Source organism: Methylobacterium indicum (genome assembly GCF_017347565.1).
GTDB classification, from domain to species: Bacteria; Pseudomonadota; Alphaproteobacteria; order Rhizobiales; family Beijerinckiaceae; genus Methylobacterium; species Methylobacterium indicum.
Genome location: NZ_AP024145.1, coordinates 961,635 through 1,057,500, shown reverse-complemented (window position 1 = coordinate 1,057,500; position 95,866 = coordinate 961,635). Strand labels below are relative to the sequence as shown.

The 95,866-nt window shown below is 71.0% G+C and carries 87 protein-coding genes and 1 tRNA gene (1 of these 88 running past the window's edge); 22 read left to right on the top strand and 66 right to left on the bottom strand.

The features are described from left to right. Nucleotides 1–33 precede the first annotated feature (33 nt). The 5 genes from lon to miv_RS04795 form a co-directional block, all read right to left on the bottom strand. Nucleotides 34–2,457, bottom strand: coding sequence for an endopeptidase La (lon, locus tag miv_RS04815; protein ID WP_207181679.1), 2,424 nt, complete (start codon nt 2,455–2,457; stop codon nt 34–36). 272 nt (nt 2,458–2,729) lie between these two features. After that, nucleotides 2,730–4,001 (bottom strand): ATP-dependent Clp protease ATP-binding subunit ClpX, encoded by a 1,272-nt coding sequence (clpX, locus tag miv_RS04810; RefSeq protein ID WP_048427129.1) that lies wholly within the window; start codon nt 3,999–4,001, stop codon nt 2,730–2,732. Nucleotides 4,002–4,295: 294 nt separating this feature from the next. Beyond that, nucleotides 4,296–4,925, bottom strand: coding sequence for an ATP-dependent Clp protease proteolytic subunit (locus tag miv_RS04805; RefSeq protein ID WP_048427128.1), 630 nt, complete (start codon nt 4,923–4,925; stop codon nt 4,296–4,298). A gap of 112 nt (nt 4,926–5,037) precedes the next feature. Next, nucleotides 5,038–6,459, bottom strand: coding sequence for a trigger factor (gene tig / locus miv_RS04800; RefSeq protein WP_207183402.1), 1,422 nt, complete (start codon nt 6,457–6,459; stop codon nt 5,038–5,040). A gap of 141 nt (nt 6,460–6,600) precedes the next feature. Beyond that, nucleotides 6,601–6,685 (bottom strand) — tRNA-Leu (locus miv_RS04795). 182 nt (nt 6,686–6,867) lie between these two features. Between miv_RS04795 and miv_RS04790 the strand changes: the two genes are divergently transcribed. Together miv_RS04790 and miv_RS04785 are read left to right on the top strand one after the other, a co-directional pair. Further along, nucleotides 6,868–8,298, top strand: coding sequence for a multicopper oxidase family protein (locus miv_RS04790; RefSeq protein ID WP_207181677.1), 1,431 nt, complete (start codon nt 6,868–6,870; stop codon nt 8,296–8,298). Between the two features lie 165 nt (nt 8,299–8,463). Next, nucleotides 8,464–9,009: a hypothetical protein gene (locus miv_RS04785; RefSeq protein WP_244748872.1), complete on the top strand. Its 546-nt coding sequence runs from the start codon at nt 8,464–8,466 to the stop codon at nt 9,007–9,009. An 86-nt stretch (nt 9,010–9,095) separates the two neighbouring features. Here miv_RS04785 and rpmG read toward each other — a convergent pair whose 3' ends face one another. The 5 genes from rpmG to rnr all read right to left on the bottom strand — a co-directional run bounded on the left by rpmG (nt 9,096) and on the right by rnr (nt 14,109). Then, nucleotides 9,096–9,263, bottom strand: a complete 168-nt coding sequence (gene rpmG / locus miv_RS04780) for a 50S ribosomal protein L33 (protein ID WP_048427126.1) — start codon at nt 9,261–9,263, stop codon at nt 9,096–9,098. A 147-nt stretch (nt 9,264–9,410) separates the two neighbouring features. Continuing rightward, entirely contained in the window at nt 9,411–10,580 is a 1,170-nt protein-coding gene (locus tag miv_RS04775) for an MFS transporter (RefSeq protein WP_207181676.1), read from the bottom strand. 73 nt (nt 10,581–10,653) lie between these two features. Then, nucleotides 10,654–11,394, bottom strand: coding sequence for an NUDIX hydrolase (locus miv_RS04770; RefSeq protein WP_058618830.1), 741 nt, complete (start codon nt 11,392–11,394; stop codon nt 10,654–10,656). Next, complete coding sequence (locus miv_RS04765) at nt 11,348–11,788, bottom strand: DUF983 domain-containing protein (protein WP_207183400.1); 441 nt, start codon at nt 11,786–11,788, stop codon at nt 11,348–11,350. The genes miv_RS04770 and miv_RS04765 overlap by 47 nt, the downstream gene beginning before the upstream one ends. A 95-nt stretch (nt 11,789–11,883) precedes the next feature. After that, complete coding sequence (gene rnr, locus miv_RS04760; protein WP_244749028.1) at nt 11,884–14,109, bottom strand: ribonuclease R; 2,226 nt, start codon at nt 14,107–14,109, stop codon at nt 11,884–11,886. A 486-nt stretch (nt 14,110–14,595) separates the two neighbouring features. Here rnr and miv_RS04755 point away from each other — a divergent pair, with 486 nt between their 5' ends. Next, nucleotides 14,596–16,119, top strand: coding sequence for an FAD-binding oxidoreductase (locus tag miv_RS04755; RefSeq protein WP_207181674.1), 1,524 nt, complete (start codon nt 14,596–14,598; stop codon nt 16,117–16,119). Between the two features lie 126 nt (nt 16,120–16,245). Here miv_RS04755 and miv_RS04750 read toward each other — a convergent pair whose 3' ends face one another. The 3 genes from miv_RS04750 to miv_RS04740 form a co-directional block, all read right to left on the bottom strand. Beyond that, a complete protein-coding gene (locus tag miv_RS04750; RefSeq protein ID WP_207181673.1) occupies nt 16,246–16,866 on the bottom strand; it encodes a trypsin-like peptidase domain-containing protein in 621 nt (206 codons plus the stop codon). 135 nt (nt 16,867–17,001) lie between these two features. Then, nucleotides 17,002–18,414 carry a type I glutamate--ammonia ligase gene (gene glnA / locus miv_RS04745; protein ID WP_058618828.1) on the bottom strand — a complete coding sequence of 471 codons (1,413 nt, stop codon included), beginning with the start codon at nt 18,412–18,414 and terminating at the stop codon, nt 17,002–17,004. Between the two features lie 104 nt (nt 18,415–18,518). Further along, complete coding sequence (locus miv_RS04740) at nt 18,519–18,857, bottom strand: P-II family nitrogen regulator (protein WP_048427121.1); 339 nt, start codon at nt 18,855–18,857, stop codon at nt 18,519–18,521. A 202-nt stretch (nt 18,858–19,059) separates the two neighbouring features. Here miv_RS04740 and miv_RS04735 point away from each other — a divergent pair, with 202 nt between their 5' ends. Then, complete coding sequence (locus miv_RS04735; RefSeq protein WP_207183399.1) at nt 19,060–20,562, top strand: NAD(P)H-hydrate dehydratase; 1,503 nt, start codon at nt 19,060–19,062, stop codon at nt 20,560–20,562. Nucleotides 20,563–20,670: 108 nt separating this feature from the next. Here miv_RS04735 and miv_RS04730 read toward each other — a convergent pair whose 3' ends face one another. Both miv_RS04730 and miv_RS04725 read right to left on the bottom strand, forming a co-directional pair. Then, nucleotides 20,671–22,035 carry a PleD family two-component system response regulator gene (locus tag miv_RS04730; RefSeq protein ID WP_207181672.1) on the bottom strand — a complete coding sequence of 455 codons (1,365 nt, stop codon included), beginning with the start codon at nt 22,033–22,035 and terminating at the stop codon, nt 20,671–20,673. 28 nt (nt 22,036–22,063) lie between these two features. After that, entirely contained in the window at nt 22,064–22,444 is a 381-nt protein-coding gene (locus miv_RS04725; RefSeq protein WP_048427118.1) for a response regulator, read from the bottom strand. Between the two features lie 135 nt (nt 22,445–22,579). Between miv_RS04725 and miv_RS04720 the strand changes: the two genes are divergently transcribed. Next, nucleotides 22,580–22,864, top strand: a complete 285-nt coding sequence (locus miv_RS04720; RefSeq protein WP_244748870.1) for a DUF3572 domain-containing protein — start codon at nt 22,580–22,582, stop codon at nt 22,862–22,864. Next, nucleotides 22,861–24,216, top strand: a complete 1,356-nt coding sequence (locus miv_RS04715; protein ID WP_207181670.1) for a DNA polymerase IV — start codon at nt 22,861–22,863, stop codon at nt 24,214–24,216. Before miv_RS04720 ends, miv_RS04715 begins: the two co-directional genes overlap by 4 nt. A 13-nt stretch (nt 24,217–24,229) precedes the next feature. Here miv_RS04715 and miv_RS04710 read toward each other — a convergent pair whose 3' ends face one another. Further along, nucleotides 24,230–25,132: a cell envelope integrity EipB family protein gene (locus tag miv_RS04710; RefSeq protein ID WP_207181668.1), complete on the bottom strand. Its 903-nt coding sequence runs from the start codon at nt 25,130–25,132 to the stop codon at nt 24,230–24,232. 539 nt (nt 25,133–25,671) lie between these two features. Here miv_RS04710 and miv_RS04705 point away from each other — a divergent pair. Beyond that, nucleotides 25,672–26,187 (top strand): GcrA family cell cycle regulator, encoded by a 516-nt coding sequence (locus tag miv_RS04705; RefSeq protein WP_207181666.1) that lies wholly within the window; start codon nt 25,672–25,674, stop codon nt 26,185–26,187. A gap of 331 nt (nt 26,188–26,518) precedes the next feature. Continuing rightward, nucleotides 26,519–26,836: a hypothetical protein gene (locus miv_RS04700; RefSeq protein WP_207181664.1), complete on the top strand. Its 318-nt coding sequence runs from the start codon at nt 26,519–26,521 to the stop codon at nt 26,834–26,836. Nucleotides 26,837–26,867: 31 nt separating this feature from the next. On the opposite strand, the gene miv_RS04695 is transcribed toward miv_RS04700, so the two are convergent. The 23 genes from miv_RS04695 to bchF all read right to left on the bottom strand — a co-directional run bounded on the left by miv_RS04695 (nt 26,868) and on the right by bchF (nt 51,278). After that, entirely contained in the window at nt 26,868–27,902 is a 1,035-nt protein-coding gene (locus miv_RS04695; protein ID WP_244748868.1) for an SdiA-regulated/phytase-like domain-containing protein, read from the bottom strand. Between the two features lie 72 nt (nt 27,903–27,974). Further along, nucleotides 27,975–28,124, bottom strand: a complete 150-nt coding sequence (locus miv_RS04690) for a hypothetical protein (RefSeq protein WP_207183694.1) — start codon at nt 28,122–28,124, stop codon at nt 27,975–27,977. Continuing rightward, a complete protein-coding gene (locus miv_RS04685; protein ID WP_207181662.1) occupies nt 28,121–29,191 on the bottom strand; it encodes a phytoene/squalene synthase family protein in 1,071 nt (356 codons plus the stop codon). The genes miv_RS04690 and miv_RS04685 overlap by 4 nt, the downstream gene beginning before the upstream one ends. Beyond that, nucleotides 29,172–30,698: a phytoene desaturase family protein gene (gene crtI, locus miv_RS04680; RefSeq protein ID WP_207181660.1), complete on the bottom strand. Its 1,527-nt coding sequence runs from the start codon at nt 30,696–30,698 to the stop codon at nt 29,172–29,174. The genes miv_RS04685 and crtI overlap by 20 nt, the downstream gene beginning before the upstream one ends. Nucleotides 30,699–30,794: 96 nt before the next feature. Further along, the gene (locus miv_RS04675) at nt 30,795–31,136 is read right to left on the bottom strand and encodes a helix-turn-helix domain-containing protein (RefSeq protein ID WP_207181658.1); all 342 of its coding nucleotides are present in this window, start codon (nt 31,134–31,136) and stop codon (nt 30,795–30,797) included. Next, complete coding sequence (locus tag miv_RS04670) at nt 31,133–31,387, bottom strand: type II toxin-antitoxin system RelE/ParE family toxin (RefSeq protein ID WP_207181656.1); 255 nt, start codon at nt 31,385–31,387, stop codon at nt 31,133–31,135. The genes miv_RS04675 and miv_RS04670 overlap by 4 nt, the downstream gene beginning before the upstream one ends. Nucleotides 31,388–31,896: 509 nt before the next feature. Continuing rightward, complete coding sequence (gene bchO, locus miv_RS04665; protein ID WP_207181654.1) at nt 31,897–32,802, bottom strand: alpha/beta fold hydrolase BchO; 906 nt, start codon at nt 32,800–32,802, stop codon at nt 31,897–31,899. Between the two features lie 7 nt (nt 32,803–32,809). Further along, nucleotides 32,810–34,564, bottom strand: a complete 1,755-nt coding sequence (locus tag miv_RS04660) for a magnesium chelatase subunit D (RefSeq protein ID WP_207181652.1) — start codon at nt 34,562–34,564, stop codon at nt 32,810–32,812. Continuing rightward, nucleotides 34,561–35,535 carry a magnesium chelatase ATPase subunit I gene (bchI, locus tag miv_RS04655; RefSeq protein WP_244749027.1) on the bottom strand — a complete coding sequence of 325 codons (975 nt, stop codon included), beginning with the start codon at nt 35,533–35,535 and terminating at the stop codon, nt 34,561–34,563. The genes miv_RS04660 and bchI overlap by 4 nt, the downstream gene beginning before the upstream one ends. Before the next feature lie 467 nt (nt 35,536–36,002). After that, nucleotides 36,003–37,214, bottom strand: coding sequence for a 5-aminolevulinate synthase (hemA, locus tag miv_RS04650; RefSeq protein ID WP_207181649.1), 1,212 nt, complete (start codon nt 37,212–37,214; stop codon nt 36,003–36,005). Nucleotides 37,215–37,258: 44 nt separating this feature from the next. Continuing rightward, nucleotides 37,259–38,041, bottom strand: a complete 783-nt coding sequence (gene puhE / locus miv_RS04645; protein WP_207181648.1) for a putative photosynthetic complex assembly protein PuhE — start codon at nt 38,039–38,041, stop codon at nt 37,259–37,261. Between the two features lie 7 nt (nt 38,042–38,048). Next, nucleotides 38,049–39,110: a magnesium-protoporphyrin IX monomethyl ester (oxidative) cyclase gene (gene acsF / locus miv_RS04640; RefSeq protein WP_207181647.1), complete on the bottom strand. Its 1,062-nt coding sequence runs from the start codon at nt 39,108–39,110 to the stop codon at nt 38,049–38,051. Further along, complete coding sequence (locus miv_RS04635) at nt 39,107–39,406, bottom strand: hypothetical protein (protein ID WP_203159271.1); 300 nt, start codon at nt 39,404–39,406, stop codon at nt 39,107–39,109. The genes acsF and miv_RS04635 overlap by 4 nt, the downstream gene beginning before the upstream one ends. After that, complete coding sequence (puhC, locus tag miv_RS04630; protein WP_207181645.1) at nt 39,406–39,855, bottom strand: photosynthetic complex assembly protein PuhC; 450 nt, start codon at nt 39,853–39,855, stop codon at nt 39,406–39,408. The genes miv_RS04635 and puhC overlap by 1 nt, the downstream gene beginning before the upstream one ends. 10 nt (nt 39,856–39,865) lie before the next feature. Beyond that, nucleotides 39,866–40,489 carry a photosynthetic complex putative assembly protein PuhB gene (gene puhB, locus miv_RS04625; protein ID WP_244748867.1) on the bottom strand — a complete coding sequence of 208 codons (624 nt, stop codon included), beginning with the start codon at nt 40,487–40,489 and terminating at the stop codon, nt 39,866–39,868. A 14-nt stretch (nt 40,490–40,503) separates the two neighbouring features. Continuing rightward, nucleotides 40,504–41,295 carry a photosynthetic reaction center subunit H gene (puhA, locus tag miv_RS04620; protein ID WP_207181643.1) on the bottom strand — a complete coding sequence of 264 codons (792 nt, stop codon included), beginning with the start codon at nt 41,293–41,295 and terminating at the stop codon, nt 40,504–40,506. Nucleotides 41,296–41,304: 9 nt separating this feature from the next. Next, on the bottom strand, nt 41,305–42,711 hold the full coding sequence (locus miv_RS04615; RefSeq protein ID WP_207181642.1) for an MFS transporter: 1,407 nt from the start codon (nt 42,709–42,711) through the stop codon (nt 41,305–41,307). Continuing rightward, a complete protein-coding gene (gene bchM, locus miv_RS04610; RefSeq protein ID WP_207181640.1) occupies nt 42,708–43,409 on the bottom strand; it encodes a magnesium protoporphyrin IX methyltransferase in 702 nt (233 codons plus the stop codon). Before bchM ends, miv_RS04615 begins: the two co-directional genes overlap by 4 nt. Next, on the bottom strand, nt 43,409–44,302 hold the full coding sequence (gene bchL / locus miv_RS04605; RefSeq protein ID WP_207181639.1) for a ferredoxin:protochlorophyllide reductase (ATP-dependent) iron-sulfur ATP-binding protein: 894 nt from the start codon (nt 44,300–44,302) through the stop codon (nt 43,409–43,411). The genes bchM and bchL overlap by 1 nt, the downstream gene beginning before the upstream one ends. After that, entirely contained in the window at nt 44,299–48,000 is a 3,702-nt protein-coding gene (locus miv_RS04600; protein WP_207181638.1) for a magnesium chelatase subunit H, read from the bottom strand. The genes bchL and miv_RS04600 overlap by 4 nt, the downstream gene beginning before the upstream one ends. After that, nucleotides 47,975–49,510, bottom strand: a complete 1,536-nt coding sequence (gene bchB / locus miv_RS04595) for a ferredoxin:protochlorophyllide reductase (ATP-dependent) subunit B (protein WP_207181637.1) — start codon at nt 49,508–49,510, stop codon at nt 47,975–47,977. The genes miv_RS04600 and bchB overlap by 26 nt, the downstream gene beginning before the upstream one ends. A gap of 5 nt (nt 49,511–49,515) precedes the next feature. Then, nucleotides 49,516–50,790, bottom strand: coding sequence for a ferredoxin:protochlorophyllide reductase (ATP-dependent) subunit N (locus miv_RS04590; RefSeq protein ID WP_207181636.1), 1,275 nt, complete (start codon nt 50,788–50,790; stop codon nt 49,516–49,518). Further along, nucleotides 50,787–51,278 carry a 2-vinyl bacteriochlorophyllide hydratase gene (gene bchF, locus miv_RS04585; RefSeq protein WP_207181634.1) on the bottom strand — a complete coding sequence of 164 codons (492 nt, stop codon included), beginning with the start codon at nt 51,276–51,278 and terminating at the stop codon, nt 50,787–50,789. Before bchF ends, miv_RS04590 begins: the two co-directional genes overlap by 4 nt. A 268-nt stretch (nt 51,279–51,546) precedes the next feature. On the opposite strand from bchF, the gene miv_RS04580 reads away from it, so the two are divergent. The 8 genes from miv_RS04580 to miv_RS04545 all read left to right on the top strand — a co-directional run bounded on the left by miv_RS04580 (nt 51,547) and on the right by miv_RS04545 (nt 60,073). Beyond that, a complete protein-coding gene (locus miv_RS04580) occupies nt 51,547–52,434 on the top strand; it encodes a cobalamin B12-binding domain-containing protein (protein WP_244748866.1) in 888 nt (295 codons plus the stop codon). Between the two features lie 80 nt (nt 52,435–52,514). Further along, complete coding sequence (gene ppsR, locus miv_RS04575) at nt 52,515–53,939, top strand: transcriptional regulator PpsR (protein ID WP_244748865.1); 1,425 nt, start codon at nt 52,515–52,517, stop codon at nt 53,937–53,939. Nucleotides 53,940–54,051: 112 nt separating this feature from the next. After that, complete coding sequence (gene chlG / locus miv_RS04570) at nt 54,052–54,954, top strand: chlorophyll synthase ChlG (protein ID WP_207183395.1); 903 nt, start codon at nt 54,052–54,054, stop codon at nt 54,952–54,954. Beyond that, nucleotides 54,951–56,285, top strand: coding sequence for a BCD family MFS transporter (locus miv_RS04565; RefSeq protein WP_207181633.1), 1,335 nt, complete (start codon nt 54,951–54,953; stop codon nt 56,283–56,285). Before chlG ends, miv_RS04565 begins: the two co-directional genes overlap by 4 nt. Before the next feature lie 48 nt (nt 56,286–56,333). After that, nucleotides 56,334–57,512 carry a geranylgeranyl diphosphate reductase gene (locus miv_RS04560; protein ID WP_207181632.1) on the top strand — a complete coding sequence of 393 codons (1,179 nt, stop codon included), beginning with the start codon at nt 56,334–56,336 and terminating at the stop codon, nt 57,510–57,512. Then, entirely contained in the window at nt 57,497–57,985 is a 489-nt protein-coding gene (locus miv_RS04555; RefSeq protein WP_207183394.1) for a TspO/MBR family protein, read from the top strand. Before miv_RS04560 ends, miv_RS04555 begins: the two co-directional genes overlap by 16 nt. A gap of 247 nt (nt 57,986–58,232) precedes the next feature. Further along, nucleotides 58,233–58,496 (top strand): hypothetical protein, encoded by a 264-nt coding sequence (locus miv_RS04550; RefSeq protein ID WP_207181631.1) that lies wholly within the window; start codon nt 58,233–58,235, stop codon nt 58,494–58,496. Nucleotides 58,497–58,513: 17 nt separating this feature from the next. Beyond that, nucleotides 58,514–60,073 (top strand): cytochrome c, encoded by a 1,560-nt coding sequence (locus miv_RS04545; protein WP_207181630.1) that lies wholly within the window; start codon nt 58,514–58,516, stop codon nt 60,071–60,073. Between the two features lie 567 nt (nt 60,074–60,640). Here miv_RS04545 and miv_RS04540 read toward each other — a convergent pair. From miv_RS04540 to miv_RS04480, 13 genes are all read right to left on the bottom strand, one after another. Continuing rightward, nucleotides 60,641–60,817: a hypothetical protein gene (locus tag miv_RS04540; RefSeq protein WP_207181629.1), complete on the bottom strand. Its 177-nt coding sequence runs from the start codon at nt 60,815–60,817 to the stop codon at nt 60,641–60,643. A 280-nt stretch (nt 60,818–61,097) separates the two neighbouring features. Then, nucleotides 61,098–62,144, bottom strand: coding sequence for a photosynthetic reaction center cytochrome PufC (pufC, locus tag miv_RS04535; RefSeq protein WP_207181628.1), 1,047 nt, complete (start codon nt 62,142–62,144; stop codon nt 61,098–61,100). Continuing rightward, on the bottom strand, nt 62,141–63,121 hold the full coding sequence (gene pufM, locus miv_RS04530) for a photosynthetic reaction center subunit M (protein ID WP_058619051.1): 981 nt from the start codon (nt 63,119–63,121) through the stop codon (nt 62,141–62,143). The genes pufC and pufM overlap by 4 nt, the downstream gene beginning before the upstream one ends. A gap of 52 nt (nt 63,122–63,173) precedes the next feature. Then, the gene (gene pufL / locus miv_RS04525; protein WP_048427089.1) at nt 63,174–63,998 is read right to left on the bottom strand and encodes a photosynthetic reaction center subunit L; all 825 of its coding nucleotides are present in this window, start codon (nt 63,996–63,998) and stop codon (nt 63,174–63,176) included. Nucleotides 63,999–64,104: 106 nt separating this feature from the next. Next, nucleotides 64,105–64,284, bottom strand: a complete 180-nt coding sequence (gene pufA / locus miv_RS04520; RefSeq protein WP_048427088.1) for a light-harvesting antenna LH1, alpha subunit — start codon at nt 64,282–64,284, stop codon at nt 64,105–64,107. A 16-nt stretch (nt 64,285–64,300) separates the two neighbouring features. Next, a complete protein-coding gene (pufB, locus tag miv_RS04515; RefSeq protein ID WP_048427087.1) occupies nt 64,301–64,531 on the bottom strand; it encodes a light-harvesting antenna LH1, beta subunit in 231 nt (76 codons plus the stop codon). A gap of 132 nt (nt 64,532–64,663) precedes the next feature. Then, nucleotides 64,664–64,867: a hypothetical protein gene (locus miv_RS04510; protein WP_048427086.1), complete on the bottom strand. Its 204-nt coding sequence runs from the start codon at nt 64,865–64,867 to the stop codon at nt 64,664–64,666. A gap of 103 nt (nt 64,868–64,970) precedes the next feature. Further along, nucleotides 64,971–66,431, bottom strand: coding sequence for a chlorophyllide a reductase subunit Z (gene bchZ / locus miv_RS04505; protein ID WP_207181627.1), 1,461 nt, complete (start codon nt 66,429–66,431; stop codon nt 64,971–64,973). Continuing rightward, nucleotides 66,431–67,963, bottom strand: a complete 1,533-nt coding sequence (gene bchY, locus miv_RS04500) for a chlorophyllide a reductase subunit Y (RefSeq protein WP_207181625.1) — start codon at nt 67,961–67,963, stop codon at nt 66,431–66,433. The genes bchZ and bchY overlap by 1 nt, the downstream gene beginning before the upstream one ends. Nucleotides 67,964–67,965: 2 nt before the next feature. Next, a complete protein-coding gene (locus miv_RS04495; RefSeq protein WP_207181624.1) occupies nt 67,966–68,964 on the bottom strand; it encodes a chlorophyllide a reductase iron protein subunit X in 999 nt (332 codons plus the stop codon). Continuing rightward, nucleotides 68,961–69,896, bottom strand: a complete 936-nt coding sequence (gene bchC / locus miv_RS04490; RefSeq protein WP_048427082.1) for a chlorophyll synthesis pathway protein BchC — start codon at nt 69,894–69,896, stop codon at nt 68,961–68,963. Before bchC ends, miv_RS04495 begins: the two co-directional genes overlap by 4 nt. A 115-nt stretch (nt 69,897–70,011) precedes the next feature. Next, nucleotides 70,012–71,175: a methyltransferase gene (locus miv_RS04485; protein ID WP_207181623.1), complete on the bottom strand. Its 1,164-nt coding sequence runs from the start codon at nt 71,173–71,175 to the stop codon at nt 70,012–70,014. A 330-nt stretch (nt 71,176–71,505) separates the two neighbouring features. Then, nucleotides 71,506–72,378 carry a polyprenyl synthetase family protein gene (locus miv_RS04480; RefSeq protein WP_048427080.1) on the bottom strand — a complete coding sequence of 291 codons (873 nt, stop codon included), beginning with the start codon at nt 72,376–72,378 and terminating at the stop codon, nt 71,506–71,508. A gap of 144 nt (nt 72,379–72,522) precedes the next feature. Here miv_RS04480 and crtD point away from each other — a divergent pair, with 144 nt between their 5' ends. From crtD to miv_RS04465, 3 genes are read left to right on the top strand one after another with little or no spacing between them, the layout of a single operon-like run. Further along, nucleotides 72,523–74,049 carry a 1-hydroxycarotenoid 3,4-desaturase CrtD gene (crtD, locus tag miv_RS04475; RefSeq protein WP_207181622.1) on the top strand — a complete coding sequence of 509 codons (1,527 nt, stop codon included), beginning with the start codon at nt 72,523–72,525 and terminating at the stop codon, nt 74,047–74,049. Beyond that, nucleotides 74,046–74,900 (top strand): carotenoid 1,2-hydratase, encoded by an 855-nt coding sequence (locus miv_RS04470; protein WP_207181621.1) that lies wholly within the window; start codon nt 74,046–74,048, stop codon nt 74,898–74,900. The genes crtD and miv_RS04470 overlap by 4 nt, the downstream gene beginning before the upstream one ends. 32 nt (nt 74,901–74,932) lie before the next feature. Next, nucleotides 74,933–75,460 carry a phosphate-starvation-inducible PsiE family protein gene (locus tag miv_RS04465; RefSeq protein WP_244748864.1) on the top strand — a complete coding sequence of 176 codons (528 nt, stop codon included), beginning with the start codon at nt 74,933–74,935 and terminating at the stop codon, nt 75,458–75,460. Nucleotides 75,461–75,691: 231 nt separating this feature from the next. Here the strand turns inward: miv_RS04465 and miv_RS04460 are convergent, their stop codons facing one another. From miv_RS04460 to miv_RS04450, 3 genes are all read right to left on the bottom strand, one after another. Continuing rightward, nucleotides 75,692–76,375 (bottom strand): hypothetical protein, encoded by a 684-nt coding sequence (locus miv_RS04460; RefSeq protein WP_207181620.1) that lies wholly within the window; start codon nt 76,373–76,375, stop codon nt 75,692–75,694. Nucleotides 76,376–76,451: 76 nt separating this feature from the next. Continuing rightward, nucleotides 76,452–79,406 (bottom strand): FkbM family methyltransferase, encoded by a 2,955-nt coding sequence (locus tag miv_RS04455; RefSeq protein WP_207181619.1) that lies wholly within the window; start codon nt 79,404–79,406, stop codon nt 76,452–76,454. 217 nt (nt 79,407–79,623) lie between these two features. Continuing rightward, complete coding sequence (locus tag miv_RS04450; protein ID WP_280529463.1) at nt 79,624–82,317, bottom strand: Hint domain-containing protein; 2,694 nt, start codon at nt 82,315–82,317, stop codon at nt 79,624–79,626. 1,019 nt (nt 82,318–83,336) lie between these two features. Between miv_RS04450 and miv_RS04445 the strand changes: the two genes are divergently transcribed. The 3 genes from miv_RS04445 to miv_RS04435 all read left to right on the top strand — a co-directional run bounded on the left by miv_RS04445 (nt 83,337) and on the right by miv_RS04435 (nt 84,952). Continuing rightward, nucleotides 83,337–84,008: a phage tail protein gene (locus tag miv_RS04445; RefSeq protein ID WP_207181615.1), complete on the top strand. Its 672-nt coding sequence runs from the start codon at nt 83,337–83,339 to the stop codon at nt 84,006–84,008. Nucleotides 84,009–84,013: 5 nt separating this feature from the next. Continuing rightward, entirely contained in the window at nt 84,014–84,331 is a 318-nt protein-coding gene (locus tag miv_RS04440) for a DUF6916 family protein (RefSeq protein ID WP_207181614.1), read from the top strand. Nucleotides 84,332–84,409: 78 nt separating this feature from the next. Continuing rightward, nucleotides 84,410–84,952 carry a GNAT family N-acetyltransferase gene (locus tag miv_RS04435; protein WP_207181612.1) on the top strand — a complete coding sequence of 181 codons (543 nt, stop codon included), beginning with the start codon at nt 84,410–84,412 and terminating at the stop codon, nt 84,950–84,952. 61 nt (nt 84,953–85,013) lie between these two features. Here the strand turns inward: miv_RS04435 and miv_RS04430 are convergent, their stop codons facing one another. The 11 genes from miv_RS04430 to miv_RS04380 all read right to left on the bottom strand — a co-directional run. Continuing rightward, nucleotides 85,014–85,544 (bottom strand): protein phosphatase CheZ, encoded by a 531-nt coding sequence (locus tag miv_RS04430; RefSeq protein ID WP_244748863.1) that lies wholly within the window; start codon nt 85,542–85,544, stop codon nt 85,014–85,016. Between the two features lie 220 nt (nt 85,545–85,764). Then, entirely contained in the window at nt 85,765–87,918 is a 2,154-nt protein-coding gene (locus miv_RS04425) for a methyl-accepting chemotaxis protein (RefSeq protein WP_207181609.1), read from the bottom strand. Nucleotides 87,919–88,233: 315 nt separating this feature from the next. Beyond that, complete coding sequence (locus miv_RS04420) at nt 88,234–88,815, bottom strand: hypothetical protein (RefSeq protein WP_207181608.1); 582 nt, start codon at nt 88,813–88,815, stop codon at nt 88,234–88,236. Nucleotides 88,816–88,874: 59 nt separating this feature from the next. After that, complete coding sequence (locus miv_RS04415; protein ID WP_207183391.1) at nt 88,875–89,579, bottom strand: ABC transporter ATP-binding protein; 705 nt, start codon at nt 89,577–89,579, stop codon at nt 88,875–88,877. Then, nucleotides 89,572–90,303 (bottom strand): ABC transporter ATP-binding protein, encoded by a 732-nt coding sequence (locus miv_RS04410; RefSeq protein ID WP_207181607.1) that lies wholly within the window; start codon nt 90,301–90,303, stop codon nt 89,572–89,574. The genes miv_RS04415 and miv_RS04410 overlap by 8 nt, the downstream gene beginning before the upstream one ends. Further along, nucleotides 90,300–91,340, bottom strand: coding sequence for a branched-chain amino acid ABC transporter permease (locus miv_RS04405; protein ID WP_207181606.1), 1,041 nt, complete (start codon nt 91,338–91,340; stop codon nt 90,300–90,302). The genes miv_RS04410 and miv_RS04405 overlap by 4 nt, the downstream gene beginning before the upstream one ends. Then, complete coding sequence (locus tag miv_RS04400; protein ID WP_048430487.1) at nt 91,340–92,218, bottom strand: branched-chain amino acid ABC transporter permease; 879 nt, start codon at nt 92,216–92,218, stop codon at nt 91,340–91,342. The genes miv_RS04405 and miv_RS04400 overlap by 1 nt, the downstream gene beginning before the upstream one ends. 109 nt (nt 92,219–92,327) lie before the next feature. Next, nucleotides 92,328–93,578, bottom strand: a complete 1,251-nt coding sequence (locus miv_RS04395; RefSeq protein ID WP_207181605.1) for an ABC transporter substrate-binding protein — start codon at nt 93,576–93,578, stop codon at nt 92,328–92,330. Between the two features lie 140 nt (nt 93,579–93,718). Further along, complete coding sequence (locus tag miv_RS04390) at nt 93,719–94,519, bottom strand: putative hydro-lyase (protein WP_058616936.1); 801 nt, start codon at nt 94,517–94,519, stop codon at nt 93,719–93,721. 108 nt (nt 94,520–94,627) lie between these two features. Then, nucleotides 94,628–95,524: a LysR family transcriptional regulator gene (locus miv_RS04385; RefSeq protein WP_048430484.1), complete on the bottom strand. Its 897-nt coding sequence runs from the start codon at nt 95,522–95,524 to the stop codon at nt 94,628–94,630. A 97-nt stretch (nt 95,525–95,621) separates the two neighbouring features. After that, nucleotides 95,622–95,866: the 3' end of an FMN-binding negative transcriptional regulator gene (locus miv_RS04380; RefSeq protein WP_207181604.1), read on the bottom strand. 379 nt of this gene lie beyond the right edge of the window; the window shows 245 of its 624 coding nt (coding positions 380–624); its start codon lies beyond the right edge, outside the window — the gene reads right to left on this strand; it ends in the stop codon at nt 95,622–95,624.

Sequence of the window (95,866 nt, the reverse complement as noted above, 5' to 3'; positions counted from 1 at the left end):
GCTCCTTTTTTCACTCAGGTCGACGATCGGTCGTCAGTGCGCCAGTACGCTCGAGGCATCGTCTTCGGTCCGGGCAGGCGCAGCCTTCGGCAGCGGCTCGTCCCACTCGATCGCCTCCGGCATCCGGATCAGCGCGCGTTGCAGAACCTGGTCCATCCGCGCCACGGGCACGATCTCGAGCCCGTTCTTCACGCTGTCGGGAATCTCGGCGAGATCCTTGGCGTTTTCCTCGGGGATCAGCACGATCTTGATCCCGCCGCGCAGCGCGGCCAGCAGCTTCTCCTTGAGGCCGCCGATCGGCAGCACCCTCCCCCGCAACGTCACCTCGCCGGTCATGGCGATGTCGCGACGCACCGGGATGCCGGTGATGACGGAAACGATCGCCGTCGCCATGGCAATGCCTGCCGAGGGCCCGTCCTTCGGGGTCGCCCCCTCCGGCACGTGGACGTGGATGTCCCGGCGCTCGAACAGCGGCGGCTCGACGCCGAAATCGAGGGCCCGCGAGCGGACATAGGACGCCGCCGCCGAGATCGACTCCTTCATCACGTCGCGCAGGTTGCCGGTGACCGTCATCTTGCCCTTGCCGGGCATCATGACGCCTTCGATCGTGAGCAGTTCGCCCCCGACCTCGGTCCAGGCCAAGCCAGTCACCACGCCGACCTGATCGTCCGCCTCGACCTCGCCGTAACGGAACTTCGCCGGCCCGAGGAAGGTGTCGAGGTTGTCGGCCGAGACCGTCACGCTCTTCACCCCGGACATCAGGATCTCCTTCACCGCCTTGCGGATCAGGTTGGAGATCTCGCGCTCCAGGTTCCGCACGCCCGCCTCGCGGGTGTAGCGGCGGATCAGGAGCATCAGGCCGTCATCGGTGATCGACCATTCCTTCGCATCGAGGCCGTGCTTCTTCAGGGCGCCCGGCATCAGGTGCTTGCGCGCGATCTCGACCTTCTCCTCCTCGGTGTAGCCGGCGATGCGGATCACCTCCATCCGGTCCAGGAGGGCCGGCGGGATGTTGAGGGTGTTGGCCGTCGTCACGAACATCACGCTCGACAGGTCGTAATCGACCTCAAGGTAGTGGTCGTTGAAGGTCGCGTTCTGTTCCGGATCCAGCACCTCAAGGAGCGCCGCGGACGGGTCGCCGCGGAAATCCATGCCCATCTTGTCGATCTCGTCGAGAAGGATGAGCGGGTTCGAGGTCTTGGCCTTGCGCATCGATTGCACGATCTTGCCGGGCATCGAGCCGATATAGGTCCGGCGGTGACCGCGGATCTCGGCCTCGTCGCGCACGCCACCGAGCGACATGCGGACGAACTCGCGCCCCGTGGCCTTGGCGATCGACTTGCCGAGCGAGGTCTTGCCGACGCCGGGGGGGCCGACGAGGCACAGGATCGGGCCGGCGAGCCGGTTGGCGCGCTGCTGCACCGCCAGGTACTCGACGATCCGCTCCTTGACCTTGTCGAGGCCGAAATGGTCGGAATCGAGCATCGCTTGGGCGCCGGGCAGGTCCTTCTTGATCTTCGAGCGCTTGCCCCACGGGATGCCGAGCATCCAATCGAGGTAGTTGCGCACGACCGTCGCCTCGGCGGACATCGGCGACATCTGGCGCAGCTTCTTCAGCTCGGCCAGAGCCTTGTCCCGCGCCTCCTTGGAGAGCTTGGTCTTCTCGATCTTGTCTTCGAGCTCGGCCAGTTCGTCGCGGCCGTCCTCGTCACCGAGCTCCTTCTGAATGGCCTTCATCTGCTCATTCAGGTAGTACTCGCGCTGGGTCTTCTCCATCTGCCGCTTGACGCGGGTGCGGATGCGCTTCTCGACCTGCAGCACCGAGATCTCGCTCTCCATGAGCGAGAGCACGCGCTCCAGCCTTTGGGCGACGGTCGGGATCTCGAGGATCGCCTGCTTGTCGGAGATCTTGACGGCGAGGTGCGAGGCGACGGTGTCGGCGAGCTTCGAGGGCTCGTCGATCTGGATCACCGCCGAGACCACCTCGGGCGAGATCTTCTTGTTCAGCTTGACGTAGTTCTCGAACTCCGAGATCACCGACCGGGCGAGCGCCTCGGCTTCGATCTTGTCGCCGAGATCGTTCGGCAGCACCTCGGCCTCGGCGGCGTAGTACTCGTCGGAGCGGACGAAGTCCTGGATCTTGGCGCGGCCGCCCCCCTCTACCAGCACCTTCACGGTGCCGTCGGGGAGCTTGAGCAGCTGCAGCACGCTGGCGAGCGTGCCGATGGTGTAGATCGCGTCGGTCGCCGGGTCGTCGTCGGTGGCGTTGACCTGGGTGGCGAGGAGGATGTGCCGGTCGGTGCGGACCGCCTCCTCGAGGGCCCGGATCGACTTCTCCCGCCCGACGAAGAGCGGCACGATCATGTGCGGGAAGACCACGATGTCGCGCAGCGGCAGGACCGCGTAGGTCCCGCTCGTGCCGGGGATGACGGGCTGGCGCGATTTCGGCTGGGTCATTGACTGACTTCCTTGTGTGGTGACGCCCAGATCCCTCCCCTCACAGGGGACAAGCAGGAGGAACGATGGGGGCCGACCGGGCCGCGGGGGTCGGAACGAGGAGAGCGGCCGGGTCGCGGCACCGCACCTCGTTTCGGTGAGCATGCGGCCGCCGCGTTGAGTCTCAGGTGGCTCCTCGGGGTGCCGCTTTCAAGCACCATGCCACCCGGCCGCAGGCGGGTACCTCTCACGCAAGAGGCCGCCGTTTTCGCGGCGGCCTCTCGTCGTCGGCGTCAGGCGCTGGCGCTCGCCGGCGTCTCCTTGCCGCGGTCGCCGTGGATGTAGAGCGGCCGCGACTTGCCGTCGACGACCTCCGGCCCGATCACCACCTGCTCGACCGAATCGAGGCCGGGCAGGTCGTACATCGTCTCGAGCAGGATGCTCTCCAGGATCGAGCGCAGGCCGCGGGCGCCGGTCTTGCGCTCGATCGCCTTGCGGGCGACGAGGCTCAGCGCCTCCTCCTGGAACGTCAGGTCGACGTTCTCCATCTCGAACAGGCGCTGGTACTGCTTGACCAGCGCGTTCTTCGGCTCCTGCAGGATCCGCTTCAGGGCGGTCTCGTCGAGGTCCTCGAGGGTCGCCAGCACGGGCAGGCGGCCGACGAATTCCGGGATCAGGCCGAACTTCAGCAGGTCCTCGGGCTCGACGTTGCGGAAGATCTCGCCGGTGCGGCGGTCGTCCGGAGCCTGGACGGTGGCGCCGAAGCCGATCGAGGTGCCCTTGCCACGGGCCGAGATGATCCGCTCCAGCCCCGCGAAGGCGCCGCCGCAGATGAACAGGATGTTGGTCGTGTCGACCTGGAGGAATTCCTGCTGCGGGTGCTTGCGGCCACCCTGCGGCGGAACGCTGGCGACCGTGCCCTCCATGATCTTCAGGAGGGCCTGCTGGACGCCCTCGCCCGACACGTCGCGGGTGATCGACGGGTTGTCCGACTTGCGGGAGATCTTGTCGATCTCGTCGATGTAGACGATGCCGCGCTGCGCCCGCTCGACGTTGTAGTCGGAGGCCTGGAGCAGCTTGAGGATGATGTTCTCGACGTCCTCGCCGACGTAGCCGGCCTCGGTCAGCGTCGTCGCGTCGGCCATCGTGAACGGCACGTCGAGGATGCGGGCCAGGGTCTGGGCCAACAGGGTCTTGCCCGACCCGGTCGGGCCGATCAGCAGGATGTTGGACTTCGCCAGCTCGACGTCGTTGTGCTTGGTCGCGTGCGCCAGGCGCTTGTAGTGGTTGTGCACAGCCACCGACAGGACCTTCTTGGCAAAGTCCTGACCGATGACGTAGTCATCCAGGACCCGCCGAATCTCCTTCGGGGTCGGTACGCCGTCCCGCGACTTCACCAGCGAGGACTTCGATTCCTCGCGAATGATGTCCATGCACAGCTCGACGCACTCATCGCAGATGAAGACGGTCGGGCCCGCGATCAGCTTGCGAACCTCGTGCTGGCTCTTGCCGCAGAACGAGCAGTACAGCGTGCTCTTCGAGTCGTTGCCGCCAGCCTTGCTCATATGGGTCTCCAAGTCCCCGACCGGCCCCGCCCCGGGGACGCGACCGCATCGCTTTTAGATAGTGGCGCCCGGCTAAAGAAACAGTCACCGCCTCCCGCGCCGCCGGGCGCCCGGTGCAGAATCGCGATGCAAACACGCAGCCACCGCCGGATCAATCCCACCGATGCGACAGGCTCCCGCCAAATGGCCGCATCGGTGGGCCCGACGTCGAGGGCGGCCCCGTCCTTTTGGGGCAGGCCCCGCCGTGCCGAGGATTCCCTCGGTCACGGTGGAGCCTGCCGCCGCGAGGGATCGTTACGCCTGGGCCGGCGCCTCGGCGCGCTTCTGGAGCACCTCGTCGATGAGGCCCCACTCCTTGGCGGCGTCGGCGGTCATGAAGTTGTCGCGCTCCAGGCCCTGCTCGATGGCCTCGTACTCCCGGCCGGTATGCTTCACGTAGATCTCGTTGAGGCGCCGCTTCAGGGCCTCGATCTCGCGGGCATGGATCAGGATGTCGGTGGCCTGGCCCTGGAAGCCGCCGGAGGGCTGGTGGACCATGATCCGGGCGTTCGGCAGGGCGAAGCGGTGGCCGGCCTCGCCGGCGGCCAGCAGCAGCGAGCCCATCGAGGCGGCCTGGCCGACGCAGAGCGTGGCGACCGGGCAACGGATGAACTGCATCGTGTCGTAGATCGACAGGCCGGAGGTGACCACGCCGCCCGGCGAATTGATGTAGAAGGAGATTTCCTTCTTCGGGTTCTCCGCCTCGAGGAACAGCAGCTGCGCCACGATCAGCGACGCGGAATAGTCCTCGACCGGACCGGTCAGGAAGATGATGCGCTCGCGCAGCAGGCGCGAATAGATGTCGAAGGCGCGCTCGCCGCGGCTCGACTGCTCGACCACCATCGGGACGAGCGCGCTATTGTAATAATCGACCGGATCTCTCATCTCACTGGCCCTCTGAACGGAACCCGGCCGCCTGCGGGCGGCCGGGGTAGCGGCGGAAACGTACGACCTCGCAGGCCCCCGTCCGCCGCCCGTTCGAGGGGGCCGACCGGGATCAGGCCGGGTTGGACTCACCCGCGGGAGCGGCCTCGGCCGAATCACCCTTGGCCTTGGCGGCCTCGGCCTCCTCGGCGTCGTCCTCGTCGGCGAACAGCGCCTCCTTGGAGACGGGCTCCTCGACCAGTTTCACCTGGCCGAGGACGTGGTCAACCACCTTCTCCTCGAACAGCGGGGCGCGCAGCTCGGCGAGCGCCTGCGGGGTCTTGCGGTAGAAATCCCAGACCTGCTGCTCCTGGCCGGGGAACTGACGGACGCGAGCGATCAGGGCCTGATTCACCTCGTCGTCCGAGACCTTGATATCGGCGCTCTCGCCGGCCTGCGCAAGCACCAGGCCGAGGCGCACGCGACGCTCGGCGATCCGGCGGTACTCCTCGCGGGCCTTCTCCTCCGTGGTGTCCTCGTCCTCGAAGGTCTTGCCGCGGTTCTTGAGGTCCTGCTCGACCTGGGCCCACACCGCCGCGAATTCCTGGTGGACCAGGCTCGGGGGCAGCTCGAACGAGTAGCGGGTGTCGAGGGCGTCGAGGAGGCCCTTCTTCAGCTTCTGGCGCGAGGCCGCCTCGTACTCGCGGCCCATGGTGGTCCGCACGGCGTCCTTGAGGGCGTCGAGGGAGTCCATGCCGAAGTTCTTGGCGAGCTCGTCGTCGATCTTGAGCTCACCCGGGGCCTGGACCGCCTTCACGACGACGTCGAACTCGGCTTCCTTGCCGGCGAGGTGCTCGGCGCCGTAGCTCTCCGGGAAGGTGACCTTGACCAGGCGCTCGTCGCCGACCTTGGCGCCGACCAGCTGGTCCTCGAAGCCCGGGATGAAGGTGTTCGAGCCGAGGTCGAGGTTGATGTCCTCGCCGGTGCCGCCCTCGAACGGGGTGCCGTCGATGCGGCCGGTAAAGTTGATGGTGAGGCGGTCGCCCGACTGGGCGGCCTCGCCCTCGGCACGGTTCTCGAACGGGCGGTTGGCGGAGGCCATCCGCTCGATGGTCTCGCCGACCTCCTCGTCCGAGGGGGTGACGACCTGCTTGGTCAGGCTCACGTCCGAGAGGTCGACGAGGTCGAAACTCGGCATCACCTCGAGGGCGATCGTGAAGGCGAGATCGGCCTTGGCGTCGAGCGCCTTCTCGATCTGGTCCTTGTCCTCGGGCATCTGGATCTGAGGCTCGAGGGCGAGCTTCAGCTTGTTGTCCTCGACGATCTTCTGGTTGGCCTCGTTGACGGCGTTCTGCACGACGTCGGCCATCACGGAGCGGCCGTAGACCTTGCGCAGGTGGGCGACCGGCACCTTGCCCGGGCGGAAGCCCTTGATCTGCACCTTGCCCTTGATCCCGTCGAGCTCGGTCGCGAGCCGGGTCTCCAGCTCGGCGGCCGGCACGACCACCTGGAATTCGCGCTTGAGCCCCTCGGACTTGGTCTCGGTCACCTGCATCGTCGTCATTCCGCCTTGCGCTCTCGAATCCGGCCTGACTGCGGACCCGGACGGCGCTGGCTTGCACCGTGCGACGGGACCCTCAGGACAAGGAGCCGGCCCTGCTGCTTGAACCCAATCCGTCGTGTCGCCTGGCGGAGGTGGTGCGGGCGGAGGGGCTCGAACCCCCACGACTCTCGTCACTGGAACCTAAATCCAGCGCGTCTACCAATTCCGCCACGCCCGCGACGCTCGCGCCCGGCGCTGTACGCACCCGGGCGCGGCTCTATAGCATGGTGGATCGGTCACGCAGCAAGAATTTTAGGCCCGGCCTCGCCCCGCGCCGCCGCCCCGGCTACAAGGCGGCTCGCCGCGACCGGGGCCGTCTCGCCCGCGGGCGGCTCCCCTCATCGCCGCAAGCGAGGTGCCATGCCGTCGTCCCTGCCGCCCTCGCGCCGCGCGCTGCTTGCCGGCGCAGCCTTGTCCTTCGCGCCCGCTCTCGTCCGGGCGCAGGGCGGCACCCCCCAGGCCGGTCCTGCCGCCGCGTCGGGCACGGGCGCCGAGCCGCGGATCCTCGCGGCGCAGGCGGCTCGCGCCCGGCTCAAGCCGGAGCCCGCGCCCGAGACGCCGGTCTGGGCCTTCGACGGCCGCGCCGCGCCCCCGGTGATCCGGGTCAAGCTCGGCGAGGCGGTGCGCCTGCGCCTCGAGAACAAGACCGAGAAGCCGCTGTCGCTGCACTGGCATGGGGTGCGCAACCGCAACGCCATGGACGGGGTCGGCGGGGTGACGCAGGCTCCGGTCGCCCCGGGCGCGAACTTCCTCTACGAGTTCACCCCGCCGGATGCCGGGACCTTCCTGATCCGGCCGCTCGTGGTCGGCGGAGCCAGCGAGCCCTCGGGCCGGGGGCTCGCCGGCATGCTGGTGGTCGAGGAGAAGACGCCGCCGGTCGTCGACCGCGACGTACCGCTCCTCTTGCAGGACTGGCGGCTGGAGGCCGACGGCACCCTCGCGCCGTTCGGCCAGACCGCCTTCGCGGCGAGCTCCGGCCGCCTCGGCAACGCCCTGACGATCAACGGCCGGCCGACGCCGGAGACGATCGAGGCGGCCCCGGGGACGCGCCTGCGCCTGCGGCTCGCCAATGCCTGCAACGCCCGGGCGACCCGGATCCGCTTCGACGGGCTCAAGGCCTGGGTGGCGGCGGTGGACGGCCAGCCGACCGACACGTTCGAGCCCCTGCGCGCCACCCTGCCCTTCCCGCCCGGCACCCGCTACGACATCCTGCTCGACGTGCCGGGCATTGCGGAGCCCGCCGGTGCCGTGGTGGCGCTGATCGGCGCCGGGATGCCGCTCGCCCGCATCGTCGCGAAGGGCGAGCCGGTGGCGGCGCGCCCGGCCGTCGCGCCGATCGGCGAGAACAAGCTGCTGCCGCCGGAGATCAAGCTCCAGAACGCTGTCCGGCGCGACATCGCGATCGCCGGCGGGGCGGCCCTCGACAAGGGCAAGCCCGAGGCCGCTCCGGTCTTCACCGGCGACCCGACGCGGATCTGGACGCTCAACGGCGCCGCCGGCCGGGCGGAGAACCCGCCACTGTTCACGGTCAAGCGCAACACCGCGGTGGTGCTGGCGCTCACCAACACCACGGCTTTCCCGCAATCGCTGCACCTGCACGGCCACGTCTTCCGGCTGCTCCACCCGCTCGACGACGGGTGGGAGCCCTACTGGCTCGACACGTTCCAGCTGCTGGAGGGCCGCACCGCCCGAATCGCCTTCCTGGCCGACAATCCGGGGAAGTGGCTCGTCAGCGCGACGGCGCTCGAGCGGTTCGATACCGGCCTGTGGGGCTGGTTCGAGGTGACCTGACCCCTGCGTCCGGCCGTCGCACGACCGTTCGCGCCAAGCGTCCGGCCCGCATCCAAGTCCTTGATGCGGGCCGATATGCCGGTTTTTGCTTGAGACTTGGCAGTATTCCGATCGAGAAAACGTGTTAACGCCGGTGAATGCATCGGCGGAATGCTGGGAGCATGCTTGGTCGCAGCAGTGCGCACCGGCCTGCAGCGCATCGACGAGGTGCCCAGCATGGAACATCAGCCGCTTCGCCACATCCGTGACATCGCCGATATCGAGACGGTCCCGCCCCTTCTCGAAGACCCCCTTTTTGGAGAACCCCTCCTCGAAGGGCGCCGGGCCCGTCTCGAGCGCTTCGCCGAGATCCTCGACCGCGAACCGGAGCGCAGCTTCCTCACCCTGGAGGAGATCGAGTTCGTCCCCCGGGGAATGCGGGCGGGCATCCGGGCCGACAATTCGCCGCTCGCCCTCGCCGCGGCCGATCCGGTCCTGCGGGCGAACGGGCTGGCCGACGACACGTTCGGGGAGGCGCGCCGCTTCTTCGGCCTGAGCACCGGCGAGGCCCACCACCTGCTCTGCTCCTGCGTGAACGGGCGCACCGTCAAGGCTGGCCCGACCGCCAAGCGCCTGCGCCGCCTCGCCGCCCGCCGTCCGGGCCTGTGGCTCGCCTATGCCTGCGCCGCCGGCCTCGTCGCCCTGCCGGGAACGTTGCTCCTGCTCGGTTGACCGGAGCCCCGAACAGAAAAAGGCCGCCCTCGCGGGCGGCCTTTTTCAAGCCGCGCGGAGGCGGCCCAAACCGGCAAGATCAAGAATTACTTGATCTTGGTCTCCTTGAACTCGACGTGCTTGCGCGCGATCGGGTCGTACTTCTTGAACGACAGCTTGTCGGTCTTGGTACGGGAGTTCTTCTTGGTGACGTAGAAATAGCCGGTATCGGCGGTCGAGAGCAGCTTGATCTTGATGGTGACGGCCTTGGCCATGGCGCGACCTCTTGTGTGTGATGGGTGTTGCGCCCGGAGGACCGAAACGCAAAACGGCCGGGCAGGCCCGGCCAGAACGCGGCGTCTTCCTGCCCCATCGCCCCCCGGGCGTCAAGCCCGGGCGACGGTCGGCCGCGCCCGGTGGCGTCAGGGCGCGGCGCGGATCATCCGCCCGCCCACCACCGCCAGGTAGGCCACGAAGAGCAGTGCCAGCGCCCAGGCGAAGCCGTGCGGTGAGGCGAGGTCCATGCCGCCGCCGACGAGCGGCGGGCCGAGCACCAGCCCGATGTTGTAGAGGACCAGGAAGGCCGCGTTGGCGCCCGCGAGCGCCGCGCCGTCGAAGCGGGCGCCGAGATGGGCGAGGCCGACGGTGTAGAGCGTGCCGGCGATACCGCCCCAGGCGAACAGGATGACGGCGAGCAGCCGCCCGTCGCCGGCGCCGAGCGGGAGCGCGGCGGCGCCGAGCGCCCCGAAGAACGCCGCGGCGAGCAGGAGCCGGCGCTTGTCCACCTTGTCGGCCAGCAGCCCGACCGGGATCTGGAACAGCACGTTGCCGAGCGCCGCGACGCTGACGAGCCCGGCCGCCTGCTCCGCCGTGAGGCCGAGGCGCAGGCCGTAGATCGGCAGGATGGCGAAGCCCCCCGTCTCGACCGCGCCGTAGATCAGGGCGGCGAGCGTCGCCGAGGGCGCAACCCGCAGGTAGCCCAGGAATCCGCGCCCGCCCTTGTGCGGGATCTCCGGCGACAGGTCACGGGCAAGGAAGAGGGGCAGCGTTCCGGCGCAGAACAGGGCCGCCCCCGCCAGGTACGGCGCCCAGCCGGCGGTGCCGAGGAAGCGCAGCAGGGCCGGGCCGATGGCGAAGCCGAGCGCCAGCACGGTCGCGTAGACCCCCATCACCAGCCCGCGCCGGGTCGGGGGCGCCGCCTGGTTGATCCAGAACTCGGAGAGCACGAACAGCACGCCGAGCGCGGCCGAGAACACGAAGCGGAGCGGGAACCACCAGGCGAAGTCGCGCACCGCCCGGAAGCCGAGGAGCGCCACGGCCGCGACCGCGATGGCGCCGAGCAGGAGCGGCATCACCCCGACCCGCGCCGCCACCCGCGGCACGAAGGGCAGGACGACGATGCTCGCCACCCCGGCGATCGCCGTGTTGACGCCGATCCAGGTGTTGGAGAGGCCCATCCGCTCCATCTCCAGGGACAGGAGCGGGATCGACAGGCTGAGCCCGATGCCGACCACCGCCACGCAGGCGATGGCCGCCGCGATGGCCGCGAGGCGCGCGGGGCCGAATTCGGAATCGGGACTGAGGCTGGTCATGACGCGGATTGCCGGCAGGGCGGGTCCGTATGGACCAGCCGCCTCCCGAAGGCCACCCGGCGGAAGGTTCCGCTTACAGTTCCTCGCGGGTGTGCTCGCCGTCCACGTCGCGGAAGAACGGCACCGGCAGCATCGGCGAGAAGCCCGCCTCGAGCCTCGCCTCCAGCTCGTCGAGGACGATGCCGGTGATGCGCGGCAGGTCGAGCCGGCGCGCCTCGGTCAGGTCGACCCAGGCGAGTTCGGTGAGCTCGGAATCGGGGCCGACGATGCCGGGGGTCTCGGCCACCACCGCCTCGCGGTCGACGGCGAAGAACCGGGTGTCGAAGCGCTTCGGGCGCGCGGGCGGGGTGATCGCCCGGGCGACGAACTGCAGCAATTCGAGGTCGGGCATCACGCCGGCCTCCCGGAAGGCGGACCAGGCGCCGGGCGGCGCCGTCTCGGGCGGGCCGTAATCGAGGGATCCAATCATTAGCCCGGTCTCCTCGTAGGTCTCGCGGATCGCCGCCAGCGCCAGGACCCGGCCGAGATGGAACAGCGGCGGGTGGACCTGCTCGGCGAGCGCGGCTTCCGCGCGGTCGTTGAGGGTGCCGGCGACCGGCATCGACCGGTCGCCGAGCTCGATCCGGCCGCCGGGGAACACGAACAGGCCGGGCATGAACTTGTGGCCGGCATGGCGCCGGCCCATCAGCACCTTCGGCCGGTCGCCCGACCGGTCGAGGATGATCAGCGTCGCGGCGTTGCGGATCCGCAGCGGGCGTTTCTTGCGCTCAGGCGCGGCCGGAGCCGATGTGTCGTCCGTCGGTCCCGCCGCCATCGCGCGTCTCCGTCTCGTTCCTGGCCGGCCCGTCCACCGGACGGGCCCCGGCGCGGCGTATCGCGGAAAAGCCGTGCATGCCAAGGGCGTATTGCAGCCCGACCACCGCCCCCTTGGTCGGCTGCAGCAGGAGCAGCGAGGCGACGAGGGCGACCGTCGGCCAGAGCGTCATCTGGAACCAGAGCGGCACGTCGTAGCGCATCTCGGTCTCGAGGACCGCCCAGCCCACGAGATGCCCGACGACGAAGATCACCAGGTAGGGCGGCAGGTCGTCGGCCCGGTGGTGGTGCAGCTCCATCCCGCAGACCTCGCAGCTCTGCCGCACCTTGAGGAAGCGGTGGAACAGCCGCCCCTCGCCGCAATGCGGGCAGCGGTTGCGAAAGCCGCGCCACATCGCGAGCGCCCAGGATGGCGGTTCCGAGGATTGCGCCACCGCGGGCGGGCGTCCGGTGCCGACGGGCTCGGCGGCGGGGCCGGCCTGGATCTCGATCATGCGCGTCTCCCGCGGCGCTTGGTCAGGCTCTCGCGGCGGTCCGGCGCCGGCCGGCCCTTGCGCGGGCCGCCGCGGGCCGGGGCCGGGCTTCCGGCGCGGCCACCGCTGCCGGCGATCTCGAAGCGCAGGGCACCGGCGACCGGGGCGGCCTCCATCAGCTGCACCTCGACCTTGTCGCCGAGGCGGAAGGTCTGGCGGGTGCGCTCGCCGACGAGGGCGTGGCGGCCCTCCTCGTGGCGAAAATACTCCGCGCCCAGCGTCGAGATCGGCACGAAGCCGTCGGCGCCGGTCTCGTCGAGCTTGATGAAGAGCCCCGAGCGGGTCACGCCCGAGACCTGCCCCGCGAAGGTCGCCCCGACCCGATCGGCGAGGTGGTGAGCGATCAGGCGGTCGATGGTCTCGCGCTCCGCCGCCATGGCGCGGCGCTCGGCGGCCGAGATCTGCTGGCCGATCTCGGCGAGGTCCCCGGTCTCCAGGCCCGACGGCAGGCCGTCGTCGCCGAGCCGCAGGGCCCGGATCAGGGCGCGGTGGACGACGAGATCGGCGTAACGCCGGATCGGCGAGGTGAAGTGGGCGTAGCGGCGGAGCGCCAGGCCGAAATGCCCGGCATTCTCGGCGGCGTAGACGGCCTGGGCCTGGGAGCGCAGAACCACCTCGTTGAGGAAGAGCTGGTGCTCGCTGCCCTCGACCATGCCGAGGATGCGGTTGAACAGGGCCGGGCGAAGATTCGCCTCCTTCGGCAGCTTGAGGCCGATCGAGGCCATCACCTCGCCGAGCGCCCGCATCTTCTCGAGCGAGGGCTCCTCGTGGACGCGGTAGATCAGGGCCTGGCGCGCCGATTCCAGAACCTCGGCCGCCGCGACGTTGGCCTGGATCATGAACTCCTCGATCAGGCGGTGCGCCGCGAGGCGCTCCGGCACGATCACCCGGTCGACCCCGCCCTCGGCATTGAGGATCACCTTGCGCTCGGGCAGGTCGAGCGCCAGGGGCCCGCGGGCGTCGCGGGCAACCGCCAGCGCGTCGTAGGCGGCCCAGAGCGGGCGCAGCACCCCGTCGAGGATCGGAGCCGTCACCTCGTCCGTCCGGCCGTCGATCGCGGCCTGCGCCTGGGCGTAGGCGAGCTTGGCGCGCGAGCGCATCATGACCCGGTGGACGCTGTGGCGAAGTTTTCGCCCCTCCGCCGTGATGATCATCCGCACGGCCAGCGCCGGACGGTCCTGGCCGGGCCGCAGGGAGCAGAGGTCGTTCGAGATCCGCTCGGGCAGCATCGGCACCACCCGGTCGGGGAAGTAGACCGAGTTGCCGCGGATCAGCGCCTCGCGGTCGAGGGCGGAGCCGGGCCGGACATAGGCCGCGACGTCCGCGATGGCGACCGTGACCACGAACCCGCCCGGATTGGCCGGATCGGGATCGGGGACCGCCATCACGGCATCGTCGTGGTCCTTGGCGTCCGGCGGGTCGATGGTGACGAGGGGCAGCTCCCGCCAATCCTCGCGGCCCTCCAGCCCGACCTCGCGGGCGGCCTCCGCCTCCGCCAAGACCTCGCGCGGGAAGACGTGCGGGATGCCGTGGGCGTGGATGGCGATCAGGCTCACGGCCTTCTCGGAGCCGAGGCTGCCGAGGCGCTCCTTCACGCGGCCTTGCGTCAGCCCGAAGCGGTCCTCGCGGCCGAGCGCGACGGTGACGAGGTCGCCGTCGAGCGCCTCGCCCTCGGCGCCCGGCGGCACCGCGATCTCGCGCCCCTGCGCCTTCTTGTCGACGGGCACGATGCGCCCGCCGCCGGCCGGGAGGGCGCGGAACACGCCGAGCGTCTCGGCCTTGTTGCGGCCGATCACCTTGATGACCCGGCCGAGGTAGCGCCCGGGCGTGTCACCGTCCGGCTCGACCTTGAGGAGCGCCCGGTCGCCGGTGCCCGGGGCCGGCCCGTCGGCGCGGCGCCCGCGGGGCATCAAGACGGTGATGAGCGGCGCGGGCCCGGCCTCCGGGTCCCATTGCGCGGGGCGCGCCACCAGTTCGCCGTCGCGGTCGCGCCGGCTGTCGATATCGGCGACGACGACCGGGGGCAGGCGCCCGGCCTTGCGCAGGCCGGCGCGGTCCTTCTCGATCGCGCCCTCCTCCTGCATCTCCTTGAGCAGGCGCTTCAGCTCGATCTTGTCGGAGCCCTTGATGCCGAAGGCATGGGCGATCTCGCGCTTGCCGACCTTCTGGGGCGAGCCCTCGATGAAGGCGAGGACCGCCTCCCGGGTCGGTACGGGGCCCTGCGCCGGCTTCGGCGCGCGCGCAGCCTTGCCGGGCTTGCTCGTCGGGGACGCGTCCGCCTGGGGATGCCCCTCGGGGTGAAGTCTCTTGGCCAACAACTCGATCCAGGCGGCGTGACGCGCTCAGGTGCCCGGCGGGCGAGCCGCGGCCGCTCCCGCGAAATATGGGCTGAGTGCGGCTGCGGGGCAACGGCACGGGGAGACGCCGTCGGGACTGTCCCCCCGTCGGATCACCGCGACCGCGGGGACGGGAATGGCGGGATGCACGAGGCGGACGATTGGCCGAATCAGCGGAAAGCTCAGATCGTCGTTAACAATTCGTTGATATGCTTTTCCCTGCGCAAAAGAGATTTCCACGATCTCCCAATTGACCAAGATATCGGAAGTTTTTCAGATTGATCTCCGCGAATCGATTGACATTCGCGACAAGAAATCACGACCGAGAATACGATGAAGACCAGACTCTCCGGGCGGGCCTCCTCCACCGCCATGAGCCGACGCCGGCTGTTCCAGTCCGGCGCATTGGCGGCGGGCGCTGCCCTCGGCAGCCGGATCCCCGGGGCCGCCGCCCTCGAGGGCCCCGCGCCTCGGGGCCTCGACGCCCTCGCGCGGGACCTGAAGGGCCGCCTGATCCGCCCGGGCGAGCCAGGCTACCTCGTCGCCGCCTGGCCGAATAACGGCCGCTGGGCCGACGTGCTGCCGCTGGCGATCGCCCTCTGCGTCGACGACCGGGACGTGCGCACCTGCCTCGCCTGGGCGCGCCAGGAGCGCCAGATCTTCGCGGTGCGCTGCGGCGGGCACAATTACGCGGGCTTCTCGACGACGACCGGCCTCCTCATCGACGTGAAGCCGATGAGCGCCATCACGTTCGACCAAAAGAGCGGCCTCGTGACGGTCGGGGCCGGGGCCAGCAACCAGGACATGGCCGACGCCTTCCGGGCCACCGGCCTGGCGATTCCCTCCGGCCGCTGCCCGACGGTCGGCATCAGCGGGCTCACCCTCGGCGGCGGCTGGGGCTTCTCGGCGACCCGCAACGGCCTGACCTGCGACGCCTTGCGGGCGACCGACGCGGTGACGGCGGACGGGACGCTGCGCCGCGCCACCGCCCGCGACGAGGAGGCGCTGTTCTGGGCCGCCCGCGGCGGCGGCGGCGGCAACTTCGCGGTCCACACCGCCTTCACCTTCGAGCCGCACCCGGTCTACGACGTCACGGTGTTCAACATCGTCTGGCCGGCCCGCCACCAGGTCGAGCTGATGCTGGACCTTCAGGACATCCAGCTCAGGAATCCGGGCCTGATCTCGACCCGCAGCAAGCTCGCGCCCGGCGCCGCCGGCCCGGTCACGCGCGGCGACCTGCGGGTGCAGACCCTCGGCCAGTTCTTCGGCTCGCCCGACCAGTTGCGGGCCCTGCTCGACCGCCCGCTCTCCCGCGCCCGGCCGATCGTCGCGGAGATCAACGCGATGAACTACTGGAGCGCCCGCGACTACCTCGTCACCGACGACCCGATCGGCGTCTACGACATCCGCTCGAGCTACGTCGCCGGCGCCCTCGGCGGCGAGGCCATCGAGACCATGATCGGCTGGATGGAGAAATGGCCCGGCGGCTCGCTGCGCCAAGACAACATGGGCATCCTGTTCGCGGCCGGCGGCCAGGTGAAGGCCGTGCGGCCCACCGACACGGCCTATGTCCACCGCGATTCCGACTTCATCGTCGAGATGGAGGCGTCCTGGAGCCCGCTCGACACGCCCGACACCGTGAAACGCCAGCAGGCTTGGCTCACCGAGTACTTCGCGGCGATGCAGCGCTACGTGAAGCCGCAATCCTACGTCAACTTCCCGAGCCGCGACCTGCCGAACTGGCTCAAGGCCTATTACGGCGAGAATGTCGGCAAGCTCTGCGAAGTGAAGCGCCGCTACGACCCGGACAACGTGTTCAGGTTCCCGCAGAGCATCCCGCTCGCGTCGCCGGCGTGACCGGGTAGTGGCCTCCTATCGTACGCTGGCTGGAGGCCACAACTCGGTGGGAGCGGTCTAAAGCCGTCCAGATGCACGTGTTAATTTTTAAATCATTGCGAATTATTGCGTTATTTATGATATATATTATATAAAAAGGCGACTCTCGATGCCTGACATTTGGACGATTGCGGCTCTAACTGCTCCGCCTCCTAAATTTCCACTTACAATACCTACAAGGCTTTCTTCAAAAACCGCTGGGCCGCCTGAAAATCCATCTTCCGACAAAACATTCAACTGCAAGAACTGACATCCACGACCGATCACAGCACCTTTTTTCGTCGATTCTTGTGGATTAGTTTGAATTCTGTAATCAAAACTTGGATATCCGAAAATATTAACCATGCTCGATAGATTGGGATTAGATATTTTTTCCAATTCAAAGAACGTATAATCATGAAATAGTTTGACTTGATTGGAGCTTAATCTCACTGAAACGACATCCTCCACGTTTTTCCCGTTGACACTATCATGAAGCCATGAAAACAGTGGAGAACCGTCGCCTTGAAACAATTCGATTACAAGTTTTCTACCGCCGGCAGCATGTAAAGTAATACTCTGATTCCAATTCTGCCAATTATTTGATGCGTGTCGCAGACCGGTCAGAATATGCGCGCAAGTCAGGAACCAAAAAGAGTCGCCATCAGTAACAAAGAAACCACTAGCCACGCTTTTTTTGCTACTCACTGGGATGGATTGCCGCTTCATTCTACTGCCTTGGCCTGCTCAGCAAACATAAAATTACCCCTGGGATGACTTTCACTACAAGTGATTTTTTTCGAAAACCAAAGGGGCCGGATCGCTCCGGCCCCCTCGTCTCTCGTTCCGGCAGCCGGTGACGGCTTACAGCGAGTAGTAGTTCACGAACTCGATCGGGTGCGGGGTCATCTCGTAACGCATCACCTCGGTCATCTTCAGTTCGATGAACGAGTCGATGAAGTCGTCGCTGAACACGCCGCCGGCCTTGAGGAACTCGCGGTCGGCGTCGAGGCTGGCGAGCGCCTCACGGAGCGAGCCGCACACGGTCGGGATCTCCTTGAGCTCCGCCGGGGGCAGATCGTAGAGGTCCTTGTCCATGGCCGGACCGGGATCGATCTTGTTGTTGATGCCGTCGATGCCGGCCATCAGCATGGCCGCGAAGGCGAGGTAGGGGTTCGCCATCGGGTCGGGGAAGCGGACCTCGACGCGCTTGGCCTTCGGCGAGGTCGTCCACGGAATCCGGCACGACGCCGAGCGGTTGCGGGCCGAGTAGGCCAGCAGCACCGGGGCTTCGTAGCCCGGGACCAGGCGCTTGTAGGAGTTGGTCGACGGGTTGGTGAAGGCGTTGAGCGCCTTGGCGTGCTTGATGATGCCGCCGATGTACCACAGGCACTCCTGGGACAGGTCGGCATACTTGTTGCCCGCGAAGACCGGCTTGCCGTCCTTCCAGATCGACTGGTGGACGTGCATGCCCGAGCCGTTGTCGCCGTAGACCGGCTTCGGCATGAAGGTCGCGGTCTTGCCGTAGCTCTGGGCGACGTTGTGGATGCAGTACTTGTAGATCTGCATCTGGTCGCCCATCAGGGTGAGCGTGTCGAACTTCATGCCCAGCTCGTGCTGGGCCGAGGCGACCTCGTGATGGTGCTTCTCGACCTTCACGCCCATCGACTGCATGGCGGCCAGCATCTCGCCGCGCATGTCCTGGGCCGAATCCTGCGGCGGAACCGGGAAGTAGCCGCCCTTGATCTGCACGCGGTGGCCGAGGTTGCCGCCCTCGTACTCGGTCTGGCCGTTGATCGGCAGCTCGACCGAATCCAGCTTGAAGCCGGTGTTGTAGGGGTCGGCGGAGAACCGCACGTCGTCGAAGACGAAGAACTCGGCCTCGGGGCCGACGAAGATGGTGTCGCCGATGCCGCTGGCCTTGACGAAGGCCTCGGCCTTCTTGGCGATGCCGCGCGGATCGCGGCCGTAGGGCTCGCCGGTCATCGGCTCGAGCACGTCGCAGACGATCGACATGGTCGAGGCCGAGAAGAACGGATCCATGCAGGCCGTCGCCGGGTCCGGCATCAGCAGCATGTCGGATTCGTTGATCGCCTTCCAACCGGCAATCGACGAGCCGTCGAACATCGTGCCCTCGGCGAAGATGTCCTCGTCGACCAGCGACACGTCGAAGGTGACGTGCTGCCACTTGCCCCGCGGATCGGTGAAGCGGAAATCGACGTACTTGACGTCGTTTTCCTTGATTTCCTTGAGGACGTCCGTCGCGGTCTTAGACATTCTCGTTTGACCCCTTCCTAGAGCGGCGGCAGAGCCGCCACAAAGCCGCGGTCCTGGACGTCAGGCCGCGGTTTTCGTCGTCGCAGACGAGGGCGGGAGGCCCGTCAGATCGCGTCCGAGCCGGTCTCGCCCGTGCGGATGCGGATGGCTTCCTCGATCGAGGAGACGAAGATCTTGCCGTCGCCGATCCGGCCGGTCTGGGCGGACTTGCGGATCGCCTCGACGGCGCCGTCCACCAGCGTGTCGGGCAGCACGATCTCGAGCTTCACCTTGGGCAGGAAGTCGACCACGTACTCGGCACCCCGATAGAGCTCCGTATGGCCCTTCTGGCGGCCGAAGCCCTTGGCCTCGATCACCGTGATGCCCTGAAGGCCGACCTCCTGCAGGGCCTCCTTCACCTCGTCGAGCTTGAAGGGCTTGATGATCGCTTCGATCTTCTTCATGCCGGGCGGGCCTGGTCTGCAACGGTTCCGGCGGCCTTCCTAGCATCGTGCTGCGCCGACCGCCACGGGGGATTTCCCGGGAGCAGATCGGGAATGCCTAATCCGTAAGCAATTGCTGCGCGTTTGTTGCGCAATTCGACGTTCTCAAGCCGGGTGCCGCGGCATGGCCGGGACCTCTGGGCGTTCTTCGGAGTACGACGCGATGGCCGGAACCGAATTGCTGACCACGGACGAGATGCGCCGGGCCGACGCCGCGGCGATCGCCGCAGGCATGCCGGGCCTCGACCTCATGCGCCGCGCCGGCGCGGCGGTCGCGGCGCGGGCCCGGGCAATGACCGGCCGCGGACCGATCCTGGTCCTGTGCGGGCCGGGCAACAACGGCGGCGACGGGTTCGTGGCCGCCCGCCTCCTCGCGGAGGCGGGGATCGCGGTCGAGGTCGCGCTCCTCGGGGATCGGGCGGCGCTGCGGGGCGACGCCGCGGCGGCGGCCGCGGAATGGACCGGCCCGGTCTCCGAGGCCGCCGGCGCCGAGCCCGCCGGGTTCTCGCTCGTGATCGACGCCCTGTTCGGCGCCGGCCTCTCCCGCCCGCTCGACGGCGCGGCCGCCGCCCTGGTCGCGCGGGTCGACGGCTCCGGCGTGCCGGTGCTGGCGGTCGATGTGCCGTCCGGCCTCGACGGCGATACCGGGGCACCGCGCGGGCCGGTCGTGAACGCGACGGCGACGGTCACGTTCGTCCGCAAGAAGCCCGGCCACCTGCTGCTGCCGGGCCGTCGCCTGTGCGGCTCCGTGACCGTGGCGGAGATCGGCATCCCGGCTGCGGTCCTGGCGGAGATCGGTGCCGAGGCCCACGCCAACGGGCCGGACCTCTGGGGCGCCGCCTTCCCGCGTCTGACGGAGGAGAGCCACAAATACACCCGCGGCCACGCGGTGGTGCTGTCGGGGCCGGCGCATCGCACCGGCGCGGCGCGGCTCGCCGCCCGCGGGGCCCTGCGGATCGGGGCCGGCCTCGTCACCCTTCTCTCCCCGACCCCGGCCCTCCCGGAGAACGCCGCGCAGCTCACCGCGATCATGCTGCGCCCCTGCGACAGCGCCGACGACCTCGACGACACCCTCACCGACGAGCGCCTCAACGCGATCGTGGCCGGGCCCGGCCTCGGCAGCGGCGCACCGACCCGGGACCTCGTGCGGGTGGCGACCGAGGCCGGCCGGGGCCTCGTCCTCGATGCCGACGCCCTGACGAGCTTTGCGGGCAAGGCCGACGACTTGGTGGAGATGATCGCGTCCGGCGACACCCGGGCCGTCGCGACCCCGCATGACGGCGAGTTCGCGCGCCTGTTCAAGGGCGTGACGGCGGTGCCGGCGGAGGGCTCGCGGCTCGACCGGGCCCGCGCGGCGGCGGCCTTCCTCGACGCGGTCGTGGTGCTCAAGGGCGCCGACACGGTGATCGCCGCGCCGGACGGGCGCGCGGCCATCAATACCAACGGTACGCCGTGGCTCGGGACCGCCGGCAGCGGCGACGTGCTGTGCGGGTTCATCGGCGGGCTGCTGGCGCAGGGCATGCCGCCCTTCGAGGCGGCCGCCGCCGCGGTCTGGCTCCACGCCGAGGCCGGCCGTCGGCACGGGCCGGGCCTGATCTCGGAAGATCTGCCCGAGCAGATGCCGGCGGTGCTCGGCGCGTTGCTGGAGCGGCTCGGGGCCGTGTGACGATCGCCCGGGGGGCGGATCGGCCGCCCCCTCCCCCCGGGAGCCGGGGTCACAATCCGGGAGGCGTGGCCGCCCGAGGCGCCATGCGGCGCGAGGGCGAATGCCCGCTCACGCCGCCGCGGCGACGACCCGGTTCCGGCCGGCCTGCTTGGCCTCGTAGAGCGCGAGATCGGCGCGCTTGAGCAGGCTGCCCGCCTCGACGTCGTTGGCCTGGCGGGCGGCGACGCCGATCGAGACCGTCACCTCGATCGAGCAGGTGCCGCGCTGGACGGCGAACGGGGCCGCCTCGATCCGCTCGCGGATGCGCTCGGCGACCTGGCGGGCGGCGTCGAGCCCGGTATCGGGCACCACCACGACGATCTCCTCGCCGCCGAACCGCGCCACCACGTCGATGCCGCGGGTCTGGGCGCGGATGCGGGTGGCGAATTCCTTCAGCACCTCGTCGCCGGCATCGTGGCCGAAGCGGTCGTTGATCGACTTGAATCGGTCGATGTCGAGGATCAGCAGCGAGACCGGCCGCTCGCGCAGCGACGGCTCGGCGAAGAGGCCGGCGAGGTAGCTGTCGAGGTAGCGCCGGTTGTGCAGGCTGGTCAGACCGTCGGTGACGGCGAGGTCCATCGAGGCCTGAACCGACTCGCGCAGCGAGTGCGAGAAGCGCTTGCGCTTCACCTGGGTACGGACCCGGGCGACGAGCTCGTTGCGGTCGATCGGGCGGACGAGATAATCGTGCACGCCGAGATCGAGGCCGCGCATGATCCGGGCACGGTCATGCGGCTCGGCCAGCATGACCACCGGCACGGTGCGGGTACGGTCGAGGGAACGCAGCTGGCTGCACAGGCGCAGGCCGTCATGGTCCTGCAGGTCGAGGCTCACCAGGACCACGTCGTACTCGCCGGCCTTGACCCGCTCCAGCGCCTCCTGGGGCGTCGCCACCGTCTCGACGCAGTGGTACTGACCGAGTGCCGCCGACAGGCGGTCGGCGGCGGAGCGGCGATCCTCGACGATGAGCACGTTGGCATTGTGCCCGGTCTCGGCGGCGGCCGCCGCCAGCGGATCGCCGACGCGCGAGGCCATGGCACGGCTGCGCAGCTCGTCGGTCACCGCCTTGAGGCGCACCAGGCTGCGCACCCGGGCCATCAGGGCGGTGTCGTCGATCGGCTTCGTCAAGAAATCGTCGGCGCCGGCGTCGAGCCCGCGCAGGCGGTCGCTCGGCTGGTCGAGGGCGGTCACCATGACGACCGGGAGGTGCGCCGTGGTCGGCGTCGCCTTGATCCGGCGGCAGACCTCGAACCCGTCCATCCCGGGCATCATCACGTCGAGCAGCACGATGTCGCACAGCCCCTTCTCGCAGATCGCGAGGGCGTCGGGCCCGTTCATCGCCGAGACGACGTCGAAATACTCGAGCGACAGCTTCGTCTCGAGCAGCTTGATGTTCGGAAAGAGGTCGTCGACGATCAGGACGCGTGCCGACATGGAAGGACAGGCCTCTCTCAGCTTCTGCTCAGCTCTGGCGCTCGTCGCCAACGTAGGTCCGGACCGTCGCGAGGAACTTCGCGACCGAGATCGGCTTCGACAGATAGGCCTCGCAGCCGCCCTCGCGGATCCGCTCCTCGTCGCCCTTCATGGCGAAGGCCGTGATCGCGATCACCGGGATGCTCTTGAGGTCGTCGTCCTCCTTGAGCCATTTAGTGACTTCGAGGCCCGAGACCTCGGGGAGTTGGATGTCCATCAGGATCAGGTCAGGCCGATGCCGGCGCGCCAGCTCGATCGCCTCGATCCCGTTGGCCGTCTTGAGGGTCGCGTAGCCGTGAGCCTCCAACAGGTCGTTGAAGAGCTTCATGTTCAGCTCGTTGTCCTCGACGATGAGCACCGTCTTCGTCATGGCTCACTGTCTCCGGCGCTCCAGCGGGCCGCGTCACACCCCGGCTGCGACCGGAACAGCAACACTGTTAAGCGACACATGTTGATGAAACGCAAATTCGATGGATTGGCCAGGGGGACGGGTCCCCGTGGCGGAGTGCTGAGCGAATCCGCCGCGGAGGCGCTGGGGACCCGGGTCTTCGAGTACGTCACCGGGGATCCGGGCCGGCTCCTGCGCTTCATGGAGAGCACCGGCCTGTCGCCCGATGCCCTGCGGCGGGCGGCCGGCACGCCCGAGCTCGTGGCGGGGCTGCTCGATCATGTCGTGGCGGACGAAGAGCTTCTGCTCGCCTGCGCGGGCTCCCTCGACGTCTCGCCCGAGCAGATCGCCCAGGCCTGGCGCCGCCTTGCCCCCCCGGAGCCGGACGAGTTCGGGGCGTGAGCGGCGCGCCGCTCTGCCGCGATTGCGGGGCGAGCGTCCCGCCCGGCACGCTCCGCTGCCGGGCCTGCGGCTCGCCGCGCCTGCTCGCCCATCCGGAGCGCGACGCGCTGTCGATCGCGCATATCGATTGCGACGCCTTCTACGCCGCGGTCGAGAAGCGGGACGATCCCTCGCTGCGGGACCGGCCGCTGATCATCGGCGGGGGCAAGCGCGGCGTGGTGGCGACCGCCTGCTACATCGCCCGCATCCGCGGCGTGCATTCGGCGATGCCGATGTACCGGGCCCTCGAGGCCTGCCCGGACGCGGTGGTGCTGCGGCCCGACATGGAAAAATACGCCCGGGTCGGCCGGCAGGTGCGGGCGATGATGCTGGACCTCACGCCCCTGGTCGAGCCGGTCTCGATCGACGAGGCCTTCCTCGATCTGTCGGGCACCGAGCGGCTGCACGGGGCGCCGCCCGCGGTCACGCTGGCGCGCTTCGTCCGCCGGGTCGAGGCCGAAATCGGCATCACGGTCTCGGTCGGGCTCGCCCCGAACAAGTTCCTGGCCAAGATCGCCTCCGACCTCGAGAAGCCCCGCGGCTTCTCGATCATCGGCCGCGAGGAGGCCGCCGCCTTCCTGGCGGCAAAGCCGGTGCGGATCATCCCGGGCATCGGCCAGGCGGCGGCCGAGCGCCTCGCGGCTCTGGGCATCCGCCATGTCGGCGACATCGCCCGGGTGGCGCCGGAGCGGCTGCATGCGGGGCTGGGGCGCGACGCGTCCCGCCTGCTGGCGCTCGCCCGCGGCGAGGACCCCCGCCGGGTTCAGCCCTCGCGGGAAACGAAAAGCGTCTCGGGCGAGACCACTTTCGCGGAGGACCTGCGCGGCTTCGCCGAGCTGCGGCCGATCCTGTGGCAGCTCTGCGAGAAGGTGGCGCGGCGGCTGAAGCGGGCCGAGTTCGCCGCCGGCAGCGTCACCCTGAAGCTGAAGGACCGGGATTTTCGCCTGCGCACCCGCACCCGCTCGGGGCTCGCCCCGACGCAAGTCGCCGAGCGGCTCTTCCGCCCGGCCGAGGCGCTGCTGCGCGAGGCCTGCGACGGCACCGCCTACAGGCTGATCGGGATCGGGGCCGGCGACCTGTGCGGGGCCGCCCATGCCGACCGCGGCGACCTCGCCGACGTCTCGGCGATCCGCGACGCCAGCCGGGCCGCGGCGATCGACGCCCTGCGCGAGCGTTTCGGCGCCGCCGCGGTGCAGCGCGGCCTCGGCTTCGCGCCGCTGGAGGCGGACCGGATGCCGACGGGCAAGCCGGCCCGCGAGCGGGCTCCTCTCGACGGGCCGGTCCGCGGCCGGCCGGGACGGGAGCGCGGTTAGGGCGCTGCTCCGGTCAGGGCTTGCAATCCTTGCTCTCGGGCAGGAGCTCGATGCGCGACAGCTCGCCCTTGAGGGAGAACTCGCCGTAATCGAGGCGGAGCGCCGCACTGACGCCGTTCTCGTAGAGGTCGAAGGCGAGGACGTAGATCGGGGTGCGCTCCCCTTCCCCCGGCGAGAAGTAGCTCAGGGTCACCGGCCAATGCGGCATCAGCGCCATCGCGCCGTCGCGCAACGCCGCCTCGACCGGAACCGGCCTGGATTCCGGTTTGAGATCCGGCCCGGCGGGCGCCGCGGGATCGGCCGGGGGCGTTCCGGCCGCGTCGGGCTTGGCCTCCGCCTTGGCGGCGACGCGCCGTGCCCCGATGACTGCCAGGGTATCGTAGACCTTGCGGCCGTCGTCGGAGCCGTCGAACACCTTGACGGCGACCGTGGATTGCCCGGCGCGGGCGGCCTCGATCAGCCGCTTCATGTGGGCGGCGGGAAACAGCACCTCCCCGGGCACGCCGAACTCGCCGCGCTTGGGCTGCTTGAGGGTGACCGCGAGGCCCTTGTCGCTGCGCTCGGCGTTGCCGTCCACCGGGGCAGCCGTCTTGCCGTTGAGGTCGGACTGGGTGCGGAAGCGGAAGCTGCGCCCGTCGCCCGCCTCGAAGGTGGTGTTGCGCAGGTCGGAGGTGCGGCTGCCGCTCTCCGAGCTCTCCAGCACCGTGACCTGCCGGTACTGCAGGGCGTACCCCTTGCAGGCATCGCCGGTGAAGTCGAACACGATCCGGCCGCGGGCATTCTCGACCGCGCGGGTGCCGGAGCTGCCGGACAGCGACAGATCGTAGACGGCGCGATGGGGCGCGAGATGCACGCTCTCGGCCGCCCAGGCGGGCGACGAGAGCGCGAGCACGACGCACGCGAGGGCTGTTCGCATGAGGTCTCCCGGGGGCCGTCGGTGATCGCGTCGGCCCGCTTTCTCCCGCGCAAGATAGGTCCCGCCCCGCCCCCCGGCAACGTATCCGGACGGGGGTGGGGCCGAGGGCCGTGGCGCTGCGGCCACGCTTGCCGGCGACCGCACCGGCGACCCCCGCAGGTCGAGGCGTGCGACGGCGGTTCAACCCATGCTCGCCGGGCGGACCCACACGGGAGGCTCGACGAGCTTGGCCGGCAACTCATTGATCAAAAAAGAGATTTATCGACGGACTAGGAATTCGGGCGCCGCGGGAGGGCGGCGCGACGGGGCGATGGAGCCCGGTTCGGGCAGGCCGCCGGGTGCGGGGAAAAACCGGCGCGGCCGGGGGCCGGACTCTTGCGCGGATGTTAGGGCGTCCTGTAGGTTCACCCCGTCGCCAGCGCCCGGAGCGTGGCGGCGATCACCAGCAGGATCGGACGGACTGAACGCGCGGTCGAACGGCGGCCCGCTCGCGGCCGCTTGCCGATTCCATGGGTGATGTCGGGTGAGTGGAGGCGGCGATGATGGATGCGGGTCCGAGCTGGACGAAGGAGCGCGTCGAGCTTCTCAAGCGGCTCTGGAGCGATGGCCACAGCGCCAGCCAGATCGCCGCCGAGATCGGCGGCGTCTCCCGCAACGCCGTCATCGGCAAGGTCCACCGCCTCGGGCTCGCCGGGCGCGTGACCAAGCCCAACGGAGCCCAGGCCGGTCGCCGTCCGCGTCCCGAGCCCGAAGCCCCGGTCTCCGTCGGCGAAACGCCCAGCGTGGTCGCGCCCGCGCCGCCGGCCCTCGCGCTGATCCAGCCCGCTTCCGCGCCGCCCTCCGCCGTCGCGCTGCCGGAGAGCTCCCGCGTGACCATCATGGAGCTGCGGGACTTCATGTGCCGCTGGCCGATGGGCGACCCCTCGACCCCGGATTTTCGTTTCTGCGGCGACCGGGCGATCACCGGCCTGCCCTACTGCACCCACCACAGCCGCATCGCCTACCAGCCCGCCGCCGAGCGCAAGCGCGACCGCAAGGTCGTCGGCTTCCGGTAGCCGTGTCCGGGGCCGGCAAGACCCGGCCCTTTCGGACCTCCTGACACTATCGCTCAAATCCTAACGATTCCTGTCCCGCCGGTCCGCCCTCGTCGTGCGCCGTCGCGGACCGGGCGGCGACGCGTTATACAGACGGACGCGGCCGCCGGAATCGAGGCCGAGATCGGACGGGCCGGGCGATGCACGAGACCGTCGTCCCCGAGGGGCGAGGAGTGAGACCGCTGCGCCGTCGAACGGATCCGATCGGAGGCGCAGGGCAAACCCGAACGGGCGTCGGCGCCGATGCGCCGGACGCCTTGGCATCGACACGTCGAGGCCGAGGCGGGAGGATATGAGCGACAAGAAGCGCCGGGCCACCGCCGCGGAGATCCGCGAGCGGGCCTTTCTCGACGTGATCGCCTGGCTCGATTACCGCGTCGCGGTCTGCCGCGACGGTCTGGAGCGCTACAGCGCCTCGCACGGTGCCGACAGCCGGGCCGCCGCGGCCGAGCGTGCCGCGGCGTTCGAGGCCGAGCTGATCCTGCGCGAGATCCGCAAGCTGGCGGAGGTGCCGCCCCGCTCCAGGACCTTCCGGGACGCCGCCGAGGCGCGCCGCCGCTACGTCGCCGGGCAAGCCGGCCGCACCGGCGAGCCGGACCGGGAGGCCTGACCCCAGGCCCGGCCCCGCGGCGCATCCATCGTCATTGCAGATCCAGCACCACGCTGCGGAACCCCTGCGGCCTGCGCGCCGGACAGATGTCGGTATCGTCGCCGAGAAGCTGCACCTTCGCGCCGTCCTGGGCGACGAGGAGCCCCTCGGGCTGGAAATCGGGGATCGCCGCCATCGCCTCGGCGGCCCCGGGTACCCGGGACGGGGCCTCGCCGGCCTTGCCCGACCAGCGGTAGAGATCGAAGGCGCCCCCGCGGCCGCCCGCCACGATGAAGTAGGCCTTGATCCCGCCCGCATAGGCGATGTCGCGGATGCCCCGGCCCTTGAGGTCGAGGGCGATCGGCTTGCCGAGCTTGGGGGCCGCCCCCTCCCCCAGCATCGCGGCCGGGTTCTCGATCGGCACCACCAGGGCGTCGTTGTCGGCATTGAGCGGGTTGCCGAGGCCGACGAGCAGGCCGCGCCCGTCGGGTGTGGCGCTCAATCCCTCGACGGCAAGGCCCCGCCGCTGCGGGCTGAGGTTCGGCTTTGCCGCGAGATCGACGGCGATGCGGTCGGCGAGCGTCGGATCGAGATCGGACAGCGCCTTGGCGAGCCCCCGGACCGCCTTGCCCTTCGGCGTCACCGCGGGCGCCGCCGCGTCGCCGCCGACCGACAGGGCGAGGATCTGGCGCGTGGCCTCGCGGGTCCGGCCCTCGGCATCGCGGCCATGGGAGCCGATCGCGACGAGCTCGCCGCCGAGCCAGGCCAGGGCCTCGAGATCGGACCGGCCCGGCTCCTCGCGGGCATCGGTGGCGAGGGCCGCGTCGAGGTCGCCGCCCGTCAGGGGCAGCGGCGGGCCGGACTCGTTCGCCCGGTAGAGGCGCAAGCTGTCGTCCCCGTCGCTCACCACCAGGAAGCGGTCGCCGAAGCTGCCGGCCGGATAGGGCACGGCCCCGGAGGCCTGGCACGTCCCCCAATGCATCAGCACCGGCCCCGCTTTCACCTCGGCGCGCGCGGCCGAGGCCGCGAGACAGAGGGCGAGCCCGGCAACGAGGGTGGTTCGGCGCATCGTGCGCAGACCCGTCATGGCGTTCCTCCCTGGTGGCGGTCCGGCAGTGGCGGGACCGTCTTCGTTGCCATCCGCGTGTCGTGAAGCCCTTCACGTCTCCGGACCCGGATCGTCGCCGCGCCGGGCCGCCTCGCTCCGCCGCCTGTCGCGCCGCAGGACCCAGAGCTGCCAGAAGCCGAGGCCCAGAACGGCCCCGAAGACGAGCCCGAAATCGAGGAGCGCGAACAGCGTCTCGTTCACGACGGCGCCGCGCCGCCCAGGCGCTCGCGCTCGCGCAGCACCTCGATGAGATCGAGGACGCGCACGACCTGCGCGCCGACATTCCACCAGGCCGGGCGAGGCGGGGCCAGGGGTGGCCCGGCGATGGGCCGGGGCATCGCCGCTACCGCCGCGAGGAGGAAGGCCGCCTCCGGCAGGGCCGGCCGCTCGGCGCGGCGGGGCGAGGCGACGAGCGCCGCGCGGGCGAGGAGCCGGGCCTTGCGGGCGCCCGGCACCCGGGCGCGCCGGCCGACCGGATCGAGCCCGGAGCGGGTCAGGTCGCGGCCGATCTCGGCGTAGATCAGACCGGCCGCCCGCACCGCCGGGCGGCAGGCGGGGGGCAGGAGCGCGATGCCGGCCTCCGCCCGCTCGTACAGGAGATCGGCGGCGGCGAGCAGGCGGGCCACCACGGAGGCCAGGGCCGGGCTCGCCTCCGGCCGCGCGAGAAAGGCGTCGGGGTCGATCCCGGCCTCGCGCAGCCACGATTCCGGCAGGTAGAGGCGCCCGGCGCGGGCATCCTCGCCGACGTCGCGGGCGACGTTGGTGAGCTGCATGGCGATGCCGAGATCGCAGGCCCGGGCCAGCGCCTCCGGCGAGCGCTCGCCCATCACCAGGGTCATCATCGCCCCGACCGAGCCGGCGACCCGGGCCGCGTAGGCGGCGAGGGCGGAGAGGTCCGGGTAGCGCCGCCCGGCGGCGTCCCAGGCCAGCCCCTCGAGAAGGGCGGCGGGCAGGGCCTGGGGGATCGCGTGGCGGGCGACGATCTCGGCGAGCGCCCGGTCGGCGGGCGCGTCGGCGGGCCGGCCGGCATAGACCGAGGCGAGCCGCGCCCGCAGCCGCGGTATCGCGTCGGCCCGGGCGCCCGCCCCGTCCACCGCGTCGTCCGAGAGGCGGCAGAAGGCGTAGAGCCCGTAGGCGTCCCGGCGCACGGCCCGGGGCAGCAGCCACGAGGCGGCGTAGAAGCTGCGGGACCCCGCCCGGATCGCGGCCCGGCAGGCGGCGTGGTCGGCGGGACGGGCGAGGGGCGCATCAGGCGAAGACGGCAGCATCGGGCACCACGCGATCGAGGATCTTCGACGAGGACAGCACGCCCGGCAGCCCGGCCCCCGGATGGGTGCCGGCGCCGACGAGATAGAGGTGGCGCACCGCGCCGCAGCGGTTGTGCGGGCGGAAATACGCGCTCTGGGTCAGGATCGGTTCGAGGCCGAAGCCCGAGCCGCGCCAGGCCAGGAAGTCGTCGGAGAAGTCCTGCGGGGTCGTCACCCGGGAGGTGACGAGGGCGTCCGACAGGCCCGGCAGAACCGTGGATTCGAGGCGCGCGGCGACGCGCTGGCGGAACGGCTCGGCGAGCCGCGCCCAATCCTGCCCGCCGGCGAGGTTCGGCACCGGAGCCAGCACGTAGAACGCGTCGTGGCCCGGCGGCGCCACGCTCGGGTCTGTCGCGGTCGGGCGGTGCAGGTAGAGGCTCATATCCTCGGCCAGCACCTTCCGGGAGAAGATGTCGTCGAGGAGGCCGCGGTAGCGCGGGCCGAGCAGGATCGTGTGGTGGGGAAGGTCCGGGTAGGTCCGCCGCGTGCCGAAATACCAGACGAACAGCCCCATCGAGGAATGCGCCCGGGCGAGCCGCCCGGCGCCCCGGCCGCGGACCTCCGGCGCCAGCAGGTGCAGCGCCGTGGCGACGGAATCGGCGTTCGACACCACGATGTCGGCGCGAATCTCGCGGCCGTCGGCCAGCGCCACGCCGCGCGCCGCGCCGTCCTCGACCAGGATGCGCGCGACCTCGGCGCCGCAGCGGACCTCGCCCCCCTGTCCCTCGATCAGGCGGACGAGACCGCGGACCAGGGCGCCGGTGCCGCCGAGGGCCGAATGCACGCCCCAGCGCCGCTCCAGCGACGCGATCAGGCAGTAGAGCGCGCTCGCCCGGAACGGCGAGCCGCCGATGAGGAGCGGGTGGAAGCTGAAGGCGGTGCGCAGGCGCTCGTCGCGGAACACCGACGATACGAGGCCGTAGACGCTGCGGTGCCCGCCCAGGCGCAGGAGATCGGGGGCGATGCGCAACATGTCGGTGAGGCGGCCGAACGGCACGGCGCCGAGCTGCTCGAAGCCGACCCGGCACAACTCGTCGGAGAGCGCCATGAAGCGGTCGTAGGCCGGCGCCTCGCCGGGGCTCAGCCGCTCCACCTCGCCGCGCATCGTCTCCGGGTCGCCGGACATCGCGAAGGTGGCGCCGTCGTCGAAGCGGATGCGGTAGAACGGCCGCATCGGCACCAGGGTCACGTCGTCGGCCAGCCGCCGCCCGCACAGGGCCCACAGCTCCTCGAACAGGAACGGCGCGGTGACGATGGTCGGCCCGGCATCGAAGGTGAAGCCGTCCTGCCGGTGCACCCGTGCCCGCCCGCCCGGCTGGTCGAGCCGCTCCAGCACGCTGACCCGGTAGCCCCGCGCGCCGAGCCTCACCGCGGCCGCGAGCCCGCCGAAGCCGCTGCCGATCACCACCGCACGAGGCCGGCGCCGGGCGGACGTGACCCGCGGCGGCGCATCGTCGAGTGTCAACATAGGTTGACACTATTGTCCCGGTCGGGGCGGGTGGCAAGGGGAGAAACGCGGTCTTTTCGCCCGACCGGCAATGCCTCGGGTCGACCTTGCGCCGGTTCAGTTCGGCGCCAGCGTGACGGTGATCCGCCCCCGATCACCAGGCCCGGAGCGAGGGCGTACCGTCACCTCGACATCCCGGTCGAAGGCGGTGAGGAAGCCCATCAGCCGCTCGACCGAGCATCCGCGCAGGCTTCCCCGCAGCAGCCTGGATAGATCGGGCTGTGCGATACCGAGGATCGCGGCCGCCCGGGTCTGGGTCAGGTTCCGCTCGCCGATCAGCCGCCGGAGCTCGGCCGCCAGATCGGCCTTGAGAAGCCATTCTCCCGCATCGGGAAGTTCGAGATCCGCAAAGACGTTTCCGCTACCCTCCACGACCTCGATCTCGTCGGAGTCGTTCATGGCTTGGCTCCTCCAATGCGCTTGGCATGATCCGCCGCGGCCGCGTGCAGCCGAGCTTTGATCAACTCGACGTCGTGCTGTTGCGTCGCGATACCCTTGGTCGACTTCTTCTGGAAGCAATGCAGAACGTACACGCAGTCGGCGAAGCGAACCGTGTAGACGGCCCGATAGGTCCCGCTCACGTCGCTTTCGACGACTTCGAGAACGCCGCGACCACGGTACACGACCCTGGCCGGGAACCGTGCAGCCAAGCTCTATGACCCATTGCAAACCAACCCCTTTTCCGGACGACTGAAGCGAAGCGGAAAGAGATCCGGAATCCAGCACGAAAAGCCGCGAAGCGTCTCATTGTCTGCGACGGTGCAACAGGGTGAGCCGCTTCGCGGCATGTCCTCTGCTGGATCCCGGATCTCCTTCCGCTGACGCTCCAGTCGTCCGGGAAAGGGGGTGGAACGCCCGCGTGGTGGCCTCCACTTTCTTCAATGTCGTGTACCGTGCGCCGCGACCACCGAATCCCCTCAGTGCCTTCGCGGAGAGCGATTCCTCGCCGCGCTGGGCGAGATCGAGCGCATAGCCGATATCGGCGCGCACCTCGGACGGAAACGCGGCGAGGTCCCTCCGGGACGAGCCAAGGAAATAGCATGGCTTGCGAACCGGCGACGTCATGCGGCAATTTATGGGTAAATCACTATAATTCGTCAAGGGCAACGTGCGACCGGACAAGTGCGCTGTCCGGTGAATCCAGGTCCCGACCCGTGCGTTAGACCGGAGGGTTGCTCAACCCGGCGTCGCGCGCCACGCCCGCCCGGATCAGCTCCGCCACGACCTCGGGCTTTTCCTCGTGCGCCAGGTGCCCGAGACCGCGCAGCCACTCGACCCGGGCGCGGGGGCCGAGGCGATCGGCGAGGGCGAGCGAGGCGTCGGGGGCGATGGTGCGGTCCTGGCTGCCGACGATCAGCAGCAGCGGGGCCGCGAGCCGGGGCAGGTCGCGGTCGAGGGGGACGAGGTCCCAGTTCGCCATCATGCCGAGTGCCCCGGCGACATGACCGGGGGTCTGGAACAGGCGGCGATAGAGATCGAGGCCGGTGCGGTCGAGGGTCGAGCCGGTGCCGTGGATCAGCCGCTCCACCGCCGCGCGGTCGGCCGACCAGGCGAAGACCCGCGGCGTGACAGGGTTGAGGAAGAGCGCCCTCGCCATCGCGGGAAAGAGGAAGCCGGCCATGCCCGGGAAGGGCTTGAGCGCCGCGTTGAGCCCGACGAGGAGGCGGGGCACCAGCGCGCCGTCGAGGCAGAGCCGGGCCAGGATCGCGGCCCCGGCGGAATGCCCGACGGCGACCCGCGGGGCGGCGTCGAGCGCGCGCAGGAGCGCGGCGAGCGCGCGCGCCATGCGCGGCAGGGACGGCGTCGGAAGCGGGTCGGTGAAGCCGTGACCCGGCAGGTCGGGGGCGATCACCCGGAAGTCGCGGGCGAGCAGCGGCAGGAGCCCGCGCCAGGAATGGGTCGCCGCCCCGGTGCCGTGGACGAGGAGCAGGACCGGGCCCGATCCGGCCTCCTGGACATGCCAGGTTAGGCCGCCGGCGGCGACGAAGCGGCTCGTGTCCCGGTTCGGCCAGTCGCGGCCCTGGCGGGCGAAATCGGGCCTGTCGTCGGACGCCATCGTACGCATCATCGTGTCATGCCGCGGGGGCGACCTCGCGCACGGCCTTCGCCAGGCGCGCGGCGTCGGCCTGCGGCATCGGCAGGTAGCGGGCGCCCATCGCGGCGGCGAGCGCCCGGGCCGCATCCTGCGGGCGGGCCGCGGTATCGATGACGAGGCCGGGGATGCCCTCCGCCGCCAGTGCCCGCGCCGCCGCGAGGGCGTCGGCGCCGGCCTGGGCCCGGCCGGGCCGGCCGGCCCGGTCGATGTTGGCGCGGCCGTCGGTGAGGAGCAGGACGACCGGGCTCCGCCCGCCGCGGCGCTCGACGGCGGCGAGGCGCCCCGCTGCCGCGATGCCGGCCGCGAGCGGGGTGCCGCCGCCGCCCGGCAGCGCGGCGAGCGCGCGCTTGGCCCGCACCAGGGAACGGGTCGGCACCAGCAGCAGGTCGGCGCCCCCGCCCCTGAAGGCGACCAGGGCGACCCGGTCGCGGCGGACATAGCATTCGGCGAGGAGCTGCTCGACCGCACCCTTGGCCTCGGCCAACCGCTCCAGGGCGGCGGAGCCGGAGGCATCGACGGCGAAGATCGTCGTGGTCTCGCGCCACTGCACGAGGCGGCGGATGCGCAGATCCTGCGCCGTGATGCGCAGGCGCGCCTCCCCATCGCCCCGGCGCAGGCGCTGCCAGGGCGCGGCGGCGCGCAGGGTCTCGATCAGGGCGAGGCGCCCGCGACGCGGATCGCCCGGCCGGGCTCCAACCGGGCGGCCGCGCTGCGCGGCGGCGGCGGCCCCGGCCCGACCGGCACCGGGGCTGCGGGTCCGGGGCGTGACGCCCGATACCAGACGGGCGAGGAGGCCGGGTGGCAGGCTCGCCGCGGCAGCGGCCAGGATGCGGTCGTCGTCGACGGGGCGGTGATCGTCGCGGCGATCGCCGTCGTCCGGATCGCTCGCCGGTTCGCCCTCCCGACCGGTTTCGGCGGCGGGCGGCGGGGCGTTCGCCTCCTCGTCGTCCGGCGGCCAGGTCCGGGCCCGGGGCGCGAGCACCAGCGCTGCGGCGGCGGCGAGGTCGGGCTCCGCCACCACCGCGCGACCGTCGAGGGCCGCGTGCAGCCGTGCGACGCGCAGGGCGAGGAGCGGGGCGCGCAGCGATGCGATGCCGAGCCGGGCCGCGAGCGCGCACAGCGTATCCGCAGCCTCGGCCGGCATCCCGGGATCGGCGGCACGGGCGAGGGCAAGGGCAAGGGCGAGGTCGAGCGGCGGCGGTGCCGCGGCGATCGCGCCGACCGGGACCGCATCGAGATCGAGGTGGAACGCCGCGCGGTCGGCAAGGCATGCCGGCACGGTTTCGTCCTCGCCCTCCCCCTCGTCGAGGAGCACGAGGCCGAAGCGGGCGGGGTACCGGGCGATCACGCCGTCGCGGGCGATCTCGACGGCGCCGGCATCGAGCGCCTGGGCGAGCCGTGCGGCGGTGCCCGGCGTCAGGCGCTCGGCCATCGGCACCAGCATCACGCCGCCATGGCTGCGGGCGGCGAGTCCCGCCTGCGCCACCGGCCGTCCGGTCCGCAGGGTGGCGGGCAGATCGAGCCCGCCGAGGAGCGCGTCGTCGGCGATTCCTGCGGGCAGCCGCGTCACGGGAGCGCCCGGGGGGAGAAGGGCCCGCAACCGGTCGAGCCAGGCCTCCCGCACCGGACCGGGCCGGGCGCGCAGCACGGTGCCGGTGCCCGCGGGATCGAGGGCGACGAGGGCGGCCGCCAGGCAGGCCCGGCTCCAGGCCGGGTCGGGGCCGGCGCTCATGCGAGGGTTTCAGCGAGGGCGCGCGCGATCCGCGCCTCGGACCCGGCCTCGTCGAGGGGATTGCGGCGCAGGCGGTGGCTCAAGGCACTCGGAGCGACCTCGCGCAGGTGGTCGAGGGTGACGGTCGCCGCGCTCTCGAGGCTCGCCAGCGCCCGGGCGGTGCGCATCAGGGTCAGCTCGCCGCGCAACCCGTCGGTGCCGAGCGCGAGACAGAGCCGGGCCGCGGCCTCCAGGACCGCGTCCGGTACCACGACCTCGGGCCATTGCGCCCGCGCCGCCAGGATCCGGCCCTGGAGCCGGGCCTCCTCGCTGGCCCACTCGGCCGCGAAGGCGGCGGGATCGCGCTCATAGGCGTCGCGGCGGCGGACGATGGCGATGCGGGTGGGAAGATCGGTCGGCGTCGTCACGGTGACGGCGAGGCCGAAGCGGTCGAGGAGCTGCGGGCGCAGTTCGCCCTCCTCCGGGTTGCCGCTGCCGACGAGGACGAAGCGGGCCGGATGACGCAGGCTCAAACCCTCGCGCTCGACGGTGTTGACGCCCGAGGCCGCCACGTCGAGGAGCAGGTCGACGAGGTGGTCCTCGAGCAGGTTGACCTCGTCGATATAGAGGAAGCCGCGGTTGGCGCGGGCGAGCAGCCCCGGCTCGAAGGCCTTCTCGCCGGCTCCGAGCGCCCGGCCGATGTCGAGGGCCCCGACGACCCGGTCCTCGGTGGCGCCGAGCGGCAGGTCGACCACCGGCACCGGCACGGTCTCGACCGCGAGCCCCTGCCCCCGGCGCGCCGCGCAGGCCGGGCAGAGGGAGGCGGCCTCGACCGGATCGCAGGAATAGGCGCAGCCCGCCACCGCCCGCATCGGCGGCAGCAGCGCGGCGAGGGCCCGCACGGCGGTGGACTTGCCGGTGCCGCGATCGCCGAAGACCAGCACGCCACCGACCGCAGGATCGACCGCGGCGACGAGCAGCGCGCGCCGCATCGCGTCCTGCCCGACGATGGCCGAGAACGGATAGGGCGGACGCAGCGTCGCCTCGGGGAGCGGGGCGGGCTCCACGACGATCGGCTTCGAGAAACCCGGCTTGGGGGGCCGCCGGGACAGGGCCGAGTGGGTGGGGGCCACGGTGCATGTCCTCGCGGGTGGATGAGAGGGGTAGGATCGGACGGAGAGGTGGGATTGTCTAATGAAAATGACGGTTGGTTTGGGTGACAGTTTTGCGCCGATCGTCTTCGAAGGATCACATCAGTCGAGCGCAGAGAACCCTCCCCCCTCTGCGGGGGAGGGTGGCGAACGCAGTGAGCCGGGAGAGGGGTAGTGCGACGCCGATCCAGCTCGCGCCCTTCAAAACGGTTCTGCCTTATTCGGAGGCGTCGCCCTCTCTCCCGCCCCGCATTCGCGGGGCACCCTCCCCCGCAGAGGGGGGAGGGTTCGGGTGCGTCGCGCCCTGGTCACGCCGCCCGCGCCAGCCCGATCCGGCCCCAGATCGTTCCGAGCGCCAGGGCCAGGTGATCGATGTCCGCGTCGCTGTGGAGCGGCGACGGGGTGATCCGCAGCCGTTCGGTGCCGCGGGCCACCGTCGGGTAGTTGATCGGCTGGACGTAGATCCCGAATTCGTCGAGCAAGGTGTCGCTGATCTCTTTGCACTGCACCGGATCGCCCACCATCACCGGCACGATGTGGCTCGGATTGTCGAGGAGCGGGATGCCGATGGCCGAGAGCCGCCGGCGCACCGCCGCGACCCGGTCCTGATGCCGCGCGCGCTCCGCCGCGCTCGCCTTGAGGTGGCGGATGCTCGCCGCCGCCCCCGCCGCGATGGCGGGCGGCAGCGAGGTGGTGAAGATGAAGCCCGACGCGAAGCTGCGCACGAAATCGCACAGCGCAGAAGAGGCCGCGATGTAGCCGCCCGACACCGCGAAGGCCTTGCCCAACGTGCCCTCGATCACCGTGAGGCGATGCATCAGCCCCTCGCGCTCGGCGATGCCGCCGCCGCGGGGTCCGTAGAGGCCGACCGCGTGGACCTCGTCGAGATAGGTCATGGCGCCGTGCGCCTCGGCCACGTCGCAGAGTTCGGCGATCGGCGCGATGTCGCCATCCATCGAGTAGACCGATTCGAAGGCGACGAGCTTCGGGAGCTTCGGATCGATCAGGCGGAGCTTGCGGTCGAGGTCGTCGGGGTCGTTATGGCGAAAAATGTGGCGCTCGGCCCGGCTGGAGCGGATGCCCTCGATCATCGAGGCGTGGTTGCCCTCGTCGGAGAAGACCACGCAGCCCGGCAGCGTCGAGGCGAGCGTCCCGAGACCGGCCCAGTTCGAGACGTAGCCCGAGGTGAAGAGGAGTGCGGCTTCCTTGCCGTGCAGGTCGGCGAGTTCCTGCTCCAGCAGCACGTGGTAATGGTTGGTGCCCGAGATGTTGCGGGTGCCGCCCGCCCCCGCGCCGCAGCGGTCGATCGCCTCGTGCATCGCGCCGGTCACCGCCGGGTGCTGGCCCATGCCGAGATAGTCGTTCGAGCACCACACCGTCACCTCGCGGGTGCCGTGGGCGCCGTGCTGGGTCGCGTAGGGGAACCGGCCGGCCTGGCGCTCGAGGTCGGTGAAGACCCGGTAGCGACCCTCGCGGTGCAGACCCTGGAGAGCGGCGGAGAAGTGCGCTTCGTAATCCATCGAACGTCCCCTTGTACGGCGTTTCTCTCGTCGTGTTCTTGTCGTTACGGTGCGGCATCGGCTCCGGGGCGGCGGGCGGGCAGCCCCCAACCCCAGAGCGCGGCCGAGGGCAGCGGCAGCATCAGGAAACCGTGCTCCAGGATGGCGAGCGCCATCAGGGTCGCCATCATGGTGTGGCCGGAGCGCTTGAAGGCCGAGGCGCTCTCGGTGACGGCGGGGTGCAGCAGCACCAGGAGGAAGCCGGTGGCGAGGATCATCGCCACCGGAAACAAGGCGTTCATCGGCGCGCGGCGAAAGAAGCTGCCGAGATAGCGCAGGTGTTCGGGCAGGAACTCGGCGTGGAGGTTGCGCACGCCGAGGAATAGGTTGAGCCGGGCGCTGAGATTCATCCCCCACAGCACCAGGTAGGTCCAGAGCGCCATCCGGTTCGGGCCGCCCGCCGTCAGCCAGGCGATGGCGGCAAAGCCGAGGATGATCGCCGCCTCGTGCCAGAGATTGGTCGCGGCGGCCGCGCCGAAGCGGGCGAGGCCCCGGTCGGTGGGGACGCCCGGTGTGCGCCGGGGGCCGGCGACATAGCCCATGTAGAAGGCCATTTCCTGCCAGCCCCAGACGATCAGGGCCGCCGTGAAGGCGGCATAGGCCCCCGCCTCGCTCTCCTGGCTGGTGCTCCAGGAGATCACCCACAGCGCGCCGGCCAAAGCCACGGTCGTCGCGCCGAAGCTCCAGGCATGGGTCCGGCGCGGCCGGTGGTTCAGCCAGAGGATCGCCCCGGTCAGGAACCACCAGATCACGACGGCATAGACGATCGGCGCGGCGTAGTCGGACATGCGGGCGCTACCAGGCGGGGCTGAGGCGGATCTGCGCGGGCATCGGGTTGGCTTTCGCCGGCATCACCATCAGCCGCCCGAAGGCGAGCGCGGCCTTGGCGGCGTAACCGGCATGCTTGATCTTGCCGATCAGGCCGCCCTGCGCCTTCGCCTCCTCGATGCCGCGGGCACAGGCGAGCAGCCGTTCGAGACCGGCCCGGAAGCCCGGATTGTCGAGGTCGAGGGTGAGCGGGAAGACCTGGCGCGAGATCTCCGAAGTGATGGCGAAGACCTGGAAGTCGTACTCCTTCGGGTCGACCCCGAGCGCCTTGTGGAAGGCCGGCCGGCACTGGTCGCGCACATACATCGTGCAGAACACCGCGAGCAGGAAGAACTTGATCCAGTAGTAGTTGATGCCGGTGAGCAGCTTCGGGTTGGCGCGCATCAAGAGCGCGAAGGCCTCGCCGTGGCGGAACTCGTCGTTGCACCACTTCTCGAACCACTTGAAGATCGGGTGGAAGCGCTTGTCCGGATGGCGCTCGAGGTGGCGGAAGATCGTGATGTAGCGGGCATAGCCGATCTTCTCCGACAGGTAGGTGGCGTAGAAGATGAATTTCGGCCGGAAATAGGTGTATTTCTTCGCCTTGGTGAGGAAGCCGAGATCGATGCCGACCCCGAAATCCTTCAGGGTGTCGTTGATGAAGCCGGCGTGACGCGCCTCGTCGCGGCTCATGAAGGCGAACAGCTCGCGGATGTCCTTGTTCTTGGCGCGCTTGCGCATCTCGGCATAGAGCACGCAGCCCGAGAACTCGGCGGTGATCGACGAGACCAGGAAGTCGAGGAATTCCTTGCGTAATTCCGGATCGAGGCCCGACAGGTCGAGGTCGAAGTCGGCATTGCGCACGAAATGGCGCTTGTTGGGGTCGGCGCGCATCTCGGCGAGGAGCACGTCCCACTCGGCCCGCACCGGCTCGACGTTGGTGCGGTCGAGTTCCTCGAAGTTGGTGGTGTAGAAGCGGGGACTGAGGAAGGTGGTTTCCTGGGCCGACTTGGTGCTCTCGTTCGGGGTCTTCAGGGTCGTCGCGCTCATAGCCGCGTCCTTTCCGAGAAGCTGACTTCGTAGAGTTCGGTGAGTTCGAAATGGCCCGCGATGCGGGTCCACAGGCGCTCGATGGCGCCGGCGCGCAAAACGGTGGCGGTGCGGCGCACCACGATGCGGTCGCCGTAGGGAACGGAGGTGGGGGCGTCGTGCACCGTCACCTCGTCGCCGGGGGCGATGAGCAGGCCGCCGTCCAGCGTGACATGGGCGTGCAGGCTCTCGGCCGTCTGCTCGATCTCGACCGTGCACGGCACCTCGATGCGGCGCTTGCCGCCGAACCACTGCATCATGATGCGCCCCTCCCCTGTTCGAGCAGCCGCGCGAAGGCGACCGCGTTGTCGAGCCCGAAGGCTTCGAGGTTGATCCGCCGGCCCGACGCGACGTCGTCGAGGGTCAGCGTGCCGTTGTCCCAGCGGGTGAGCCGGAACGGCGGGTTGCGGGATGCGCCCTCGCGCAGGCGGGCCTGGGCCATGACCCGCAGGGTGGCGCGCAGGAACCCGTCCTCGCCGGGCTGCACCTCGGCGACGAGGCGGCCATTCGCGGCGTTGCGGAGATCCACGCGGCCGTCCGGCCGATCCTCGACCGCGAGGTCGAGCACCTGGACGGCGAGAGCCGGCGGCATCCGCGTGATGCCGACGCCGCCGAACCGGCCGATCGCCACCGCGGCGAGCGAGAAGGCGACGAGGAGGCCGGCATTGCGCAGGAGCGGCCGCGGGACCGGGATGTCGTGTGCCATCGCCGCCTCCCTAGTGACCCGCCGCGGCGAGGCGGCCGGGCAGGACGGGGCTGGCAGCCGGGGCCTGCGGCAGCGCCTGGACAGGCTGGCCGTTCGCCTCGGCGAGCGCCGAGGCGATGCGCTTGGCCACCGCCTCGGCATCCGGCACGCAGCGCAGCATCGGCTCCGGCCGGGTCAGCCGCCAAGGCCGGGCATGGGGCCAGAGATGCAGGTAGGCGAGCCGTACGCCGGGCTTGAGCCGGAGCGGCAGGTCGCCGCTGCCGTCGCTGAGCCGACGGAAGGCGGCGCCCTCGATCTCCTTCAGCGGCAGGTTGACGTCCATCTGCAGGGCGATGCCGATGCGCAGCATCAGCCGCTTGTCGGTCAGGCTGTAGACCGTGGTGCGGCAGGCGCCCCAGGCCAGCGCGAACAGGATCACCAGCGCCAGGGCGCCGGCGAGCAGCACGGGCCAGGCGGTCGAGATCCGCCCGGAGGAATAGACCTGAAAGGCGGCGAGCCCGCCGAAATACAGCGCCACGAGATCGACGTGGAAGGCGCGGCGCGCCAGGCTCAGGAAGGCCGGGCGGCCCTGCCACAGCAGGCGCTCGCCGTGGGGCAGTGGGCCGGGCAGCCCGTGAGGCAGCAGGTCCGTCACAGCAGCGGCTCCCGTCACAGCAGCGGTTCTTGGCGGCGATCGGTGGCGTAGAGCGTGCCGGCACCGAAATAGGCGATGACCCGCTCCTCCTCCCGCAGGGTGATGCTGTCGGGGTCGCGGTGCGGCGGCACGCCGGCGAACTGACGGGCGAGCAGCGCCTCGACGAGAATTTTCTTATGCTGGCTGAAGCGCTGCACGTCGGCGAAGGTCACCGGGATCAGCACGGTGCGGTCGCGGGCGCCCTCCAGCTCCATCTCGTAGTAGCGCGGCAGCGATTCGCCGCGATCGACCCAGATCTCCGTGACGGTGCCGGCGAGCACGCCGTCGGCGCCGTAGACCGGCATGCCGCGCGGGTCGGGATCGTCCGCCGCGACCGTGAACTCCTCGGCGACGCGCATCGGCACGATGCGGGTCTTGCCCTCCCAGGTCAGGTCCGGCCGCTCGGCGCGTAGGGCATAGGCCCCCGGGCCGACGCCGTCGGCGAGACGGGAATCGTCGGTCGCGGTCGGGACGATCGGGGCGCCGGGCCAGGGTTCGAGCTTGACCGCCTTGAGCTCGCCGACCGGGCCCTCGTGCGGGCGCGGCGCCAGCACCGCCGAGCCGTCGGCGAGCAGGAAGGTCTTGGGAGAGGGCACGAACAGCCAGTCCCAGCCCTTCAGGCCGCCATGGACCTCGGATTCGAGAGGATAGCCTTCCCGGCGATCCTCGCGGCGCAGGTAGAAGACCAGGCCGGCAAAGAAGATCCAGAACGCGTAGAGCACCACTTGCGCGACGTCGAGATAGCCTGTGAGGGCACCCTTGGGCATGATGGCCTCCTACGGTAGGGCCGGACGAGCGGAGAGCGGGGGAAGAGCGGGCCGGCGCACCAGCGGCCCGATCGCCACCAGGGTGGCGAAGAGGAGCCCGATCTCGATGTGGTAGACGACGAGGTAGCCGGTGGAGGCTTCCGACAGGGCCTCGCCGAGGCGGCCGGAAACCGCGAGCGCCGAGCCGGCATCGCGCAGGATGCCGCTCGCCGCGATGGCCAGGCCCGCAGCGCAGGCCTGGACCGCGCCCCAGGCGCCGAGCGCGAGCCCGGTCTGCTCGGGTGCAGCGCCGGCCATCGAGGCGGTCAGCGTGCCGTGGGCGAAGAGCCCGCCGCCGAGCCCGATCAGCGCGACGCCGCAGGCAAACAGCCCGCCGGAGCCGAGCGGCGCGGCGAAGACCACCGCCGAGAAGGCCGCGATGCCGACGACCGCGCCGGCCGCCGCGACCCGGAACGGATCGCCGCCGCGATTGAGCCAGCGCGCCGCGGTGAGAAGTCCGATCCCGCCGCCGATTGCGAGCACGGCAGTGAGAGCGGTGGTCGCGGCGACGGGCAGGTGCAGGATCTGCCCGCCATAGGGTTCGAGCAGGATGTCCTGCATGCTGAACCCCGCCGTGCCGAGGCCGGTGGCCATGAGCCGCCGCCGGGCCTGCGGATGGGCCGTATAGGCCTCCCAGGCCTCGCCGAAGCGGCGGGCCGGCACGGACTTGCGCGAGGTGTCGCGCGGCTCCTGCTTCCACAGGGCGATGCCGTTGAGGACGAGCGTCGCGAGCGCCGCGCCCTGGATCACCTGGATCAGCCGGATGGCCGAGAAGTTGTGCAGCGCCAGGCCGAACACCACGGCGCTCGCCATCATGCCGGCGAGCAGCATGGCGCAGAGGAGGGCCACCACCTTCGGGCGGGCATGGGCCGGCGCGAGATCGGTGGCGAGCGCGAGCCCCACGGTCTGCGTCGTATGGAGCCCTGCACCGACGAGCACGAAGGCGAGCGCCGCCGCGGCCTGGCCGATCACGATCGGCCCGGTCGTGTCCCCCGACAGGATCAGGAGGGCGAAGGGCATGATGGCAAAGCCGCCGAATTGCAGCAGCGTGCCGAACCACAGATAGGGGACGCGCTTCCAGCCGAGCACCGAGCGGTGGGTGTCGGAGCGAAAGCCGACCAGCGCCCGAAAAGGAGCGGCGAGCAGCGGCAGCGACAGCATCACGGCGACGATCCAGGCGGGCACGTCGAGCTCGACGATCATCACCCGGTTGAGGGTGCCGATCAGCAAAACCGCCGCCATCCCGACCGTGACCTGGAACAGCGACAGGCGCAGCAGCCGGCCGAGCGGCAGTTCCTTCGTCGCGGCATCCGCGAAGGGCAGGTAGCGGGGCCCGAGATCGGCGAGCGCCCGGGCGATGCGGCTGGCCGTGCTCATCGGCGGGCCAGTTCGAGGGCGTTCGACAGGTAGAAGCCGGAATTGATCCGCCGGCTGCGGGCGACGGCGAAGGCCTGAAGGCCCGGATCGGCGGCGATGCGGCGGCGCAAGGCCCCCTCGCCGACCGGCTCGATCGCCGGCGCCCGGTCGCCGCGGGGGAAGAGGCGGCCGGCGGCGTGCATCACGGTGAGCAGCGGCGTGCGCGGGGCGACCGTGAACACCACCGAGGCGTCGGTGCGACGGGCGAGCGCCGAGAGGGCGCGGACGATGTCGGGGGTGCGGTAATGGATCAGCGAATCCATCGCCACGACGTGGTCGAAGCGCCCCAGTCCCTCGTCCAGCATGTCGCCGACCTGGAAATCGAGAGAGCCCTGGAGCCGGAGGCTGGCGGTGCGCTCGCGGGCGAGACCGATCAGCGTCGGCGATACGTCGATCGCCACGACCTCGGCGCCGCGCCGCGCCGCCTCGAGCGCGAGCGCCCCGGTGCCGCAGCCGGCATCGAGCAGGCGGCGGCCGGAGAGGTCGGCGGGGAGCCAGGACAGGAGCTCGGCCCGCATCGCGTCGCGGCCGGCCCGGACGGTGGCGCGGATGCGGCTCACCGGCGCGTCCGAGGTGAGCCGCGCCCAGGCCTCGACGGCGGTACGGTCGAAATAGGTTTCGAGCTGGGCCCGGCGGGTGGCGTAGGTGGGGCTGGTCATCAATCGAATCCCAGAAACTCGAACAAATCCCGGTCCTTCATCGGCACCGCCGGGAGCGGGTCGACGCCGGCCCAGAGTTGCTCGGCGAGTTGCAGGTACTCGGCCTGCACGGCGAGCAGTTCCGGCGAGGGATCCATCTCGAACAACGTCGCCTTCTTCAGGCGCGAGCGGCGCACTACGTCGAGATCCTGGAAATGCGCCAGGCGCTTCAGGCCGACCGCGGCGTTGAAGCGGTCGATCTCGTCGGTCTTGGCCGAGCGGTTGGCGATGACGCCGCCGAGGCGCACGCCGTAATTCTTGGATTTCGCGTGGATCGCCGCGACGATCCGGTTCATCGCGAAGATCGAGTCGAAGTCGTTGGCCGTGACGATCAGCGCCCGGTCGGCATGCTGGAGCGGCGAGGCGAAGCCGCCGCAGACCACGTCGCCGAGCACGTCGAAGATCACCACGTCGGTGTCTTCGAGCAGGTGATGCTCCTTGAGGAGCTTCACCGTCTGGCCGACGACGTAGCCGCCGCAGCCGGTGCCGGCCGGCGGGCCGCCGGCCTCGACGCAGCGCACGCCGTTATAGCCCTCGACGACGAAATCCTCGACGCGCAGCTCCTCCGAGTGGAACTGCACCGCCTCCAGGGCATCGATGACGGTCGGCGCCAGGCGCTTCGTCAGCGTGAAGGTCGAATCGTGCTTCGGGTCGCAGCCGATCTGGAGCACGCGCTTGCTGAGCTTCGAGAAGGCGACGGAGAGATTGGACGAGGTCGTGCTCTTGCCGATGCCGCCCTTGCCGTAGACGGCGAAGACCTTGGCGGTCTCGATGCGGATGTCCGGATCGAGGGCGACCTGGAGGCTCCCCTCTTCCCGCCTTGCGGGAACGGGGTTTCGGATCGCGATGTTCATGCGGCAGCCTCCGCGGTGATGCCTTCGAGCCGGTCCTCCAGGGCCTCCTCGGCCCGGTCGAGGGCGGCCCGGGTCTCGGGGTCGGGGGTCCAGAAGCCGCGCCGATGCGCCTCGATCAGGCGATGGGCGACCTTGGCCGAGGCGGCGGGGTTCAGCGCCGCCATGCGTTCGCGCATCGCCTCGTCGAGGACATAAGTTTCGGTGATGCGCTGGTAGATCCAGGGCGCGACCTGATCGGTGGTGGCCGACCAGCCGACGGTATTGGTGAGGTGCTGGTCGATCTGGCGCACGCCCTCGTAGCCGTGGCCCAGCATCCCCTCGACCCATTTGGGGTTGAGCATGCGGGTGCGGGTCTCAAGCGCCACCTGCTCGGAGAGCGAGCGCACCCGGCCCTCGCCGCGGGTCTGGTCGCTGATATAGACCGGGACCGAGGTGCCCCGGGCCTTCGCCACGGCGCGGGCCATGCCGCCGAGCCCGTCGAAGTAATGGTCGACGCTGGTCACCCCGACCTCGACCGAATCGAGGTTCTGGTAGGCGAGATCGACGCCGGCCAGCACCGCCTGCATCAGGGCGCGGCGCGGTTCCGGCTTCCCCGTGCGGCCATACGCAAAGCTCTTGCGGCGCGAGAAGGTCTCGCACAGGTCGGTCTCGTCCTCCCAGCGCCCGGACTCGACGAGGTGGTTGAGGTTGGCGCCGTAGGCCCCTTCCGCGTTGCTGAAGACCCGGAGCGCCGCGGTCTCGAGATCGATGCCCTGCGCCGCCTGGTGGGCGAGGGCGTGCTTGCGCACGAAGTTCATCGCTTCCGGCTCGTCGGCGCTCGCCGCGAGGAAAGCGGCCTCGGCCAGCAGCTTGGTCTGGAGCGGCAACAGATCGCGGAAGATGCCCGAAAGGGTCGCGACGACGTCGATGCGTGGGCGGCGCAAGTCCTCGAGGGAAATCAGCACCGCACCGCAGAGCCGGCCATAGCCGTCGAAGCGGGGCGCGGCGCCCATCAGCGCCAGCGCCTGCGCCACCGGCGCGCCCTCGCTCTTCAGGTTGTCGCTGCCCCACAGGACCAGCGCGATGCTCTCAGGGTACGCGCCGCCGTCAGATGCGTGGCGGGCGAGCAATTTTTCGACCTGGGCGCGCCCGTCGGCCAACGCGAAGGCGCTCGGGATCCGGTAGGGATCGAAGCCGTGCAGGTTGCGCCCGGTCGGCAGGATCGCGGGCGAGCGCAGCACGTCGCCGCCGGCGACCGGGGCGATGAAACGGCCGTCCAGCGCCCGCAGCAAAGCCGGGATCTCGTGATCCTCGGCGAGCAGCCGGTCGGTCTCGGCGAGCGCCCGGAAGGCGACGAGCGCGGTGTCGTCGCCACCGGCCACCTCCTCGGGCGAGGCGCCGGCCACCAGCCGCGCAAGGCCGGCGCGGTCCGGCGCGAGGCCGTGAACCGATTCGGCCAGCGCCACGAGCAGGTCGATCCGCTCCTCCGGCGGCGTCCCCTGCCCGACGACGTGCAGCCCGTGCGGGATCAGGGTGTGTTCGAGCTCGATCAGCCGGACCGCGAGATCGGCGATGCGATGTTCCGCATCCTCGCCCCAGCCGTCACCCTCGGCGAGGTCGAGGCCGCAGGCCTGGCCGTGGATCAGCACGGCGAGCTTTGCCCGCTCGGCGGCCTCCTCCGGCGGCAGGGCGCGGCGACGCTCCAGCGAGGCCTTGAGGTCGATCAGCCCGCGATAGAGCCCGGCCTGGGCGAGGCTCGGGGTCAGGTAGCTCACCAGCGTCGCGGCGGCCCGGCGCTTGGCCAGCGTGCCTTCCGAGGGATTGTTGGCGGCGTAGAGATAGACGTTGGGAAGAGCCCCGATCAGCCGCTCGGGCCAGCAGGCGGAAGACAGCCCGGTCTGCTTGCCGGGCATGAATTCGAGCGCCCCGTGGGTGCCGAAATGCAGGACCGCGTCGGCGCAAAAGTCCTCGCGCAGGTAGCGGTAGAAGGCCGAGAAGGCGTGGGTCGGGGCAAAGCCCTGCTCGAACAGCAGGCGCATCGGATCGCCCTCGTAGCCGAAGGCCGGCTGCACCCCGACGAAGACGTTGCCGAGCTGCGCGCCGAGCACCAGGATCGACGCGCCGTCGCTCTGGTGCCGGCCCGGCGCCGGGCCCCATTGCGCCTCGATCTCGGCGAGATGGGCCTCGCGCCGGACATGGTCGTCGGCGGAGATGCGGTGGGCGACGTTGGCTTGCGTGCCGTAGCGGGCGGCGTTGCCCTCCAGCACCCGGGCGCGCAGGGCATCGACGGTCCCGGGCACCTCGACGGAATAGCCGTCGGCCTTCAGGCCCTGGAGCACGCGGTGGAGTGAGTCCCACACCGACAGGAAGGCGGCGGTGCCGGTGGCACCGGCATTCGGCGGGAAGTTGAACAGGACGACGGCGACCTTGCGCTCCGCGCGCGGGCGGGCCCGCAGGGAGACGAGGCGCGCGATACGGTCGGCGAGGCGCGCGGCGCGCTCAGGATGCACCGCCATGTCGCGGGAGTCGCCCGCACCGGCGGCGCGACCGCCGAACACCATCGGGGCGGTGGCGCCATCCAGTTCGGGGATCGCCACCATCATGGTCGCCTCGACCGGCGACAGGCCGCGGGCCGAGGCCTCCCACTGTTCCAGGGTCTGGAACTCGACCGCTTGCGCCGCGAGGTAGGGCACGTCGAGCCGCCCCAGCATGGCGCTCGCGGCGTGAGCGTCGTTGTAGGCCGGCCCGCCGACGAGGGAGAAGCCGGTGAGCGAGACCAGCGCGTCGATGGCCGGCCGGCCGTTGCGCAGGAAGAACGTTTCGACCGCCGGCCGGTTGTCGAGCCCGCTGGCGAAGGCCGGCACCACGGTGAGCCCGCGGGCCTCCAACGCCGCGATCACCCCGTCGTAATGCGCCGTGTTGCCGGCGAGCACGTAGGAGCGCATCAGCAGGAGGCCGACCCGTCCCGCCTTGCCGGAGGCCGGCAGCCGGTCGAGGCGCTCGGTCACCCGCTCCGCCAGGCGCGGATGGTAGAGGCCGGTCTCGGGGTAGCTGAGCGGCTCGGCGGCCGAGAGGTGCCGGCGCCAGGCGGCGCGCGGCCCGGCGGCGTAGCGGCCGGCGAGGAAGCGCACGAGGTTGACGACGTTCTCGTCCGAGCCGGCGAGCCAGTATTGCAGGGTCAGGAAGTACGCCCGCACGTCCTGGGCCGAACCCGGGATGAAGCGCAGGATCCGGGGGATCTGGCGGATCAGCGCCATCTGGCGCGCGCCATTCCCTTGCGTGCCGCCCGGCCCGGACTTGCCGCGCAGGCGCTTGAGGAAGTCGAGCGCGCCGCGCTGCGACCCGTCCATGGCGAAACGGTTCATCCGGGTGGTGCGGACCACCTCGGCCGCCGAGAGGCAGCCGACCATCGCGTCGCACTCGGTGCGGCGGGCGAGCAGCGCCGGCAACACCGCCCGGACATGCTCGTCCATGAACAGCATCGCCGAGAGCACGATGTCGGCCCGCGCAATGTCGGCCCGGCAGGATTCGAGGGCCGAGGGGTCGGTCTCCCATTCGGCGGCGGCGTGGAAGCCGAGGATCAGGCCGGGCGCGGTCGTCGCCAGCACCCGGCGCGCTCGCTCCACCGCCCCGGCCAGGTGGTTGTCGAGGGTGACGATGACGACGCGCAGCTCCGGCAGCGCGCCCGGTCCGTCACCGGCTGAAATGCGCTTTGGCATCGTACAGGGTCTCGACGGTGATGAGCGGGAGCGCCCGCTCGCGGGCATAGCGTTCGGTGTTGTGGCGGGCCTTGCCCCGCACGAAGAACGGGACCTTCTTCAGCTCGCGCTCGGCCTCGATCGACCAGACCACCGGCGTCGCGGCGGTCGCGGGCGCTGCAACGACGACCGTCTCGGCCGCCTCGCGCGGCCTTCCGCCGAGATGCGAGGGGGCGACGCGATCGTGAAATTCCGGGTCGTCCCGGAACATCGCCAGGAGGTGCTCTTCCAGCCCCATCATCAGCGGGTGGACGAAGGTGTCGAAGAGCACATTGGCGCCCTCGAAGCCCATCTGCGGCGCGTGGCGGGCCGGCACGTCCTGGACATGCATCGGTGCCGAGATCACCGCGCAGGGGATGCCGAGCCGTTTGGCGATGTGGCGTTCCATCTGGGTGCCGAGCACCAGTTCCGGCTGGGCCGCCGCGATCGCCGCCTCGACCGCGAGGTAATCGTCGGTGATCAGCGCCTCGATCCCGTGGACTGAGGCTTCCGCCCGGACCTCGCGGGCGAATTCGCGCGAATAGGTGCCGAGCCCGACGATCGCGAAACCGATCTCCCGCGCCGCCACCCGGGCCGCCGCGATGGCGTGGGTAGCATCGCCGAAGACGAAGACGCGCTTGCCGGTGAGATAGGTCGAATCGACCGAGCGCGCGTACCAGGTGAGTCGCGAGCCCTCGCCGTCGAGGATGGGAGCGGGATCGACGCCGGCCAACGCGGCCACCGCCTCGACGAAGGCGGTGGTGCCCTTCACGCCGATCGGCGCGGTTTCGACGAAGGGCTGGCCGTGGGTCTTTTCCAGCCATTGCGCCGCGCTGCGGGCCACTTCGGGATAGAGCACGACGTTGAAGGCCGCCTGCCCCAGCCGCCCGAGATCGGCCGGCGTCGCGCCGAGCGGCGCCACCACGTTGACGGCGATGCCGAGGTCGCCGAGGAGCCCGCGCACCTCGCGCAGGTCGTCGCGGTGGCGAAAGCCGAGCGAGGTCGGCCCGAGGATGTTGCAGCTGGCCTTGGGCCGCTCCGGCGCGGGCGCGGCGGGGGCGAGGGTCCGCACGAGCCGGTAGAAGGTCTCCGACGCCCCCCAGTTCTCCTTCTTCTGGTAGGCGGGCAGTTCCAGCGGGATGACCGGGATCGGCAGGCCGAGCGCCCGCGACAATCCACCTGGATCGTCCTGCAACAATTCGGCGGTGCAGGAGGCGCCGACGATCATCGCCTGGGGCCGGAAGCGCTCGTAGGCGGCCGCCACCGCCTGCTTGAAGATCTCGGCGGTGTCGGAGCCGAGGTCGCGGGCCTGGAAGGTGGTGTAGGTCACCGGCGGGCGGGCGCCGTGCCGCTCGATCATGGTGAAGAGCAGGTCGGCGTAAGTATCGCCCTGCGGCGCGTGCAGCACGTAATGCAGGCTCCGCATCGCGGTGGCGACGCGCATGGCGCCGATATGGGGCGGGCCCTCGTAGGTCCAGAGCGTGAGCTGCATGGCCTTCAGCCCTCCAGCCGCGCGCGGCGCGCAAGCGGTCGGGTGAACAGCCCGGCGAGGTCGCCGGCCTGCTCGTAGCCCTGGATCGGGGTGAACAGGAGCTCGATCGACCACTTGGTGGCCAGATCCTCCGCTTCGAGCGGATTGGCGAGGCCGAGGCCGCAGACCGTCAGGTCGGGCCGGGCGGCCCGGCAGCGGTCGAGCTGGTCGTCGAGGCTCTGGCCTTCCGTCACCCGGGTGCCGTCGGGCAGGAGCGCCAGATCCTCCGCGAGGTGGCCGCGATGCAGGTAAGGCGTACCGACCTCGATCAGCGCCGCGCCCATCTCCCGCGAGAGGAAGCGGGCGAGCGGCACTTCCAGCTGCGAATCGGGGAAGAAGAACACCCGCCGGCCCGAGAGGGAGGCGCGATGGGCCTGGAGCGCGCGGGCCGCCCGGGCCCGGCCGGCCTCCGTCACCGCGACGAGCCTGGCGGGCGGGATCCCGAAGGCGCGGGCGGCGGCCGCGAGCCACAGGGTCGTGCCCTCGGCGCCGAGCGGAAACGGGGCCGGGATGCGGGTCGCGCCGCGATCCTCGAGCGCCCTGGCAGTGTCGGTGAGGAAGGGCTGGGCGAGGAGGTAGCGGGTCTTCGGGCCGATGGGCGCCCGGTCCGCCGCCCGGCGCCCGGGGAGGAAGCAGACATCGGCGATGCCGAGATCGGCGAACAGCCGCGAAAACTGGTCCTCGACCACGTCGGCCAGCGCGCCGACGACGAGCAGGGACTCGTCGTTGCTGCGGGGCAGGTCCGGCACCAGGGCGGCGAGGCAGGCGTCTTCCCCTTGCGTGAAGGTCGTCTCGATGCCGCTGCCGGAATAGCTCAGCACCCGCACGTCCGGCGCGAAGGTGCCCGAGAGCCGCGCCGCGGCGCGACCGAGATCGAGCTTGATCACCTCGGACGGGCAGGAGCCGACGAGGAACAGGAGCTTGATGTCGGGCCGGCGCTCCAGCAGGCGGCGCACCACCCGGTCCAGCTCCTCATGCGCGTCGGCGAGGCCGGCGAGGTCGCGCTCCTCGATGATCGCGGTGGCGAAGCGCGGCTCGGCGAAGATCATCACGCCGGCGGCCGACTGGATCAGGTGGGCGCAGGTGCGCGAGCCGACCACCAGGAAGAAGGCGTCCTGGATCTTGCGGTGCAGCCAGACGATGCCGGTGAGCCCGCAGAACACCGCCCGCTGGCCGCGCTCGTGCCGGATCTCGGGGCCGCAGGGGACCGCGGAGGGGAGAGGAGACGCCAAAGCCGTCATCGCGCCGCCCCCATCGCGTAGGCGGGGGCCTGGAGCCGGGCGGCGCGCAGCTTGAGCAGGAACTGGCCGGCATTGACCAGGTAGGTGGCGTAAGCCGAGAGCGCGAGGCACATCAGCCCGGTCGTGCCGAGAGCCCCGGTCGCCAGCGCGGCCAGATAGGCGGTGTGGAGCGCGAGCACCCCCATGCTCACCACGTCCTCCCAGTAGAAGGCCGGGGCGAAGAGGTAGCGCCCGAACACCGCCTTCTCCCACAGGGAGCCGGTGACCATGATGGCGTAGAGGGCGAAGGTCTTGGCGACCACCGAGGCATTGGCCAGCGCCACGCCCTCCCCGGTCGCCAGGGTGCGCGAGACCAGGGCGAGGCTCAGCAGGAAGACCGCGAATTGCAGCGGGGCCAGCACCCCCTGGACCAGGGTCCAGGGCGAGGCGTCGCGGCGGCGGCGCTCGGCCTCGCTGTAGAGAAACGGCCGATCCGTGGACGTCGCCATCGCGCCTGCCCTCCTGGCCGACCCGCGTTGGCCGCGGATGCCGATGGGGGAAAGCCTAGGACCGCCGGCACCGGAGTGTCAACATAAGTTGACACTTCATATCGGTGACATTCGCGAGAGGTCGCTGCGAATGAGCCTTGCGGCGGCACGCCGGAGATGTATCTTGGAATGAATCCGGATGACGCCCCCTGGCAACGGCGCGCCCAACGTAGAAAACCCGACACTAAGTCGAGCATAATCGGTTTTCCTGCGCATCGGGGAGGTGCCGGTGGGAGATCAAGCACAGCCCGGGACCTTGCCGGGCGACTGGCCGGCCCGCCGTGACCGGACGTTTCACGAGCGCCCGCCCTGCGAAATAAACTCCGGTGGAGTACATCGGACGCTGCGCTGGCGCGACGACCTCGCCCAGGTGGTCGAGGCCGAGATCATCCCGCGGCTGATGCTCGCCCATCGCGGCGAACGTCCGGCGCGCCGTGTTCCGCCCCGCCTGAGTGCAGCCGACGACATCGACCGGCTCGGCGCCCTGCTGCTGCTGCCGGAGGACCGCGACGTCCTGACGGAACTCCGCCACCTCCTCGACGACGGCATGAGCCTGGAGGAGGTGCTGACCGGGCTCCTCGCCCCCACAGCCCGGCATATCGGCCGGCTGTGGGAGGAGGACGTCTGCGATTTCCTCCAGGTGACCACCGCGATGGCGCGGCTGCGCCGCCTCGTCCACGACCTCGAGACGCTCTGCCTCGACCCGCGGCCCGTCGATCCGGCGAGCCGGCGGGTCCTGCTCGCCCCGGCGCCGGGGGAGACCCACACGTTCGGGCTGACCCTCGCCGGCCATTTCCTCGGCGAGGCGGGCTGGGAGGTCACCGCGAGCTTCGAGCCCTGCCTCACCGACGCCCTGGAGCGGCTGCGCTCCGAATGGTTCGACGTGCTCGGCCTGTCCCTCTCCTGCGACGTCCATGTCGAGCGGCTGGCGGCGGCGGTCCCGGTGCTGCGGCGCGCCTCGCGCAACCGCGACCTGCGGGTGATCGTCGGCGGACCCGCCTTCGCGGGCCGGCCCGACCGGATCCGGCTCGTCGGCGCCGACGCGGCTGTCGAGGACGCGCGACAGGCGCCCGGAATCTTGCAAGGCTTGCTTGATCTACGGATTAGAGCCTGCTGAAAGACCTGTTCGGTGCGGTCGGCGTAGCCTGGTGACCCTTGAACAGACCCGTGAGCCCTGCTGCGAAGGAATCTTTCGCGGTGCTTCGAGACGCCGTCTCCCGCCTCGATCCCCGGATGACGGGCAGCCTCGTCGCTGCAGCCAGCGACGTGTCCCTCGTGGTCGACGGCGACGGGGTGATCCGCGACGCCGCCTTCGGGGCCGACGGCCTCTCGGAGGAGGCCGGCGAGACCTGGCTCGGGCGGCGCTGGATCGACACCGTGACGGTGGAGAGCCGGCCCAAGATCCTGCGGCTGATCGAGGATGCCGAGCCCGGGGCCGTCACGCGCTGGCGCCAGGTCAACCATCCCTCCATGCAGGGCGGCGCCGACGTGCCGATCCGCTACGCGGCCCTGCGGGTGCCCGACGACGACCGCATCATCGTGATCGGGCGCGACCTCCGGGCGCTCTCGGCCCTGCAGCAGCGCCTGACCGATTCGCAGCAGGCGCTCGAGCGCGACTATGCCCGCCTGCGCGGCGCCGAGACCCGCTACCGGGTGCTTTTTCAGCTCGCCGGCGAGCCGATCCTGATTGTCGACGCCGCCACCCGCCGCATCGCCGAGATCAATCCTGCCGCCGCCCGCCTCCTCGGCCGGGCGGTCAAGCGCGTCGTCGGGCGCGACCTCGTCGACCTGTTCGAACCCGAGAGCGCCCGCGCCGTCCAGGCGCTGCTCGTCGGCCTGCGCCTCACCGGCCAGGCCGAGGACCTCGCCGCCCGCCTCGCCCAGCGGCGCGGCGAGGCGCGGATCTCCGCCACGCTCTTTCGCGAGGAGGCGGGAACGAGCGTCCTCGTCCGCCTGAGCCCCCTCGTGCCGGCGGAGGCCCCGGCGGCCCCGCGCTCGGGCGCGCTCGACGTGATCGAGGCGATGCCCGAGGGCTTCGTCGTCACCGACCGCGACCGGCGCATCGTCGGGGTCAACGCCGCCTTCCTCGACCTCGCCCAGCTCGCCACCGAGCATCAGGCCAAGGGCGAACCGCTCGACCGCTGGCTCGGGCGCGAGGGCACCGAGATCGCGGCGCTCTTCGGCACGCTGACCGAGCACGGCGCGGTGCGCCACTTCGCCACCGTGGTGCGGGGCGAGTTCGGGGCGGTGGACGAGGTCGAGGTCGCGGCGGTCTCGGTGCCGGGCGGCGACCGGCCCTGCTTCGGGTTCACCCTGCGCAGCCTGCCCCGGCGCGTCGCCGCCGCCGTGCCGAGCGGCCTGCCGGGCACGCGCGAGCTGCCGCGCTCGGTCGAGCACATGACCGAGCTCGTCGGCCGCGTCTCGATGAAGGCGCTGGTGCGCGAGACGACCGATATGATCGAGCGGCTGTGCATCGAGGCGGCGTTGCGCATCACCCACGACAACCGCGCCTCGGCCGCCGAGATGCTGGGCCTGAGCCGGCAGGGATTCTACGCCAAGATGCGCCGCTACGGCCTCGGCGACCTCGACGGCTCCGAGGATCCGGAGGACGGCGAGGCCTGACGCACCACACGGTTCCGTGACGACATCGCCCCGAGTGTAAAGTTTGCTTGACACTCGGGTGGGGCGGTTCCACCCTCCCGGCATGACCACCGAGCCCCTGCTCAAGCCCCTGATGAAGCCGCCGCTCCTGGCAAAGCCATCGGCGGTGCCGGAGCCGGGCGCGCTCCTCGAACTGCTCAAGCCGATCACCTGGTTCGCCCCGATGTGGGCCTTCGCCTGCGGGGTGGTCTCCGCCGGCGTCCCGGTCCAGGGCCGCTGGCCGGTCGTGGCGGCCGGCATTCTGCTCGCCGGCCCCCTCGTCTGCGCCACCAGCCAGGCGGCGAACGACTGGTTCGACCGCCACGTCGACGCCATCAACGAGCCGGACCGGCCGATCCCCTCGGGCCGCATGCCCGGCCGCTGGGGGCTCTTCGTCGCGCTGGCCTGGACGCTGCTGTCGCTCGCGGTCGCGGCCCTGCTCGGGCCCTGGGTGCTCGGCGCGGGCGTGTTCGGCCTGGCGCTCGCCTGGGCCTACAGCGCGCCGCCGCTGCGCCTGAAGCGCAACGGATGGTGGGGCAACGCCGCCTGCGGCCTCTGCTACGAGGGTCTGCCCTGGTTCACCGGCGCCGCCGTGATGGCGGGCGCCCTGCCGGACGGGCGGATCGTGTTCGTCGCCGCGCTCTACAGCCTGGGCGCCCACGGCATCATGACCCTCAACGACTTCAAGTCGATGGAGGGCGACCGGCGAACGGGCATCCGCTCGCTCCCGGTCCAGCTCGGCGCCGGCCCCGCCGCCCGCCTCGCCTGCCTCGTCATGGCGGCCCCGCAGGTCGTGATCGTGGCCGCCCTGGCGGCCTGGGGGATGCCGTGGCACGCCGCCCTCGTCGCCGGGCTGCTCGTCGGCCAGGCTTGTCTGATGCGCCGCTTCCTGTCCGATCCGCACCGCTGGGCCGCCTGGTACAACGGCACCGGCACGCTCCTGTCGGTGCTCGGCATGCTGACCGCGGCGCTCGCCCTGCGCGGAGGCCTCGCATGATCGCGCCGCAGGGTTTCGGCTGGGGCACCATCGTCCGTCTCGGCCTCGTCCAGACCGCTTTGGGCGCCATCGTGGTGCTGCTCACCTCCACCCTCAACCGGGTGATGGTGGTGGAACTGGCGCTCCCCGCCGCCCTGCCCGGCGGGCTGGTGGCGCTGCACTACGCCGTGCAGGCGCTGCGACCGCGCTGGGGCTACGGCTCGGATCTCGGCCGGCGCCGCACGCCCTGGATCGTCGGCGGCATGGCGCTTCTCGCCCTCGGCGGTGCCGGGGCGGCGCTCGGCACCGCCCTCCTCTCCGGGCAGCCGGCGATCGGCTTCTCCCTCCTCGTTCTGTCCTTCCTCGCCGTCGGCATCGGGGTCGGGGCGGCCGGGACCTCGCTCCTGGTCCTGCTCTCGACCGGCGTTGCGCCCCATCGCCGCGGCGCGGCCGCGACGATCGTCTGGATCATGATGATCGCCGGCTTCGTCGTCACCGCGCCGACCGCCGGGCACCTGCTCGACCCGTTCTCCGGCGAGCGCCTCGTCGCGGTCTCGGGCGGCGTGTCGCTGATCGCCTTCCTGGTCGCGCTCCTCGCCCTGTGGGGCGTCGAGCCGCCCCGCGCCCGGGCCCCGGAGAGGCCCGGGCCGGCGCGGCCCTTCGCGAAGGTGCTGGCGGAAGTCTGGGCCGAGCCGGAGGCGCGCCGCTTCACGGTGTTCGTGTTCCTGGCGATGCTCGCCTACAGCGCGCAGGAACTGATCCTCGAACCCTTCGCCGGCCTCGTCTTCGCGCTCTCGCCGGGCGCGACCACCAAGCTCTCGGGCCTGCAGAACGGCGGCGTGCTCGCCGGCATGGTCCTGGTGGCGCTCGTCACCGCCAACGGGCGCGGGAGACTGGCCTCGCTGCGGCTCTGGACCATCGCCGGCTGTCTCGGCTCGGCGGCCGCCCTCGTCGCCATCGCGGCCTGCGGCTTTGCCGGACCGGGCGCGCCGCTGCGGGCCTGCATCGCCGGGCTCGGCCTGTTCAACGGCATGTTCGCGGTCGCGGCGATCGGCTCGATGATGGCGCTCGCCGGCCATGGCGGCGCCCCGGACGGGGAGAGCCGCCACGGCACCCGCATGGGGGTGTGGGGCGCGGCGCAGGGCATCGCCTTCGGGCTCGGCGGCTTCCTGGGCGCGGCGGGCGTCGACCTCGCCCGCCTCGCCTTCGGCACGGTGGTGCCGGCCTACGCGGCGGTCTTCGTCACGGAGGCGGCCCTGTTCCTCGTCGCGGCCGGGCTCGCCGGCCGGATCGGGCGGCCCGCCATGAGCGCGCCGCCGCTCGGGAGCCTGTCGGTACGGCACGCGGTCTGACACGACACGATCCGGCTGCGGGGCGCGGCCCGGACGGGAGGCACGGCCATGGACGAGACGATCCTCGACGCGGTGGTGGTGGGAGGCGGGCCGGCCGGAGCGACGGCGGCGGCGGACCTCGCGCGGCTCGGCCGCCGGGTGGTGCTGCTCGACCGGGCCGGTCGCATCAAGCCCTGCGGCGGCGCGATCCCGCCGCGGCTGATCCGCGACTTCGCGATCCCCGACGCGCTGCTGGTGGCCAGGATCCGCTCCGCCCGCATGGTCTCGCCCAAGGACCGTGCCGTGGACATGCCGGTCGGCGAGGGCTTCGTCGGCATGGTCGATCGCGGGCCCTTCGACGAGTGGCTCCGTGCGCGCGCGGCGCTCGCCGGGGCCGAGCGGGTGACCGGCACCTATCTGCGCCTCGCCCGCGACGGCGACGGACCGGTCACGCTGCATTACCGCGACGCCGGCGGCACGGAGGCGTCGTTGCGCACCCGCCTCGTCATCGGGGCCGACGGCGCGAACTCGGCGGTCGGGCGCCAGGAGATCCCCGCCCATGCCCGGATGCGGCAGGTCTTCGCCTATCACGAGATCGTCCGCACGCCGCCGGACGGCGCCGTCGAGGGTGCGCGCTGCGACGTCTACTACCAGGGCGTCCTCTCGCCGGATTTCTACGCCTGGATCTTCCCGCACGGCGACACGCTGAGCATCGGCACCGGCAGCGCCCGCAAGGGGTTCTCGCTTCGGGGCGCCGTCGGGCGCCTGCGCGCGGCGACCGGGCTCGATCGCGGCGAGACGATCCGGCGCGAGGGCGCGCCGCTGCCGCTGAAGCCCCTCGCACGCTTCGACAACAGCCGCGACGTGCTGCTGACGGGGGATGCCGCCGGCCTCGTCGCCCCGGCCTCGGGCGAGGGCATCTACTACGCGATGTTCGGGGGGCGGCTCGCGGCGGAGGCCGCGCACGACTTCCTCGCCACCGGCAACCCCCGCGCCCTGGGCCGGGCGCGGAAGCGCTTCCTCAAGGCGCATGGCCGGGTGTTCTGGATCCTGCGGCTGATGCAATCGGTCTGGTACCGCAACGATGCCTTGCGCGAGCGCTTCGTCAGCATCTGCCGCGATCCCGACGTGCAGTCGCTGACCTGGGACGCCTACATGAACAAGGAACTGGTGCGGGCGAAACCCGCGGCCCATGCCCGGATCTTCTTCAAGGATCTCGCGCATCTCTTCCGCTGGGTGTCGCCGTGAGCGGGGGATGGCCCCCGATCGTCGTCGCGGCGCTCGCGGCCATCGTCGTCGCGGCGGCGGGCGCGTGGCTGACGGCGCTCGGCCCCTGGTACCGCAGCCTACGGGTGCCGTCCTGGAAGCCGCCCGACTGGGCGTTCGGCCCGGTCTGGACCACCATCTTCACGCTGACCGCCATCACCGGGGTCCTGGCCTGGAACGCCGCCCCGGAAGGGCGCGAGCAGACCTGGCTCGTCGCCGCCTTCGGGGTCAACGGCCTCCTCAACATCGCCTGGAGCGGGGTGTTCTTCCGCATGCGCCGGCCGGACTGGGCGCTCGTCGAGGTCGCGGCCCTGTGGCTCTCGGTGCTGGCGCTGATCCTGGTCGTCGGGCGGCATTCCGGTCTCGGGGCGCTGCTGCTCCTGCCCTACCTCGTCTGGGTCGGCATCGCGGCCATGCTCAACCGGTCGATCGTGCGGCTGAACGGGCCGTTCTGATCCGCGGTCCCAAGCATTGGCGCACGGGCGTGAGCACCTCGCATGTCCCCGATCCGGCGCACGACTTCGCTCGCGAAAAATTCGATCGCACGGGACCGGAACGGAGTGCATGCGACATCGTGAACCGCGACGGGCTTCTAGTGAACACGCACCATGCTTTTCGAGTGTGCAGGGCTGGACCCGGACGTCTCCTACGTTACCTCCCCGATCGACTGCGCATCAGCGATGCCTGCAGGAGGATTGATGCGTGCCTGACCTCCTGACGACCGGTCACATCGTCGATGTCGCGCTGGTGATCGTCGCCGCGGAGGCCGGATATCTCGCCCTGTGGCGGCGCGGACCGGGACGGACCGCCCTTCTGATCAACCTCGCCTCCGGGGCCTGCCTGATGCTCGCCCTGCGCCTCGTCCTCGCCGGGGCACCCGAATTCTGGCTCGCCGCCGCCCTCGCGGGGGCGGGCGCCGCCCATGTCGCCGATCTCTGGCTGCGGTTGCGCTCCGCCGCCCCATAACCCCGGAGGAAGCCCCGATGCGCCGCCAGCCCGTCACCCGCCGCCTGCTCACCGCCCTCGTCGGCTCCAGCGCCATCGGCCTGGCGGCCGGCGCGGCCCTGGCGCAGCCGGCCTCCTCCGACCTCGTCGACAAGGGCCGCTACCTCGCCACCGCCGGCGATTGCGTGGCGTGCCACACGGCGCCGGGGGGCAAGCCCTTCGCGGGCGGGCTCTACATCAATTTCCCCGGCGGCATCGGCAAGCTCGCCACCCCGAACATCACCCCCGACAAGGAAACCGGCATCGGCAGCTGGAGCGACGACGACTTCAAGCGCGCCATGCACGAGGGGATCACCAAGAGCGGCAGCTACCTCTACCCGGCCTTTCCCTTCCCCTGGTACACGCGGCTGACCGACGAGGACGTGCGGGCGATCAAGGCCTACCTGTTCTCCCTCGAGCCGGTGAACGCGCCCCGCAAACCGGCCGACATCGCCTTCCCGTTCAGCATCCGCGAGGGGCTGCTCGCCTGGCGCCTCGCCTTCTTCACCGAGGGCCGCTTCAAGCCGGACCCGAAGGCGAGCGAGCAGGTCAATCGCGGCGCCTACCTGGTCGAGGGGCCGGGTCATTGCGGCGCCTGCCACAACGGCAGCAAGCTCGTCGGCGCCTCGCAGTGGAGCGGCTATCTCGAGGGCGGCACGATCGACGGCTGGTACGCGCCCAACCTGTCGGGCGACGACAAGGAAGGGCTTGGCAAGTGGAGCGAGGACCAGCTCTTCACCTACCTCAAGACGGGCGCCGCGCCGGGCCGCGCCGGCGTGGTCGCCGGGCCGATGCGTCAGGTCGTCGAGGAGAGCCTGAGCAAGATGACCGACGACGACGTGCGCGCCATCGCGGTCTACCTCAAGACCCTGGCGCCCAAACCCACCTATACGACCGACGTGAAGTCCGACTTCAAGTCGGTCTCGGCGGCGCCGGGCGCCGACACCTACCTCAACCGCTGCGTCGCCTGCCACCGGCCGGACGGCCAGGGCATGCCGGGGGCGATCCCCGCGCTCGCCGGCAACGGTGCGGTGCTCGCCAAGGGCCCGGAGACGATGATCCGGGTGATCCTCGGCGGCCTCGACGCCAAGGGCGAGTATGCGGCGATGCCGGCGGTCGGCGTCGGCATGACCGACGCCGAGGTGGCGGCGGTGACGAACTACGTGCGCCAGACCTTCGGCAACCAGGCCCCGCCGACCGCCGAGCCCGGCCAGGTCGCGAGCCTTCGCGCCGACACCCAGACGATGCTGGCCGGCAACGCGCCCTGCGAGACCGTCTCGGATCCGACGCTCGCCGCGGCGCTGAAGACTGCCGACGCAGCCGGCCAGCTCAAGGACCTGAAGGCCGAGCAGATGCTGCCCCGCATCGCCACGCTGCTGCCGGCCGTGCGCCAGGCCGCCCCGCAGGTGAGCTCGGCCGACCTCGTCAACGGGCTGACCGCCACCTTCTGCCAAGTGGCCGACCACAAGGCCACCGGGCTCGACTGGCCGACGACGATCGGCAGCTTCGCCGGCGTGGTCTACGGGCAGATCAAGACGCCGAACCGGGCGGAGAAATAATCGGCGAATTCGCTCCCGACCCGTCTCCGAGACCCTGTTTGACGTGCGACGAAAAACTTACGAGGAAAATTTTTCCTACCCTCGACATCATCCTGAGTGCGACTGAAAGGAGCCTCGAAGAAGAAATCCGGAAGTCTCGCAATCCCTGGAGCTCTCCTTCGAGGCCAGTCCATCTTCGATGGACTGTCACCTCAGGATGAGGTCGCACGTGGGATTGGGTGCCTGTGCCAATCAAACAGGCTCTGAGGTCAGGCCCGGTCACACGCGACAGATTTGATGCCCTGCTTGTCATTCAGGGCTCCGCTGCACGGCACCGGAATGACAAGGCGGGTATCAAGACTGTCGATCTGGTCAAACAGGCTTGATCGCTTGCGCGAGATCGGTCCCCGATCTGCGCCGGGCCGTCCGGGAGAAAGGAACGGCGCGGGTTTCCCCTCTCCCACCCGCGGCGAGAGGGGAAACCCGCGCTCTTTTCATCTCGAAAGTGTCCCCAGACAGCCCTGTGGTCCGCGGGGGAGCGCTACGCGCACGACGCGCCATACGCCTCGATCCTCAGCATGCCTCGCTTCACCGCGGGTCCACCCCCTGATGCGGCCGCGGTGCACCGCCGTGGTTGTCGGTGAAGGTCGAGCGCTCGCCGGTCTCCTTGGCGCGCTGAACGCGCATGCGCTGCCAGATCAGAAACAGGATGACGAGCGCGAAGGTCGTGAAGGCGAGCATGTAGATCAGGCCGGAATCGCCCATGGCCGTTGCCTCCTCGTGGCGCCCCGCAGGGCGGTCGGTTGATGGGCGCACGGGTGGCGGAATGCCGTCGCACGCTTCAATCCAACTCTTCGACCTCTCCAATCCGCCACTGCGGCAAATCGTCATGAGATGACAGGAAGAAGGAGCAGTAACAACGGCGCATCGAATACACTTCGATCGTCGGCAATCGATTTACCAACATTGATGATCACCGGATGCGCGAAGACCCCGGCTCCTGTCGGAACCGGGGCCTGTCTCAGGCGATCGGAGGGGTGCGGCCTCACGGAGCCTTCGGCATCGGCCCTCCGGCGAGCTCGGGATAGTCCTTGAGCATCTCGGCGCCATTGAGGGGCTTCGCCAGGCCCTGATGGCAGGTGGTGCAGTTGGCCTTGGGCGGATCGCCCTCGGGCCCGAGGCGAGCTTCCGGCAGCACCGGCGTCAGCGGCGTGATGTAGTTGCCGTTGATGTCGCGCACCATCCGGATGCCGTGCCAGGCGGTGACGCGCTTCGGGGTGCTCTCGTCCCACGAGAAGAAGGCACGGGTGTTGTGGCAGTAGGTGCAGTTGACGCCCAAGCCCTCCGCCATGTGGATCATCAGGGCGTAGGTCTTCTCCGTGGTCTGGATCGGCTTCGACGGGCTGGTGGGCAGCGCCGTGCGGGCCGCGACCCGGATGGCGTTCTGGTCGATGTCCTTGTCATCGAGCAGGCCCTGGAACGGATCGACGTTGAGGGAGGTCAGGCCGGCCTCCGGGGCCGGGTGGTTCTGGCCGTTGGCGCGGGCGGCGAAACCCTGCGCGTGGGGCGGCCCGGGATTGTCGTGCCAGACCGCCTGCGGCACCGGATTGCCGCGGTGGCAGGTGTAGCAGGTCACGCCGGTCTCGCCGACGTGGTTCTTCCAGTCCGCGTTGATGTGACGGACCATGCGGAGCATCGAGCGCGCCACCGTCTTCGCATAGACGCTGTCGTCGGCCATGTTCTCGACGTTGTGGCAATAGGCGCAGCCCTGCTCGGGGGCGACCCACTCGGTGATCGAGGCCATCACGCGGTTGAACTGGTCGGTCGAGAGGTCGGTCAGCACCTTGACGTTCTGGTAGGTCTGCGTGGCAGGCTCGCCGCCGGGTGGAACCGGGTCCTGGGGCGCCGGCGCAGCGTTCTCCTCGAGCTTGACCGCCAGGGTACGGGGGTTCTGCACCTGCACCATGCCGGTGCCGCGAAAACCCGTCTGCTCGGAACGGACCGGGGGCCGGGTCCAGCCCGCGGTGCCGAACATCGCGCCGGTGAGCAGCACCGCCACCACGACGCCGAGGATTTGGAGCGCGAGCTTCATGGCGTGCCTCCCGGATTCGCGAGCGGATCCACCACCGGGCCGTAGATCTGCGGGTAATGCGGCGCGACGCCGTGCTTCACCGCCCAGAGGTACCAGTTGTCGACCACCGTGCCGGTGAGGAGGATGCCGATGCCGCCGGTCAGCGTGGTGAGGAACGCGAACCACCACAGCCAGCGATGGACCGATTCCATCGTGGCGTTGAAGCCCATGGTCCAGCGCCAGAACAGGGCGGCGCGCTCGGTCGCGGTGCCGCGATCGACGATCTGCTCGATCTCCCGCTCGCCGCCGTAGCGGCTCACCGCCAGGATGGTGGCGCCGTGCATGGCAAACAGCATCGTCGACCCGTACAGGAAGACGATCGAGAGCATGTGGAACGGGTTGTAGAACAGGTTGCCGTAGCGCAGCGAGAACGCGGCGGTCCAGTCGAGGTGCGGGAAGATCCCGAACGGCACCGCCTCGCTCCAGCTCCCCATCAGGATCGGCCGGATGAAGCCGAGCACCAGGTAGAGCCAGATCGCCGAGGCGAAGGCCCAGGGCACGTGGTAGCCGAGGCCCAGCGCCCGGGCGCGGCGAAAGAGCCGGACCCACCACAGCAGGATCGAGGCGGTGAGGAAGAAGCCGGCCATCAGCCACCACCCGCCCTCGGCCAGCGGCGGCAGGATCTTGAGCCCGTATTCGGGGCGGGGCGGCTCGAGGGCGAGCCAGGGCAACTGCCGGACGAACTGGACCGGATCCCAGTTCACCGAGGCCCACATGTTGAGCCCGATGATCTCGATGGCGACGAACCCGCAGGCCAACGACAGGGTGCCGAGGGTGCCGAGGTAGATCGGGCCGATCTGGGCGTTGCCGACGAGGCCGGCGAGATAGTTGAAGCCGCCCTTGCCGACGCGGTTCTCGATCTCCGGGATCTCGACGCCGGCCTCCGGGTGGAGCGGATGGACTTGGATCTGCGTGTAGATGTTCTGGTAATACCCCATGGCGGCGGATGCCTTCTGAAGGGTGTGGGGCCAACGCGTCGGGAATCGGAACTCAGCGCCAGATCGGCAGGCTCAGCCACCAGCCCCACCATTCCGGCCAGCCGCGGGTCCAGAACGGGCCGCTGATGACGATGCAGACCGCGCTCCAGAACCCGGCCGAAAGGGCGAGGAACAGGCCGAGCCGGTGGATGCCGATCGTGCCGATCGAGTAGCCGATCGTGTCGCGGAAGAAGGTGTCCTCGTGCTCGGGGGTCTTGACCACCTCGCCCTTCGGCGGATTGGTCGAGGACAGGATCAAGGAGCCGTGCAGCGACAGGGCGAAGGTCGTCGTGAAGAAGAACGTCACGGCGAGCATGTGCGCCGGGTTGTAGTGGAAGTGGAGATACTGGTAGCCGACGTTCGACACCCAATCGAGGTGGCTCAGGATCCCGTACGGGAAGCCGTGGCCCCAGGCCCCCATCAGCACGGGCCGGACCACCACCAGGGTGACGTAGGCGAAGATCGCCACCGAGAAGGCGAAGGGCACGTGGTAGCCGATGCCGAGCTTGCGGCAGATCTCGACCTCGCGCAGCGCCCAGGACCCGAAGGATCCGACGGCGCAGAAGGTGATGATCTGCCACAGGCCGCCCTCGCGTAAGGGGGCCAGCGCCAGGCCGTATTTGAGGTCGGGCGGCGCGATGTTGATCTGCCAGACGTTCCAGGTCGGCCCGAGCGCCGCGCCCCAGACGATCAGGCCGGTGCCGAGCAGGGTGAAGAACAGGCCCGTCACCCCGAAGAAGCCGACGTAGAACGGCCCGACCCAGAAATCGAACAGGTCGCCGCCGAGCAGAGTGCCGCCGCGGACCCGGTATTTGCGCTCGAAGTTCAGCATGGCCATGGCGCGGCCCTCCCCGTCCGCAAAGAGCGTGGTGGCCGCGGGCGGGGCCGTGACGGCCCGTCCGCGGTGCGGAGGCGCTCCAGGGAGCACCCGGTCCGCCGGCCGGTCAGGTCGGCAGGACGTGGGTCTGCGCGATCTCCGCCTTCTTCGCCGCCGGGCCCTCCAACCAGTTGAACCGGTTGGTGCTGAGCAGGATGAAGTGGATGATCAGCGCGAGGACGAACAGGAAGGTGAAGAGCGCGACGAGCGTGCGGCGCGGGTCGAACAGAAGCCAGACCTTGTGCATGGCGTGTGCTCCTTGCCTACGAGATGAAGGGCAGGATGCCGGTGGCGGCATACTTCACGCCGCTCTCCAGCGCGGAATAGCCGTTGGGCCCGGGCAGCCAGGGCCGCCACAGCCAGACGAGGAAGTGCGCGACGACCGCGATCGCCGTGAAGATGATGAAGCTGGTGACGAAGATGCCGTGGAACTCCTTCGCCTCCTCTTCGGTGAGTCCTGACAGTACGCTGGGTTTGTCCATGCCGTTGGCCATTGCCGAACCTCCGGATGCGGATCCGCGCGGGGGCTCCCGCGCGGGCTTGCCCGGCCGCGACGGACGGGCGGTCTCTCCGCCGCCGGGGACGGCGGCGGAAACTCGGCCCAGAGGGAGTCAGGCCCGAGGGCCTCACCCCATGAAGGCGAAGGGGATGGCCGAGAGCGCCATCGCGCGGGCCTCGCCGAACACCGAGCGGCGGGGGCCGGCGACGCCCGGGCGCAGGCGCTGCACCAGGGCGGCGGCCAGGAAGACCGGGTAGGTCGCCGCCAGGATGGCCCGGAACTGGACCGCCTCCGAACGGGACCGCGACACCGTGAAGAAAGAACGGGACATGGTTCCGGCTCTCATGATCTCGGATCTCCTCCCTGCTCGCGGGACTCGCGAGGCGTCTCGGTGGCCGGCGCGACGGAGGCCGCGCCGGAAAAGGCTTCGGCCGTCAGGCCGCCGCGAGGGCGAGGCGGGCGCGCTCGACGCAAACACCGGTCACGCTGTCGGACCCGGCGCGCGTGGCCTCGCGCTCGGCGGCGTCGCGCAGGCGCTTGGCGAAGGAGATCCGCACCAGGACCGGGCTTTCCTCCACCGAGGCGTCGAGGCGCTGGCGGGCCTCGTCGTCCCACGGCAGGGTGCGATGCGAACGGGCCGGCGTCGCCTCCACGGCGTCCATGTCCCGCGACAGCGGCAGGATGTGGAAGAGCGCGTCGAACAGCGCGTTGCAGACTTCCTGGACCAGGTAGGTGGCGCCGGAATACCCCATGAACGGCGTGCCGGTATGGCGCCGCACCACCGCGCCGGGGAACGAGGCCGGGATGAACATCGCCCTTCCCCCGCTCTCGGCGAGGTAGAGGCGCTCGTTGTAGGAGCCGAACAGGACCAAGGGCGGCGTCTCGCGGATGGCTTGTCGGACCGCCGCGTTGTCGGGCTTGGCGCCGGCCTTGCGCGAGAAGGCGAACCGGCAGGGCAGGCCCATCTCGTCCTCGAGGAAGTTTCGCAGGCCGCGAGCGTAGGTGTCGGTCGCCACCACGCCGAAGCTCGCCGAGGCGAAGAAGTCCTGCGTCACCGAGCGCCAGAGGTCCCACAGGGGCTTCAGGGTCGTGTGCTTCTCCCGCTCGATGAACGGCTCGGGATCGACGCCCAAGATCTCGCCGAGCGCGCGCAGGAACTTGGTGGTGCTGTGGACCCCGATCGGCGCCTGGAGATAGGGCCGGTCGAGGGCTTCGCAGAGCAGCCGCCCGAATTCGCGGTAGAGGCAGATATTGGCGTCGGCCTCGACGAGGCGCGGGATGTCGGACAGGTGGCTGCCCAGCGGAAAGACTAGGTTCACCTCGGCGCCGATGCCTTCGACGAGGCGCCGGATCTCGGCGAGGTCGGAGGGCATGTTGAAGGTGCCGTAGGCCGGGCCGATCAGGTTGACCCGCGGCTTCACCCCCGGGGCCCGCTCCGGCCGGGGCGGGATTACGCCTTTCTTGGCCGCTTTCTTGGCGCCGTACTCGGCCCAGAGCCAGGACAGGGCCCGATCGGCGGATTGCCACTGGTCCTCGTCGATGGTGCGGGGCAGGAAGCGCTGGAGGTTGGTGCCCTCCGGCGTGACGCCGCCGCCGATCATCTCGGCGATCGAGCCGGTGACGACGACGCTCGGCTCCTTCGGATCGAGGGTCGCATGGGCGCGGCGCATCGCGCCTTCCGTGCCGTGGCGGCCGAGCTCCTCCTCGGCCAGCCCCGTGACGACGATCGGCAATTCGTGCGGCGGCAGCGCGTCGGTGTAGTGCAGCACCGAGGTCACCGGCAGGTTCTCGCAGCCGACCGGGCCGTCGATGACCACCTGGAGGCCCTTCACCGCGGTGAAGACGTAGACGGCGCCCCAATAGCCGCCGGCGCGGTCGTGATCGAGGACGAGCATCAGGCCATCTCCCCGACCGGCTTCTCGGGCGCGGCCCGCTTCACCGCCGCCCGCTTCTTCGGCACGTCCTCCCAGATCCCGGCGGCGTGGCCGGTGCCGACACCGGCGAAGAACGACCGCATCGCGTCGAACCGCTCGCGCTGTCCCATCGCGCCGTTGATCACCTGCGCCAGCGAGCCGGCGCCGGCGACGCCCATCAGCGGGCGGGCCGAGATCAGGTTGGTGAAGTAGAGGGCGGGGATCGCCCGCTCCTTGGCCTTCTGCACCACCGGGGTCGTGCCGATGGCGAGGTCGGGCCCGAATTCCTCGACGGCCTGCAAATCCTGCTCCAGGGAGGCGCGGAACTGCACCCGCGCGCCATGGGCCTCGAGCCAGTCGCGATCGGCTTCCGAGTGCTTGGTGCGCGGGCAGGCGGTGCCGACGTAAGGCACCTCGGCGCCGCTCTCGATGAGCAGGCGGGCCACCAGCAGTTCCGAACCCTCGTAGCCGGTGAGCGTGATCCGGCCGCGGATCGGGTTGGCGGAGAGAGCGCCGCGGATCGCCGGCAGGAACCGGTTCTTGGCCGCGGCAACCAGCGCGGGGGAGACCCCGCAAGCCTCCCCCACCGCCTCGAGCCAGGCGGCGGTGCCGTCATGGCCGACGGGGGCCGAGGCGACCGCCGGGCGGCCCGCCGCCTCGAACTCGCGCAACGAGGCGGTGTAGAACGGGTGGATCGCCGCCACCGCGGTGCAGTCGAGCGCGGCGTACAATTCGCGCCATTCCCGCGTCGGCACGACCGGGCCGGCGGCGAGGCCGAGCGGGTCGAGGAGCGCCCCGATCTGCATCGGATCGGCCGGGAACATCTCGCCGAGCAGCGCGATCGTCGGGCGCCCGTCGCGGGGCTGGCGCGGCGCGGCGACGGGGCCGTGCTCCGCCTCACCGCGGGCGACCTTCAGCATCGCGCCGGCGAGCACGTCCTTGGCCTCGGCATGCGTCGGCACGCCGAAGCCCGGAACGTCGATGCCGATGATCCGCACCCCGTCGATCTCGCGGGGCAGGAGCCGCAGCGGCACGCCGGAGGCGGTCGGGACGCAGAGATTGATGACCACCACCGCGTCGTGGAGCGCCGGATCGGCGGTCTCGCGCACCGCGTCGCGGATGTCCTCGAACAGCTTGCCGGTGACGAGCGTCTCGGAGTTGAACGGCACGTAGCCGACGGTCCGCCGCGCGCCGTAGAAGTGCGAGGTGAAGGTGAGGCCGTAGACGCAGCAGGCTGACCCTGAGAGAATCGTGGCGGTGCGGCGCATCCGCAGGCCCACCCGCAGCGACCCGAAGGCCGGGCACATGCTCTGCGGCTGGTCGTGCGGGCCGACCGGATAGTCGCGCTTCAGGGCGTCCAGGGTCTCGCCCATGCCGGCGGCTTTCGCCGCGTTCTGCATCATCTCCTTGCCGGAATGGCAGCCGAGCCCGTCCTGCCGCGTCGCGTCCAGGTTGACCGGGGCATCGACAGGCTTTCGGGCGCGCAGCGCCTTGAGGTCGAGGGAGGCGCCCATGGTCACACCGCCTCGTACACGACTTCGAGGGACGGTTTCCGCGCGACGGCGCGCCCGCGCATGTCGGCGTCGCTCGCCGGATCGAGGACCACCCCGCGCCCGACCGCCTCGCCCTTGAACAGGCCCAGCAGCTGGTCCTGGCTGAGCGGGGTCGGGCGATGCGGCAGGGCAGTGCCGATATTGTCGGCGAGTTCGGCAAAGAGCGGGCCCCAGCGCCCGTCCGGCCGGCCGATGATCTCGTAATTCGCGCTCTTCTTGCGGATGTCGTCGTCGGCGGGGATCGAGGCGAGGATCGGGATGCCGGCCGCTTCCGCGAAGGCCTGGGCCTCGCCGGTGCCGTCGTCCTTGTTGATGACAAGGCCGCCGACGCCGACATTGCCGCCGAGCTTGCGAAAATACTCCACCGCCGAGCAGACGTTGTTGGCGACGTAGAGCGATTGCAGGTCGTTCGAGCCGACGACGATGACCTTCTGGCACATGTCGCGGGCGATCGGCAGGCCGAAGCCGCCGCAGACCACGTCGCCCAGGAAATCGAGCAGGACGTAGTCGAAGCCCCATTCGTGGAAGCCGAGTTTTTCGAGGAGCTCGAAGCCGTGGATGATGCCGCGCCCGCCGCAGCCGCGGCCGACCTCCGGCCCGCCGAGCTCCATCGCGAACACGCCGTCGCGCTTGAAGCAGACGTCGCCGATCTCGACCGATTCGCCGGCGAGCTTTCGCTTGGTCGAGGTTTCGATGATCGTCGGGCAGGCCCGGCCGCCGAACAGCAGCGAGGTCGTGTCGCTCTTCGGGTCGCAGCCGATCAGCAGCACCCGCTTGCCCTGCTGGGCCAGCATGTAGGACAGGTTGGCGAGGGTGAAGCTCTTGCCGATGCCGCCCTTGCCGTAGATCGCGATCACTTGCGTCTCGCGGGTCGCGGTGGTGGGCACCGGATCCGGCGGGATCGCGGCCTCGGCGCGCAGGATCGAGGCCTGGAGGGCGGCGCCGGTCAGCGAAGCGTTCATGACTGGGCTCTCCAATCGAGGACCATCTTGAGGCAGGCGGGATCGCCGAAGGCGACGGGATAGGCCTGCGCCGCCTCCCCGGCCGGGCGGCGATGGGTGACGAGACCGTCGAGGGACAGCGTCCCAGCGCCGGCCAGCGCCGCTACGGCGTCGAGGTCGCCGGGCTGCCACTGCGCCGCGACGCGGATGCGCGCCTCGCGCAGGAAGGCCGGCGGGAAGGCGAAGGCGAGCGGCGCCTCGTAGAAGCCCGCCAGCACCACCTCGCCGCCGGGCTGGAGCCGGGCGATCAGGGTGTCGAGGAGGCCGGCATCGCCGCTGGCGTCGATGATGCGGGCGTAAGACGTCTCGTCCTGGCTCGGATCGATCACCGCGTAATCGTCGGCGCCGTCACGGCGGGCGGGATCGCGCTCCCACACCACCGGATCGAGGCCGGAGGCCCGCAGGAGGCGGGCGAGGAGCCGTCCGAGCACGCCGTGCCCGACGACGAGCTGGCGCCCTTCGGCCCGGCTACCTTCGAGCGCGTGACGGGCGGTGGCGGCGAGCGCCAGCAGGATGCCGCGCTCGCCCAGCGATTCGGGGATCGGCCGCAGCCGGCTCCCGGCGGAGACGAGGTGCGAGGCCGCGCCGCCGAACAGCCCGCGGACGGGACCGAAGCAGCGGGCGCCCGGCACGAACACCGTCTCGCCGACGAGCCGGCCGGATTCGGAGCCGGCCTCGACGACGATTCCGACGGATTCGTAGCCCGGCACGAGCGGGTAGCCCATGCCGGGAAAGTCCGGCATCCGGCCCGACCAGAGCAGCCGCTCGGTGCCGGTGCTGATGCCGCTCCACGCGACCGCCACGACGGCGTCCGTGGGGCCGGGCGCGTCGAGAGCGAGATCGGCGAGGCCGAGCCGTTCGGGACGGTCGAGGATCACGGCCTGCGCGTGCATGCGGTTCGGCCTCCCGCCTGATGCGGATGACGCCGCTCGAAGCGGCGAATGTCATCTTAGTTCGACATCATCATGCGTCAAGTTTACTTTACACTTTTACCGCGGGCTGCATCGGTCAGGGAGCCGTCGCGACGAGCAGGCGGACCAGCATCGGGCGCCGGGTCCGGTGCTCGCGCACCCGCGCGAAGCCCGCCTCGCGGAGCATGCCGGTGAGCTCGCCCGGCGTGCGCGGCCGGCCGCTTCCCATGGCGAGGAGGTAGAAGCCGAAATAGGCGTCGCCGACCGGCTCGGCGCCGGGCGTGCCGGCCATCGGCTCGGCGAGAAGCAGCGTGCCGCCGGGAGGCAGCGCCGCGCGGGCCGCCTTCAGGAGCGCGAGGGCGGGCCCGTCGTCGTGGTCGTGGATCACGCGCACCAGCGACACCGCATCGGCCCCATGCGGCAGCCCCTCGTGAAAGCTGCCGCCGCGGGCCGTCATGCGCCCCGCCAGCCCCTCGGCGGCGAAGCGGCGTTCGGCCCGGGCGGCGACCGGCGGCAGATCGAACAACGTGACGTGCAGCCGAGGAGCGCTTCGCGCCGCCTCGACCGCGAAGGCGCCCTCCCCGCCGCCGACATCGAGGAGATGGGCGTGAGGATCGAGCGGGTAGGCATCGAGGATGTCGCGGGCGACCAGCGCCTGCGAGGCGCCCATCAGGGCACTGTAGGATTCGACCGAAGCCGCGTCGATGCCGGCCGGGTCGTCCGTGCCCGCATAGGCCCAGTAGCCCGAGAGGCGCGTCGGTCCGTTCGTGCCGCGCAGCAGCGCCACGGGATCGCGCAGGTCGTCGTAGAGCATGGCGTGGTGGGCGACCATCGCGGCGACGGAGGGGTTGCCGAGGAGCGCCGCGCCGAGATCGCCGAGGGCGAAGCGCCCATTGCGTCGATGCGTCAGGAGACCCAGGGAGGCGGCGGCGCGCAGAAGGCAGAGGGCCCGGTCGGGCGGCAGGTCGAGGCGCCGGGCCAGATCGTCCGGGGTCAAAGGCCCGTCGGCAAGGATCCGGAACAGGTCGAGGCGCAAGCACGCCGCCAGCACCTGCGCGTAGACGAAGCCGGCGCAGAGATCGAACAGGGCGCTGGCGTTGCGGTGCGCGGTCGGCCGGGTGAGCGGGAAGGCGGCGGCGAAGCGCTGGAAGCGGGGGCTCGCGATCAGGCGGTGGCGCCAGGCGAGGAGGCGGTCGCGCCATCCGGGACGCGAGGGCGGAGCCACTGGGGTGGCCGAAAGGGCGTGCGGGCCGGGCCTCATGACCCTCCCCCCTCTGCGCAGGGCTGTCCGTGGAAGGGTCTGTCGCGGGCAATCCCCTCTCCCCGCGGGCGGGGAGAGGGCCGACTACACCTTGTCGTGTCGTCGGCAAGCGCAGGCGCAGCCGGAGCGAGGGTGAGGGGGAGGTGCCGGAGGAGTCTCATCCGGAACCGCCCCCTCACCCTCGCCCTGCGGGCTCGCCGCGAACCCGACAGGGGGTTCGCAGCCCTCTCCCCGCCCGCGGGGAGAGGGGAAACCCGCGCCTTTTCCTGTCCCCGGACAGTCCTTTGCAGAGGGGGAAGGGTTCGTGCGCGAGCGACCCCGGCCATCGCTTCAAGCCACCAGGCTCTGCGCCAGCCGCGCCGGCAGGAAGAGCCGGGTCTGGGCCAAAATCTCCTCCCGCAACGCCGCGACCCCGGGGCAATCGGGAATGACCTCCATCGCCTCGTGGGCAAGGTCGGAGAGGCGGCGCAGGGCCCCGTCCATGCCGAGGAGGGCCGCCGCGTTGGGGCGCCCGAGGGTGACGTCGCGCCCGACCGGCTTGCCGACCTCCTCCTGGCGGCAGGCGACGTCGCGCAAGTCGTCCGCGACCTGGTAGGCCTCGCCGAGATATTCGCCGAGCAGCCGCCAGCCCATCGGCTCGGCCCCGGCCGAGGCGGCACCCGTCACGGTGGCGGCGGCGAAGAGCGCCCCGGTCTTCGCCTGCTGGTAGGCCGAGAGCCCGACCTGCGGCTCGGATTCCCAGGCCTGTCCCGCCACGATGCCGGCGGGCGAGCCCACGGCGCGGGCCACCAGCCCGACGAGGGCGGGCAGGCGCGCGGGACGGCGGGCCGCGCCGCGAGCGAGCGTCTCGAAGGCGAGCACGATCAGCGCGTCTCCCGTCAGGACCGCCACCGGCTCGCCGTAGGCGACATGGACCGCCGGCTTCCGGCGCCTTTCCGCCGCGTCGTCGAAGCAGGGCAGATCGTCGTGGACCAGCGAGGCGCAGTGCAGGAGCTCGATTGCCGCGGCGGCGGCGTCCGTCGTCGCCGGGTCGTCGTCGCCGCAGGCGCGCGCCACCGCGAGGCAGAGCCTGGGCCGGATCCGGTGGCCGCCCGGGAAGACCGCGTAGCGGATCGCCTCCGCCAGGCGCGGCGGGGCGCCCGGCGCCTCCGCGTAGGACACGGCCACGTCCAGGGCCTGCTCGATGCGCCGACCGTCGTCCATGCGTTCCTCCTTGGGATCCTGCCGCGCACCGGTCACGGTCCGTCGTCTCGCGTCGTCGTCCCGGGCCTCGCGTCGAGGCGTCATTTTGTTTGAACATTTCAAACTGTCAATTTAGATTGACAGTGACGAGGGAGGATCGACGCCGTGCCGGACGAACGGGTGGTGGTGATCGGTGCAGGGATCGGCGGCCTCGTCGCCGCCCTGAGGCTCGCCGCCGCCGGCCTGCCGGTGACCCTGGCCGAGAAGGCGGAAACTCCCGGCGGCAAGATGCGCCGGGTCCCGGCCGGGCCGCTCACGGTCGAGGCCGGGCCGACGGTCTTCACCATGCGGTGGGTCTTCGACGAGATCTTTTCGGAGTGCGGCGCGGACCTCTCCCGGCGCGTCGCCCTGCGGCCGGCCGACATCCTCGCCCGTCACGCCTGGGGCGCGGGCGAGCGCCTGGACCTCTTCGCCGATCCGGACCGGTCCGCCCGGGCCATCGCGGATTTCGCGGGTCCCCGGGAGGCCGAGGGCTTCTTGCGCTTCCGCGAGCAGGCCGGCGCGATCTACCGCGCCCTCGAAGGACCGTTCATCCGCGGCGAGCGGCCGAGCCCCCTCGACCTCGTGCGGCGGGCCGGGCCGCGCGGCCTCGGCGGGCTGATGCGGATCCAACCCTTCACCACCCTGTGGGCGGCATTGGGCGAGCATTTTCGCGATCCGCGCCTGCGCCAGCTCTTCGGCCGCTACGCCACCTATTGCGGCTCCTCGCCGTTTTCCGCCCCCGCGACCCTGATGCTGGTCGCCCATGTCGAGATGGCGGGGGTCTGGACCGTGACGGGGGGCCTGTCGCGGCTGGCTGGCGCCGTGGCGGAACTCGCCGCCGAGCACGGGGCGGAGCTGCGCTACGGCACCGCCGTCGAGCGGATCCTGGTCGAGGGCGGGCGGGTCGCCGGCGTTCTCCTCGCCACCGGCGAGCGGCTGCCCGCCACCGCCGTGGTGGCGAATTGCGACGCCGCCGCCCTGGCCGAGGGGCTGTTCGGGCCGGAGGGCGCCCGGGCGGCCGATCCGGTGCCGGAGCGCGAGCGCTCGCTCTCGGCGGTGACCTTCGCGGTGGCGGGGCGGCCCGAGGGCTTTCCGCTCGTGCGCCACAACGTCTTCTTCTCGGGCGACTACGCCGCCGAGTTCGCCGACCTCACCGATCGCGCCCGCCCGCCGCGCGACCCGACCGTCTACGTCTGCGCGCAGGATCGTGGCGATGACGGCGCGCCGCCGGAGGCGCCGGAAGCCCTGCTCTGCCTCGTCAACGCGCCGGCCCGCGGCGCCGCCCTGTCGCCTCAGGAGATCGCCCGATGCCACGACACGATGAGCCGGCGGCTCTCCGCCTGCGGCCTGACGATCGACGAGACGGCGCGGACCACCACGACGCCGGCGGATTTCGAAAAATTGTTTCCGGCGACGGGCGGGGCGCTCTACGGCCGGGCGTCGCACGGCTGGATGGCGTCGTTCCGCCGTCCGGGCGCGCGCACGAAGCTGCCGGGGCTCTACCTGGCGGGGGGCAGCGTCCATCCGGGTCCGGGCGTGCCGATGGCGGCGCAATCGGGGCGGCTCGCGGCGGCGAGCCTTCTGCAGGACCTCGCTTCGACCTCCCCGTCGCGCCGGGCGGCTATGCCTGGTGGTACGTCGATGCGGTGAGCGACGACGGGCAGCACGGCCTCACGATCATCGCGTTCCTCGGCAGCGTGTTCTCGCCCTACTACGCCTGGAGCGGTCGCGGCGACCCGATCAACCATTCGGCGATCAACGTGGTGCTGTACGGTCGCCCCAAGGCCTGGGCGATGACCGAGCGCAGCCGCCGCCACGTGAACCGGACCGCCACCTCGCTCGCCATCGGCCCGAGCTCCCTCGACTGGGACGGCACCAGCCTGACGATCCGGGTCGACGAGGTGACGACCCCCCTACCCTCGCGGCTCGCGGGCACGATCCGGGTCCGCCCCGGCGGGTTCACGCCCGCCCCCTTCACCCTCGACGCGGACGGGCACCACCGCTGGTGGCCGCTCGCTCCCTCCTCGCGGGTCGAGGTCGCGTTCGACAAGCCCTCGTTGCGTTGGAGCGGCCACGCCTATTTCGACACCAACGAGGGCGACGTGCCCTTGGAGGATTCGTTCAGGAGCTGGACCTGGTCGCGCGCGACGCTGACGCACGGCGCGGCGATCCTCTACGACGTCGAGCGGCGCGACGGCAGCCGCCAGGACCTGTCCCTGCGCTTCGACCCCGACGGCACCCCGCGCCCGATCGCGCCGCCGGTCCCTGCCGCGCTCCCGCGCACGCTCTGGCGCTTGCCCCGCGCTACCCGCAGCGACGACGGGCAGGCCGCTCTGCTGCGCCGCTTCGAGGACGCACCGTTCTACTCCCGCTCGCTCCTCTCGGCGCGGATCTGCGGCGAGGCGGTGCATCCGGTCCACGAATCGCTCGACTGCGACCGGCTCACCCACCCGCTGGTGCGGTTCATGCTGCCCTTCCGCATGCCCCGCCCGCAAGGCTGAGCCTGCCGCGCCACCCGCCCTCGGAGACCGCCATGGTGGAGACCGCGAAACTGGAGAAGGCCGAGAAGGAGGGCGGGTGGCTGACCCGGCTCTCGGCCTTCGTCTTCCTCCACACCGAGCACGCGATCTACGCGGCTTTGGGCGTGCTGCTGGCGCTGACCGCCGTGATGGCCCTGGTGGATGCCGCCGGCATGACCTTCAAGGCGGTGACCTCCGTCGGCGCCGCCGCGCAGCTCCTCGACGTGGTCGACCGGCTCTTGTTCCTGCTGATGCTGGTCGAGATCCTGCACACGGTGCGGGTGTCGATGCGCTCGGGCCGGCTGAGCTGCGAGCCGTTCCTTATCGTCGGGCTGATCGCCTCGATCCGGCGCGTGCTGGTGCTGACGCTCCAGACTGCCGAGCAGATGCACGCCACCGAGTGGAGCCCGCAGAAGGAGGCCTTGTTTCGCGCCTCGATGATCGAGCTCGTCGTCCTGGCGGGGCTGATCCTGGTGATGGTGGCGTCGATCTTCCTGCTCCACCGCGCCCGGGACACCGGCGCGCCGGCGGGAGAGGAGTAGCGTGGGGCCGAGGCGTGCAACCCCCGCCGGCCGCACGGCATTGACGGGGTTGGAATCCGGTGAAACCGAAGGAGGCGCGTGATGGGCTTGCTGTTCTTCCTGGTCTTCGTCTGCCCGTGGATCGTGGTGGCGTTCCTCTCCGCTCGCGGCACGCTGGTGAAGCCGAAAACCCTCCTGAACTGAGGCGCGATCCCCGCGCGATGCGCCGGCCGCCCCGCGACCGGCGCATCGTCATCGGGTGCGGTTCAGGAGGCACCGCCACCACGAGGATCGCCCCGCACCCGACCGCCGGGCCTGTTCCTCGGCGGCCTCCTGCGTCAGGCGGTGGACCAGCGGGTTGCACGCCTCCTGATCGGCGATGAGCGCCGAGGCGGGTTGCGCCGGAAGGCCATGCCGCACCCGGTACGCTGCCGCGTCGAAATCCGCCGACGAGGCGAGATCCCGCCGCGCGCCGTGGCGCAGCAGGTGCGCGAAGGCGTCGCGGTTGCGGCCGATCTCGGCGCCGTAGCGCGCGAGGTAGTGGGCGAGGTCGAAGCGGGAATTGGGTGCGTAGAGCTGGCTGCGGCGATGGGTGAGGTAGTGCCGCAGCGGAGAGGTGCCGGGGCGCAAGGCGTAGACGCGCGCGTACCAGGCCGGCTCGAAATAGGGGATTGGCCGGTAGCCTGAGCGCTCGCCGATCCGGATATAGTGGCAGAGCGGGTTCACGCCCTCCGGATTCCCGCCGAGATACAGCGCTGCGTACCAGGCCGGATCGCAATAGAGGTTCGGGCGCCGACCCTCGCGGGCGCCGAAGCGGCAGAAATGCTCCAGCGGATCCGCCCCGTCCGCCACGACATCGGGCGATTCGAGCAGGTAGTGGTTGACGTCGAACAGCCCGGAGCGGGCGATGAGGTCGTCGTCGCTGGCTCTCGTCATGGCGCGCCGTGGAAACGACGGCCATCCGGGGTATCGGGCGCGACGGCGGAGCGGGCGCCGGACCGGCTGGCGCCCGTCACGACGCCACGACCGACGCGTAGTGATGCGTCGTCTCGAAATGCAGCTCGACCCGCGAGCCGGCGATCCAGTCCGTCGCGTACTGCGTCTGGCCGCGGCAGCGGGCGATGAGGTCGGCGCGCTCGTTGGGGATCGCCAGGTGGTCGGTCGGCCACTCGTTGCGGATCCGCAGGAGGCTGTAGCCGAGGCCGAGCAGGTGCTCCATCACCGCCTTGGAGCTGGAGCCGTGCCGGCGCAGGTGCTCCTCCTCGATCTCGATGAACAGAACCGGGCGGTCACGGGCGATGAGGTCCTGCATCCCGGCGAGCGCCGCGGCCTCCGCGCCCTGGATGTCCATCTTGACGAGGGCGATCGGCGGCAGGGGCAGGTCGTCGAGCCGGACCGTGAAGACGAGGTCTCCGGCCTGGCCGGCGCTGCTCCGGCCGATGCCGGTATGGCCGATATTGACGGTGCCGGCGGCCGTCAGGGTCGCCTCCAGCGGCTCCATCTCGACCGTGTCGCCGGAGCGGTCGGTCACCGCCATCTTGTAGGTGCGGACGTGGTCGCAGCGGTTGGCCAGCACGTTCTGCTGCAGGAGCGAGAAGCACAGGTCGAGCGGCTCGAAGGCGTGGACCGAGCCGCGCGGGACGAGGCCGGCGAGCCGGACCGTGTGGTAGCCGAGATTGGCGCCGAGATCGACGACATGCGAGGCCTCGTCGAGGACCAGGCGGGCGAAGTCGATCAGGTGCGGCTCCCATTCGCCGGTCTGGGCGATCGTCCGGCCGATGAAGTCCTGCTCCACCACCAGGAAGGCGCCGTGCCGCGCCTCGACCCGGCGGAAGCTCGGCGCGAAACGAGGCGCGGGTGCGGGCGCGCGCAAGCCCTCGATCAGGCGCTGCCACTCCGGCACGCGGGCGGTCCAGTCGTAGACCTGGCGGCAATGCGCCTGCTGGGCCGCCGCCCGCTCGGGTTCCGCCTGCCACGGATCGGCGATTTCCTCGGCGAGGATCGCTGCGAAGACGCGGGCATGCTCGGCCGGATCGGCGACGAAGGGGTAGAGGCGGGCAAAACCGGCGGTGGTCTCCGGCAGCGCGCCGTGGCTCGGGCAGATCACCCGGCAACCCGCCGCCATCGCCTCGATGACGGCGAGGCAGGAGGTTTCCGCGAAGGTGTTCGGATAGGCCAGGATGTCGATGTCGGCCAGCGCCGCGCGCAGCTCGGCATTGGGCAGGAGCCCGTGGTAGTGCACGTTCGGCAGCGCCGCCGCCCGGGCATAGAGTTGGGCGTAGGGCGCGTCGTCGGCACCCGGGCCGTAGAGCTTGTGCGACGACCAGACGTGCAGCTCGGCCGCCTCGGGCGCGGCCTGCGCCCAGGCGTCCAGCAGCACCGACAGCCCGCGATAGGGCGTGCTGGTATAGGCGACCTTGAGGGGACGGCGCCGGCCGGGGGCGCGGTCGCGCTCCGGCACCTCGGTGGCGTTGCGCAGCACCAGGCAGCGCTCGGCCGGGAGGGCGAAGGTGGCGAGGTACTGCGCCCGCTGCCACTCGGAGACGAAGACGAAGCGGGCCACGCGGGCGACCTTGGCCGGCTCGCGGAGCCAGGCCACGGCCGGCTGGTCGGGGGCGTGGTGGATCCAGACCACGAGCGGGCGCCCGTCGATCCGGCCCTCGTCGTAGCCGTTGAGGCAGAGCTGAAGACCAGCGAGCGCCGGCCCGAGACGCCGCGACAGGCCCTCGTGCATCAGCTCCGTTCCGCCCTGCGGGCGCGTCGGCACCCAGGGCGCGGCGCGGGTCAAGCCGGACCAGAAGCCCGGCAAGTCGCTCGGGGCGATGCCCGGGCGGGTCGTCTGCAGGAAGCCGCGCCGCCCTTCGAGGGGGATCGGCAGCTTCTCGAGGGCGAAGCGGGCATTGACGGCGAAGCGCTGGCGCTCGCCCTCCGGCGCCGTCGGGCAGGCCATGAGGTCGAGGTTGGCGGCAAGGCTGTGCCAGTAATGGCCGGCCCAGTAGGCGTTGACCGCGTATTCGTCCCGCAGGCCGTAGTCGTAGATCCAGGGCTCGATGAACAGGGCGCCCTCCGGCGGCCTGAAGGTCAAGGCGGCTCCGGCCAAGCGGAAGCCTTCCTCGTAGCGCTCGGCGAGGCGGCAGACGCGGCTGGCATGGTGACGGGCCTCGACCCGGTGCGGGCAGAGCGCGATCGCCCGGCGACAGACCGCCAGGGTGTCGTCCACGGGGCGCCCGAGGCCCGGCATCAGCCGGGCGGCGGCAAGCAGCGCGACGTAGACCTCCTCCTGCCAGTATCCGAGATCCGCCCGCCGCAGGTAGGCGGCGATCGCCTGCTCGTGGGCACCGCAATCGCGGTAGCTCTGGGCGAGGTAGAAGGTGTAGCGGGCGATGAAGAACGGGTCCGTCTCCGTCGCCAGCGCCGCCTCCAGGATCGCGGCGTCGCGCCGGTAGGTCTCGCCGTCGCGGCGGCGGGCGCCGTCGTGGTTGCGCCGCATGGTCAGGTCGATGACGGCGCGGTTCGTCGCTTCCGGACATTCGACGAATTCGTGCAGCACCCCGCGGTAGCGCCACGGCAGGGTGTTCCGCACCAGCTGGATCCGCCGGTAGGTCAGCGGGGCATCCGTGATGGTGACCTCGTAGGCCTCCGCCGTGAGGTCGGGCAGCACGTAGCCGGGCGGCAGGAGCATCTCGTCGTCGGCGTCGATGACCAGGGTGTAGGTGCCGTGGGCGCGCGCCAGCGCCAGGGCCTCGGACCGGTTATGGGCGAAATCGACCCAGGGGCGCTCGACCAGCTCGCCCGGCAGGTCGGCCAGGATCGTGCGCACCAGGTCCTGCGTCCCGTCGGTGGAGCCGGTATCGACGACGATCCAGTGGTCGATGAGCGGACGCACCGATTCCAGGCACCGGCGGATCACCGGCGCCTCGTTCTTGACGATCATCGCGAGGCAGACGGTCTGGTCGGACGGGGTCATGCGGGTTCCTGGTGACGGGCGGAGGCGCCGGGGATCGCCGGGAGAGACGGTTCGGGCGGGGATGATCCGAGAATGAGTCCGGGACGCGGACTGGGGGGAATCGCCTCCCCCAGGCTGCCGCGGCCCTGTCACGACGAGGCCCGCGGCGCGCCCGTCGGGGCGCCGCGGGCCGGGTTCGTTGCGGAAGGTCGCGCCGGCCGGAGCCGGCGCGGCGTCCTCAAGCCCGCCGCAAGAGGCGCGCGAGGACCGAGCGCCCGGCCTTGACCTCGGCCTCGACCTCGGCCTTGGCGGCGAGCCGGGCCCGGACCCGGTCGACGACCGGGCCGTGGAGGACGACCGGCGCGCAGGCCAGCTCCAGGTTCAGCGCCGAGGCGACGAGGTCCGGGTGCAGGGTGACCGGGCCGTCGTGGTTCTCGAAGGTGCCGCGGTTGCCGCAATCGAGGTAGCTCTCGGCGGGCAGGCCGTCGGCGACCAGGACGTCGTGCACCGCCAGCTCGACGTGGTGGTAGACCACCTCCGAGCGGTCGAGCTGCACCACCGACGTGCCGTTGACGAGCACACCGGCCGGGATCAGCACGTCCTCGACGAAGAGCGCGTGGCCGGGCGAGACGACGAGGTCGCGGTGCGGCAGGCCGGGGCCGAAGGCGTGCGCGGCGACCCGGACCGGCTGGGCCCGCTCGGGCTGCGGATGGCGCCGCAGGTCGAGATGGCGGTGGCCGACCCAAGCGACGGCGACCGTCTCGCCCGAAGCGGTGACGACGGCGTCGCCGGGCCGCAGGACCTCGACCGGACGCTCACCCTCCGGCGTCAGGATCATCGTTCCGGACGCGAAGCAGATGACCGGACCGGTCGGGCCGGTGGCCCCGGTCGGGCCGTCGGCACCCGTCGGACCGGTCGCGCCCGTGGCACCCGCGGACCCGGTGGCACCCTGGGCCCCCGTCGCGCCCTGGGAACCGGTGGCACCCGCGGACCCGGTGGCACCCTGAGCACCCGTCGCGCCCTGGGAACCGGTGGCACCCGCGGACCCGGTGGCACCCTGAGCACCCGTCGCGCCCTGGGAACCGGTGGTACCCGCGGACCCGGTAGCACCCTGGGCCCCCGTCGCGCCCTGGGAACCGGTGGCACCCGCGGACCCGGTGGCACCCTGGGCCCCCGTCGCGCCCTGGGAACCGGTGGCACCCGCGGACCCGGTGGCACCCTGCGAGCCGGTAGCACCCTGGATCCCCGTTGCGCCCTGGGAGCCGGTGGTGCCCGGCGCACCTTGCGAGCCGGTCACACCCTGCGCGCCTTGTTCGCCGGTGGCACCCTGGGCGCCAGTGACGCCCTGCGCCCCCGTCGCACCCTGGGTCCCCGTCGCGCCCTGGGAACCGGTGGCACCCTGGGTCCCCGGCGCACCTTGCGAGCCGGTCACACCCTGCGCGCCTTGTTCGCCGGTGGCACCCTGGGCGCCAGTGACGCCCTGCGCTCCCGTCGCACCCTGGGCACCTGTCGCGCCCTGGGAGCCGGTAGCACCCTGGGCACCAGTCGTGCCCTGAGCACCCTGGTCGCCGGTGGCGCCCTGCACGCCCGTCGCGCCCTGCGCGCCCGTGGTCCCCTGGGCACCGGTCACGCCCTGGGCACCGGTGGCGCCCTGCGCGCCCGTCGCACCCTGGACGCCGGTGGCACCCTGCGCACCCGTGGTTCCCTGGCTACCGGTCACGCCCTGGGCACCGGTGGCGCCCTGCGCGCCCGTCGCACCCTGGACGCCGGTGGCACCCTGCGCACCCGTGGTCCCCTGGGCACCGGTCACGCCCTGGGCACCGGTGGCGCCCTGCGCGCCCGTCGCACCCTGGACGCCGGTGGCACCCTGCGCACCCGTGGTTCCCTGGCTACCGGTCACGCCCTGGGCACCGGTGGCGCCCTGCGCGCCCGTCGCACCCTGGACGCCGGTGGCACCCTGCGCACCCGTGGTCCCCTGGGCACCGGTCACGCCCTGGGCACCGGTGGCGCCCTGCGCGCCCGTCGCACCCTGGACGCCGGTGGCGCCCTGCGCACCCGTGGTTCCCTGGGCACCGGTCACGCCCTGGGCACCGGTGGCGCCCTGCACGCCCGTCGCACCCTGAACGCCGGTGGCGCCCTGCGCACCCGTGGTCCCCTGAGCGCCGGTCACGCCCTGGGCACCGGTGGCGCCCTGCGCGCCCGTCGCACCCTGAACGCCGGTGGCGCCCTGCGCACCCGTGGTCCCCTGGGCACCGGTCACGCCCTGAGCGCCGGTGGCGCCCTGCGCGCCCGTCGCGCCCTGGACGCCGGTGGCGCCCTGGGCACCCGTGGTCCCCTGGGCGCCGGTCACGCCCTGGGCACCGGTGGCGCCCTGCGCGCCCTGAACGCCGGTGGCGCCCTGCGCACCCGTGGTCCCCTGGGCGCCGGTCACGCCCTGGGCACCGGTGGCGCCCTGCGCGCCCGTCGCACCCTGGACGCCGGTGGCGCCCTGGGCACCCGTGGTCCCCTGGGCGCCGGTCACGCCCTGGGCACCGGTGGCGCCCTGCGCGCCCTGAACGCCGGTGGCGCCCTGCGCACCCGTGGTCCCCTGGGCACCGGTCACGCCCTGGGCACCGGTGGCGCCCTGCGCGCCGGTCGCACCCTGCGCGCCGGTAGCGCCCTGCGCGCCCGTCGTCCCCTGAGCACCGGTCACGCCCTGGGCGCCGGTTGCGCCCTGCGCGCCGGTTGCGCCCTGGGCGCCGGTCGTGCCCTGAGCACCGGTGGTCCCCTGGGCACCCGTCGTGCCCTGGGCGCCGGTTGCGCCCTGCGCGCCGGTTGCGCCCTGGGCGCCGGTCGTGCCCTGAGCACCGGTGGTCCCCTGGGCGCCCGTCGCTCCCTGTGCGCCGGTCGCACCCTGCGGGCCGGCCGTCAGATTCGTCCGAGTCGCCGTCAACGAAAGGGTGCTGCTCGTCGACGTCGTTCCGTCGTTTGGGGCATCACTGACAACAATAACAGGGCTGGCGTCGCTATCTCTGACTGTATAAGCAGACGCAGTGGCTCCGGGGCTACTCGCATCCACGATGAACGAGGCGCGATACAATCCGTCCGAGTTCAAGCTCGACCTGAACTGGCCTAAATATTTAGTATAATCTACGCCAGTGCCATACCAGGCCTCATAATAATGGTTGTCGCCGGCGTTTGTCTGAGTGCCGGTTAGCGTGATCAATACTTCGGCCATTGAAATGCCCCAACCCCTGGCGGCCCGGAGAGCGTTGAGTCGCCCACCTGCGTCGCGCTTCGTTGTTCCCTACCCGGATCGCACGCCAGCCGCTCCTTTTGGAAGGACAGTACGCGAGATTTTCTCGATAAAATCCTGGTATTCTGCGGCCAGTTGCATTTTTCCCACCCGATATGGCAGTTTGGCATAACAGAATTACACATCATTCTTATAAGTGAAGTAAATGTTGTTTCGTACAAGTGCTATAAACAGAAGCTTATTTCTAGAATTTATGATCATCTATTATTTTTGAATATTTCGTATGCAGGGCATTTCAGGCGGGCTCCATGCCGGACGGCGGCATCGATTTTCCTCTCCAAAATCCAACAGGGGGACGTGCTCTCACGCGCCCGCATGGGCAGTGGATCGACATGCTGGTGTCTGATGCGCCGGCCAAAGCGGTGCCGCGGGGTAAATCAGCTGCCAACCCCGATTGTACCCTGCGTCCCGAAGACACCTGGACGATGACACCATGACGGCGCCGCGCGTGCGAAATTTTGGCGGCTCAGCGCTTGATATCGGCATGATATGGTAGATTTGCGGGCGTTGTTTGTAAGGACTTCGACCTCGATCATACGCTTGCGGCACCACGTCGACATCGTATACCAGTCATGTCGCCAGGTGATTCGGAGATCGAAGTGATTCGCCTTCGCATCACTGTCGTGCGATATATAAAAGCTAAAGGAATTCGTCCCATGGAACCGATGCTCGGCATGATCTTCATGGTGCCCTGGGACTGGGCGCCGCGCGAGTACCTGAAGTGCCAAGGGCAGATCCTGGACCTGCGGCAATATCAGGCGCTCTTCTCGCTTGTCGGGAACATCTATGGTGGCAGTATCGGCCAGAATACATTCGGTCTTCCGAACCTGTCCGGCCGCACCGCGATCGGCACCGGCAGATCGACGACCGGCTCGGCCTACAATCTGGCCGGCGTGACCGGAACCGAGACCACCACGCTCTCGGCCGCCAACCTCGCGCCCCACGCCCACTCCGCGACGTTCCGGCCGACGACCGGCACCCAGCCCGTCACCATCCCGGCGACGACCGGCACTCAGACGGCCACGATGTACGGCGTCACCGACGCACCGACTTCGAACTCGCCGGCTTCCTGTCTGCCGGCGACACTCGCTGGGACGAATAAGATCTACAGCAACGGCACCAACAAGACGGCGTTCGCCGCTTCGGCGATCAAGCTGGATGGCCCGGCCTCGACCGCACAGACGAGCGTGAACATCACGACGGTCACCGGCGGCACGGTGACCGTCGATCCGTTCGGCGCCGCCACGCCGTTCTCCAACTTCCAGCCCTCGCTGGCGCTGACCTTCGTCATCGCCGTGACCGGCCTCTATCCCAACCGTCCGGATTGACCGCCTTGCTCGATACCCTCTCGGCCGGGCTGTTCGCCCCCGCCCTGGGCGAGGCGTTCGCGCTGCACGGCGCCGAGGGCGAGGTCCTGGCCACGACGCTGGTGCGCTGCAACGAGCGGCCCACCGCGACCATGGCGGGGAGCGCCCGCACCGCGTTCAGCCTGGTCTTCGCCTGCCCGGCGGAGGCCGCCGGCTCCTTCGCGGGCGGCCATTGCCTGATCGTGCATGATCGCCTCGGCTCGATCGGCCCGCTCTATCTGGAGCGGATCATGCCCCTCGGCCTGGCGCCGAACTCCGCCGCCTTCGAGGCGGTCTTCAACTGAGCCCCACCGGGCGGCCCGGCATCCCCGCGATGCCGGGCCGCCCTCGTTGTGTCCGCATCCCGACCGGAGACCCGCCGCATGGCCTCCCAGACCGGCTCCCTCCCGCTGTTCGGCGGCCTGGGCCTTCGCCCCATCCGCCCGAGCGACCAGGACTTCCTGCTGCGGCTCTTCATCGAATCGCGTCCCTGGCTGTCCTGGGCCGACACGGACCGCGACGTGCTGCAGGCGCTCTACGAGCAGCAGTTCCGGACCATGCGGGCGGGGCTGGAGAGCGTGTATCCCGAGCACATGGACTTCATCGTCGAGCGCACCGGCCAGGCGGTCGGGCGCCTCGTCGTCGATCTCGGCTATGCCGACTGGCGCATCTCGGAACTGGCGATCGTCGCGGCGGCCCGCGGCAAGGGCATCGGCACCGACCTGGTGCGCAGCCTGCAGGCGGCGGCCGAGAGCGTGCGCCTGCCGATCACCCTCTCGACCCCGATGGTCGGCGCCACCGACGGGCGCTCCCTCTACGAGCGCCTGGGCTTCCAGGTCACGGCGGTGCGCCCACCGCATTACGACATGGCGTGGCTGCCGGCCTGCCGGAAGGCGCCGCAGCCGGCAGGCTTCATCGCCGGCTGAAGCCGCCGGGCGGGCGCATCCGCGGTCCCCGCCCCGTCCCATCGCGCCGGTGACCGGCGCGCTACGGGAACATCGCGTCGACGGCGTCCTGCGACACCGCCGCGGCGCCGGGCAGGGCCGGACCGTTGAGGAGGGACTCCTCCTCGCCGCGGGGGTCGGGCTTGGGCCGGGCGGGCGAGGGCGCGGCGCCGGACCACAGGCGCAGCATCTCGCCGACCCGCTCCTCGACGTCGACGATGGTGCGCACCACCTTCGAGATCCGCTGGCCGGTCAGGTCCTGGAAGTTGCAGGCCTCGAACACCGTCTGCATCTCGGCCTGGATGGCGCGGGCATCCGCCCGGGTCGCCTCGTCCTGCGCCCGCTTGGCGATGTTGCGGGCAAGCGCGTCGACGGTCTCCGAGACGGTCAGGATCGTGTGCGTGGCCTGCTCGGTGCCCTGGACGACGGCGTGCAGTTCGTCGCGGGCGCGGCCGCTCTCCTGCTGCTCGCGCAGGTCGGCGATCTCCTGGCGCGTGCGGGCGATGGTCTCGGAGATCGACATCAGGTGACGCTGGAGCAGCGCCGTCGTGTCCTCCAGGGATCCCGGGCTCACCGTGCCACTCATCATGATCGTCAGGCCAATCGTCGAACATCACGCTGTTCGACACCCTATCCCGACCCGCTTAATCAATTCCGAACGGCGACGGACGGCGATCGGGAAACATCGGGCCCACATAATACTTGCCGCAACGCAATACCGGAGCGTCTGAACGGCGAAGGCCGGAGCCCCGCCCGCGGGCAGGGTCCGGCCTTCGGCCATCGGGCGGATGCGGTCAGGCGGCGCGGACGCTGGCGAGGAAGCCGTCGACCTCCCGGCGCAGGCGGGCGCATTGCTCGGACAGGTCGTCGGAGCCCTGCGACACCTCGGAGGCGGCGCGGCCGGCGGCGGCGGCGGCGTTGGCGACCTCGTTGATGTCGCTCGTCATCGCGGCCGTGCCCTCGGTCGCCTCCGCCATCTGGCGCACGATCTCGTGGGTCATCGCGCCCTGCTCCTCGATCGCCGAGGCGATGCCGGTGGTGACCTGGCTCATCGCCTCGATCTGCGCCGTCACCCCGGCGATGGCGCCGCCCGCCCCCTCGCTGGTGGCCTGGATCGCCGCGACGTGCCGGCCGATCTCCTCGGTCGCCTTGGCGGTCTGTCCGGCCAGCTCCTTGACCTCGGCGGCCACCACCGCGAAGCCGCGGCCGGCCGCCCCGGCGCGGGCCGCCTCGATGGTGGCGTTCAGCGCCAGCAGATTGGTCTGCGAGGCGATCTGCGAGACGAGGCCGACGACGTCGCCGATGCGGGTGGCGGCGGCGGAGAGCTCCGCCATCGTGCCGCCGGCGCTCCGGGCCTGGGCCACCGCCTCGGACGACATCCCGGCGGCCTGGACCACCTGGCGGCTGATCTCCGCCACGGTCGCGCCGAGCTCCTCGGCCGCCGCCGCGACGGCGCCGATGTTGCCGCTGGTCTGCCGGGCCACCGACGCGACGGTGACCGAGCGGGACGAGGTGCCCTCGACCGCGTGGTGCATGGCGCCGGAGGCGCCGGTCAGCCCCTCGGCCGCCCCCGACACCCGGGCGACGATGCCGCCGACGGAGGCCTCGAACCGGTCGGCGAGATCGCGCAGCAGGCTGCGCCGGGCCTGCTCCTCGCGCAGGCGCGCGGCCTCGGTGGTCTGGAGCTGCTGGGCCGCCTCCTCGAGGGACATGTCGCGGATCATCACGACGGCCCGGGCGATGTCGCCGATCTCGTCGCGGCGCTTGTAGCCCGGCACGGCGTCGAGCACCTGGCGGGCGGCGAGCGCCTTGAGCGCCGTGGTCAGGGCGCCGAGGGGCCGCACGATCGCCCGCGCCATCAGCAGGCCGAGGAGCGCGGTGCCGGCGAGCACCGCGAGCCCGATCATCACGAGGAGGCGGGAGAGGTCGCCGACCGCCTGGAGGGCCTCCGCATCCGCCTGCTCGGCCACCAGGGTGTAGGGCACGCCGAGCACCGGCACGATTGCGCTCACCGCCCGGTGGCCGCCATCGGCGACCGCGTAGGTGAAGGGCTTGTCGGCCGCGACCTGCTCCGGGGCGATACCGAGGGCGCTCAGGGGCGCGCCCGCCTTGACGGCGGGGTCGAGGGGCGGGTTGCCGCGCAGGTTGCCGTCGGCGCCGATCGCGAGGGTCTGGCCGGTCTCGCCGAGGCCGGCGCGGTGCGACAGGGTCTGGTCGAACAGGGCCGGGGTGAGCCGCATCACCACGTAGCCGGCGCGGTCCACCGCCTGGGCGGTGCCCATGGCGACGTTGGCGCGCCGGTTCACCGGCTTGCCGATGAAGGCCGCCTGGCCGCCGACCGGGTAGGCGGCGAAATCCGCGAAGCTCACGGCATCGGGACCGCCCGCCTTCATCGTCTCGAACAGCTTCGCGAGGCTGGTGTCGCGCAGCGCCGGATCGCCGAGCGAGGCGGCGAAGTCGTCGCCCTTGGTCGCCGTGTAGACGATGCGCCCGTTGGTATCGAGGAACATCAGGTCGGCGTAGCCGGCCGGGCCCACGAGCTTGCGGGCCACCTCCTGCACCTTGACGTGCCGGCGGCCATACATGGTGTTGGTGGTCGTGCCGTCGAAGGCGAGCCGCGCCTCGACGCCCTGCGGCGCCCGGAAGGCCGCCAGGATGCCGGCATAGTCCGGCTTGTTCGGATCGAGGTTCTCGATCAGGTCGGTGAAGTTCGAGGCCACCTGCGGGTGGTTGGCGGCGGCGACGAACTCGGCCTGGGCCCGATCGGCGACGAGCGCCATGCCGTGGCCGGTCGCCGTGGCGGCGAGCCGAAGGCGATCCTCGACCGCCGAGACGAGGCTGCTCCGGGCGGTGTACCAGCTCAAGCCTCCCATCACGGACGAACTGACGAGTGCCAGACCGATGATGGTGGCGGGCAGCCGGATGGCCAGCTTGGACAAGGTCAGCATGTAGGGTGATCCAGCTCGCGATGCGCTGCTTGCCGTTGAGGGCATGGGATTCGAGGCGGAAACCCCGTTATCCTGAGAGCATCATAAGCGCGGAAATTTTTCGTAAAGCGGTGCCGTCTGCGGCCGTCGGCCATGGTGGTAACTGTTACGACTGGACCTTTGGCCTAGTCTGGATTGGCGCCGGCCCGGCGAATAGGGTCGCTTCCGCTACTGCCGCGGGGTTTCCGCGGCAGATCTCGTTCCGGTGACCGTCGGGCAATCGCCAACGCCCGGAACCCGCCTCCGGTCGCGGTGCCGGTACTGACCGGCGGGCGGTCAGGCGTAGTCGCCCGGCGCGATGTCGGCGCTGCGCAGGAAGATCTGGAGCGCGGGCTGCATCGCGCGGTGCAGCCGGGCGAGGTCGTCGCGCGGGCCGCCGAGTGCCCGGGCCATCGCGTCGTCCAGCGTTCCCGGACCGTAGGGGGCGTCGGCATCGACCGCCGGGACGCCGCGGGCCTCGTCCCACCCCACGGTGAGGCGGCGGATCAGGGCGATGTGCTCGGGTCCGACCTCGAACACGATCTGCTCGGGCGCCGTCCCGGTGCTCTCGTCGCGGAAGACGTCGGAGACCTGCGTCAGGTCGAGCTTGGTCAGCGGGTTGTGGTAGGTGTAGCGGCCGGGCTTCAGCTCGGCGTGGCGCAGGAAGGCGGCGAGCGCCGCGCCCACCGCCCGGTGCTCCTCCGCCGCGCCCTCGTCGTCGCCGGTGACGTTGGCGATGTCGCCGTCGCGGTCGAGACTGCCGTAGGGGGCGTCCGGGTGGATCGCCGGGGCGCCCTGCCCCGCCGGGTCCCAGGCCACGACCAGGCGCCGGATCAGGGCGATGCGCTCGAGCGTGATCTCGGTGGTGGGGCTGGTCATCGCTGGGTCTCCGTGCCGGGCCTCTGTAGAGCATCGAGGCCGGCAGCGGGAGTCGCGGATCAGATGCCGAGATAGACCCGGCGCACCTCCGGGTCGTCGCGCAGGGACGCGGCCGGCCCGCTGAGCATCAGCCGGCCGGTCTGGAGCACGTAGGCCCGGTCGGCGATGCTCAAGGACTCCGCGAGGCGCTGCTCGACCAGGAGGATCGTGGTGCCGGAGGCCCGGATCGCCTCGATGGCGGAGAAGATCTCGTCGACGAGCTTGGGCATGATGCCCTGCGAGGGCTCGTCGAGCATCAGGAGGCGCGGACGGGTCATCAGGGCGCGGCCGATGGCGAGCATCTGCTGCTCGCCGCCCGAGAGGGTGCCGGCGCGCTGCGGCAGGCGCTCCTTGAGGCGGGGAAACAGGGAGAAGACCCGGTCCAGGGGCGCCTCGCGGTCGGGCGCCTTGCGGTGGAGGTAGCTGCCGAGCCGCAGGTTGTCGGCGACCGACAGGCGGGGAAACAGCCGCTTGTTCTCCGGCACGTAGGCGATGCCCTTCGCCGTGATGGCGTGGCCCGGCAGCCCGTCGATGCGGGTGCCGTCGAACACGACCTCGCCGGATTTCGGCCGCTCCATCCCGGCGATGGACTTGAGCAAGGTCGACTTGCCGGCGCCGTTGGCGCCGGCGACCACGACGATCTCGCCCGCCGCGACCTCGATCGAGATCCCCTGGATGGCGAGCAAGCCCTGATAGGCGGTGGAGAGCCCGCGGACCTCAAGCAGCACGGTGGCGCTCCCCCAGATAGGCGGTGATGACGCCCTCGTCGCGCACCACCTCGGTCGGGTGGCCCTCCGCCAGCACGCGGCCGAGATGCAGGACGACGGCGCGGTCGACGAGCGGCATCACCACCTCCATCACGTGCTCGACCATGATGACGGTGACGCCGCTCGCCGCGACCTTGCGGATCAGCGCGACGCCGGCCTTGGCCTCGCTCGGGGTGAGCCCGGTCAGCACCTCGTCGAGGAGGAGGAGCTTCGGCTCGGTGGCGAGCGCCCGGGCGACCTCGAGGCGGCGCTTCTCGGGCGGGGTCAGCTCGCCGGCCACGGCCTCGGCGCGATGGGAGAGGCCGGCGAAGTCGAGGGTCTCCAGCGCCCTGCGCCGGGCCGCGGCGGCACCGGCGTGGCGGGCGAAGCCGCCGACGATCACGTTCTCGAGCACGTTCATCGAGTCGAACGAGCGCGGCACCTGGAAGGTGCGGGCGATGCCGCGCCGGCAGCGCTCGGGGGCGGAGAGCGGGGTGATGTCCTCGCCCCGGAAGACGATCCGTCCCTCGCTCGGCTGATAGGTGCCGGAGATCAGGTTGAACAGCGTCGACTTGCCGGCGCCGTTCGGCCCGAGCAGCCCGAGGATCTGGCCTTCCGGCACGTCGAGGCTGACATCGGCATTGGCGACGAGGCCGCCGAAGCGCAGCGTGACGTGGTCGATGCGGAGCAAGGGTTCGCTCACGGCGTGACCTCCTCGTTGCGGGCCCGGCGGGTGCGGCGAAACAGGCTGAGCACGCCTTCCGGCCGGGCGAGCGCCACCACCATCACGAGGACGCCGTAGAGCATCAGGTCGAGGCCGTTGCCGCTGCCGCCGAGATACGAGCGGCTGATCTCGGTGAGCGGGATCAGGATCGCCGCACCGACGAGCGGCCCCCACAGCGTGCCGATGCCGCCGAGCACCGCCGGCAAGGCGAAGAGCAGCGAGAAGCGGAAGCTCATCACGCTCTCGGGATCGATGTAGGAGACGTAGGCCGCGTAGAAGCCGCCGCCGATGGCGGTGAAGAAGGCCGAGACGGCGGCCGCCGCCATCTTGGAGCGGAAGACCTCGACGCCGAGGCTCTCGGCGGCCTGGGCGTCGTCCTTGACGGCGCGCCACCAGTAGCCCCAGCGCGAGCCCTCGATCAGCCAGGTCACGAACCACACCACCGCCAGGAAGCCGACCGCGAAGTGGACGTAGGGGATCTTGTCGCGGGCGAACTGGAGCGTCCACCACGAATCCGGGTTGAACGGCCACTGGATGCCCATCGCCCCGCCGACGAACTCCCAGTTGTGAACCAGGAGGAGGCCGATCTCCGCGATCACGATGGTGGCGATCGAGAAGTAGTGGCCGGCCAGCCGGAAGCACGGATAGCCGAGAAGGAGCGCCACCGCCGCCGAGAGGGCGCCGCCCGCCAGCATGCCGAACCACGGCAGCACGCCGTAGGTCACGAACAGGACCGAGGTCGCGTAGGCGCCGATGCCGAAATAGAGCGCGTGACCGAGGGAAACCTGTCCGCAATAGCCGCCCAGGATGTTCCAGCTCTGCGAGAGCGCGGCGTACATCAGGGTCAGGATCAGGACGTTCTGGAGGTAGATGTCGGTGATGCCGTAGGGCAGCGCGGCGAGGCCTGCGAAGACCACGGCGGCGACGACGAGCTTGCGCCGGCGCCTGGCCGCATGGCTCGCCTCAGCCCGCGCGAGGCCGGCGCCCGGCGCCAGGGTGGTGGTCGCGGCGGTCATCAGAGCCTCCCGAACAGGCCTTGCGGCCGCACGAACACCACCGCGAGGTAGAGGGCGTAGACCCCGATCGACTTCAGCGCCGGCGGCAGGATCACCGCCGTGAACGCCTCGACGAGGCCGACGATGATCCCGGCGACCAGCGCCCCGGCGACGCTGCCGAAGCCGCCGAGCGCCACCGTGACGTAGGCGATGAGCGCGAAGCTCGCCCCGACCTGGGGGTGGATGTAGTAGAAGATCGCCAGCACGGCGCCGGCGAGGCCGACCAGCGCCGCGCCCAAACCCCAGCCGAGGGCGAAGACCCGGTTGCGGTCGATGCCGACGAGCGCCACCGCGCCCTGGTCCTCCCGGGTCGCCTCCAGCGCGCGGCCGAAATCGGTGCGGCTCATCAGGAGGTGCAGCCCCCCGAAGGCGGCGAGCGACACGACGGCGCCGAAGAGTTGCGGCCAGGGCAGGAAGATCCCGCCGAGCTCGAGGGTGCGCCCGCCGAGCCACGTGTTCTGGACGTTGCGGTAATCGGGCGTGAACAGGTACTGGGCGGCCCCCTGGAGCAGGATCGCGAGCCCGAACGTCGCGAAGATCTGCACCATGCCCTGGTTGGCCTTGGCCCGCATGGCGAAGCGCACCACGCCCATGTAGGCGGCCGCCCCCAGCATGAAGAGCAGGGCGGCGACCAGCGGCATCAGCACCACCGGGTCGAGCCGGGTGACCAGCACCAGCCCGAAGGTCGCGTACATGGCGAGCATCAGGAACTCGCCATGGGCGAAGTTCACCACGTCCATCAGGCCGAAGATCAGCGAGAGGCCGACCGCGATCAGGGCGTAGATCAAGCCCATCAGGAGGCCGCTCGCCAGCACCTGCACCAGGGCTTGCGTCGTCATGGGGGATTCGGGCTCCGGTGGGCGGCGCGCAATGATGGATCGATCGGCGCCAGGAATGGCGCAGGTTCCTCCTCTCCCCGCGGGCGGGGAGAGGAGGAAGAGCGTCCCCTCACGCGTTCATCGGCCACTTGGCCGGCGCCGCGGCCGCGGATTCGGGGAAGACCGTGACGAACTTGTCGCCGATCCATTGCAGCAGCACCGGGTCGGCGTAGGTGTTCTGGCCGTCGGGACCGAACGCCACCTTGGTCCAGGGCATCACCGTGCGGGTGCCCGGAATGTCGGTCGCGGCGAGCGCCGCCCGGATCTTCTGGCCGTCGGTCGAGCCGGCGCGGTCGAGGGCGTCGGCGAGCACGATCATCGCCATGAACTGGCGCGAGGAATTGTCGTTGAGGTCGCGGCCGGCGCGGGCCTTGTACATTCCGTTGACGGTGGCGACCATCGGGCGCTTGGCGGCCAGATCGAGGGAGAAGCTGCCCCGCGAGATCAGGCCCTGGAGCTTGTCGCCGACCGCGTCGTAGGTGACCTTCTCGGAGAATCCGGCGGCCTGCGCGATGATGCTCTTCGGCTTGTAGCCGAGTTCGCTCATGGTCTTGGTGAGCAGGATCGCGTCGGTGGTGTAGCTCGTCGGCAAGAGCACGTCGGCGTTGGCGGTCTTGAGCTGCTGCACCTCGGCGGTCAGCGAGGGCGAATTGCTCTTGTACTTCACGTCGGCGACGATCTTGTAGCCGCGCTCGGCGGCGAGCTTGCGCTGCACCGTCGAGGAATCGACGCCGTAGATCGTGTCCTCGAAGAACAGGGCCACCGAGTCGATCTTCTGGCCCTGCTTGCGCTGGGCATCCAGGAAGTCGAACATCGCGGTCGAGAACATCTCGTCGTGGGCGGCCGGGCGGAAGAAGTACTTCAGGCCCTTGCGGTGCAGGCTCGGCGACGAGGAATCGGCGCAGACGAACGGCACGCCGTAGCGCTCGGCGGTGGCGCTCACGGTCGCGGAGACCGCCGACTGGTAGCAGCCGACGAGCGCCGACACCTTGTCCTGGGTGATCAGGCGCTCGGCCTCCGCGCGGCCCTTCTGCGGGTCGGCCTGGTGGTCGGCGAAGACGAGGCGGATCTTGGCGCCGCCGAACCCGGCGAGCCCGACGCCCTTGGCGCCCGGCAGGTCGAGGTCGTGGTCGTTGTTGATGAGGTCGAGCGCCGTCTCGATGGCGTGGCGGGCATCCACGCCCACCTGCGCGCTCGGCCCCGACATGGCGTAGAGCGCGCCGACCACCACCTCCGGCGCGGCGGCGCGGGCGGGCGTGCCGCGCAGGCTCGCGAGCGAGAGGGCGCCGGCCCCCACCAAGAGTTCTCGACGACGGATCATGCGCTGGCCTCCAGGGGCTGGACGACTTTCTCTAAGCCTCATTTCGCCTGCTTTGAAAAGCCGGTGTCGAAGCGGTCAAAGCCGGATGGCGGAAATGATGCACATACAACAGGCCCAGACGAAAGGACCGGGGACATCTGTCACAGGACGGCGAACTCGCTGTTGCGCCGGTCGGTGATCAGCATGCAGCCCGGGGCGTGGGTGATGGCGAAGGGCGGCCGCACCGCGGCGATGACCGATTGCGGGGTGACGCCGCAGGCCCAGAAGACCGGGATCTCGTCCTCCCCGATCCTCACCGGATCGCCGTAATCGGGCACGGCGATGTCCGCGATGCCGATCAGGTCCGGCCGGCCGAGATGGACCGGCGCGCCGTGGACGGCGGGGAAGCGCGAGGTGATCTGCACCGCCCGGATCGCCTGAGCGGGGGTGAGCGGGCGCATCGACACCACCATCGGTCCGGCGAAGCGGCCGGCGGGCGTGCACGGGATGCCGGTGCGGTACATCGGCACCCGCACCCCCATCTCGACGTGGCGCAGCGGCAAGCCGTCCTCGGCCATCGCCGCCTCGAACGAGTAGGAGCAGCCGATCACGAAGGCGACGAGGTCGTCGCGCCACAGGTCGGCGACCTCGTCGCGCTCCGCCACCACCTCGCCGTCGCGCCAGACCCGGTAGCCCGGGATGTCGGTCGCGATGTCGAGGTCGAGGCCGAGTTCCGGGATCCGGCGCTCGCCCGGCGCCGAGACGCCGATGATCGGGCAGGATTTCGGGTTGCGCTGGGCAAAGAGCAGGAACTCGGCGGCGAGGTCGACGGGCAGAACCGCGAGGTTGCCCTGGACGAAGCCGTCGGCGATGCCGGCGGTGCAGCCCGTGACGGCACCGCTGCGGCAGGCGAGCCTTGCGGCCTCGCCGCTCATCCGCGCCCGGTCGAAGGGAAGAGTCATCGCAGATCCCCTGCTCGCGGCCAATCGCCTGCCCAAGGATGGAGCATGATCACATCGCAGGCACGTCACGGCCAATCATGATTTCGCATCGGTTTCGATAAGCGGAGCTTATCGGCGCCAGTCCGGCGCGGCGGCGACCTCGCAGGCGAGCCGCGCCGCGGCCGCCGCGAGGCCGCTGTCGGTCAGGCTGGCATAGGTGGCCGTGAAGGCGATGTCGGGCAGGGCCGGCGCCGGGGCGATGATCCGCAAGGCCCCCTCCTCCAGGTCCCGGCGCACCACCTCGGGCGGGATCACCCCGATGCCGATGCCCTCGCGGGCCATGCGCACGATGGTGGAGAGCGAGGCGTTGCTGTGCAGCCGGGGCGGCGGCAGGTCGGAGCGGGCCAGCATCTCGCGTAAGGACACGTAGGGATTGGTGTTCTTCGGGTAGGTGATCAGCGGGTGCCGCAGAAGGCTCGCCAGGCTCACCTCGCCGGGGCCGAGATCGAGCTGCGGCGCGGCGATCCAGGCCAGGGACACGCTGCAGAGCGGCAGGTTGACCAGGCTCGGCATGGTGATGGGCCCGACCAGGAAGGCGAGGTCGAGATCCCGGTTGAGGAGCGCGTCGCGCATGTTGGGCGAGATGTCGACCGCGATATCCACCGTGACGCCGGGATGGGCCTCGTTCATCCGGGCGATGAAGCGCATCAGCCAGGTATGGACGATGGTCTCCGAGACGCCGAGGCGCAGGACGCCCCGCATCGCGCCGGGTCCGGCGACGTTCCGCATCATCTCGGTGCGCAGGTGCAGGAAACGCTCGGCATAGCCGAGGAGGTCGCGCCCCTTGGGCGTTAGCGCGACCGAGCGGGCGCGCCGCTCGAACAGCGGCACCCCGAACTCGTCCTCCAGAGCCGCGATGCGCTGCGACACCGCCGGCTGGGAGGTATTCATCCGCTCCGCCGCCTTGCGGAAACTGCACAACGAGGCAGCCCAGTAGAAGATCTCCAAGCTTCGCAGGTCCGCCATGCCCCATCCCGGTTCGCGTTCACCGGGCATCTTGGAGCAAGGATCGGACCGGGCGCAAATGCCCGCGGCCGCCTCCCGGCCGGGAGGCGGGGGCGGATCATCCCTCCGTGATGAGCGCCGCCACGCGGCGTGCGCCGGCCTCGCCCGCGGCGAGCCCGGCCGCGACGCCGGCACGGTCCGCCGCGCTGCGGTTCTGGCTCATCTTGCGCTTGCCCTCGAGGCGGGCGATCGGCAGCCGCAGGCCGACGATGCCGCGCAGCTGCGCAGCGACGAAGTCGGCGGGTGCATCCGCCACCGCCCAGGGGCCCGGCCGCGCGCCCTCGTGCCGCTCGGTGAGCCGGG

What these genes read in the sequence shown, in the direction of transcription:
- miv_RS04460 (WP_207181620.1), bottom strand. Translation starts at nt 76,375, where the DNA reads ATGACGAGAGCCAGCGACGACGACCTCATCGCCCGCTCCGGGCTGTTC.
- pufM (WP_058619051.1), bottom strand. Translation starts at nt 63,121, where the DNA reads ATGGGGTATTACCAGAACATCTACACGCAGATCCAAGTCCATCCGCTC.
- puhC (WP_207181645.1), bottom strand. Translation starts at nt 39,855, where the DNA reads ATGGCACACGACATCCCGGTCCCGCGGCCGCTCCTGCGCAATGCCGGC.
- miv_RS04660 (WP_207181652.1), bottom strand. Translation starts at nt 34,564, where the DNA reads ATGAGCGCCGGCCCCGACCCGGCCTGGAGCCGGGCCTGCCTGGCGGCC.
- bchY (WP_207181625.1), bottom strand. Translation starts at nt 67,963, where the DNA reads ATGGGCGCCTCCCTCGACCTCAAGGCGCTGCGCGCCCGAAAGCCTGTC.
- miv_RS04495 (WP_207181624.1), bottom strand. Translation starts at nt 68,964, where the DNA reads ATGAACGCTTCGCTGACCGGCGCCGCCCTCCAGGCCTCGATCCTGCGC.
- miv_RS04765 (WP_207183400.1), bottom strand. Translation starts at nt 11,788, where the DNA reads ATGTGGCGCGGCTTTCGCAACCGCTGCCCGCATTGCGGCGAGGGGCGG.
- hemA (WP_207181649.1), bottom strand. Translation starts at nt 37,214, where the DNA reads ATGGATTACGAAGCGCACTTCTCCGCCGCTCTCCAGGGTCTGCACCGC.
- miv_RS04725 (WP_048427118.1), bottom strand. Translation starts at nt 22,444, where the DNA reads ATGACGAAGACGGTGCTCATCGTCGAGGACAACGAGCTGAACATGAAG.
- miv_RS04695 (WP_244748868.1), bottom strand. Translation starts at nt 27,902, where the DNA reads ATGACGGGTCTGCGCACGATGCGCCGAACCACCCTCGTTGCCGGGCTC.
- miv_RS04775 (WP_207181676.1), bottom strand. Translation starts at nt 10,580, where the DNA reads ATGACCAGCCTCAGTCCCGATTCCGAATTCGGCCCCGCGCGCCTCGCG.
- clpX (WP_048427129.1), bottom strand. Translation starts at nt 4,001, where the DNA reads ATGAGCAAGGCTGGCGGCAACGACTCGAAGAGCACGCTGTACTGCTCG.
- miv_RS04740 (WP_048427121.1), bottom strand. Translation starts at nt 18,857, where the DNA reads ATGAAGAAGATCGAAGCGATCATCAAGCCCTTCAAGCTCGACGAGGTG.
- miv_RS04730 (WP_207181672.1), bottom strand. Translation starts at nt 22,035, where the DNA reads ATGTCGGCACGCGTCCTGATCGTCGACGACCTCTTTCCGAACATCAAG.
- miv_RS04600 (WP_207181638.1), bottom strand. Translation starts at nt 48,000, where the DNA reads ATGCCAAAGCGCATTTCAGCCGGTGACGGACCGGGCGCGCTGCCGGAG.
- miv_RS04705 (WP_207181666.1), top strand. Translation starts at nt 25,672, where the DNA reads ATGATGGATGCGGGTCCGAGCTGGACGAAGGAGCGCGTCGAGCTTCTC.
- miv_RS04485 (WP_207181623.1), bottom strand. Translation starts at nt 71,175, where the DNA reads ATGAGGCCCGGCCCGCACGCCCTTTCGGCCACCCCAGTGGCTCCGCCC.
- pufC (WP_207181628.1), bottom strand. Translation starts at nt 62,144, where the DNA reads ATGAAGCTCGCGCTCCAAATCCTCGGCGTCGTGGTGGCGGTGCTGCTC.
- miv_RS04385 (WP_048430484.1), bottom strand. Translation starts at nt 95,524, where the DNA reads ATGGCGGACCTGCGAAGCTTGGAGATCTTCTACTGGGCTGCCTCGTTG.
- miv_RS04710 (WP_207181668.1), bottom strand. Translation starts at nt 25,132, where the DNA reads ATGCGAACAGCCCTCGCGTGCGTCGTGCTCGCGCTCTCGTCGCCCGCC.
- miv_RS04510 (WP_048427086.1), bottom strand. Translation starts at nt 64,867, where the DNA reads ATGTCCCGTTCTTTCTTCACGGTGTCGCGGTCCCGTTCGGAGGCGGTC.
- miv_RS04480 (WP_048427080.1), bottom strand. Translation starts at nt 72,378, where the DNA reads ATGGACGACGGTCGGCGCATCGAGCAGGCCCTGGACGTGGCCGTGTCC.
- miv_RS04790 (WP_207181677.1), top strand. Translation starts at nt 6,868, where the DNA reads ATGCCGTCGTCCCTGCCGCCCTCGCGCCGCGCGCTGCTTGCCGGCGCA.
- miv_RS04805 (WP_048427128.1), bottom strand. Translation starts at nt 4,925, where the DNA reads ATGAGAGATCCGGTCGATTATTACAATAGCGCGCTCGTCCCGATGGTG.
- miv_RS04565 (WP_207181633.1), top strand. Translation starts at nt 54,951, where the DNA reads ATGATCGCGCCGCAGGGTTTCGGCTGGGGCACCATCGTCCGTCTCGGC.
- chlG (WP_207183395.1), top strand. Translation starts at nt 54,052, where the DNA reads ATGAAGCCGCCGCTCCTGGCAAAGCCATCGGCGGTGCCGGAGCCGGGC.
- pufL (WP_048427089.1), bottom strand. Translation starts at nt 63,998, where the DNA reads ATGGCCATGCTGAACTTCGAGCGCAAATACCGGGTCCGCGGCGGCACT.
- miv_RS04770 (WP_058618830.1), bottom strand. Translation starts at nt 11,394, where the DNA reads ATGGCGGCGGGACCGACGGACGACACATCGGCTCCGGCCGCGCCTGAG.
- miv_RS04455 (WP_207181619.1), bottom strand. Translation starts at nt 79,406, where the DNA reads ATGACCCCGTCCGACCAGACCGTCTGCCTCGCGATGATCGTCAAGAAC.
- glnA (WP_058618828.1), bottom strand. Translation starts at nt 18,414, where the DNA reads ATGTCTAAGACCGCGACGGACGTCCTCAAGGAAATCAAGGAAAACGAC.
- miv_RS04735 (WP_207183399.1), top strand. Translation starts at nt 19,060, where the DNA reads ATGGCCGGAACCGAATTGCTGACCACGGACGAGATGCGCCGGGCCGAC.
- bchZ (WP_207181627.1), bottom strand. Translation starts at nt 66,431, where the DNA reads ATGCTCGTCCTCGATCACGACCGCGCCGGCGGCTATTGGGGCGCCGTC.
- miv_RS04540 (WP_207181629.1), bottom strand. Translation starts at nt 60,817, where the DNA reads ATGGGCGATTCCGGCCTGATCTACATGCTCGCCTTCACGACCTTCGCG.
- bchF (WP_207181634.1), bottom strand. Translation starts at nt 51,278, where the DNA reads ATGGCGACGTCCACGGATCGGCCGTTTCTCTACAGCGAGGCCGAGCGC.
- acsF (WP_207181647.1), bottom strand. Translation starts at nt 39,110, where the DNA reads ATGAGCGCGACGACCCTGAAGACCCCGAACGAGAGCACCAAGTCGGCC.
- tig (WP_207183402.1), bottom strand. Translation starts at nt 6,459, where the DNA reads ATGCAGGTGACCGAGACCAAGTCCGAGGGGCTCAAGCGCGAATTCCAG.
- miv_RS04635 (WP_203159271.1), bottom strand. Translation starts at nt 39,406, where the DNA reads ATGCAGTGGTTCGGCGGCAAGCGCCGCATCGAGGTGCCGTGCACGGTC.
- puhE (WP_207181648.1), bottom strand. Translation starts at nt 38,041, where the DNA reads ATGTCCGACTACGCCGCGCCGATCGTCTATGCCGTCGTGATCTGGTGG.
- miv_RS04390 (WP_058616936.1), bottom strand. Translation starts at nt 94,519, where the DNA reads ATGACTCTTCCCTTCGACCGGGCGCGGATGAGCGGCGAGGCCGCAAGG.
- bchI (WP_244749027.1), bottom strand. Translation starts at nt 35,535, where the DNA reads ATGCGGCGCGCGCTGCTCGTCGCCGCGGTCGATCCTGCGGTCGGTGGC.
- miv_RS04400 (WP_048430487.1), bottom strand. Translation starts at nt 92,218, where the DNA reads ATGACGACGCAAGCCCTGGTGCAGGTGCTGGCGAGCGGCCTCCTGATG.
- miv_RS04435 (WP_207181612.1), top strand. Translation starts at nt 84,410, where the DNA reads ATGGCCTCCCAGACCGGCTCCCTCCCGCTGTTCGGCGGCCTGGGCCTT.
- miv_RS04445 (WP_207181615.1), top strand. Translation starts at nt 83,337, where the DNA reads ATGGAACCGATGCTCGGCATGATCTTCATGGTGCCCTGGGACTGGGCG.
- miv_RS04755 (WP_207181674.1), top strand. Translation starts at nt 14,596, where the DNA reads ATGAAGACCAGACTCTCCGGGCGGGCCTCCTCCACCGCCATGAGCCGA.
- miv_RS04685 (WP_207181662.1), bottom strand. Translation starts at nt 29,191, where the DNA reads ATGCTGCCGTCTTCGCCTGATGCGCCCCTCGCCCGTCCCGCCGACCAC.
- crtI (WP_207181660.1), bottom strand. Translation starts at nt 30,698, where the DNA reads ATGTTGACACTCGACGATGCGCCGCCGCGGGTCACGTCCGCCCGGCGC.
- miv_RS04750 (WP_207181673.1), bottom strand. Translation starts at nt 16,866, where the DNA reads ATGAAGCGGCAATCCATCCCAGTGAGTAGCAAAAAAAGCGTGGCTAGT.
- miv_RS04675 (WP_207181658.1), bottom strand. Translation starts at nt 31,136, where the DNA reads ATGAACGACTCCGACGAGATCGAGGTCGTGGAGGGTAGCGGAAACGTC.
- miv_RS04615 (WP_207181642.1), bottom strand. Translation starts at nt 42,711, where the DNA reads ATGAGCACGGCCAGCCGCATCGCCCGGGCGCTCGCCGATCTCGGGCCC.
- bchM (WP_207181640.1), bottom strand. Translation starts at nt 43,409, where the DNA reads ATGACCAGCCCCACCTACGCCACCCGCCGGGCCCAGCTCGAAACCTAT.
- miv_RS04420 (WP_207181608.1), bottom strand. Translation starts at nt 88,815, where the DNA reads ATGACCAGCCCCACCACCGAGATCACGCTCGAGCGCATCGCCCTGATC.
- rpmG (WP_048427126.1), bottom strand. Translation starts at nt 9,263, where the DNA reads ATGGCCAAGGCCGTCACCATCAAGATCAAGCTGCTCTCGACCGCCGAT.
- miv_RS04560 (WP_207181632.1), top strand. Translation starts at nt 56,334, where the DNA reads ATGGACGAGACGATCCTCGACGCGGTGGTGGTGGGAGGCGGGCCGGCC.
- miv_RS04545 (WP_207181630.1), top strand. Translation starts at nt 58,514, where the DNA reads ATGCGCCGCCAGCCCGTCACCCGCCGCCTGCTCACCGCCCTCGTCGGC.
- pufB (WP_048427087.1), bottom strand. Translation starts at nt 64,531, where the DNA reads ATGGCCAACGGCATGGACAAACCCAGCGTACTGTCAGGACTCACCGAA.
- bchO (WP_207181654.1), bottom strand. Translation starts at nt 32,802, where the DNA reads ATGCGTACGATGGCGTCCGACGACAGGCCCGATTTCGCCCGCCAGGGC.
- bchB (WP_207181637.1), bottom strand. Translation starts at nt 49,510, where the DNA reads ATGCAGCTCACGCTCTGGACCTACGAGGGCCCGCCCCATATCGGCGCC.
- lon (WP_207181679.1), bottom strand. Translation starts at nt 2,457, where the DNA reads ATGACCCAGCCGAAATCGCGCCAGCCCGTCATCCCCGGCACGAGCGGG.
- bchC (WP_048427082.1), bottom strand. Translation starts at nt 69,896, where the DNA reads ATGCACGCGCAGGCCGTGATCCTCGACCGTCCCGAACGGCTCGGCCTC.
- miv_RS04465 (WP_244748864.1), top strand. Translation starts at nt 74,933, where the DNA reads ATGGTGGAGACCGCGAAACTGGAGAAGGCCGAGAAGGAGGGCGGGTGG.
- miv_RS04700 (WP_207181664.1), top strand. Translation starts at nt 26,519, where the DNA reads ATGAGCGACAAGAAGCGCCGGGCCACCGCCGCGGAGATCCGCGAGCGG.
- miv_RS04405 (WP_207181606.1), bottom strand. Translation starts at nt 91,340, where the DNA reads ATGACCGCCGCGACCACCACCCTGGCGCCGGGCGCCGGCCTCGCGCGG.
- bchL (WP_207181639.1), bottom strand. Translation starts at nt 44,302, where the DNA reads ATGAACATCGCGATCCGAAACCCCGTTCCCGCAAGGCGGGAAGAGGGG.
- miv_RS04590 (WP_207181636.1), bottom strand. Translation starts at nt 50,790, where the DNA reads ATGACGGCTTTGGCGTCTCCTCTCCCCTCCGCGGTCCCCTGCGGCCCC.
- miv_RS04395 (WP_207181605.1), bottom strand. Translation starts at nt 93,578, where the DNA reads ATGATCCGTCGTCGAGAACTCTTGGTGGGGGCCGGCGCCCTCTCGCTC.
- miv_RS04425 (WP_207181609.1), bottom strand. Translation starts at nt 87,918, where the DNA reads ATGCTGACCTTGTCCAAGCTGGCCATCCGGCTGCCCGCCACCATCATC.
- puhA (WP_207181643.1), bottom strand. Translation starts at nt 41,295, where the DNA reads ATGCCCAAGGGTGCCCTCACAGGCTATCTCGACGTCGCGCAAGTGGTG.
- pufA (WP_048427088.1), bottom strand. Translation starts at nt 64,284, where the DNA reads ATGCACAAGGTCTGGCTTCTGTTCGACCCGCGCCGCACGCTCGTCGCG.